Source organism: Geobacter benzoatilyticus (assembly GCF_017338855.1).
Classification (GTDB): domain Bacteria; phylum Desulfobacterota; class Desulfuromonadia; order Geobacterales; family Geobacteraceae; genus Geobacter; species Geobacter benzoatilyticus.
The window spans coordinates 2,546,029-2,661,371 of sequence record NZ_CP071382.1 but is presented as its reverse complement, the minus strand read 5'-3'; the positions used below and the strand labels follow the sequence as shown (position 1 = coordinate 2,661,371).

At 54.0% G+C, this 115,343-nt stretch carries 107 protein-coding genes, 4 tRNA genes and 2 pseudogenes (2 of these 113 only partly in view); 29 read left to right on the top strand and 84 right to left on the bottom strand.

What is annotated here, in order from left to right; all coding sequences use genetic code 11:
* The 19 genes from JZM60_RS12215 to JZM60_RS12130 all read left to right on the top strand — a co-directional run.
* A protein-coding gene (locus JZM60_RS12215) for a hypothetical protein (protein WP_207162725.1) crosses the window boundary here: on the top strand, positions 1 to 105 show its 3' end. Its footprint begins 891 nt before the window's first position; the window shows 105 of its 996 coding nt (coding positions 892-996); its start codon lies beyond the left edge, outside the window; its stop codon occupies positions 103 to 105.
* A 29-nt stretch (positions 106 to 134) separates the two neighbouring features.
* The gene (locus JZM60_RS12210; RefSeq protein WP_207162724.1) at positions 135 to 1,838 is read left to right on the top strand and encodes a hypothetical protein; all 1,704 of its coding nucleotides are present in this window, start codon (positions 135 to 137) and stop codon (positions 1,836 to 1,838) included.
* 3 nt (positions 1,839 to 1,841) lie between these two features.
* Positions 1,842 to 3,122 (top strand): ExeA family protein, encoded by a 1,281-nt coding sequence (locus tag JZM60_RS12205; protein ID WP_207162723.1) that lies wholly within the window; start codon positions 1,842 to 1,844, stop codon positions 3,120 to 3,122.
* Positions 3,112 to 3,582 carry a regulatory protein GemA gene (locus JZM60_RS12200; RefSeq protein ID WP_207162722.1) on the top strand — a complete coding sequence of 157 codons (471 nt, stop codon included), beginning with the start codon at positions 3,112 to 3,114 and terminating at the stop codon, positions 3,580 to 3,582. Before JZM60_RS12205 ends, JZM60_RS12200 begins: the two co-directional genes overlap by 11 nt.
* Positions 3,583 to 3,607: 25 nt before the next feature.
* Entirely contained in the window at positions 3,608 to 3,736 is a 129-nt protein-coding gene (locus tag JZM60_RS16865; RefSeq protein ID WP_277603725.1) for a hypothetical protein, read from the top strand.
* A gap of 13 nt (positions 3,737 to 3,749) precedes the next feature.
* A complete protein-coding gene (locus tag JZM60_RS12195; RefSeq protein WP_207162721.1) occupies positions 3,750 to 3,986 on the top strand; it encodes a hypothetical protein in 237 nt (78 codons plus the stop codon).
* A complete protein-coding gene (locus JZM60_RS12190; protein WP_207162720.1) occupies positions 3,983 to 4,237 on the top strand; it encodes a hypothetical protein in 255 nt (84 codons plus the stop codon). The genes JZM60_RS12195 and JZM60_RS12190 overlap by 4 nt, the downstream gene beginning before the upstream one ends.
* Before the next feature lie 445 nt (positions 4,238 to 4,682).
* Entirely contained in the window at positions 4,683 to 4,844 is a 162-nt protein-coding gene (locus JZM60_RS12185) for a hypothetical protein (RefSeq protein ID WP_207162719.1), read from the top strand.
* On the top strand, positions 4,841 to 5,413 hold the full coding sequence (locus tag JZM60_RS12180; protein ID WP_207162718.1) for a hypothetical protein: 573 nt from the start codon (positions 4,841 to 4,843) through the stop codon (positions 5,411 to 5,413). Before JZM60_RS12185 ends, JZM60_RS12180 begins: the two co-directional genes overlap by 4 nt.
* Entirely contained in the window at positions 5,410 to 5,772 is a 363-nt protein-coding gene (locus tag JZM60_RS12175) for a DNA-binding protein (protein ID WP_207162717.1), read from the top strand. Before JZM60_RS12180 ends, JZM60_RS12175 begins: the two co-directional genes overlap by 4 nt.
* Positions 5,765 to 6,094, top strand: a complete 330-nt coding sequence (locus JZM60_RS12170) for a DNA-binding protein (protein WP_207162716.1) — start codon at positions 5,765 to 5,767, stop codon at positions 6,092 to 6,094. The genes JZM60_RS12175 and JZM60_RS12170 overlap by 8 nt, the downstream gene beginning before the upstream one ends.
* 1 nt (position 6,095) lies before the next feature.
* Entirely contained in the window at positions 6,096 to 6,431 is a 336-nt protein-coding gene (locus tag JZM60_RS12165) for a hypothetical protein (protein ID WP_207162715.1), read from the top strand.
* 28 nt (positions 6,432 to 6,459) lie between these two features.
* A complete protein-coding gene (locus JZM60_RS12160) occupies positions 6,460 to 7,782 on the top strand; it encodes a phage major capsid protein (protein WP_207162714.1) in 1,323 nt (440 codons plus the stop codon).
* A 201-nt stretch (positions 7,783 to 7,983) separates the two neighbouring features.
* Positions 7,984 to 10,206 carry a phage tail tape measure C-terminal domain-containing protein gene (locus JZM60_RS12155; protein ID WP_207162713.1) on the top strand — a complete coding sequence of 741 codons (2,223 nt, stop codon included), beginning with the start codon at positions 7,984 to 7,986 and terminating at the stop codon, positions 10,204 to 10,206.
* Between the two features lie 20 nt (positions 10,207 to 10,226).
* Positions 10,227 to 10,535, top strand: a complete 309-nt coding sequence (locus JZM60_RS12150; protein ID WP_207162712.1) for a hypothetical protein — start codon at positions 10,227 to 10,229, stop codon at positions 10,533 to 10,535.
* A gap of 468 nt (positions 10,536 to 11,003) precedes the next feature.
* Positions 11,004 to 13,226 (top strand): transglycosylase SLT domain-containing protein, encoded by a 2,223-nt coding sequence (locus JZM60_RS12145; RefSeq protein ID WP_207162711.1) that lies wholly within the window; start codon positions 11,004 to 11,006, stop codon positions 13,224 to 13,226.
* Positions 13,227 to 13,313: 87 nt separating this feature from the next.
* Entirely contained in the window at positions 13,314 to 14,621 is a 1,308-nt protein-coding gene (locus JZM60_RS12140) for a TolC family protein (protein WP_207162710.1), read from the top strand.
* 2 nt (positions 14,622 to 14,623) lie between these two features.
* The gene (locus JZM60_RS12135) at positions 14,624 to 15,748 is read left to right on the top strand and encodes an HlyD family secretion protein (RefSeq protein ID WP_207162709.1); all 1,125 of its coding nucleotides are present in this window, start codon (positions 14,624 to 14,626) and stop codon (positions 15,746 to 15,748) included.
* Positions 15,749 to 15,807: 59 nt separating this feature from the next.
* Positions 15,808 to 17,310, top strand: a complete 1,503-nt coding sequence (locus JZM60_RS12130) for a DHA2 family efflux MFS transporter permease subunit (RefSeq protein ID WP_207165588.1) — start codon at positions 15,808 to 15,810, stop codon at positions 17,308 to 17,310.
* A gap of 6 nt (positions 17,311 to 17,316) precedes the next feature.
* Here the strand turns inward: JZM60_RS12130 and JZM60_RS12125 are convergent, their stop codons facing one another.
* The 17 genes from JZM60_RS12125 to JZM60_RS12045 all read right to left on the bottom strand — a co-directional run bounded on the left by JZM60_RS12125 (position 17,317) and on the right by JZM60_RS12045 (position 32,440).
* The gene (locus JZM60_RS12125) at positions 17,317 to 17,964 is read right to left on the bottom strand and encodes a TPM domain-containing protein (RefSeq protein ID WP_207162708.1); all 648 of its coding nucleotides are present in this window, start codon (positions 17,962 to 17,964) and stop codon (positions 17,317 to 17,319) included.
* A gap of 21 nt (positions 17,965 to 17,985) precedes the next feature.
* The gene (locus JZM60_RS12120; RefSeq protein ID WP_207162707.1) at positions 17,986 to 18,858 is read right to left on the bottom strand and encodes a TPM domain-containing protein; all 873 of its coding nucleotides are present in this window, start codon (positions 18,856 to 18,858) and stop codon (positions 17,986 to 17,988) included.
* A gap of 11 nt (positions 18,859 to 18,869) precedes the next feature.
* Positions 18,870 to 19,454, bottom strand: a complete 585-nt coding sequence (locus JZM60_RS12115) for a LemA family protein (protein ID WP_207162706.1) — start codon at positions 19,452 to 19,454, stop codon at positions 18,870 to 18,872.
* On the bottom strand, positions 19,451 to 19,768 hold the full coding sequence (locus tag JZM60_RS12110) for a SemiSWEET family sugar transporter (protein WP_207162705.1): 318 nt from the start codon (positions 19,766 to 19,768) through the stop codon (positions 19,451 to 19,453). Before JZM60_RS12110 ends, JZM60_RS12115 begins: the two co-directional genes overlap by 4 nt.
* Positions 19,765 to 20,511, bottom strand: coding sequence for an RNA methyltransferase (locus JZM60_RS12105; RefSeq protein WP_207162704.1), 747 nt, complete (start codon positions 20,509 to 20,511; stop codon positions 19,765 to 19,767). The genes JZM60_RS12110 and JZM60_RS12105 overlap by 4 nt, the downstream gene beginning before the upstream one ends.
* A gap of 20 nt (positions 20,512 to 20,531) precedes the next feature.
* Positions 20,532 to 21,161 carry a DedA family protein gene (locus tag JZM60_RS12100; RefSeq protein WP_207162703.1) on the bottom strand — a complete coding sequence of 210 codons (630 nt, stop codon included), beginning with the start codon at positions 21,159 to 21,161 and terminating at the stop codon, positions 20,532 to 20,534.
* 100 nt (positions 21,162 to 21,261) lie between these two features.
* A complete protein-coding gene (locus JZM60_RS12095; protein ID WP_207162702.1) occupies positions 21,262 to 21,999 on the bottom strand; it encodes a hypothetical protein in 738 nt (245 codons plus the stop codon).
* Positions 22,000 to 22,041: 42 nt separating this feature from the next.
* The gene (locus tag JZM60_RS12090; RefSeq protein ID WP_207162701.1) at positions 22,042 to 22,992 is read right to left on the bottom strand and encodes a DUF4388 domain-containing protein; all 951 of its coding nucleotides are present in this window, start codon (positions 22,990 to 22,992) and stop codon (positions 22,042 to 22,044) included.
* 212 nt (positions 22,993 to 23,204) lie between these two features.
* Positions 23,205 to 23,753, bottom strand: coding sequence for a 2-oxoacid:acceptor oxidoreductase family protein (locus tag JZM60_RS12085; protein ID WP_207162700.1), 549 nt, complete (start codon positions 23,751 to 23,753; stop codon positions 23,205 to 23,207).
* 29 nt (positions 23,754 to 23,782) lie between these two features.
* Positions 23,783 to 24,601 (bottom strand): thiamine pyrophosphate-dependent enzyme, encoded by an 819-nt coding sequence (locus JZM60_RS12080; protein WP_207162699.1) that lies wholly within the window; start codon positions 24,599 to 24,601, stop codon positions 23,783 to 23,785.
* 2 nt (positions 24,602 to 24,603) lie between these two features.
* On the bottom strand, positions 24,604 to 25,737 hold the full coding sequence (locus JZM60_RS12075) for a 2-oxoacid:acceptor oxidoreductase subunit alpha (protein ID WP_207162698.1): 1,134 nt from the start codon (positions 25,735 to 25,737) through the stop codon (positions 24,604 to 24,606).
* A 24-nt stretch (positions 25,738 to 25,761) separates the two neighbouring features.
* Complete coding sequence (locus JZM60_RS12070) at positions 25,762 to 25,956, bottom strand: 4Fe-4S binding protein (protein ID WP_207162697.1); 195 nt, start codon at positions 25,954 to 25,956, stop codon at positions 25,762 to 25,764.
* Positions 25,957 to 26,148: 192 nt separating this feature from the next.
* Positions 26,149 to 27,108: a malate dehydrogenase gene (mdh, locus tag JZM60_RS12065; RefSeq protein WP_207162696.1), complete on the bottom strand. Its 960-nt coding sequence runs from the start codon at positions 27,106 to 27,108 to the stop codon at positions 26,149 to 26,151.
* 44 nt (positions 27,109 to 27,152) lie between these two features.
* Positions 27,153 to 29,375: an NADP-dependent isocitrate dehydrogenase gene (locus tag JZM60_RS12060; RefSeq protein WP_207162695.1), complete on the bottom strand. Its 2,223-nt coding sequence runs from the start codon at positions 29,373 to 29,375 to the stop codon at positions 27,153 to 27,155.
* A 319-nt stretch (positions 29,376 to 29,694) separates the two neighbouring features.
* Positions 29,695 to 30,384, bottom strand: coding sequence for a LysM peptidoglycan-binding domain-containing protein (locus tag JZM60_RS12055; protein ID WP_241426248.1), 690 nt, complete (start codon positions 30,382 to 30,384; stop codon positions 29,695 to 29,697).
* A gap of 17 nt (positions 30,385 to 30,401) precedes the next feature.
* Complete coding sequence (aspS, locus tag JZM60_RS12050) at positions 30,402 to 32,186, bottom strand: aspartate--tRNA ligase (RefSeq protein WP_207162694.1); 1,785 nt, start codon at positions 32,184 to 32,186, stop codon at positions 30,402 to 30,404.
* Positions 32,187 to 32,364: 178 nt separating this feature from the next.
* Positions 32,365 to 32,440 (bottom strand) — tRNA-Ala (locus JZM60_RS12045).
* A gap of 125 nt (positions 32,441 to 32,565) precedes the next feature.
* On the opposite strand from JZM60_RS12045, the gene JZM60_RS12040 reads away from it, so the two are divergent.
* A tRNA-Leu gene (locus tag JZM60_RS12040) sits at positions 32,566 to 32,652 on the top strand.
* Positions 32,653 to 32,713: 61 nt separating this feature from the next.
* On the opposite strand, the gene rlmB is transcribed toward JZM60_RS12040, so the two are convergent.
* From rlmB to JZM60_RS12010, 6 genes are all read right to left on the bottom strand, one after another.
* Entirely contained in the window at positions 32,714 to 33,469 is a 756-nt protein-coding gene (gene rlmB, locus JZM60_RS12035; RefSeq protein ID WP_207162693.1) for a 23S rRNA (guanosine(2251)-2'-O)-methyltransferase RlmB, read from the bottom strand.
* A 19-nt stretch (positions 33,470 to 33,488) separates the two neighbouring features.
* Positions 33,489 to 34,208 (bottom strand): orotidine-5'-phosphate decarboxylase, encoded by a 720-nt coding sequence (pyrF, locus tag JZM60_RS12030; RefSeq protein ID WP_207162692.1) that lies wholly within the window; start codon positions 34,206 to 34,208, stop codon positions 33,489 to 33,491.
* Between the two features lie 23 nt (positions 34,209 to 34,231).
* Positions 34,232 to 35,944: a proline--tRNA ligase gene (locus JZM60_RS12025; RefSeq protein WP_207162691.1), complete on the bottom strand. Its 1,713-nt coding sequence runs from the start codon at positions 35,942 to 35,944 to the stop codon at positions 34,232 to 34,234.
* Positions 35,945 to 36,017: 73 nt separating this feature from the next.
* Positions 36,018 to 37,079 (bottom strand): flavodoxin-dependent (E)-4-hydroxy-3-methylbut-2-enyl-diphosphate synthase, encoded by a 1,062-nt coding sequence (gene ispG, locus JZM60_RS12020; RefSeq protein WP_207162690.1) that lies wholly within the window; start codon positions 37,077 to 37,079, stop codon positions 36,018 to 36,020.
* 130 nt (positions 37,080 to 37,209) lie between these two features.
* Positions 37,210 to 38,622: a type I glutamate--ammonia ligase gene (glnA, locus tag JZM60_RS12015; RefSeq protein ID WP_207162689.1), complete on the bottom strand. Its 1,413-nt coding sequence runs from the start codon at positions 38,620 to 38,622 to the stop codon at positions 37,210 to 37,212.
* Between the two features lie 44 nt (positions 38,623 to 38,666).
* Positions 38,667 to 39,005 carry a P-II family nitrogen regulator gene (locus JZM60_RS12010; RefSeq protein WP_207162688.1) on the bottom strand — a complete coding sequence of 113 codons (339 nt, stop codon included), beginning with the start codon at positions 39,003 to 39,005 and terminating at the stop codon, positions 38,667 to 38,669.
* Between the two features lie 463 nt (positions 39,006 to 39,468).
* Between JZM60_RS12010 and JZM60_RS12005 the strand changes: the two genes are divergently transcribed.
* Positions 39,469 to 40,173: a M23 family metallopeptidase gene (locus JZM60_RS12005; protein WP_207162687.1), complete on the top strand. Its 705-nt coding sequence runs from the start codon at positions 39,469 to 39,471 to the stop codon at positions 40,171 to 40,173.
* A gap of 13 nt (positions 40,174 to 40,186) precedes the next feature.
* On the opposite strand, the gene hrpB is transcribed toward JZM60_RS12005, so the two are convergent.
* The 4 genes from hrpB to JZM60_RS11985 all read right to left on the bottom strand — a co-directional run bounded on the left by hrpB (position 40,187) and on the right by JZM60_RS11985 (position 47,625).
* A complete protein-coding gene (gene hrpB / locus JZM60_RS12000) occupies positions 40,187 to 42,712 on the bottom strand; it encodes an ATP-dependent helicase HrpB (protein WP_207162686.1) in 2,526 nt (841 codons plus the stop codon).
* Between the two features lie 102 nt (positions 42,713 to 42,814).
* A complete protein-coding gene (locus JZM60_RS11995; protein ID WP_207162685.1) occupies positions 42,815 to 43,495 on the bottom strand; it encodes an HAD family hydrolase in 681 nt (226 codons plus the stop codon).
* Positions 43,496 to 43,585: 90 nt separating this feature from the next.
* Positions 43,586 to 44,755 (bottom strand): VanZ family protein, encoded by a 1,170-nt coding sequence (locus JZM60_RS11990; RefSeq protein ID WP_207162684.1) that lies wholly within the window; start codon positions 44,753 to 44,755, stop codon positions 43,586 to 43,588.
* Between the two features lie 20 nt (positions 44,756 to 44,775).
* Positions 44,776 to 47,625, bottom strand: a complete 2,850-nt coding sequence (locus tag JZM60_RS11985; RefSeq protein WP_207162683.1) for an SLBB domain-containing protein — start codon at positions 47,623 to 47,625, stop codon at positions 44,776 to 44,778.
* Between the two features lie 217 nt (positions 47,626 to 47,842).
* Here JZM60_RS11985 and JZM60_RS11980 point away from each other — a divergent pair, with 217 nt between their 5' ends.
* Together JZM60_RS11980 and JZM60_RS11975 are read left to right on the top strand one after the other, a co-directional pair.
* Complete coding sequence (locus tag JZM60_RS11980) at positions 47,843 to 49,258, top strand: MBL fold metallo-hydrolase RNA specificity domain-containing protein (RefSeq protein WP_207162682.1); 1,416 nt, start codon at positions 47,843 to 47,845, stop codon at positions 49,256 to 49,258.
* Between the two features lie 224 nt (positions 49,259 to 49,482).
* Complete coding sequence (locus JZM60_RS11975; protein ID WP_207162681.1) at positions 49,483 to 50,730, top strand: ATP-binding protein; 1,248 nt, start codon at positions 49,483 to 49,485, stop codon at positions 50,728 to 50,730.
* Between the two features lie 7 nt (positions 50,731 to 50,737).
* Here JZM60_RS11975 and JZM60_RS11970 read toward each other — a convergent pair whose 3' ends face one another.
* The 31 genes and pseudogenes from JZM60_RS11970 to JZM60_RS11820 all read right to left on the bottom strand — a co-directional run bounded on the left by JZM60_RS11970 (position 50,738) and on the right by JZM60_RS11820 (position 82,313).
* A complete protein-coding gene (locus JZM60_RS11970; RefSeq protein ID WP_207162680.1) occupies positions 50,738 to 50,944 on the bottom strand; it encodes an AbrB/MazE/SpoVT family DNA-binding domain-containing protein in 207 nt (68 codons plus the stop codon).
* A gap of 92 nt (positions 50,945 to 51,036) precedes the next feature.
* Positions 51,037 to 52,353 carry an ATP-binding protein gene (locus tag JZM60_RS11965; protein ID WP_207162679.1) on the bottom strand — a complete coding sequence of 439 codons (1,317 nt, stop codon included), beginning with the start codon at positions 52,351 to 52,353 and terminating at the stop codon, positions 51,037 to 51,039.
* Between the two features lie 386 nt (positions 52,354 to 52,739).
* A complete protein-coding gene (locus tag JZM60_RS11960) occupies positions 52,740 to 53,117 on the bottom strand; it encodes a four helix bundle protein (protein ID WP_207162678.1) in 378 nt (125 codons plus the stop codon).
* Between the two features lie 167 nt (positions 53,118 to 53,284).
* Positions 53,285 to 54,952 carry a capsule assembly Wzi family protein gene (locus tag JZM60_RS11955; protein ID WP_207162677.1) on the bottom strand — a complete coding sequence of 556 codons (1,668 nt, stop codon included), beginning with the start codon at positions 54,950 to 54,952 and terminating at the stop codon, positions 53,285 to 53,287.
* 2 nt (positions 54,953 to 54,954) lie between these two features.
* Positions 54,955 to 56,363, bottom strand: a pseudogene (locus tag JZM60_RS11950) (sugar transferase).
* A 154-nt stretch (positions 56,364 to 56,517) separates the two neighbouring features.
* Positions 56,518 to 57,492 (bottom strand): GDP-L-fucose synthase family protein, encoded by a 975-nt coding sequence (locus tag JZM60_RS11945; RefSeq protein WP_207162676.1) that lies wholly within the window; start codon positions 57,490 to 57,492, stop codon positions 56,518 to 56,520.
* On the bottom strand, positions 57,485 to 58,567 hold the full coding sequence (gmd, locus tag JZM60_RS11940) for a GDP-mannose 4,6-dehydratase (RefSeq protein ID WP_207162675.1): 1,083 nt from the start codon (positions 58,565 to 58,567) through the stop codon (positions 57,485 to 57,487). The genes JZM60_RS11945 and gmd overlap by 8 nt, the downstream gene beginning before the upstream one ends.
* A gap of 64 nt (positions 58,568 to 58,631) precedes the next feature.
* Positions 58,632 to 58,808, bottom strand: a pseudogene (locus JZM60_RS11935) (DUF4372 domain-containing protein); the annotation flags it as partial.
* Positions 58,809 to 58,811: 3 nt separating this feature from the next.
* A complete protein-coding gene (gene wbaP / locus JZM60_RS11930; RefSeq protein ID WP_241426431.1) occupies positions 58,812 to 60,242 on the bottom strand; it encodes an undecaprenyl-phosphate galactose phosphotransferase WbaP in 1,431 nt (476 codons plus the stop codon).
* Position 60,243: 1 nt separating this feature from the next.
* The gene (locus tag JZM60_RS11925; RefSeq protein WP_207162673.1) at positions 60,244 to 61,197 is read right to left on the bottom strand and encodes a UDP-glucuronic acid decarboxylase family protein; all 954 of its coding nucleotides are present in this window, start codon (positions 61,195 to 61,197) and stop codon (positions 60,244 to 60,246) included.
* A 26-nt stretch (positions 61,198 to 61,223) separates the two neighbouring features.
* Complete coding sequence (locus tag JZM60_RS11920; RefSeq protein ID WP_207162672.1) at positions 61,224 to 61,970, bottom strand: WecB/TagA/CpsF family glycosyltransferase; 747 nt, start codon at positions 61,968 to 61,970, stop codon at positions 61,224 to 61,226.
* Positions 61,957 to 63,135, bottom strand: a complete 1,179-nt coding sequence (locus tag JZM60_RS11915) for a glycosyltransferase (RefSeq protein WP_207162671.1) — start codon at positions 63,133 to 63,135, stop codon at positions 61,957 to 61,959. Before JZM60_RS11915 ends, JZM60_RS11920 begins: the two co-directional genes overlap by 14 nt.
* A gap of 15 nt (positions 63,136 to 63,150) precedes the next feature.
* Positions 63,151 to 64,371 carry a glycosyl hydrolase gene (locus JZM60_RS11910; RefSeq protein WP_207162670.1) on the bottom strand — a complete coding sequence of 407 codons (1,221 nt, stop codon included), beginning with the start codon at positions 64,369 to 64,371 and terminating at the stop codon, positions 63,151 to 63,153.
* Positions 64,355 to 65,665, bottom strand: coding sequence for an O-antigen ligase family protein (locus JZM60_RS11905; protein ID WP_207162669.1), 1,311 nt, complete (start codon positions 65,663 to 65,665; stop codon positions 64,355 to 64,357). The genes JZM60_RS11910 and JZM60_RS11905 overlap by 17 nt, the downstream gene beginning before the upstream one ends.
* A 25-nt stretch (positions 65,666 to 65,690) precedes the next feature.
* Positions 65,691 to 67,982 (bottom strand): polysaccharide pyruvyl transferase family protein, encoded by a 2,292-nt coding sequence (locus tag JZM60_RS11900; RefSeq protein ID WP_207162668.1) that lies wholly within the window; start codon positions 67,980 to 67,982, stop codon positions 65,691 to 65,693.
* A gap of 15 nt (positions 67,983 to 67,997) precedes the next feature.
* A complete protein-coding gene (locus JZM60_RS11895; RefSeq protein ID WP_207162667.1) occupies positions 67,998 to 69,218 on the bottom strand; it encodes an MATE family efflux transporter in 1,221 nt (406 codons plus the stop codon).
* Positions 69,219 to 69,429: 211 nt separating this feature from the next.
* Complete coding sequence (locus JZM60_RS11890) at positions 69,430 to 70,656, bottom strand: GumC family protein (protein ID WP_207162666.1); 1,227 nt, start codon at positions 70,654 to 70,656, stop codon at positions 69,430 to 69,432.
* A 103-nt stretch (positions 70,657 to 70,759) separates the two neighbouring features.
* A complete protein-coding gene (locus JZM60_RS11885; protein ID WP_207162665.1) occupies positions 70,760 to 71,491 on the bottom strand; it encodes a hypothetical protein in 732 nt (243 codons plus the stop codon).
* A 49-nt stretch (positions 71,492 to 71,540) separates the two neighbouring features.
* On the bottom strand, positions 71,541 to 72,557 hold the full coding sequence (locus tag JZM60_RS11880) for a hypothetical protein (RefSeq protein ID WP_241426247.1): 1,017 nt from the start codon (positions 72,555 to 72,557) through the stop codon (positions 71,541 to 71,543).
* A gap of 186 nt (positions 72,558 to 72,743) precedes the next feature.
* Entirely contained in the window at positions 72,744 to 75,977 is a 3,234-nt protein-coding gene (locus JZM60_RS11875; protein ID WP_241426246.1) for a carboxypeptidase-like regulatory domain-containing protein, read from the bottom strand.
* A gap of 341 nt (positions 75,978 to 76,318) precedes the next feature.
* Entirely contained in the window at positions 76,319 to 76,612 is a 294-nt protein-coding gene (locus JZM60_RS11870; protein WP_207162663.1) for a hypothetical protein, read from the bottom strand.
* Between the two features lie 118 nt (positions 76,613 to 76,730).
* Complete coding sequence (locus tag JZM60_RS16790) at positions 76,731 to 77,111, bottom strand: hypothetical protein (protein WP_241426245.1); 381 nt, start codon at positions 77,109 to 77,111, stop codon at positions 76,731 to 76,733.
* A gap of 170 nt (positions 77,112 to 77,281) precedes the next feature.
* Positions 77,282 to 77,536 (bottom strand): hypothetical protein, encoded by a 255-nt coding sequence (locus JZM60_RS11860; protein WP_207162662.1) that lies wholly within the window; start codon positions 77,534 to 77,536, stop codon positions 77,282 to 77,284.
* A gap of 202 nt (positions 77,537 to 77,738) precedes the next feature.
* Positions 77,739 to 78,434 carry an HI0074 family nucleotidyltransferase substrate-binding subunit gene (locus JZM60_RS11855; protein ID WP_207162661.1) on the bottom strand — a complete coding sequence of 232 codons (696 nt, stop codon included), beginning with the start codon at positions 78,432 to 78,434 and terminating at the stop codon, positions 77,739 to 77,741.
* Between the two features lie 262 nt (positions 78,435 to 78,696).
* Positions 78,697 to 79,029, bottom strand: a complete 333-nt coding sequence (locus JZM60_RS11850) for a hypothetical protein (protein ID WP_241426244.1) — start codon at positions 79,027 to 79,029, stop codon at positions 78,697 to 78,699.
* 224 nt (positions 79,030 to 79,253) lie between these two features.
* Positions 79,254 to 79,328 (bottom strand) — tRNA-Glu (locus JZM60_RS11845).
* A gap of 60 nt (positions 79,329 to 79,388) precedes the next feature.
* Positions 79,389 to 79,463 (bottom strand) — tRNA-Gln (locus JZM60_RS11840).
* A gap of 64 nt (positions 79,464 to 79,527) precedes the next feature.
* On the bottom strand, positions 79,528 to 80,076 hold the full coding sequence (locus JZM60_RS11835) for a 2-oxoacid:acceptor oxidoreductase family protein (RefSeq protein WP_207162659.1): 549 nt from the start codon (positions 80,074 to 80,076) through the stop codon (positions 79,528 to 79,530).
* Between the two features lie 52 nt (positions 80,077 to 80,128).
* Positions 80,129 to 80,872 (bottom strand): thiamine pyrophosphate-dependent enzyme, encoded by a 744-nt coding sequence (locus JZM60_RS11830; protein WP_207162658.1) that lies wholly within the window; start codon positions 80,870 to 80,872, stop codon positions 80,129 to 80,131.
* Between the two features lie 77 nt (positions 80,873 to 80,949).
* Positions 80,950 to 82,008: a 3-methyl-2-oxobutanoate dehydrogenase subunit VorB gene (locus JZM60_RS11825; RefSeq protein WP_207162657.1), complete on the bottom strand. Its 1,059-nt coding sequence runs from the start codon at positions 82,006 to 82,008 to the stop codon at positions 80,950 to 80,952.
* A 101-nt stretch (positions 82,009 to 82,109) separates the two neighbouring features.
* The gene (locus JZM60_RS11820; protein ID WP_207162656.1) at positions 82,110 to 82,313 is read right to left on the bottom strand and encodes a 4Fe-4S dicluster domain-containing protein; all 204 of its coding nucleotides are present in this window, start codon (positions 82,311 to 82,313) and stop codon (positions 82,110 to 82,112) included.
* Positions 82,314 to 82,500: 187 nt separating this feature from the next.
* Here JZM60_RS11820 and JZM60_RS11815 point away from each other — a divergent pair, with 187 nt between their 5' ends.
* Positions 82,501 to 82,998, top strand: a complete 498-nt coding sequence (locus JZM60_RS11815) for a Ros/MucR family transcriptional regulator (RefSeq protein ID WP_207162655.1) — start codon at positions 82,501 to 82,503, stop codon at positions 82,996 to 82,998.
* 259 nt (positions 82,999 to 83,257) lie between these two features.
* Here JZM60_RS11815 and rsmA read toward each other — a convergent pair whose 3' ends face one another.
* From rsmA to JZM60_RS11780, 7 genes are read right to left on the bottom strand one after another with little or no spacing between them, the layout of a single operon-like run.
* The gene (rsmA, locus tag JZM60_RS11810; RefSeq protein WP_207162654.1) at positions 83,258 to 84,085 is read right to left on the bottom strand and encodes a 16S rRNA (adenine(1518)-N(6)/adenine(1519)-N(6))-dimethyltransferase RsmA; all 828 of its coding nucleotides are present in this window, start codon (positions 84,083 to 84,085) and stop codon (positions 83,258 to 83,260) included.
* On the bottom strand, positions 84,082 to 85,107 hold the full coding sequence (gene tsaD / locus JZM60_RS11805) for a tRNA (adenosine(37)-N6)-threonylcarbamoyltransferase complex transferase subunit TsaD (protein ID WP_207162653.1): 1,026 nt from the start codon (positions 85,105 to 85,107) through the stop codon (positions 84,082 to 84,084). The genes rsmA and tsaD overlap by 4 nt, the downstream gene beginning before the upstream one ends.
* Positions 85,107 to 86,429: a PhoH family protein gene (locus tag JZM60_RS11800; RefSeq protein ID WP_207162652.1), complete on the bottom strand. Its 1,323-nt coding sequence runs from the start codon at positions 86,427 to 86,429 to the stop codon at positions 85,107 to 85,109. The genes tsaD and JZM60_RS11800 overlap by 1 nt, the downstream gene beginning before the upstream one ends.
* A 47-nt stretch (positions 86,430 to 86,476) precedes the next feature.
* Positions 86,477 to 86,746 carry a hypothetical protein gene (locus JZM60_RS11795; RefSeq protein ID WP_207162651.1) on the bottom strand — a complete coding sequence of 90 codons (270 nt, stop codon included), beginning with the start codon at positions 86,744 to 86,746 and terminating at the stop codon, positions 86,477 to 86,479.
* A 51-nt stretch (positions 86,747 to 86,797) separates the two neighbouring features.
* A complete protein-coding gene (locus JZM60_RS11790) occupies positions 86,798 to 87,943 on the bottom strand; it encodes an aminotransferase class V-fold PLP-dependent enzyme (protein WP_207162650.1) in 1,146 nt (381 codons plus the stop codon).
* Positions 87,944 to 87,985: 42 nt separating this feature from the next.
* The gene (locus JZM60_RS11785; RefSeq protein ID WP_241426243.1) at positions 87,986 to 89,323 is read right to left on the bottom strand and encodes a right-handed parallel beta-helix repeat-containing protein; all 1,338 of its coding nucleotides are present in this window, start codon (positions 89,321 to 89,323) and stop codon (positions 87,986 to 87,988) included.
* Entirely contained in the window at positions 89,320 to 90,369 is a 1,050-nt protein-coding gene (locus JZM60_RS11780) for a diguanylate cyclase (protein ID WP_338148854.1), read from the bottom strand. Before JZM60_RS11780 ends, JZM60_RS11785 begins: the two co-directional genes overlap by 4 nt.
* A 274-nt stretch (positions 90,370 to 90,643) precedes the next feature.
* Between JZM60_RS11780 and JZM60_RS11775 the strand changes: the two genes are divergently transcribed.
* Positions 90,644 to 92,872, top strand: a complete 2,229-nt coding sequence (locus JZM60_RS11775; protein ID WP_207162648.1) for a vitamin B12-dependent ribonucleotide reductase — start codon at positions 90,644 to 90,646, stop codon at positions 92,870 to 92,872.
* A 69-nt stretch (positions 92,873 to 92,941) separates the two neighbouring features.
* On the opposite strand, the gene JZM60_RS11770 is transcribed toward JZM60_RS11775, so the two are convergent.
* Complete coding sequence (locus JZM60_RS11770; protein ID WP_207162647.1) at positions 92,942 to 93,226, bottom strand: Smr/MutS family protein; 285 nt, start codon at positions 93,224 to 93,226, stop codon at positions 92,942 to 92,944.
* A 153-nt stretch (positions 93,227 to 93,379) separates the two neighbouring features.
* Here JZM60_RS11770 and JZM60_RS11765 point away from each other — a divergent pair, with 153 nt between their 5' ends.
* A complete protein-coding gene (locus JZM60_RS11765; RefSeq protein WP_207162646.1) occupies positions 93,380 to 95,164 on the top strand; it encodes a M3 family oligoendopeptidase in 1,785 nt (594 codons plus the stop codon).
* Positions 95,165 to 95,282: 118 nt separating this feature from the next.
* On the opposite strand, the gene ahcY is transcribed toward JZM60_RS11765, so the two are convergent.
* Positions 95,283 to 96,704 (bottom strand): adenosylhomocysteinase, encoded by a 1,422-nt coding sequence (gene ahcY, locus JZM60_RS11760; RefSeq protein ID WP_207162645.1) that lies wholly within the window; start codon positions 96,702 to 96,704, stop codon positions 95,283 to 95,285.
* A 159-nt stretch (positions 96,705 to 96,863) separates the two neighbouring features.
* Positions 96,864 to 97,952, bottom strand: coding sequence for an NAD(P)H-dependent flavin oxidoreductase (locus JZM60_RS11755; protein ID WP_207162644.1), 1,089 nt, complete (start codon positions 97,950 to 97,952; stop codon positions 96,864 to 96,866).
* Positions 97,953 to 98,082: 130 nt separating this feature from the next.
* Here JZM60_RS11755 and JZM60_RS11750 point away from each other — a divergent pair, with 130 nt between their 5' ends.
* Positions 98,083 to 99,039: a sensor histidine kinase gene (locus tag JZM60_RS11750; RefSeq protein WP_207162643.1), complete on the top strand. Its 957-nt coding sequence runs from the start codon at positions 98,083 to 98,085 to the stop codon at positions 99,037 to 99,039.
* Positions 99,036 to 99,755 carry a response regulator transcription factor gene (locus JZM60_RS11745; RefSeq protein WP_207162642.1) on the top strand — a complete coding sequence of 240 codons (720 nt, stop codon included), beginning with the start codon at positions 99,036 to 99,038 and terminating at the stop codon, positions 99,753 to 99,755. The genes JZM60_RS11750 and JZM60_RS11745 overlap by 4 nt, the downstream gene beginning before the upstream one ends.
* 101 nt (positions 99,756 to 99,856) lie before the next feature.
* On the opposite strand, the gene metK is transcribed toward JZM60_RS11745, so the two are convergent.
* The 16 genes from metK to kdsB all read right to left on the bottom strand — a co-directional run bounded on the left by metK (position 99,857) and on the right by kdsB (position 114,580).
* Entirely contained in the window at positions 99,857 to 101,026 is a 1,170-nt protein-coding gene (gene metK, locus JZM60_RS11740) for a methionine adenosyltransferase (protein WP_207162641.1), read from the bottom strand.
* A 108-nt stretch (positions 101,027 to 101,134) separates the two neighbouring features.
* Positions 101,135 to 102,901 carry a phosphoenolpyruvate--protein phosphotransferase gene (ptsP, locus tag JZM60_RS11735; RefSeq protein WP_207162640.1) on the bottom strand — a complete coding sequence of 589 codons (1,767 nt, stop codon included), beginning with the start codon at positions 102,899 to 102,901 and terminating at the stop codon, positions 101,135 to 101,137.
* Positions 102,882 to 103,148: an HPr family phosphocarrier protein gene (locus JZM60_RS11730; protein WP_207162639.1), complete on the bottom strand. Its 267-nt coding sequence runs from the start codon at positions 103,146 to 103,148 to the stop codon at positions 102,882 to 102,884. Before JZM60_RS11730 ends, ptsP begins: the two co-directional genes overlap by 20 nt.
* A gap of 26 nt (positions 103,149 to 103,174) precedes the next feature.
* Positions 103,175 to 103,567 carry a PTS sugar transporter subunit IIA gene (locus JZM60_RS11725; RefSeq protein ID WP_207162638.1) on the bottom strand — a complete coding sequence of 131 codons (393 nt, stop codon included), beginning with the start codon at positions 103,565 to 103,567 and terminating at the stop codon, positions 103,175 to 103,177.
* Positions 103,568 to 103,571: 4 nt separating this feature from the next.
* On the bottom strand, positions 103,572 to 104,429 hold the full coding sequence (gene rapZ / locus JZM60_RS11720) for an RNase adapter RapZ (RefSeq protein WP_207162637.1): 858 nt from the start codon (positions 104,427 to 104,429) through the stop codon (positions 103,572 to 103,574).
* Between the two features lie 3 nt (positions 104,430 to 104,432).
* The gene (hprK, locus tag JZM60_RS11715) at positions 104,433 to 105,392 is read right to left on the bottom strand and encodes an HPr(Ser) kinase/phosphatase (RefSeq protein WP_207162636.1); all 960 of its coding nucleotides are present in this window, start codon (positions 105,390 to 105,392) and stop codon (positions 104,433 to 104,435) included.
* A gap of 77 nt (positions 105,393 to 105,469) precedes the next feature.
* Positions 105,470 to 106,015, bottom strand: a complete 546-nt coding sequence (gene hpf / locus JZM60_RS11710; protein WP_207162635.1) for a ribosome hibernation-promoting factor, HPF/YfiA family — start codon at positions 106,013 to 106,015, stop codon at positions 105,470 to 105,472.
* A 119-nt stretch (positions 106,016 to 106,134) separates the two neighbouring features.
* Entirely contained in the window at positions 106,135 to 107,583 is a 1,449-nt protein-coding gene (rpoN, locus tag JZM60_RS11705) for an RNA polymerase factor sigma-54 (protein ID WP_207162634.1), read from the bottom strand.
* 92 nt (positions 107,584 to 107,675) lie between these two features.
* On the bottom strand, positions 107,676 to 108,416 hold the full coding sequence (gene lptB, locus JZM60_RS11700) for an LPS export ABC transporter ATP-binding protein (protein ID WP_207162633.1): 741 nt from the start codon (positions 108,414 to 108,416) through the stop codon (positions 107,676 to 107,678).
* Positions 108,397 to 108,903, bottom strand: a complete 507-nt coding sequence (gene lptA, locus JZM60_RS11695; RefSeq protein WP_207162632.1) for a lipopolysaccharide transport periplasmic protein LptA — start codon at positions 108,901 to 108,903, stop codon at positions 108,397 to 108,399. The genes lptB and lptA overlap by 20 nt, the downstream gene beginning before the upstream one ends.
* Position 108,904: 1 nt before the next feature.
* Positions 108,905 to 109,480, bottom strand: coding sequence for an LPS export ABC transporter periplasmic protein LptC (gene lptC / locus JZM60_RS11690; protein ID WP_207162631.1), 576 nt, complete (start codon positions 109,478 to 109,480; stop codon positions 108,905 to 108,907).
* A 213-nt stretch (positions 109,481 to 109,693) separates the two neighbouring features.
* Positions 109,694 to 110,209: a KdsC family phosphatase gene (locus tag JZM60_RS11685; protein WP_207162630.1), complete on the bottom strand. Its 516-nt coding sequence runs from the start codon at positions 110,207 to 110,209 to the stop codon at positions 109,694 to 109,696.
* Positions 110,209 to 111,174, bottom strand: a complete 966-nt coding sequence (locus JZM60_RS11680) for a KpsF/GutQ family sugar-phosphate isomerase (RefSeq protein ID WP_207162629.1) — start codon at positions 111,172 to 111,174, stop codon at positions 110,209 to 110,211. The genes JZM60_RS11685 and JZM60_RS11680 overlap by 1 nt, the downstream gene beginning before the upstream one ends.
* 76 nt (positions 111,175 to 111,250) lie before the next feature.
* Complete coding sequence (kdsA, locus tag JZM60_RS11675) at positions 111,251 to 112,069, bottom strand: 3-deoxy-8-phosphooctulonate synthase (RefSeq protein WP_207162628.1); 819 nt, start codon at positions 112,067 to 112,069, stop codon at positions 111,251 to 111,253.
* Between the two features lie 33 nt (positions 112,070 to 112,102).
* Positions 112,103 to 113,713, bottom strand: a complete 1,611-nt coding sequence (locus tag JZM60_RS11670) for a CTP synthase (RefSeq protein ID WP_207162627.1) — start codon at positions 113,711 to 113,713, stop codon at positions 112,103 to 112,105.
* 108 nt (positions 113,714 to 113,821) lie between these two features.
* Positions 113,822 to 114,580 (bottom strand): 3-deoxy-manno-octulosonate cytidylyltransferase, encoded by a 759-nt coding sequence (kdsB, locus tag JZM60_RS11665; RefSeq protein ID WP_207162626.1) that lies wholly within the window; start codon positions 114,578 to 114,580, stop codon positions 113,822 to 113,824.
* A 250-nt stretch (positions 114,581 to 114,830) separates the two neighbouring features.
* Between kdsB and JZM60_RS11660 the strand changes: the two genes are divergently transcribed.
* A protein-coding gene (locus tag JZM60_RS11660; RefSeq protein WP_207162625.1) for a phosphorylase family protein crosses the window boundary here: on the top strand, positions 114,831 to 115,343 show its 5' portion. 249 nt of this gene lie beyond the right edge of the window; 513 of the gene's 762 nt are visible here — the first part of the coding sequence; its start codon is at positions 114,831 to 114,833; its stop codon lies beyond the right edge, outside the window.

Sequence of the window (115,343 nt, the reverse complement as noted above, 5' to 3'; positions counted from 1 at the left end):
GCCCTCTCTGCATATGACACCGCCGTAACCACACATGGTGATCCGGTCATGAATCCTGAACTCTTGGAGGATTTCGAACGCTGGCAGCAAAAACAGCAGATGTAATTGCTGATTTTCATCTGTGGGGATGAGTTATGTGGCAACGGGACATGGTTTTTGAACTGAAAGAAGCAAAGCCAAGCGAGCGTCGCGGAATCATAGACAGGTACCGCCGCCAGTACGGCTACTCCTACGAGCACATGATGCGCATCGCGCGGCAGCACGGCTTCAACTCAGGCCGCCAAACCAGAGCCGACAAAGGCGAATGCATCCTCAATAACGACCAGATCGACTTTGTCGCAGCCTTCCTTCACACCACCCGGCGCGAGAACAAGGGCGCCATCGCTCCCGTCGAGAACGCCCTAGAATTTGCCTACGACAATGGCATCATCCCCCGCGGCACCCTAGCCGTCGGCACTATGCAGCGCATCCTCAGGGAGCGGCAGATGGACAAAAACCGGCAAAACGCCCCTACACCGCACACCGAAATGCGGAGCCTCCACCCCAACCACTGTCACCAGGTCGACGTCTCCACCTGCATCCAGTACTACCTGGACGAAGGGGGCATGTCCATCATGCGCGAAGACGAGTTCTACAAGAACAAACTGGAGAACTTCAAGAAAATCAAAACCCCACTCCAGCGTTACGTAATTGCAGACCACTTCAGTGGCTTCTTCTTCGTTAAATACTACCTAGCCGCCGGTGAAACCGCCGAGAACCTCCTCGACTTCCTCCTCTGCGCATGGGAGGCCAAAGAAGACCGCCGCATGCCCTTTCGCGGCGCCCCCTTCCTCATGCTCATGGACGGCGGCTGCCGGGCGAAGGCCAAAGCCATCGGCCTCGGTTTCTGGGAGGGGATTGGCGTCGACATCCTCCAGGGCGAAGCCGGCAACTCCCGCCGCCAGGGGAGTGTCGAATGCACTCACAACATCTGGGAGATGTGGTTCGAAACCCGCCTGCGGATCGACCCCGCCACCTCTTTAGAGGACCTGAACCGCAAAGCTTTTGGCTTTTGCCTCTGGTTCAACGCCAGCCGCAAGCACACCCGCACCAACATGACCCGGCTCTCCTGCTGGCTCACTATCAAGCGCGAGCAGCTCCGCGAGCTTCCATCCCGCGCCGAACTCTACGACCTCATGAACAAGCCTGAAGAAGAGCGCACCGTAGCCAACGGCCGCATCTCATACCAAAGCAAAGACTTCAGCTTGCGCGGCCTCGGTATCCCCCACGGCGCCAAAGTCACCGTCATCAAGAACATCTGGAAGTGGCGCGACGGCATCCTCACCGTAGCCTGGGAGAACCAGCGCTACGACGTCGCCGTCATCGAAAAGCTATCCCTTGAGCTGGGGGGCTTCGCCGCCAACGCCCCCATCATCGGGCAGGAGTACAAAGCCCAACCGGAAACCGCCACCCAGAAAGCCGTCAAACGCATGGACGGACTGGCCCACGGCTCTCAGAACCCGGCAAAGAAGAGCATCCCCTTCTATGGCCTCAACGCCTTCGAGGGTCACGTGGATAAAGTCGCCAACCTGGCTGCCATCCCCAAGAAGGGGACCCTCATCGAGGTGGCCCGTTCCCAGGAGGCGGCGCGGATCACGTTCATGGAATTTCTAAAACGTCTGCGTAATGCAATGGATACCAGAATCACCCCGGAGCTTAACCGGCAGCTGCGCGACGAGTTCGGCGAATCCATAGACAGCAAGCTGGCTGAAGAAGTCATTCGAGCATTTAAGGAAGGTAGCGACTGGCGCAGCAAATTGGCCCCTATAACGGAAGACGCAGCAAGCGCTGGAGGATAGCCCATGAGTACAATCGCAAGCGCTTATCGAATGCATTTTGAGCCGATTATCTTGAAGGGAGTGACCCTGGCCAGCGGCATCACGCAAGGGGAGCTGGCGCGGGCGGTCGGTGAGGTACTTGGTGTCACGCTCTCCCGCACCACCGTGAACCTCTGTATCAATCGGGGATACATCCCCCTCAGGCTTCCGGGGTTCAAAGACGCTGTGGAGCAGATTCTTTCGAGAGATTCACGTGCCATGTACTGGCTGATGAAAAACGAGATGACGGTCGCTGACGTCTGGTCGCCCTTGGGGCTGGAGCGGCGGAAAGCACAGCCGCACCCCAAAGACAGGCACAAGATCGACGGGGATGAAGAGCCGCACGACGAACCCGGCGATTCAGACACTGCCACAGTGACATGGGAGGTTGAGATGCTGCATCCGGACACGATGAAGCACTTCAGGTTGTTTAGACAGCCGTTCGGACCGAATGACGTGACCAGCGAACAGGATATCTACATGTCCGATGAGCACTGCTACATAGAGGCGGCGATGATGGACGCGGCCTTCAACGTGGGATTCATCGCGATCGTGGGTGAAGTCCAGAGCGGCAAGTCAGTCATCCGAAAAAAGGTCATGGAGAACCTCAAGCGTGAGGGAAGCGTGGCCGTGATCCACCCCCGCAGCAGGAGGATAAACGCCGATGAAAAACCACAATCCCGCGTTACCCCCAGCAGCCTCTGCGATGCCATCATCATGGGCATCTCGGATCAAAAGCCGCAGGTGAGGACGGAGCACAAAGTCCAGCAGCTTGAAAACCTTCTCATCTCCCGTGCAAACCAGGGCTACAAGCACGTTTTGATTATTGAGGAGGCGCAGAATCTGTCCCCGGTCACGCTGAAGTATCTGAAACAGTTCTATGAGATCGAGGACGGTTTCAAGAAACTCCTCGGCATCATCCTCATCGGACAGCCGGAGCTTAAGGACATGCTGGACGAAACCAGACACGTAGACATAAGGGAGGTGATCCGCCGGATCCAGATCGTAGAGATCAAAGGTCTGGACAATAATCTCCGGGATTACTTGGCGTTCAAGTTCAAAAGGATCGGCGCGAAGGTGGAAGACATCTTCGAGGAAAGCGCCTTTGAGGCTCTCGCTAAGCGGCTCACCGTCGAGGATTACAAGAAGCGGAAGATCTCGCACGCATACCCCGGCCTCGTCAATTCCTATGTGACCAGGGCCATGAATCTTGTCTGCGAGTTGGGAGGGACGAAGGTCACCGAGGAGGTGATCTATGGCATCTAAGGCGGTTCGCGACGGCAGGCAACCAATCACCCGCGGGCAGATCAGTGCCATCCATACCCTCAAGACACGACTCGGCATGGATGAGGAGAGCTATCGGGCACTGCTGCAGGAGTTTGGCGGAGTGGAGAGCAGCAAGGAGCTTTCGTGGTTCCAGGCGGATGAGCTGATTGACGAGATGAAGCGCAAGGCGGGCCAGAAGCCCCAGGTCAATCACAAGGGAAAGCGGCACAGAAGCCTTGAAGGCCGTGCCGGTATGGCTACCCCGGCGCAGTTGCGAAAGATCGAAGCCGTGTGGGCCGAGGTTAGCAGGGTTGAGGATCCGGAAGAGCGGGCGAAGGCGCTCCGCTCGTTTGTGGGAAAAATAGCACAGGTGTCGGACCTGCGGTTTCTGGACCGGCGGGGCGTGGCAAAGGTGATTGCAGCCCTGACCGCCATGCAGAAACGGCGCGGACTGGCATAACAAACCAGTGAAAGGAGAGGAGAGCATGAAGACCATCAGGAGAATGTTTGAGGCGGCAAAGGCAATCGGCGTGGCATGGATGCACCGGCGGAGGGCTGCGGACCGGGCGGCCGGCAACGCGTACCGTATCGCCATGAATGGCTGTCGGCATTAGGGAGGGCACGGACATGGAGAGGATCGGAGATGCGATTGATGAGCTGACCGCCGCGCGAGCCATGTTTTCTTTCATGGCCCAGGCGCTACACAGCTTAAATGAAATGCCCGATAGCAACTTAACCGAACAAGAGTCTTTCGGAATGCACGAGCTTTTCTTTCAACTCATGGCCAAGTTTGATGCAGTTCAGAAAATCCTGGAAGAAACACTGGAGGCAGAGACACTGAAATCAAGGAGGGCAACGAAATGACAGTTTCTCGTATGTGCGGGGTGGTTCCTCAGCCCGTAATGGAACAGGTGGTGTCAGCTGCTCCTGCGAATGGCACAAATCTGCGCGAGGCGCTCATCAATTGGCGTAATGCATGGCAAGACGCGTGTGATGGTGTTGTCTCGGCTCCTGCTGGCAAGGGATTTGAAGACCACCGCGCTTGCTATGATTTGGCCGCCGCACTGGCGGAAAGCCTTATTGCCGAAGGGAGTGGAAGTGATGACGAGGGATGAAATTCTGGAGGAACTGGAAGAGGCTTGCGCAATGATCACTTTCACGAAAGAGGCCATGCAATCGATATATGAGGTTGGCCGTATCTCCGACAAGCATGTCCCCGCTGGTCTTTTCTCTATGCTCCACTCCATTACGTGCAAAGTGCACGACGCGATGTACCATCTCGAATGCCTCGAAAATCCCCCAGTAACGGACGGATAGAACGGAGATGAACACAGCGGGTTAACGGGGCTAGAAGGCTTTGCTGAAAAGGTTCAGAACTGCCCGACACCGGCCACAAGCGCTGCGCCGTAGCCTGATTTCGCCTGTTTGAACTGTAGCCGGCGAGAGGAATGAAGAATTTCGATTTTGAGCGGTCGCAGGATGCAGGGTCTGTCCGTCCGTCGAATAATCCCTTGACACCCTGTTATAAACAAAATTTCGCGCTCTGGGAGGTTTTTTGAAGTGAGTCAGAACGGGGGAAAGGTCGGAAGTGACGTGGTGAATGAAACGATAACCATTCCCCGGGCGAAGTACGATGGCCTCCTTGCGACAATCAAACGGCAGAAGGAGGAAGTCGAAGCGCTGGAATATCGGATCAAGACTCTTTTGACGGAAGGCGAATGATCATGCACATGACGGCGGCCATCGACACCTGGCTTGGACAGCACGCGGGGTACTGCAACCGCTACGGCGCCCGGATCACCGAAGCCGTTTGCAACGCCAATCGCGAGAAAACCAGCGATTCACGTTGTTTCGGCTGCGGTGGTCTGGAGCCGGAAGCGCGGGAACTTGAAAGGCATGAACCGATAGTTTTCTTCAGCGAGGAAGAGGAGATCGAGCCGGCACCGGTTGTTGATCCGGATGAGGGAGACGATCTTCTCGATCTCTCCGAGATCGACCTTGATCCTGAAGAGGATGAACTGAGCACGCTTCAGCACACGCTCCTTGGGCTTCTGGGAAACGACGAGCCCGAGCTTGAACTTCCGCCGCTTCCCAAGAAGCCTGCAAAAAGGCGAGTGGCCGTATTCACCGGCCGCTGCCAGCGCTGCGGCGGCTACATGGTCAACGATCCGGAGCGGCAATATTCCGAAAATGACGATGAAGTGTACCGTTGCTTCTGCTGTGGCTGGCGAACCTCTCCCGGCTACATGTGGAACTTGCAGAACATTGCGCAGGGAAAGGGGAAGAAATGACCAAAGGCAAATCGTTTGCCGAGCGGAGCATCATCCAGGCTGAGAACACCTTGAAGGCATCGTTGGCGGCATTGGGTCTCCCTGTCAGGGGAAGCTATCCCCCTGGTGAGGTCTGCGCCATCCTCGGCATCGGCGATCGCACCTTCTGGTCCCTCGTTAATGGTTTCGAGAAAGACGAAGACGGCAGGATCAGGACGCCGGACAAGCTCGACAGCTTCATCCTGCGGACCAACCGACGGGTTGCCTACCTGGAGATTGTTGATTTCATCAGGCGCAACAACAGTTATCACCGCAGGGCCGGCAGCGGGATTCCGGCGGCCACCACCGGGGAGGCACCGGGGAGGAGCGTGAATGAATAACGGTAGGTCTTTGGCCGAACAGAGCATCATCCGCGCTGAGAACACCCTGAAAGCGGCCCTGGCAGCTCTGGAACTGCCAATCAGGGGAAGCTACCGGCCGGGGGAGGTCTGCGCCATTCTCGGCATTGGTGAATCTACATTCTGGCGTCTGCTTGCCCGCTACGAACGCGACGAGCGTGGCAACCTGCACCAGCCCGACTGCCTTGTCAGCTTCACCTTGGCTAATAACAGACGGGTCTCCTACCTGGAGCTTGTCAATTTCATCAGGCGCAATGAGGATTACCACCGTAAGACGAATGGGAAATCGGACAACGGAGAATGAGATGCTGGAGCAGATAAAAGAGCGGATCTTCACTTTCGGTGTAAAAAACCGAGCTTACCATGTCACGAGGTCTGAACACTCAGTTGGCAAAGATAGAGGTTTCAAAGCTCGTTACTTTCTGACCAGGGTGACCCGTCCCAGTTGGATGGTGGTCAGGATACGGATCTCTGCTGCGGACAAGGACTATCTTGCCGAGAATGACAACGCCGCAAGGGTCGCCATGAGCGAAAAACTGATAACCGAACAGTTGTGCCAGAATTGCCGAAGGGATAAGGCGCGCGAACCACCGACGTCCGAGCACCAAGAAAGTCAAAACCACACGTCAAATCTGCTTTGAACAGACCCCACGAAGGGAGAAACAGCGAATGGAAAATCAGAACTTGGAGAAATTGGGACGGCTTACATGCGCCACATTGCTGAAATCCGAACTTGCAGTGAGCCAGTTGCCGGCAGCAGTGCAGGATAAACTGTCCAAGCAGTTTTCCGGCAAAATCTTTGAACTGGAAACGTTGCAGAGCGCTATCAGAATGGAGAAAGAGATGCTTGATCGTCTTATGGGTTCCGGCACAGTACAGAGCGCCGGGCAGGTACGGGTTGTCAGGGATAGTGGCGAAAAACTGCAGGCAGCGTTCGATAAGATGTTTGACGTGCGGGTCTGCGATAATTTGCGCGATGTATCGGGCTTCACGAGTCTGCGCGCTGCCTATGTAGAGATGACCGGTGATTCTGATGTGACCGGGGTTCTCAACCCGCAGCAACTCAAACGGATGCAGGCCGCTTACGGTGATGCTACATTCGCCTACGTGCTGGGTAATACCCTCTATCGCCGACTCACTAACGACTATCGCGAGTGGACCGATTACGGCGTTTCCCGTTTAGTCGGGAACAACATCCGCAACGCCCGCGACTTCCGCACCCTTGAAAGCGTCCGCATCGGATATTACGGGGATATCCCCACCGTCAACACTGATAACGAGGATTATCCGGACCTTGGCGAGGTTGGCGACGAGAAAGTCGAGTATGCCCTCCAGGAGCGCGGCGGGATCATCACCATTAACCGCCGCATGATCCTGAATGACGATGTCCGCGTCATCCAGCGGATCATAAATCGGCTGCCACGCGCCGCCCGTCGTACCGTGGCAAAGAAAGTTTGGACTCCCTTCATTACCAATGCCGTCTACAAGGGCGATAATAAGGCAATCTTCCACACTGATCACGGCAACCTTGGTTCCACCGCTTACGGCATTGCTGCTGCCGAAGCAGCCCGCACCGCTATGTTTAAACAGACCGAACCGGATTCACTCGAAGCCCTCGGCTTGCGGCCGGTGACAGTTTCCTTCCCCTCCGATCTGCGCGGTCTGGTTACCAATGTCAACAACTTCAATCCCCAAGCGGTATCTGTCGAAAACGGCAACTCCATGTTCGGCTACTTCAAACAGGAGGGGCTTCTCGAAAACCCCTTCCAGACCGACCCCACAGACTGGTTTTTCTTCGCCGATCCCAACGAGGTGGAAATTGTGGAACTCGCCTTCCTTAACGGGCAGCAGGAACCTGTTATGACAGTGGCTGACAACCCGACATCTGGCGGGCAGATGTTTGCCGGCGGTCGCATCCAGTACCGCATCACCCACGATTTTGAGTCTGAGGTTGTCGATTATCGCGGCACCTTCAAAGCTACCGTGGCCTGATAGACAACCGGTAAGAATTGCCCTGGCCGAGATAGGCAGACCATAGGCCTGGGCATTGCTCATCCTCTCCTGATGGTGAGCCTCCTTGCCAATGGTCTGCCAGGGGCGCCGCCCGGAGAGACCCCGGCTACGTGCCGCTAATCCGGGCAACAATCTAAGGGTAAATCGGTAACTAAAAAGGCAGTAATTGGGAGGCATCCAATGGAAAACCGCGTTCAAGTCATATTTGAAGCCCTCAACCGGACCAAAACTACGTTCAATGAGCTATTGAAGGACACCGACAATTTCCGGCTGAAGGCGTCGGAGTTGGACAGCTTCCTTAAACAGGGTATCGGCTTTGGCATGTTTTATGGCCTTATCAATGAGGGGAAAAAAGCTATTGATACGAACGAGCAGGTTCAGAACTCGGTCAGGGGACTGGCAGCCGTGGCCCGCTACTCCGGTGAAGATATCGGCAAATCCCTTGATGTTTCGATGAAACTTGCATCAGACGGCCTCATAAATGTGCAGGAAGCCTCCCAGTCGCTCCAGAACCTTCTCTCCAGGGGCTATTCTCTGGAAGAATCTGTAAATATCCTCAATCGCCTGAAGGACGCGGCCGCGTTCAACCGTCAGTCTCACCTCTCGATGGGGGAAGCGGTAACGAGCGCCACCGAGGGCCTCAAAAACGAAAACAGCATCCTCGTGGACAATGCCGGAGTCACCAAAAACGTCAGCGTTATGTGGAAAGAGTATGCAAAGGAGCATGGCATCAGCGTTGACAAGCTGACCCTGGCTCAGAAGCGCCAGGCCGAATACAACGGTATCATGAAGGAAACCGAAGCTCAGGTGGGCAACGCCAAGCTCGCCATCGAGGGCATCACCGGTGCCAAAACCAAGATGCGTGAAGAAGTGTTCAAACTCCGTAACGCCTTGGGAGAAGGAGAATCAGGCCTGTTTATCGTTATGGCAAAGGGGATTGCATGGGCGCTGGACAACCTGCGCTCTTTCCTCGGGATGATTGAGATCACCGGCCTCAGTTATGGTAACTGGGCTGCTAAAATCGGTGCGACTCTTGACTGGATGAAGGGGGGCTTTTCGGGCGGTTTCGCGGGGTTAAAAGAAGAATTTGTCACTTTTGACAAGTATTTCGATGAACAGGTTAACAAGATTGTAAGGAAGTGGGATGGAGAAATAAGCGTCCCCGATATAGGCAAAGATAACGGTAAGCGTCGTCAGGATTCTAAGGGGGGCGCTAGCAACGATGCCGCCAAGGCCAAAAAACAGGCTGAAGACTGGGCCACCGTAGCCGCCGGGCTTAAAGCCGACCTGGCCAAGATCGGGCTCGACGATCTGGATCAGAAGCTCTCCGACCTGAACGCCAAGGCCGAGGAACTGCGCAAGAAGCCAAAGAGCGACAAGGGACTTATCGGTGAATGGCTCACCGGTATGTCGAGCCAGGCCATTGACGACGAAATCAAAAAACTCGACGACGAGATCGCCGCCCTGGAAGAAAAACGAGCGGAAGGCGAAGCTGAATGGGAAGAGGCCCTGAAACGCCGGGCCGCAGCGGCCCAGTCCGCCCGTGAGGCGGAGATCGACTATCAGCTCTCCATTATCACCACCCAAGAGAAATTCCTCCAGATGGGCCGGGGTGAGGCCACCGAGCAGCGCCTCGCCCTCACACAAAAGCTTCTCGCCTCCCAGGTGGCCTTTGCCGCCGGTATCGACCGGCTCGCCGACCCCACCGGCTGGCTGACCCAGCAAAAGGCAATCCAGGATACCCGCGACCGGCTCCTGGAACTGCAATTCCAGATGCAGGAGCAAACCGGCTCCCTGGCCGATGGGCTTGGTTACGGGTTCCAGAAGTTCATCCAGGATGCCCAGACGCTGTTCCAACAGGGGTCATCCCTAGCGGAACAGACCGCCCGAGGCATGGAGGGGGCGTTCTCCACCTTCTTCTTCGACGCCATGACCGGCAAGCTGGAAAGCCTGTGGGATTACATCCGTGGCTTCCTGGAGTCCGTCGCCAAGGCCGTGGCCGAGGTAATGGCCCAGGTGGTGGCGCAGCAGATGATCGGCGCGGCCATCGGCGGCGCTTCGGGGCTCGAATTCATCAACGCCGGGCCGCAGACGATGCTGTTTCACGAGGGGGGGCTCGTGCCCCGGTTCCATTTCGGCGGATTAGCCGCCGACGAAGTCCCGGCCATCCTCCAAACCAAGGAGCGCGTACTCTCCCGCGAGCAGAACGCCCTGTTCGAGCGTTTTGCCAACAAGGCCGAAGGGACAGGTGACGTCAATATCACTCTTATAAACCAGACCGGCCAGCCGCTCAAAGCCACGGCTCTCCCGTTACGACAGTCGATGCGCGGTTTAGTGCGAGAAATTTCCTTGGAACTGGCTGACACTGATCCAACTTACAGAAGCAGGTTTAACATTAGCTGAGTGATAAGGAGAATTCAGCTATGGCCAAAGTAATCGGCTTACCGCACAGGGTAACGGTTCGGCAAGAGCGCGTGGACGAAGAAGTGCTCAGACGGCTTGAGCATATTGAACCGGAAATCAGGGAAGATCTTGCCCGGTTCGTCGAACAAATAAGCGCCACAATGGGAGAATTCCATTTCGAGTTTAACCTAGCCGAGCATCCTTATAATGAGTTGATCCAGTCCGTATGCATGCAGATTGTCAGCGGGTACACGGTCCAAATATCGTGGATACTGAAGATGTTGGTCGATTACAAAATTGAGGATCTCAGGCGGGCAAGGGAGTTGTGAGACGCGCCATCGCAAAGAAAGGCATTAAGGGTGTCCACATATTCGAAGAAGCATTAAATCAGAACATGGGTGAGATAGGCGCGATATTTAAAAAGGCCGGTTTCGATATTACGACGAAGTTGAGCGAGTAAGCTGGAAAATCAATACCGATGAATTATGGGGCGGGGAAATCCGCCCTTTTCTTTTGCCGAATCAAAACATAATTGACCCCGTCAAGCGTTTTGAAGGGTTGAGTTATGACGATTTTGGTGCCAGAGTTATGACATCGCCGCTCATATAAACCCGACCGGGGTTCTCCATCCCCAAGGGAACGATAATACAATAGCGCAAATTTGCTGCCGGTTCGCGGTTGATTTTTGACTTCATGTGCGGGTAGTATGAAAGTCGATTTCGGCCCGGTTCGAAGCGGCCGGTATTTTCCCCACAACAAAGCACCCTCAATTTTAAATCCACGAAGGTTTGATCATCATGCTCCACCGTTTGCTGCTTGCCACAATGCTTACTCTATGCCTCGCGTTTTCCGCTTCATCCCAAAACATACCCCATCCACTGGACGAGAAGCTCGAAAAGGCTGCCCAGAGGCTAAAAGCCAAAGATTACCGCGGAGCACGCGAAAATGCCCGCACCGCTGACGACGCACCGGAGAAGTATCTGATTGCCGGTGTTTCCGCCTACCGGCTGGAAGATTGGGCCGAAGCGGCCGATTTACTGGGCAAGGCGGCCAAGGAACTGCCTCTTCTCGCCGACTATTCTCTCTCCTGGCAGGCCGATGCCCTCTACCGGGCCAGCCGGTATGAAGAGTCCATAGAAGTACTTAAAACACTGATTCGCGAATGGCCGGAAAGCGCTTTCATCCGCACGGCGAAACTGCTCTATGCCGACAACCTCTTTGCCCTCAAAAATTTTAAAGATGCAAAAGCCTCTTACATCCGCTTCGTTGAAATCTATCCTTCGGGCAGAGACTCCCTGACCGCCGTCTACCAGGCAGCCCGCTGCCGGGAGGGGCTCGGCGAGGAGGAAAAAGCCGTCCAGGAATTGCGGAGCCTCTGGCTGTCCTATCCCGCCTCACCGGTTGCAGAGGATGCGGAAGAAAAAATGCGCGAACTGGCAAGCAAGGGATTTCCTGCCGCCCCATACACCGCCGACGAACTTTTCAAGCGGGCCGGCACCCTCTACAATCTCGGCCGCTACCAGCAAGCCGTCAAAGCCTTTGACGCGATCCCCCTTGCCAATCAACCGGCAGAATTCATCGCCCGCCTCACCCTCAACAGCGGCCAGGCCCTCTACAAAGCCCGGCACTTCACTGATGCCGAACGTACTTTCGCCCGACTTGCGGGACAGGAATTGCCGCAGGACCTTGCCGACAAGGTGTATTTCTGGCATGCCAAGGCCCTGGAACGGATCGGCAAAAGCGACGAAGGCTTCAGTACTTATCTCAGGATAGCCGAGAAATCCCCCCGTGGCGACCTGGCCGACGATGCACTCCTGGAAGCGGCATTCATTCGCAAGTTCCAGGGGCGATACCAGGAACAGTACACCCTTCTCGACCGGCTGCTATCGTCAACAACCAATTCCGGACTGAGGCAACGGGCCACATGGGAAGCGGCCTGGGCTCTCTACAATGTTAAAGATTTCGCGAAAGCAGCCGATTTTTTCAGAGCTCTGCACGATTCAACTGATTATCGGGAACGCGCCGTTTACTGGCATGCCCGGGCCCTGGAAGCAGCCGGTGACAAGGAAGGGGCAACCGCATCATTCGCAAAAGTCATAGAAGAGTTCCCCCTTACCTTCTATGGCTACCAGGCCCGTGCAGCGATGAATATCGGCGAAGAGCCGCCATCCATCACACCTGAACCACCCCTGTCGTCCCTGCCGATACCTCCGGGCTTCGAGCGGATCAAGCTTTTGATAAGCGTCGGGCTCCACGACGAGGCCAGAAAGGAACTTTTCGCCATCAGGAAGAGAAACGGCCTTAAAGAGAAGACCCTTCTCGGCGTGGCCCGCCTGTATCTTGAAATGGGTGACTATAACTCGGCAGGCGCCATTTACCGGGGCCATGTCCCCCGCAGGATCGACGGAGATTCCATCACTCAATGGGGACTCATCTATCCCCAGGCCTTCCGGGAAACCGTGGCACGCCAGGCTGCCGGACAAAAGGTCCCCCTGGAGCTTGTCTATGCCATCATCAAGGCAGAGAGCAGCTTTTCGCCGACCGTCGTCTCCCCTGCCGGAGCCGTGGGGCTCATGCAGCTCATGCCTTCCACCGCCAAGGGGATGGTAACGGGAGAAAACGGCACCGGCGCCATCGCCACCCGCCTGACGGACCCCGAATTCAACGTAAGCCTTGGAGTGCGCCACCTGAAATGGCTGCTGGATCAGTACAACGGCGACACCGTTGCCGCCGTTGCCGCATACAACGCAGGCTCCACTCCCGTCGACCGTTGGCGTCGCAACCTTTCGTATCAGCGCAACGATGAGTTCATCGAAAATATACCCTATTACGAAACCAGGGAATATGTGAAAAAAGTATTCACCGGCACCCAACTCTACCGCACCCTCTATCCGGCACATCCCGACAAAGAAGCACAGCGGATGACAGGTGGCAGGGAGGACAATCTGCTGAATGCCCTGCTTGACAGAGGCACCGACAAGCAGGGAGAAGCAACGATTACCGCTTCACCGTCTCCATAATATTCTCTCGATTTTTCCCAAGTTACCGAAGTTGTCTTTATCGGTGTGCACCTCTCAAGAATCAGCTCACAAACCGGAGGATTCTCCATGCAGGAACACCAGAAACCGCCAATATGCCAGGCGATATTACGCATGCTGCTGTTCGGAGCGGCAACAGTTCTGTCCCTTTCGGCAACGGCAAATGCCGAAACTCTTTCCCTTAATGAATGCCTGAGCAGGGCCGCCACGGGCAACTACTCCCTGACCGTAACTGCCCATGACACCCGGATTGCCGCAGAGGATATCACCCAGGCCAAAAGCGGCTATCTTCCCAAACTTGATATCCAGGGGGGGTACACTCTGCAAGCAGCCCCCCAGGCCGTCGCCATCAGGGGCCAGGAGGCCGAAACCCAGGACGCGAACTTCGGATTCTTCGGTCTCTCCGCCACCCAGACCATCTACGACTTCGGCCGCACCTCATCCCGCACCCGACGGGCGTCACTCCTCAAGGACGCCGTTGACAGCACCTACCATGCCAGTGAACAGGATGTTTTCATGCAGGTGGTCGAGGCCTATTACGGCATTCTCGAAGCGCGGAAAATCATCGGGGCAGCCGACGAGGAGGTGATTCAAAGATCCGATCACCTGCGGATAGCCACAAACCTCTACGAACAGGGGGTAGTAACGCGCAACGACCTCCTCCAGGCAGAAGTCAAGCTGGCCGACAGCCGCCAGAAAAGGCTGGCCGCGGCAAATCTTGCTGAAAACCGCTGGCTCTATCTCAACTACCTGACCGGCAGCCCCCTCCCCTTCCGGGCTGATCTTGAGGAAAAGAATCCCCTTGATGCCCTTCCGGACGGAAATGCCGCCGAACAAAAGGCCTTGGCGAACCGTCCCGAACTTGTGTCCCAAGCCAAGATAGTTGAGGCGGGTGAAGCGGAAGTGTCCGCATCCCGTTCCAACTACTACCCTGAGCTTTTTGCCAAGGGGAGTATCGACTATGTGGAGAACAGCAAGGTGCGGGAACAGGCCATCTACGCCGCCACCGTGGGGGTGCGCTTAAATCTTTTCGACGGTTTAACCACCACTTCGCGACTCCGTCAGTCCACGGCGGACCTGATGAAGCAACGGGATAATCTGCGCCTTGCCCGAGAGCAGATCCGACTGGAACTGGCAACGGCCATCAATGATGCCCGCGTTGCCGCCGAGCAGATCCGGACGGTGGAAACGGCAATCCGCCAGGGGGAAGAGAACCTGCGCATCAACCGGGACCGGTATCAGGCCCAGGTGGGGACGGCAACCGACGTCATTGACGCCCAAACGCTCCTCACTCAGATCAGGACCGATTATTTCCGGGCTGTATTCAACTACCAGGTTGCAACGGCCAGAGTCAAAAAAGCGATGGGGGAACTGTAGGAATGAGTCTGGAAGGATCTACGGAAGATACACAGGGGGAAAACACCGCCGTGACGGAAGCCGGAGAAAACAACCCGCAGAATAAACGGCGGGGCGGCGGGCGTAAAAGGGCCGGAGTCATCCTTATCCTGATTATTGCCGTCTGCCTCTTGGCCGGATTGCGCTGGCTCGTCAGAAGCAAAACCCACATTACGACAGACAATGCGTTCATCGAAGCACACATCCACCCTGTGTCGCCCCGTGTTCCGGGCACTGTGACCACCGTCTACGTACATGACAACCAGCTGGTAAAAAAGGGAGAGCCTCTCGTGGAGCTCGACCCTTCCGACTATGATGTGCGTGTTCAGGTGGCGGCGGCCGATCTGGACATGGCGCGGAACGAGACTTCCGGCGACTACGCCCAGGTGGAAGCAGCACGGGCCCTGGTTGCCCATGGGAGGGCGGGGCTCGATCAAGCAGAGCTTGATCTCAAAAGGGGCAGCGCACTCTTTGCCAAGGAAGTCATTCCCCGTGAGCAGATCGACCGGCTCGAGACAGCCCGCAGAGTGGCGGCAGCCCAGCTTCGCGAGGCCGAGGAAGGGGTACGCAAGGCCCAGGCCCAATTGGGACTTGCCGGAAGCGGCGGCAAGGAGGCACGGGTCGCCCAGCGCGAGGCAAAGCTGCGCGAGGCAGCCCTCAGTCTCTCCTACACGAAGATTGTCTCCCCTGCCAACGGCTACGTGACCCGCAAGTCTGTTGAACCGGGCACGACAATCCAGCCCGGGCAGCCTCTCATGGCCGTGGTTGCCCTCGACGATGCCTGGGTAACGGCCAACTACAAGGAAAGCCAGCTTTCCCACATGAAACCGGGACAGCGGGTGACATTCATCGTGGATGCCTACCCTTCCCGCACCTTCACCGGCAGAGTGGAAAGCATCATGGCGGGGACAGGCGCAGCCTTCTCGCTGCTTCCCCCCGAAAACGCCACCGGCAACTACGTAAAAGTGGTGCAGCGGGTGCCGGTAAAAATCGTGGTCGATCCCGAGAGCGACCCGCAACACCTGCTTCGGGTAGGGATGAGCGTAGTCCCAACCGTAATGGTTGAGCGGAAAATCGGCGAAATCCTCAAGGATTTCTTACCCTTCTAGGATTTATCTTGGATACGCCGGTAAAGGAAATCAACAAGTGGATTATCACACTCACCGTGATGCTCCCGACTATCATGGAAATCGTGGACACGTCCGTGGCCAACGTGGCGCTCCCGCACATGCAGGGGAGCCTCAACGCAGGCACCGACGAAGTTACGTGGGTCCTGACCTCCTACATGGTGAGCAACGCCGTGGTGCTTCCCATGACCGGCTGGCTCGCCCGCGTTTTCGGCAGAAAGCGCTTCCTCATCACCTGCATAACGCTCTTCACCCTCGCCTCACTCCTCTGCGGCGCCGCCCCGAACCTGCCGTTACTGATATTCTTCCGCATTCTCCAGGGAGCGGCAGGAGGCGCCCTCATCCCCAGCAGCCAGGCAATCCTCCTGGAGACATTCCCTCCCCATGAGAGGGGAATGGCCAACGCCATCTTCGGCATCGGGGCCATGTTCGGACCGATCATCGGTCCGGCGCTCGGCGGCTGGATCACCGACAACCTCAACTGGCGCTGGATATTCTACATCAACATCCCCATCGGCATCATTGCCGTCATTATGGCCAATTACTTCATTTTCGACCCGCCGTACCTGCGCCGGGCAAAAGTAGCCATCGACTGGTGGGGGCTGAGCTTGCTGATCATCGGCCTGGGAGCTCTCCAGATAGTCCTCGACAAGGGGCAGCAGGATGACTGGTTCAACTCCTCTTTCATTATTACCTGCGCCATACTCTCGGCTGCGGCACTGCTGGCGCTCATTTACATCGAGCTGAAGCATGAGCACCCCATCGTCAACCTGCGCCTCTTCCAAAACGTCTCATTTTCAGCCGGAAATTTCGTTCTGTTCATGATCGGCTTCGGGCTCTACGGTTCCATCGTGCTCCTCCCCCTCTTCCTCCAGACCCTGATGGGATACGATGCCACCCTTGCCGGGATGGTCCTGGCGCCGGGCGGTGTCGCGACACTCATCACCATGCCCTTTGTCGGGGTAATCATCTCCAAATATGACGGGAGGAAAGTGGTGCTGGCGGGGCTCATCATCAGCGCATGGGCCATGTTTCAGATGCGGGGATTCACGCTGGAGGCAGGTTACTGGGACTTTGTCTGGCCGCGGGTAATACTGGGCGTGGGGCTCGCCATGCTGTTTGTACCCCTGTCGACACTCACCCTCGGCTCCATTCCGAAGGAGGAAATGGGCAATGCCACCGGTTTGTACAATCTTTTGCGCACGGTCGGCGGCAGCGTCGGCATTGCCGTCTGCGCGACGCTCCTCTCCCGCTACCATCAATTCTATCAGAACGTACTTGTGGACAGCGTCTCGCCATACAATCCAGTTGCCAGGCAACAACTGGAGCAACTGAAACAGGGCTTCATGCTCCGGGGCATTGATGCCGTGAGCGCCGACAAGGCATCATTGGCGGCCATCTATGGCATAGTTCAGCGCCAGGCGGGAATGCTCGCCTACAACCATATTTTCTGGATTGTGGGATTAACGTTTCTGGGGGTAATGCCGTTCCTGCTCCTGCTGAAGAGGCAGAAAACAGCCGCAGATTCTGAAGGTGTTCACTAGCGGTTGTTATGGCGAGGAAGAAGAGTCGGTGAGAATCTCGTCCCGCAGCTCATTCACATCATCGGGCCGAGGCGGAAAATGTGCCGCAAGTTCAACACCGCACGCAGAAATTACCGCAACGAGAGCATCGCAGGCACGCCCCTGCCGGAGGCCATCGGCAAGCTCGGAGGCAAGCTTTCGCCAGAAATCGGGCGAAATTTTCTCGTTGATCCCCCGGTCGCCCAAGATCCAGACCTTATGTTCCAGAAGGGATATGAAAATGAGAATGCCGGTTTCCCCTCTAGTCCGGTAGAGACCTTTCTCGTAAAATGCCCTTACCGCCCTTTCCCGCACCGTTTCGGCAAGCCGTAGGCGGCCGGCAAAGGGGAGTTTGAGACGCGGCACGAGCCTGAAGAGATACCGGCAGGGGAAATAAAACAGCACCACAAGGGGGATGTACGACCAGATGGTCACATGGTGGACCGCCACGGCAACGATGACCGACAAAAGCCCGGACAGAAGCATGGCGCCGAGGATATCCGCCTCTCGATAGCTATCGCTGGCATCCACCACCATGGTGGCAATTTCGCCGGAAGTCCCGCGTTCCGACTCTGCCACTGCGGCACGGATCCGCTCCCGTTCCCCAGGGGTGAAAAAATCATCCGCCTTATTCACGCATTCCCCCCCACGCCGAAATCACCAGTCACCCGACGCTCCTCCACCGCCAAATCCGCCACCGCCACCAGAAAAACCTCCCCCGCCCGATGACCAGCCGCCGCCGAACCCTCCACCGAAACCGCCGCCGTAGGTGGTGCCGCCCCAATGGCCGCCTCCCCCTCCTCCTCCACTGCCAAAGAGAAAGGCCAGGAAGATGCCGAGCAAAAATCCGGCAACACCTAATCCCGCGAGAATCGCCAGTCCCAGGCCGGGAAAGGTGAGCGCGGCCACTATCGGCAACCCTGCTGCCCCGGCAAGGCCGCCGAGCAGGCGCGAAAAAGCCCCCATGAAAACGCACGCGACACCGAGGAAAAAGAGGAGCCCCGCCACCGGCGGCGCGCTCTTTCGCCCCTGCCGGAGATCGCGCGGCGTGGCGGCGTACTCCCCCTTCACCGTGGCCATGATGGCAGAGACGCCGGCCATGACGCCGCCGTCAAAATCTCCCTGTCGGAAACGGGGGGTAATCTCCCCCCGGATGATGCGTCCCGAAACGAGGTCGGTGAGTGTTCCCTCAAGCCCTCGGCCAACCTCTATCCTCACCTTGCGTTCAGCTTTCGCCACCAGAAGGATTGCCCCATTGTCCTTCCCCTTCTGGCCAATCTGCCATGCCTCCGCAACCCGGATGGAAAACGACTCAAGATCATCGCCGTCCAGGGAAGGCACCGTGAGGACCACGATCTGGGTCGAGTCGCTCTGCTCGAATCCGGCAAGGGTCTGCTCAAGCTGGCTTACCGTGCCGGCAGAGAGCACGCCGGCGTAGTCATTCACATATCCACGCAAAGGCGGCACGTCGAGGGCCGACACAAGCGCCGGGATCAGGAGCAGGAATATGGCAAGGAGAAGGCGTTTCATTCAGGGCACGGTTAGAACTTCACCTTGGGCGCCGCCTTTGCCCCCTCTTCAGCCTTGAAGGGCTCCTTCCGCTCCAAGTGCAGCAGGAAGTTGTTTGTTAGGTTATTGGGGAAACTGCGGATGCTGGTATTGAAGTCCTGGACCGCCTTGTTGTACCGGGTACGGGCCACGTTGATCCGGTTCTCGGTCCCCTCCAGCTGGTTCTGGAGATCGAGGAAATTCTGGTTCGCCTTGAGGTCGGGATAGCGCTCCACAACCACCATCAGCCGGGAAAGGGCGCTGGAAAGCTCCCCCTGGGCCTGCTGGAATTTGGCGAACGTTTCGGGGTTGTTGAGCGTATCCTTCGTCACCTGCATGGACCCCACCTTGGCCCGGGCCTCGGTGACAGCCATGAGAGTGTCGGCCTCGTGCTTGGCGTACCCTTTGACAACCTCCACAAGATTTGGAATAAGGTCGGCCCGCCGCTGGTACGCTGCCTCCACATCACCCCAGGAGGCAAAGACCGCCTCTTCCTGGGCCTGCATGACGTTATAGCCGCATCCGGACAGCATCGAAAGCATAACCACTGCAAAAACGAGCTGGACTATTCGTTTCATAAATCCTCCGGTTGAGTAGTTTGTCTCAAAGCATAATCACGATTAACTGCGTTGTCATCCCCGCGGTACAAAAATTTCATTGCGATCAGAATGCCGTTGCAGGCAATGGAAAAACTGTTGGCGACAATGAGTGGAATGTCTCCGATAATGACGCCATAGGCGAGCCACAAAATCATTCCGCAAACAAGGATAACCGGCTGCCAGATGGATATATCGTGCACGCGCTTCGTGCGGTACGCCCTTGCTACCTGGGGCACAACCGCAATGCTTGTCGTCGCGCCGGCCACAAGGCCAAGCATGGTTTCCACGTTCATTGCCCCTTTTTCCCCCTGAATTGGTCCGTGGCCCAATCGATTTGCGTCATCATGCCGCGCATGATGGTTACCTCGCGGTCATCCAGCTCGGCACGGGAAAAAATGCGGCGAAGCGTGCGAATAATGTGGTCAGGGTTCTGGGGATTGAGGAAACCGATTCGCATGAGCGTTCGCTCCATCTGCCCGAAGAATGCCTCTTGAGAAGCGCTTCCGGCAAGGGTACGGGCTTCGCCGGACAGGGTTCCCTCCCCGATACCCGTAAAGAGCTCATAGCAGAAAATGAGCACCGCCTGGGCCAGGTTCAGGGAACCATACTCCGACGAGGTGGGGATAGTGGCATGCCACCGGCAGAGGGAAAGCTCATCGGTGGTGAGACCGCTGTCCTCGCGGCCGAACACGAGCGCTGCACGGTTCCCGGTCAGGTTTGCCCCGATCTTCCGCACGATCTCCTGGGGGCTGAATATCTCCTGGCGGTACTTCCCATGGCGCCGGGTGGTTGCCACGGAAAGCTCCGTATCGGCCAGGGCATCCTCAAGAGATGGAAACACCCTGGTCGTCTCCAGAAGGTCCTTTGCAGAGACGGCAAACTTGAATGCTTCGGGATGGTCAATGGGACACCCCTTCACAATGCGAAGCTCTGACAGGCCCATATTCTTCATGGCCCGGCAGACCATTCCCACATTCCCCGGGCTTTGTGGTTCAACAAGCACAACAGCAATTCTGTCTCTAATCGAAACGTTCATCAAAGTTCTCCAGTATCTGCTTACTGCTCATCACGAGTCGTGCGGCGTCCTTCACGCATTCTTTTTAAACGTGTCCGGGCCGGTTTGCGCCTGAACCAGGCATGGACGAAATGGAAGAGCCACATACCAAAAATCAAGGCGGCAAGAATCCCCAGCAGATGCATCTCGTAGCGGCTCACATCATCCACAAACAGCGAGGCGCTCTTCCCGAAAAAATAACCAGCCAGGGAAAATGCCACCGCCCAGATGAAAGCACTCGCCAGGTTGAGGAAGAGGAAACGTACCGCCGGGAAGGTCGTCATACCGAGAATTATCGGGAGAATGATTCTAAAACCGTAGGTATATCGCGAGACGAATGCGACAAAGGTTCCGTACTTTTCAATGAGCCTCAAGGCTTTACGGAACTTGCGGGCGATAAGGGTGAACATCTTGAGCAGCCACGGCCCCTTCCACCGCCCAAGGTAAAAGTAGAACTGGTCGCCGAGGAACGCGCCCCCCAGAGCCGTTACAATTACTCCGGGTAGTTGCAGGTATCCCTGGAAAGCAAGGAATCCGGCCAGGATAAGCCCGGCCTCGCCCTCAAGGAAAGTCCATAGGAAGAGCACCCAATAGCCGTGTTGTTGCAGATATTCACCGAAAAGATGGTGCATGCAGTCCCCGAGCATGGGCGGAGCAGGCTGTTCCGGGCCGACAAACGAGAAAAGGGCCTCTCAGCCCTTTTCTCGAATATTCAAGCTCCAATCAAGAGCCTTAACGCAACAACTTCAGAAGGTAAATAAACGTTCCACCCACCGAAAGGCCCGAAAAGAGGCCGGCATAATCATGAACTGTTGCGGAGAAGCCGCGGCGTCCCTGGTATAAATCAGGAACCACGCCTCCCAGGTTCTGCATAATAATATTCCAGTCCGCGTCCCAGTTGTAAACCTGGAGGTATAGCTCCGCACCTTTCCAGAGGAAAAGGGCGATAAAGACAATACCAAATCCGATGAACCCCTTGGCGATAACCGAATCGCGGATCTGTACGTAAATCTTTCTGACCATATCGAGGTTTACCAGGGAGAGGAAAACCCAGGTGGTATTCTCAATCATGCTGATGTTACGGAGTACCGTGTACTGGGGCTCGGGATTGATGAAAACAAACACCACCGAAGCGGCAACAACACCCAGAACGGTGAGATATACTGCTGCCTTGCTGCCGCCGAGCTCGAGAGTTCGGCTGAAGATGTAATACTCCTGGAATCCATGGGTCATGACCATAATCGCAATGGTGCCGATGATGTAGTGAATGGCCTCAAGCTGCGTATAAGCGGTCCAAGGCATATCAAGGGCCTTCTCGATCACATAGAGCTGGCTCAGGAAAATCAGGAAGAAGCCCATGGAAATACTGGTCCAGACCCTGGCGTTTCCGATGCTGAAATAGAAGCTGATACATCCCGCCAGGAACCAGAATACTATCTGTACAAGGTCAACCGTGGTGATATCCGCCATTGTTCCCCCACCCTGCTATAAAAATCTTCCGTCAACGGCCACTCATATCCGTTGAGCAATCTCAGTTCTCATGGTATCCAGCATCTCTTTCGTTTTTGAAATACTGGTTAGCAGCTTCGCACCCTTCTCCACTCCGCCCAGGAAAGCACCAGCAAGCGCACTATCCAGCAGAATCTTGCGGCCGCCCCGATCATTAAGCTCCTTCTCAACCAGGGACACACCCATCTTGCCCACATAGGCCTTGGCCACTTCTTTCAGGTCATCTTCCAGTTCCCGGAGCTTATCTTCCTCCTGGTACCGGTCAACAACTTCAGCCTCCCTGCGGATTTTGTCCCGTTCGGACGCAAACCTGCTGCTTGTGGAATCCCAAAGCTTAGCAACGTTAACCATCTCGAGCAGGTCGTAGTGCATCAGCTCATCGACACTTTTCGTGGACAAAATGTCGATTTTAGCACCGGGAAGGCCTGCAATTTTCTGGGATTCGGTTGCTGAAGTTTCAATATCGGTGGAACCATCGTGGAAAAAGCCGAGGGGAGCCCCCTCCTTGTAAAAGATAAGAGCCGTCCGCTCATCGGTGTAAATCCTGAGACAACCGTTGAGCCTCTTGGCTTTCATCTTCTCAAGGAGCCCCTTGACATCTATCAGTTTCAATTCCTGGTTTTCGTAGAGAACATCACCGTGAATCGCGGCATGCAGGCACATCACAAGATCCTTGGAGAGCTTGTAAACACTAAGACTCCCGCCACCGCTGAAAATATCCGAACAGACACCGGCAATCGCCTCAAAACCGGTGAGTTTCTTGCCCCCCTGCTCATGCATGGCACTGATCAGCTTACCAGCTTCAAAGAAGAGAATTGCCAAAGATGAGGGGAAGGTGAAATTGAGGTAACCAGTAAATCCACCCGATCTGAGCTTCTCAAACATGTCAGGAAGCTTCACCTTGGCAGCGGCGATATTTTCATACAGTGGATTTCCCTTGGGAAGAAGGAACATCCCAATCTCCTTGGTCAGAAGTTTTTCACAAAGTAATCGATTTAATGGTGTGAGTCAAAGCTTAAGTACAATTCAATCATATAAAGGTAACCGCGCTATTCGATGTATTTATATACTCCAGAATGCCTCGAACCGCAAGAATCTGGAATCGGAACAAAAAAAGGCCCGAGCCAGCGGCCCGGGCCTTTCCAGTAATCCACGAAGGAAATGAATTAAGCCTTCGCAGCCAATGCCTTATCGTAGCCAAGTTGGAAAGCTTTCCTGTTCAGCTCGATAAAAGCTTCAGGTACACGCGCGAGAACAGCTTTCTCGGCATTTTCCTTGTCAACCACCTCGGTCAGAGCAACCATGGCGCCAAGTGCAACGATATTGGCAACAATCTCACGACCCACTTCATTCTTGGCCGTGTTGATAATCGGGAACGAAACAACCTTGAAATTCCCCTTCGGCTGAGTCTTAACGAGGTCGGAGTCGATGAGCAGAACACCACCCTCTTTCAGGTCATGGGAATACTTGTCACAGGCCTCTTGCGTAAGAGCGAGAAGCGCATCAACACGGGTTGCCTTAGGATAGTCGATAGCTTCATCAGAAATGACAACCTCTGACTTAGATGCACCACCGCGGGCCTCAGGACCATAACTTTGAGACTGTACAGCCTGAATGCCCTGATAAATAGAGGCTGCCTCGGCCATGATTACACCAGCCAGAATCAGGCCCTGACCGCCAGCCCCGGAAAAACGAATCTCATATCTTCCTGCCATCTGTGTAGTCTCCTTTGCAAACAGGGTGATTATTTGGCAGCCTGGGCACGCTGGAGAACCTTCGCGTACTCCTCGCAGTACTCGGGTTTTTCAACCTTATGCAGAACACCCGTAAGAATCTTGCCTTCAAGCTGTTCAGCCGTCATCTTCTCGGCAGCCTTAACCGGTACGGCTACTTCCTTGAGACGGTTCATCATCTCGACAACCGACTTGTACTTGTTGCGGCGTCCGTAGGTAGTCGGGCAGTCATCGAGGATTTCGACAACGGAGAAGCCTTTGTGCTGAATAGCTTCAGCAATGAGCTTGTCGAGCTGTGCAGCATGATATGCAGTACCGCGGGCGACAAAAGTTGCGCCTGCGCCGATGGCAAGCTTGGCAATGTCAAAACCGGGGTCAGGGTTGCCGTAAGGGGTCGTGGATGCCTTTGCACCCGTCGGGGTACAAGGAGAGAACTGGCCGCCAGTCATCCCGTAGATGTAGTTGTTCATGATGATGTAGGTCATGTCGATGTTACGACGGCAGGCATGGATGAAGTGGTTGCCGCCGATAGCCGTACCATCGCCGTCACCACCGCACAGGATAACCGTCATCTCAGGCTTTGCCATCTTGACGCCAGTGGCAAATGCAGCAGCGCGGCCATGGGCCGTGTGCAGCGTACAGCAATCGATATAACCCGGCAGACGTGAAGCGCAGCCGATACCCGAAACAATGGCGGTCTCTTCCTTTTTGAGGTTCAGAGAGTCCATTGCACGGATAAGGCCTTTCATGACAATCCCGTGGCCGCAGCCAGGGCACCATATATGCGGCAGTTTACCGGGACGGATATACTTATCGTAATCAAACGCCATGGTTACTTGACCTCCTTCATCTTATCGAGGATCTGGCCCGGGTTGATCGGCTCACCGTCAACACGGAAAATACCGAGAACCGGAGCATTTCCCTCAATGCACCCTTTTACCAAACCAGTACACATGCCGAGGTTCATTTCCGGAGTAATGAAACCTTTAACCTTCTTGGAGAGCTCCATAAGGCGCTCCTCGGGGAACGGCCAGAAGGTGATGATCCGGAACAGACCGGCCTTGATGCCATTCTTGCGTGCCTCGTTAACGGCGAAACGAGCCGAACGGGAAGTGGAGCCGAAAGCTACGACGATAACATCAGCATCATCGCACATGTACTCTTCCCATTTCATGATGTCAGCTCTATTAGCTTCAACCTTACGAACCTGACGCTCTTCTTCCGCTTGAACGACCTCGGCCTTGGTGGTCGGGAAACCGTCCTGCATCTTGTTGAGACCGGTAACATGGAACTTGTAACCGGAACCGAATGCAGCGAGGGGCGGCACGTCACCGAAGGAAGTGTCGTAGGGCTTGTACTGCTCGGGGGGGACGGAAGGCTTAGTGCGATCAACCACTTCCAGTTCGCCCGGCTCGGGGAATACAATCCGCTCACGCATGTGGGCGACAATTTCGTCAGGCATAATCATAACCGGCGTACGATACTTTTCAGCCAGGTTAAAGGCCCGAACCGTCTCCTCGAAAATTTCCTGAACCGATGCAGGAACAAGGCAAATCGCAGGATGGTCACCGTGGGTTCCCCACTTGGCGCACATTACGTCAGACTGCGAAGGTCCGGTCGGCATACCGGTGGAAGGACCACCGCGCATAACGTTGAAAATTACGGCAGGAACTTCGGAAATGCAGGCATAACCAATGTTTTCCTGCTTGAGGGAGAGGCCGGGACCGGAAGTAGCCGTAAGAACCTTGGCACCGGTCAGGGATGCACCGATAACGGCAGCCATAGCTCCAATCTCGTCTTCCATCTGAATGAACCTCCCACCAACTTTGGGAAGCTCAGCGGACATTACCTCGGCCACCTCAGTGGATGGAGTAATAGGGTAACCGGCGAAAAACCGGCAGCCAGCGTAAAGAGCACCGTGAGCACCGGCCTCGTTACCCTGGAGAAGTGCAACTTTCTTAGCCACGTCAAATACCTCCTCTTGGAATGGTTACGGGGTGACCTTGATAGCGAAATCAGGGCAGCGCAACTCGCACTGCATGCATTTGATGCAGGCTTCGAGGTTCTTCACCCCAACAACGAAACCTTTCATCTCCAGTACCTTTGTAGGGCAAAACTCAACACAGATGTGGCAGCCCTTACAGTACTTCTCAATAATCTCGATAGTCGGAAGCTTTTTTTCCATCTAGATACGCTCCTTTACTAAAATGAAGCCGTTTCCGGCAAAACTTTTGTGTTTATAACACAGTTGTGTATACATTTTCAAGATTTAGAAAATATTAAGTTACACTTATCTTATTTTCAAAAAAAAATGCCCCAACAAGGCAAAAGAAGGGCACAGGACCCTTCTTTTGCCTTGTTTCAGGAGTATGTAATATTACTTAAGATTGAGGCTGTCGACGAGGCTCTTAACTGCGGCAACCGACTTATCCATCATCGCTTGCTCTTCAGCATCAAGATTGAACTCGATGATCTGCTCGACGCCATTCGCACCGAGAACAGCCGGTACGCCAACATAGTAACCGTTCACGCCGAACTCACCCTGCAGATAGCAGCAGCTCGGGAGAACACGCTTCTGATCGCCGAGAATAGCTTCGGTCATGGCGATGGCAGCAGAAGCAGGAGAGTAGAAAGCAGAGCCGGTCTTGAGAAGAGCAACAACCTCGCCGCCTGCACCGCGGGTCCGCTTAACCATTGCTTCCATGACTTCCTTGGCTTTTGCCTTATCCTTGTACTTACGCTCAAGGAGTTCCATGACCGGGATACCGCAAACGCTGGTGTAGCGTACCAGCGGTACCATGTCATCGCCGTGCCCGCCGAGGGTAACCGCAACAACGTCCTTGACGGATACGCCGAGCTCCCAGGCGATAAAGGCCGCAAAGCGGGAGGAGTCAAGAACGCCCGCCTGACCGATAACCCTGTTGTAGGGGAACCCGGTGACTTTCTGGCAAAGGGTAACCATTGCGTCCAGAGGGTTGGAGATAACGATGACAAAGGAATTGGGAGCATACTGCTTGATGCCCTCGGCAACCTGGGTCATGATTTTGGAGTTAACCTCAATAAGGTCGTCACGGCTCATGCCGGGCTTACGGGGAAGACCAGCGGTAACGATAACCACATCGGCACCGGCAATATCCTCGTAGCTGTTGGTACCTTTCAGATTGACATCAAAGCTGTCCACCGGGCCGACTTCGGCGATGTCCAGCATTTTCCCTTGGGGAAGACCTTCAACGATGTCATACATAACAACATCGCCAAGTTCACGCAGTGCGCAAAGTTGAGCAAGAACGCCACCAATCTGACCGCCACCGATGAGAGCAATTTTCTTACGTGCCATGTTTTCTTCCTCCATTAGAAATTGGTGTTCAACAACCCACTTGGTTAGATAGCATCAATTATAGCGTTAAGAGTCGGACTCGGACGCATTGCCTTGGATACTTTTTCTTTCTCAGGAGCATAATAACCGCCCATGTCAACGGGCTTGCCTTGAGCTGCGATCAGTTCGGCATCGATTTTTTCAGCATTGGTCGAAAGCTGCTCTGCAATCTTGGCGAATTTCGCCTGAAGCTCTTTGTCCTGAGTCTGCTCAGCCAATGCCTCTGCCCAGTAAAGGGCGAGATAGAAGTGGCTACCACGGTTGTCGATCTGACCGACTTTACGTGCAGGTGATTTATTGTTGTCAAGGAACTTCGCAATAGCCTTATCAAGGGCCTCAGCAAGGACTTGGGCTTTGTCGTTTTTGAACGTTGCCGCCAGATGCTCAAGCGAAGCAGCAAACGCCGAGAACTCACCCAGGGAATCCCAACGCAGATACCCTTCCTTTACAAACTGCTGCACATGCTTGGGAGCCGAGCCTCCTGCACCGGTTTCAAAAAGACCGCCACCAGCAAGAAGCGGAACGATGGAGAGCATCTTGGCGCTAGTACCGATTTCGAGAATCGGGAAAAGGTCGGTAAGATAGTCACGAAGCACGTTACCGGTAACAGAAATTGTATCCAGCCCCTTACGGATCCTGTCCAGCGAGTAATTCATAGCTGCTACGGGGTCAAGAATCTTGATCTCGAGCCCGGATGTATCGTGATCCTTCAGATATTTTTCGACCTTCGCAATAACGTTGGCATCATGAGCCCTGTTCTTGTCGAGCCAGAACACAGCATGGGCACCAGTTGCCCGAGCCCTGCGAACGGCAAGCTTAACCCAGTCCTGAATGGGGATGTCTTTCGCCCTGGACATTCTCCAGATGTCGCCAGCTTCAACGGCCTGCTCCATCAGCACCTTGCCATCTTCAGCAACAACCCGGACTGTTCCATCAACGGGAATTTCAAAGGTTGTAGGATGTGAGCCGTACTCCTCAGCCTTTTGAGCCATAAGGCCCACGTTGGGAACCGACCCCATGGTAGCAGGATCAAGGGCGCCATTCTTCTGGCAGTCTTCAATGATCGCTTTGTACATGGTTGCATAGCAACGGTCGGGGATCATTGCCTTGGTATCCTGCAACTTGCCTTCTGCATTCCACATCTTGCCGGACTCACGAACAACTACAGGCATGGATGCATCAACGATAATATCGTTGGGCACATGCAGATTGGTTATCCCTTTATCGGAATCAACCATTGCAAGGGCTGGTCTCTTGGCATAGACAGCCTTGATGTCAGCCTCAATCTCTGCACGCTTGGCATCAGGCAGGGACTGGATCTTATTATAGAGGTCACCAAGCCCCATGTTGGGGTTTACGCCGAGTTCCTTAAAAGTATCAGCATGCTTATCAAATACATCTTTATAGAACACGGAAACCGCATGGCCGAACATGATGGGATCGGAAACCTTCATCATGGTGGCCTTGAGGTGCAAAGAGAGAAGCTGGCCATTCTTTTTTGCATCCTCAATCTGCTCGGCATAAAACTTCCTCAGAGCATTCACGCTCATGAAAGTGCCGTCAAGGATTTCACCTTTTTCTGCAACGAGCTTGTCTTTGAGAACAGTTACCTTGCCATCCTTGCCTACCAACTCAATTTTGAAACCGCCGCCATTCTCCATGACAACCGACTTCTCGTTGCCATAGAAATCACCTGAGGTCATATGAGAAACTTCAGCCTTTGAATCGGAAGTCCATGCACCAAGCTTGTGGGGATGTTTCTTGGAAAAGTTCTTTACGGAAAGCGGAGCGCGCCGGTCGGAGTTCCCTTCGCGGAGAACAGGGTTAACCGCGCTTCCAAGCACCTTGGAATAACGCTCTTTTATTGCTTTCTCGGCATCATTTTGCGGCTCTTCAGGATAATCGGGTATATCGTATCCCTTCGACTGCAGCTCCTTGATGGCTTCTTTGAGCTGAGGAACGGATGCACTGATATTCGGCAATTTAATGATGTTGGCTTCAAGCTTCTGAGTAAGGTCGCCAAGCTCGGCCAGGTAATCAGCGACTTTCTGATCATCACGAAGTTTGTCCGGGAACGTTGCCAGGATTCTACCCGCAAGAGAGATGTCTCTTGTCTCGACCTCAACACCAGTCCCTTTAGTGAATTTCTGGATAATCGGGAGCAAGGAGTAAGTTGCCAATGCAGGTGCTTCATCAATCTCTGTCCAAATAATCTTGTTTGTCGCCATGATTCCTCCTTTATTGTTTACGGCTATACGCCAGAGGCTACCACATAAAACAGATCAGGCCCGCCGCCAACCATCCCCTTGTTAATCCGGCAGCAAAGCATGGAGCCTTGAGAATCTATTATCCGAACCAGCATTAATGGCGTTGTTGTGAAGCATGCTACATTAACTGCACTTAATTTTGAGGCTTAAACTGTGTATACAGTATGCAAAACAGCATGTACTGTCAAGGAAAAACTATTTTTCATGTGAAGGCAAAAATACCCTGTAGTTACATAAAAAAAGCCGGGATAAATCCCGGCTTCAATTCAAATCTATTCATTTATGGCAATCGGCGTTCCTGGGCGTAACGGCGAGCTTCCGCAATGTCATCACGCCCGACATTTCTCGGGATTTTCAGAAGCTGCCCCGGCCAGATGCGTTTGGGATCCCGTATCTGATCCCTGTTGGCGCGGTATATTAACGGCCACAGGAGAGCATCACCATACACATCCGGCCGTGCCGCAATCTGCGGCAACGTTTCACCGCGCTTCACGGTATGGGCAACAGCAAGAGGGCGAACCTCCCGCTCCTTTTCCCTGGCAGCAGCCTTAGCCGCTTTTCTCGAAATCTCCCGAGCTGCCAATTCACGTTCTTCAATCAGCTTTCGATTCTTTTCCTCGAGAACTCTCTGCCGCTCGGCTTCACGACGCTCTTCCTCTGCTTTCAGCTTCTGCGCTTCAAGGCGCAATTGTTCATCGACAAATAACTGCTCGACAAATTCGGCTTTTCTCAAGGCTAGCAAGTAATATTGTTCCGCATCCGAGAGCTTGCCACGTTCAAGGAATCGATCTCCGGCTTCGAGGGCATCCGTGATGCTCGCGAATTCCTCGTCCCTGCCTTGAGCGGCCCATTGCAACCTCACGGCAGAAGATTTGACCAGTGCCTCAGTGCGGTAACGGGGCAGCTTTTGGGCACAACTCACGAGATTCAGAGCCAGCACTGAAACCATTGCCAGCATCCATATTCTCATTGTTACTTCCAATCTCTTTATTGTTTGACTGTCACCTTGAGGGCAAGTTCCCTAAGTTGCTTCGTATCGACAATTGAAGGGGCATCGGACATGAGGCACGCCCCCTTTTGCGTTTTCGGGAAGGCTATAACGTCACGGATTGAATCGCTGCCAGTAAGAAGCATGATAAGGCGGTCCATCCCGAAGGCAATCCCCCCATGGGGAGGCGTTCCACACTCCAGGGCGTCGAGCAGGAAGCCGAATTTTGCGCGAGCTTCTTCCTCGGAGAGGCCAAGCAGGCTGAACATGCGGGACTGAACATCCTGCTGATGAATTCTGATGCTACCGCCACCAATCTCGTTTCCGTTCAAAACCAGGTCGTAGGCTTTAGCACGGCAGCTGCCGGGGTCGGATACGACTTTGTCCAGGTCCTCATCCATGGGAGCCGTGAAGGGGTGATGCACGGCAGCCCACCTTTTTTCTTCGTCATCCCATTCCAGCAGCGGGAAATCGGTAATCCAGACAAACTTGAACGTGTCCTTATCCGTAAGCCCGAGAATTCCGGCAAGATGATTACGGAGCTTCCCGAGAGAATCATTGACCACTTTGGGCTTATCGGCAACAAAGAGAAGGAGATCCCCCTCCTCGGCCTCGAATGCGCTGTTCATTGAGGCAATTTCTTCCGGTGAAAAGAATTTGGCGATGGGCGAATGCCATTCGCCATTCTCAAACTTGACGTAGGCCAGCCCCTTTGCCCCATAAATCTTGGCGAACTCGGTAAGGTCGTCGATTTCCTTGCGGGAAAACCGTGCGCAGCCCTTGGCGTTAAGCCCCTTGATGATACCCCCGGAGGCGGCCACATCGGCGAAGACCTTGAAACCGGCCCCCTTGACGATATCAGTCAACTCGACAAGTTCGAGACCGAAGCGAATATCCGGATTGTCAACGCCAAAGCGGCGGATGGCCTCTGCGTAGGTCATTCTCGGCACGGGCAGCGGAACGTCAACTCCTTTAGCTTCCGCGAAAATCTTTGCAATAAGCCCTTCCATGACCGAGATGATATCTTCGCGATCGATGAAAGACATTTCGCAATCGATCTGGGTAAATTCGGGTTGCCTGTCAGCACGGAGGTCCTCGTCACGGAAACAGCGCACGACCTGAAAGTAACGGTCAAAACCCGAAATCATCAGAATTTGCTTGAATATCTGGGGAGACTGCGGAAGGGCATAGAAAGTCCCCTGGTTAATCCTGGAGGGAACAAGAAAGTCGCGGGCGCCTTCCGGAGTGGACTTGGTCAGGAACGGGGTCTCTATCTCAAGGAAACCGTTTTCAGTCAGATATTGACGGGTTATTTGAGCAACCTTCGAGCGAAGGATGAGATTGTTCTGGAGAACTGAACGACGCAAGTCCAGATAACGGTACTTAAGACGGATATTCTCGGCAACGTCCACATAGTCATCAAGGGTGAAGGGAAGCGGCTTGGAGCGGTTGAGGATCTTGCATTCGGTGACCAGGATTTCGACTTCGCCGGTTTTCATGGCAGGGTTAACAGTCCCTTCGGGACGCGGAATAACCTCGCCTTTAACGGCAACGACATATTCATTGCGGATAGCCTCGGCCTTATGATGGGCATCGGCATCTTTCGCGGGGTCAAATACAATCTGGGCAAGGCCCTCACGGTCGCGGAGATCTACAAAGACCAGCCCGCCGTGGTCCCTCCGGCGCATGACCCACCCCATCAAGACAACCTCGCGACCCACATCGGCCTTCGTCAGGTTACCGCAGTAGTGACTCCGTTTCCACCCGCCAAGAATATCATCCATCGACAAACCTCCTCATCAGTCACTAAAATCGTGTAACTTTACTAAATATGAAAGGATTCTTCAAGAAAAACAAACCGTGGGACACGCCACAAAATGAAAGCCCCGACACAAGAAATCCCGAGATTAAGAGCAACAGATGCAAAAAGGGGTTGGCCTTTCGGCCAACCCCTTAATGTTTTGGTGGAGCTGATCAGGATCGAACTGACGACCTCTTGAATGCCATTCAAGCGCTCTCCCAGCTGAGCTACAGCCCCGTTCAAAAGAGACTTGGTTTATATCAAAACGTAACGGACAGTGTCAACATTTTTTTCCTCGAAAATGCACTAAGGGATTTATCCTTGACGCCTCCCCGGCTCATGTGGTTTAATCCGTCCACTTTGCCGGAGTGGTGAAACTGGTAGACGCAGCGGACTCAAAATCCGCCGGGAGCAATCCCATGTCGGTTCGATTCCGACCTCCGGCACCAAATTACAAACAAAAGGGCGGCCAATCGGCCAGCCCTTTTTATATTCATGCCCCAAATCTGCTTACCCCGCTACTCGGGAAAAAACCGACCGCTGACGAAGAATCTCGAACAGGACCACTCCTCCTGCTACCGACGCATTAAGAGAGCTGACCCCCCCCCGTAGCGGTATGGAGATGAGGAAATCGCACCTCTTGGCCACCAAGGGCCTTACCCCCTCTCCTTCTCCTCCTATCACCACAACTACATTTCCGGTCAGATCCTGCTCGTAGAGGGATGAAGCGGCACTATCCGCCGTACCATAGATCCAGAAGCCCGCCTCTTTCAGCTCATCGAGGGCCTGGGCCATATTGGCGACCTGGGCAATCGGAATGGTTTCAGCGGCACCGGCAGCGCTCTTCTCCACAGTTGCGTTCACGCGGGCAGCACGGTCCTTGGGTATTATGACGCCATGGGCGCCCGCACAGGCAGCGCTCCGGACCAGAGCGCCAAGGTTGTGGGGGTCCTGAACGCCATCAAGGGCGAGAATAAGACCGCACTCCCCCGACTCGCGCCAGACGGCGACGATATCTGCCAGATCGGCATAGGTGAAACCTTCCATCCTGATGGCTACGCCCTGGTGATGCTCGGTGCCGCAGAGACGGCTGATATCCCGCTTGTCGCGATTGCGGACCGCGACCCCCTTCTCCGCTGCAAGTTTTAGAAGCTTTTCCATGCGTCTATCATTGACTTCCCGTGACACGAAAAGCTCGAAGGCCCTCCGCTTGCCGCGCAGGGCCTCCATGACGCTGTTTATTCCGTAGAGGATTTCTTCTTTCACGCCTGACCTTTCAGCCGGCTCAGCCGGCAACAATCTCATCAAGGATCATTTCGGCGGCAGCGGCCGGGTCCGGAGCATCCCCGATGGGACGCCCTATGACGAGATAATCGCTCCCCGTCTTCACCGCCTCGGCCGGCGTCATGACCCGCTTCTGGTCATTGAGGGCGGCAAAGGAGGGACGGACGCCGGGAGTAACGATAAGGAAATCGTTCCCGCACGCCTCGCGGATAAGGGGAATCTCCCGGGGAGAGGCCACCACGCCGTCAATGCCGGCTTTTTTTGCCAGGGTGGCGAGTCTCACCACCATATCGGGAACGCTGTGCTCGATTCCCAGGTCCCTGAGGGTTTCATCGGTGGACGAAGTGAGAATGGTAACGGCCAGAACCTTAGACCTCTCGCCTCCCTTGAATTCCTTATCGAGAGCTTCCACCGTTTTCGCCATCATCTCGTAGCCGCCCAGGGCATGGAGGTTGAAAAGCTTTACCCCCAAACGGGCCGCTTCCACCGATGCCATTGCAACGGTGTTGGGTATGTCATGGAACTTGAGATCAAGAAAGACCTCGCCGCCGAATTTCTGAATCATTCGGACTGCTGCCGGGCCGCAGGAAGTAAAAAGCTGCTTCCCGATCTTGAACATTCCCACTTTGTCGGACAGTGTCTCGGCCCAATACTGCACATGGGCGAATTCACCAGTATCGAGGGCGAAAATAACCTTTTCGCGTGCCTGTTCTCTCGTCATAACTTGTTCTTCTCCTCGAAAAATTACTGGTTGAGGGCCTCGGCAACAAGCGTTTTGACCGTCTCAACCGCCTCCGGCAGCGGAAGCAGGGAAACCTCGCCGCTTTTGCGAACCTTGAGCTCCACTTTACCGTCCGCCAGATTTTTGCTTCCCACGACTATCCTGAGCGGAATCCCGATAAGGTCGGCATCCTTGAACTTGGAGCCGGGGCGCTCGTCCCGGTCGTCGAATATAACCTCCACGCCGGCATCGGTGAGAGCCCGGTACATATCCTCACAGGCAGCCACAACCTGGGCATCCTTCATGCTGACCGCCGAAATGATGCAGTGGAACGGCGCAAGGGGAATCGGGAAAATGATGCCGTCGGCATCGTGATTCTGCTCTATGCAGGCCGCCACGGTACGACTGATGCCGATGCCGTAGCAGCCCATGAAGATCACCTGCTCCTTGCCGTCGGCATCCAGGTAAGTGGCGCGGAGGGCCTCGGAGTATTTGGTCCCCAGCTTGAATACATGCCCGACCTCGATGCCGCGCCACATCTCCAGGTGCCCTGCCTCGCAGCGGGGGCAGGGATCGCCGTGGACAACGTTGCGGATATCGGCGACGAGAGCCGGCGTGAAATCGCGCCCAATGTTCACGTTTTTGAAATGAAGGTCGCTGGCATTGCCTCCGGTGACGAAGTTTTTCATCCCCTCCACCAGCAGATCGGCAACAATCCTGATTTTCAGACCCACGGGACCGGCAAAGCCCACCGGCGCACCGGTCACCCGCTCCACCACATCCTCTCCGGCCATCTCCAGTTCTTCACACCCCAGCAAATTCTTGAGCTTGATCTCGTTCAGATCGTGGTCGCCGCGCACAAGGGCCGCAACCGGCTGGCCGTCGGCAACGTAGAGGAGCGTCTTAACCAGCCCCGAAGCCGGAATGCCAAGGAAACCGGTAACCTCTTCGACGCTTCGCTTCCGGGGGGTTTCAACCTTTTCCAGATCCCTGGGCTCCGCGTGCTGTGCCGGGAAGGGCCTGGACTCGGCCTTCTCCACATTGGCCGCATACTCGCAGGCGGTGCACGAGACTATGGCGTCTTCGCCGGAATCGGCAAGCACCATGAACTCGTGGGACGACGAGCCGCCGATGGAGCCGGTATCCGCCTCGACCGCCCGGAACCTGAGGCCGCAGCGCTGGAAAATGCGACGGTATGCCTGATACATTTTTTCGTAGGAACTATCAGCCGCTTCGGAGTTCACATCAAAGGAATAAGCGTCCTTCATGATAAACTCGCGGCCGCGCATAAGGCCGAACCGGGGGCGGATTTCGTCACGGAACTTGGACTGCACCTGGTAGAGGTTCAAGGGCATCTGCCGGTAGCTCTTCACCTCGCGACGGACAAGATCGGTAATCACTTCCTCGTGGGTGGGTCCGAGGCAAAACTCGGCATCCTTGCGGTCGGTAAAGCGAAGGAGCTCCTTGCCGTACTGCTCCCACCGCTTCGACTCCTGCCACAATTCGGCAGGCTGGACCCCCGGCATGAGAAGCTCTATTGCGCCGGCGCGGTTCATCTCCTCGCGGACGATCTGCTCCACTTTGCGGATGGAACGGAGCCCCAGGGGAAGATAATTATAGATTCCGGCGGCAAGCTTGCGGATCATGCCGGCCCGGAGCATAAGCTGATGGGAAATGACCTCGGCGTCGGAAGGGGTCTCCTTCACCGTGGGGACAAAATACTGGGAATAGCGCATTAACGAACCTCTATATTCTATGTGGGAGCAAACCTTGTGTTTGCCCCGTTGCGGGCGATCACAAGGATCGCCCCTACGATTTTTCCTTGGCCATCTGCTCGACCTCAGCCACCAGGGCATCGGCCATCTCGCTCTCGGGGACCTTCCTGACAATCTCGCCGTGGCGGAACAGCAAGCCCTCGCCCCGCCCACCAGCTATGCCGACGTCCGCCTCGCGGGCTTCGCCGGGGCCGTTCACCACGCACCCCATGACCGCCACGGTCAGATGGGCATCGATGGCGGCAAGACGGTTTTCCACTTCCTGCGCAACCCCAATCAGGTTGATCTGGCACCGGCCGCAGGTGGGGCATGAGACAAAGTTGACCCCCCGCTGCCGCAGCCCCAAGGCCTTGAGAATCTCGAAACCGACCCGCACCTCGTCCACCGGGTCGCCGGTGAGCGATACCCGCATGGTGTCGCCAATGCCGTCGGCAAGCAGGATGCCGAGCCCCACCGACGACTTGATGGTGCCGGAAAAGATGGTGCCTGCCTCGGTTATGCCGATGTGGAGAGGGTAATCCACCTTTTGGGAGAGGAGCCGGTAGGCTTCGACGGTTTTCATGACATCGGAGGCCTTGAGGGAAATCTTTATCTGATCGTAGCCGATATCCTCAAGGATTCGTACATGCCCAAGGGCCGACTCCACCATGGCCTCCGCAGTGGGATGACCGTATTTTTCGAGGAGTTCCTTTTCGAGGGAGCCGGCATTGACTCCGATCCGGATCGGAACAAGGCGCTCCCGGGCGGCCTTCACCACCTCTTCCACCTTCCAGCGTTCGCCGATATTGCCGGGGTTGAGGCGCAGCCCGTCTATCCCCCCCTCCAGAACCCGCAGGGCAAGGCGGTAATCGAAATGGATATCGGCGATGACGGGGATCGGGCTCCGCCCCTTGATCTCCCCCAACGCTTCGGCCGCCGCCATATCGGGGACGGCGCAGCGGACGATCTCGCATCCGGCAGCGGTCAGCGCGCGAACCTGGTCAAGGGTTGCCGCCACATTGCGGGTATCGGTGCTGCACATGGATTGCACCGCACAGGGAGCACCACCGCCGACAGGGATGTTTCCTACGTGAATCTGCTTGGTTTGGCGTTTCATAGCGGAGCATAGTAGCCGCAACGGGCGCGGAAAGTCAAGAAAGGTTTGGCGTGGAGATACACGGGGTGTGCGCAAAAGGAAAGGCGGGATTTCTCCCGCCTTCCAGGGCAATGCTGTTCTACCGGATTGCTTAAATGTCGTAGTAAAGGGCGAACTCGATGGGAACCGGACGCATCCGGACCGGGTTGACTTCGGCCTCGGTTTTGTACTCGATCCACTTCTCGATGACGTCGGGGGTAAAGACATCGCCTTTCAGAAGGAACTCGTGGTCCTCCTTGAGGGCACTGAGGGCGTCTTCGAGGGTACCCGGAGCTGACGGAATATCCTTGAGCTCTTCCGGTGAAAGCCCGTAGATATCCTTATCCAGCGGCTGCCCCGGATCGATTTTGTTCTCGATGCCGTCAAGACCGGCCATGAGCATGGCGGCGAAAGCAAGGTAGCCGTTGCAGGAGGGGTCCGGGGTCCGGTACTCGATCCGCTTGGCCTTCGGGCTGGAAGAGAGCATCGGAATACGGATGGAGGCAGAGCGGTTTCGGCTGGAGTATGCCATGTTCACCGGAGCCTCGAAGCCCGGCACCAGACGCTTGTAGGAGTTGGTGGTCGGGTTGGTGATGGCGCAGAGAGCCTTGGCATGCTTGATGATGCCGCCGATGTACCAGAGGGCCATCTGGGAGAGCCCGCCGTACTTGTCGCCGGCGAAGAGGTTCTGGCCGTTTTTCCAGATGGACTGGTGGCAGTGCATGCCGGAACCGTTGTCGCCATAGAGGGGCTTCGGCATGAAGGTTACGGTCTTGCCATTGCGGTAGGCCACGTTCTTGATGACATATTTGAACCACTGGAGCTGGTCGGCCATATCCACGAGGGAGGAGAAACGCATATCGATCTCCGCCTGGCCGCCGGTGGCAACCTCATGGTGCTGGCACTCGACCCGGATGCCGACCTTCTGAAGCTCCATCACCATCTCGTTGCGGAGGTCGTTCTGGGAATCGGTCGGGGAAAGGGGGAAGTAACCTTCCTTGTGGCGCGGCTTGTAACCCAGGTTGGGGAACTCCTCGCGGCCGGTGTTCCATGCGCCTTCAACAGAATCAACCATGTAGAAGGACTGGTTGGAGCTGGAGTCGTACCGGACCTCGTCAAAGATGAAGAACTCGGCCTCAGGGCCGAAGAAAGCGGTATCGCCAATGCCGGTGGACTTCAGATAGGCCTCGGCCTTGCGGGCGATGTTGCGCGGGTCGCGGCTGTAGTCTTCCTTGGTAATCGGGTCGAAGACATTGCAAATGAGCGACAGGGTCGGCACCGCCACGAAGGGGTCCATCTTGGCAGTGTCGGGATCGGGGAGGAGGATCATGTCGGAAGCGTGGATCGGCTGCCAGCCACGGATGGAAGAGCCGTCAAAGCCCTGCCCCTCCTCAAAGGTATCTTCACTAAACTCCGTGATGGGAACGGAAATGTGCTGCCAGGTCCCGACGAAGTCCATGAATTTGAAATCAACCATCAGTGCGCCGTTTTCCTTGGCGAAGCTTACTACCTCTTGTGGGGTCATCTAAACGTCTCCTTTCGTTGATAGGCAATTACTTCTGATTGTTTTTACAGCGCATCCTCGCCCCGTTCACCGGTTCTGATGCGGATAACTTCCTCAACCTGCGTTACGAAAATCTTGCCGTCGCCGATTCGTCCGGTCTTTGCGGCCTGCTCTATGGTCTCGACCACTTTCCCGACGATGTCGTCTCCGACTATGATTTCCATCTTGATCTTGGGGATGAAATCAACGACATACTCGGCACCGCGGTAGAGCTCGGTATGTCCCTTCTGCCGGCCAAAACCTTTCACCTCGCCAACCGTTATCCCCTGGATACCGATTTCGTTCAGGGCCTCTTTAACCTCGTCCAGCTTGAACGGCTTTATTATCGCTTCGACTTTTTTCAAGGCTTAGCACCCCCTCTTGGATAATGTTTTAAACTGGCCGATTATAGGTGCCTCGGTGTTTAAAAGCAAGATTCCCTAAAATCTCGCCTGCGGATGTTGCCATGTTTGAAGCAAATACTTTGCCCAAAACAAAGCATTTTACCTAGTCCAACAATTACAGCAAGTTAGCAGAGCAGCATCTTCATCCGCCCAACAACCACAGAACGGCATGCCTAAATACAGTGCAGATACATCCCGCCATGCACAAAACAGAAGCATTGAAGCAAACAATTCTAATTCTCTTACTAAGACGAAACCTGCCTGTTCAACTGCACATCTTACCCCCCTGCCTTCGGCTTCCCCCCTATTTCATAGGGGGGAATGAGGGGGGTCGAATGGTCAATACACTTGTTAGTAGCTCAAGCTTGCCTGTTGTAATGCCGATAGGTATAGTACATGTAAATTTCCCCGGCGAATTGAAACCATGAAAATAAAAGCACTGATACTGGCGGCCATTACTCTTGCCTTCCCCCGTGAAGGGGTTGCCGACATCTACCGATATGTGGATGACGAGGGAGTAATCTGTTTCACCGATGCCCCCGCCAAAAGCGGGACGACACTGGTAATCAAGGAGCGCCGGGGCAAACGGGGCATTACCGCCCACAAAAGCAGCATCGCCAACGAAGGGAAGGCTGCGGCATCCCAGGCATCGTCTCGGGCACTTCCAGTTCAGGGGAGGATATCTTCGCTGGTGGGGCTTCGCCACGATCCCATCAACGGCACCCTCCGGGAGCACCACGGCATAGACATAGCCGTTGCCGAAGGAACAGAAGTCCGCCCCGTGGGACCGGGGAGAGTTATCTTCTCCGGCTCGCGCGGCGGCTACGGCAATATGGTCATGATTGAACATGGAGACGGCACCATGACCCTCTATGCCCATAATTCGGTAAACCTGGCAACGGAGGGAAGCGACGTTGACGGGACCTCCCCCATTGCCCTATCAGGCTCCACGGGGCGCTCAACTGGTCCTCACCTCCACTTCGAAGCGTGGCGGGGAGACACCAACATCACCTCTTCCTATCTCGCCGCCGGAGCCGCAGCGGGCAACGCCGCCGGCCGCAAGCCGGCCGATGTCATCCGGCGGATCGTCCAGGCCGACGGCACCCTCTACTTCGGCAACATCCACTAACTAACCCTCCGTCTCACTCCCCATGCCGTTTTGTTTTGCGAGTCGGCACCGCCGTCCAGGGATCATCGGGCCAGGGGTGCTTCGGGTAGCGGCCCCGCATCTCCTTTTTCACCTCCTGGTAGGCGCCGTTCCAGAATCCCCGCAAATCGGCGGTCACCTGAAGGGGGCGGCCGGCCGGCGACAGGAGATGAATGAGCACCGGCACCCTCCCCCATGCCACCGTGGGGGTATCGGCCAGGCCGAACATCTCCTGGAGCTTCACCGCCAGGACCGGCGTGCCGTCCTCCCCATAGTCGAGGGGGATCCGCGAACCGCTCGGAACCGCCAGATGGGTCGGCGCCCCCTCGTCCAGGCGGCGGAGGAGGTTCCAGGGGAGGAGCGCCTGCAACGGGGGCAGTAGATCGACCGCCGCCACGTCGGAAAGCCGCCGGACTCCGTCCAGGCAGGGTCCCAACCAATCGCCGAGGGTCGCGAGAAGTTTTTCTCCGGAGAGATCGGGCCACCCCTCGTCGGGAAAAAGCCGGGCCATGAGATACACCCGTGCCCTGAAACGGCGCGCGGCGGCCGACCAGTGCAGCACAGATAGTGCCGGCCCCCGCACAATTCCTTCCAGAAGTGCATTCCGCACTTCTTCGGCGGTGGCGGCGACCGGCCTGCTTTCAAGTATGAGGGCACCGAATCGCTCCTCTTCCCGGCTCGACACCCTCCCCTCACGGTCATCCCACTCAACGGATCGCCCCCTGACGATGCCGTCGGCAAACTCTCGTCTCAAGGTTTCCCGAGCAAGAACACTCGCTCGGCGGATGAGATCGTCCCCGCGCTCGCCACGCTCCACCTCGTAGGCAACCACGAGCGGTTCGTCATGCACCACGCTCCGACCGGAAAGAACGGCGCCCCGCCCCCCCGCGAGGAGATATCGCCGTCCTTCGCCGCCGCGGAGCATGGCGATCCGGTCCGGGTAGGCCCAAGCCAGCAGAAGCGCCACGGTATCGCCATCTACGGCCCCGGCAGCTTCTCCGCTCCCTGCTTTGAGCAGTTTGCGCAAGTGGTGCGCCGAGCGGTCAACGGTACGGCAGGCAGCAGCATCAATCGAGGGAAGACGCCTCTGAGAGCGCCATGCATGCAGCATTTCTATCCGCAGCAACATGTCGCTCTCGCTCCGCTCCACGCCTCCTTCCAATATGTTCTTAACAATATCGCGTTCCGAGAGAATTGCAGCAACGTCACATGCAAGGGGAGCAAGCCCGCGCCCGGCAGCCTTCATCAGCATATGCGCCAGCCGTGGATGGACCGGCAGCTCCGCCATCCTGCGGCCGGTATCGGTGATTGCTCCATTGTAGTTAATGGCATCCAGCTGCACGAGGAGCCGTTGCGCCTCCTGGTAGGCAGCCTGGGGAGGGGGCGTAAGCCAGGCGAGGGATGCGGGGCCGGCCACCCCCCAGGCGGCCAGATCCAGGGCCAGCGGGGTCAAATCGGAAGTTATGATTTCGGGAGGATTGGCGGGGGTGAGGCCCCTGTTGGCATAGTCGGTCCAGAGGCGGTAGCAGACGCCGGGGCCCAACCGACCGGCCCTTCCGGCCCGCTGGGTCGCCGAGGCTGCCGTTATCCGTTCCGTTACGAGCCGTTCAAGACCCGATGCCGGATCGAAACGAAGACGGCGGCAGTAGCCGCTGTCGATAACCACCCGCACCCCTTCGATGGTGAGGCTCGTTTCGGCGATATTGGTCGCGAGCACCACCTTCCGGTGTTTGGCGGGGACAATGGCCCGCTCCTGATCGGCAAAGGGGAGGTCCCCATAGAGAGGTGTTACCGCGGTAGATGACGGCAGCGGCCCCCCATCCTCCAGAAGCTGCCGGCAACGGCGAATCTCGCCCGCTCCGGGCAAAAAGGCGAGGATATCCCCCTCGGTTTCGGCCAGGGCTAATCGGACCGAGCGGGCAACGGCTACGGGAAGAGGGTCGCTGTAATCCTCGGAAAGATAGCGGATGTCAACGGGGAAAATTCTCCCCTCGCTGGTGATTACCGGAGCGTCGTCCAGGAGCGCCGCAACCGGCGCGGCATCGAGGGTCGCCGACATGACGATTATCCGCAAGTCTTCCCGCAGCCCCTGCTGCACATCGCGGCAAAGCGCCAGGGCCAAATCGGCGTGGATGCTCCGCTCATGGAACTCGTCGAAAATCACCGCCCCGACCCCGTCCAGAAACGAATCGGACTGGAGCCGGCGGGTCAGCACCCCCTCGGTCACCACCTCCAGCCGGGTACGCCGCGACACCTTCCGGTCAAAGCGGATCGTATAGCCGACGGTTCCGCCCACATCCTCGCCAAGGGTGGCCGCCATCCAGCGGGCCGCATTGGTGGCGGCGAGGCGGCGCGGCTCCAACATGATGATCCCCTTTCCCGCAAGCCAGGGGGCGTCGAGAAGCGCAAGGGGGATCCGGGTCGTCTTTCCGGCACCCGGCGGGGCCTGGATGACGACCGAATTGCGGACCTGAAGGGATGATTTCAGCTGAGGCAGGATGTCGTCAATAGGGAGAGGCATAGCGAGATGGCGAGATAGCAAGTAGTGAGTAGCAAGTAGCGAGTAGCAAGTAGCAAGTAGTGAGGTCTTACTATCTCGCTATCTCACCCTCTCGCTCCCTCGCTATCTCGCCATATTCTCAAAATCCGTCAGGGTCAGCCCGGCAAGGGAGTCGACAATTTTGACGGCTCCGGAGAGTTTTCCGGCAGGGTAGCTGTTGGTGACGGCGATAACGGGAATGCCGGCGCCGGTGGCGGAGGCGATGCCGGCAGGGGTGTCTTCGATGGCGATGCAGAAGCCGGGGGCAATCCGGCGCTCGGGGAAAGCCGCGGCAAGACGCTCCACGGCCAGGGCATAGCTGGCGGGGTCGGGCTTGCTGGCGCTCACCTCCTCCGCCGTCACCATCACGTCGAAGGCATTCGACAGCCCCAATCCGGACAGGATGGGGAGAATGTCGCTCCGCAAGGCACCGCTGCAAAGGGCAAGGGGAAGCGAGCCGGTGATGGCTTCGATAAGTTCTGCGACTCCAGGATAGGGGACGACACCTCGGGAGATAATCTCCTGGAATGCTGCCGCCTTCCGCTCGATGAGGAGTTCAAGATCGTGATCGTTCAGCGTCCGTCCATGGACCCGGAACGCCTCGCGGAAGGCATCGCGGTCGTCGAATCCCATGTAGAGATTCACGTACTCTTCCCAGGAATAGCCCAGCCCCAGGGGCTCCAGTATCTCCTGGAAGGCCCGGTGGTGAAGCGGTTCGGTATCGACAATTATGCCGTCAAAATCGAAAATGACTGCGGAAAGCATGAAGAACCTCCGGGACCGGGGACCGGGGACCGGGGACCGGGCAAACGGAAAGCAGCCCCCGTCCCCGTCCCAGCCCAGTAATCCCGGTTGCTAGAACTTTTTTACCAGCAGCAGGGCCGCCGACGAACCGCTGACAGCCGGAACCACCGCAATATTCCCCTTCCGTGCGTAATGGTTCGTGACCACCCGCCCGGCAAGTTCACCGATGGCTGCGCCCAAAAGCACGTCGCTGGCCCAATGCTTGTCGTCGTAAATCCGCGAGAAGCCCACAAAGGCAGCGGTGGCATAGGAAAGAAGCCCCACCGGCACGCTCCCCGAAGTACGGGTGATAACCGAAGCCATGGCAAAGGAACTGGCCGTATGCATGGAAGGTAACGAATCATAATCTGACTTGAACTGGAACGGCCGGAAACTCCCCTTGCTGTTTCCGGTCAGGGGGCGGGCGCGCCCCACGGCCTCCTTCAGCACCAAGGTTGCGGCATCGGCAATGATCGCCGCTTCCCCCATCATGAGCCCCGTATCGCGCCAGCGGGGAGAATCGGCCAGCACCCCTCCCCCCCATACAACACCCGCCACCCCCAGGTGGAGGAACGGATTGCCAACGATGTTTCCAGCATCGACGGCACGGTCGAGGTTCCGGCCATGGGTCCGCCGCACCTCGTCCCGGATGTCGTAATCGAAAAGATAGGTCAGCCCCACCGCTCCGGCAACAGCCAGAGTGCCGATGACCTCACCGTTCCCGGTCCGGAACGGGGTCGCGAGGAACTCTCCGGTTTCATCGCGGAGCGTCACGGCTTCGGTGGAGACAAAAGAGCCGATACTTCCGCTCTCGGCAGCCCCACCCTCTTGAACGGATATCACGATGAGCAGAAAAACGGCGACGGCAAGGGGCAGCTTCCGGGCACGCCAGACGGCAACAGCGAGACAGACGATACCAGCCCCCAGCGCGTCGGCGATCAGATCGCGGAAATCGGCGCTCCTGGAGGTTGTAAGTACCCCCTGGGCAACCTCCAGGAGGGCGCCCAGCACAACCGAACCTCCAAACGCCATTAGCAGACAATGACGGCGGCACTGTCGATACGTAACCAGGCAGTTCCAGACCAGAAGGGCAAAAAGCCCATAGGCCACGGCGTGCTGAAATTTGTCCCACGCCAGTAGTTCAATTTGCGGCTTAGGTGGCGAGGGGTCGAGGGAAAACCAGACAATGGCCGTTCCCCAGGCGACGAGGAGAAATACCCTGAACCACCTTGACTCCAACATCCCCATGGAAGTTGTTCCGATCACAGTCCCGCCGCCACAAGCACCCCGGCGGTCAGGGCAATCTGCGACACGATCGTTGTTATATCCTTGATCTCGCGCATCCAGGCAATCCGCTCCAGTTTCTGGGGTACGACCAGGGTGTCCCCCGGATCGAGAACCATTGCCATGAACCCGCCGAAAGTCCAGCGGCGCTGCGAATCGCTCCAGTGGATGCCGAAGGACGACTGTTGACGGCTCTGAACCGAACCGTCGGCGCTTATTATGTACATGTCGTCCTCTTCGCCGTCCCGTGTAGTCCCCCCGGCATCTTTCAGGTAATGGGCCACATCTTCGCCCGGAAGATGGACAAAAGAAGTGGGATTGAAAACCTGCCCCATTACGTTCACTACGCTGGAAATCTGGGGCACTTCGAGGACATCCCCCCCCATAAGCTCCAGATCGTAGGGGGACTTTTTGAACGAGTCCAGTTGTGCCAGACGGATCACGACGCGCCCCTCGGCACGGGCCGACTTGAGCTTGTTCAGACTTTTCTGGAGCCCATCCAGGGCTGCCCTGGTTGCTTCCAGCTCCTCTTTTGACGCCGCAATCGCCGCCAGTTCACCCTGCTTGCGGAGGATCTCCTGCTCGGTCCGGGCAATCACCTCGTCCATCCGCTTCTGCTGTTCCTCCTGGACCGATTTCCTCATGAAACGGGCACCCTTCAGGTAAGCCTTTTGAGTGAACCCACCGGCCCGTTCGATAACTGAGCTCAACGGCTCACCCTTGGCGATGGAATAGGTTCCGGGGAACTTCACCTCCCCCTTCAGGGTGACGAAACGATCGGTCGCCTCCAGCCAGTTCTCGATTCCCCGCACAATCAGGGCATCTTCCGGTTCGAGGGTGAGGTTATGGGCCGGGTCGCCGGCAAGCGCCTTGCCCAGGTTGATCTCCAGACGGGCAGTCCCCGCGCTCCCTTCCCCCATGGTCACCCTGGTCAGCTCCGCACTCTCCATATAGGCGTTGCGCTTGGGGCTTCCCGCCGCGGTCACCAGATCCCGGACCGTCATCCGGGGGAAGTAGTCATATTCTCCGGGATTCACCACCTGCCCGCTGATCGCAACGCGGGGGAGCTCCACCATCTCTTCACGGGAAAACACCTTGACCGTATCCTGCTCCTGCAACTCCACATTGTCGGCCGGATTCCCCTTGAGGGCCTCGCGCAGGTTGACGGTCAGAACCTCGCGCCGGTAATCGGGTGGCAAGATGCGAGCAATCTCAACACTCTCCAGATAGGACTCGGGAAGAAGAACCGACGTGTCCGAAATGAGATCCTTCACCCGCATCCCCTTGCGGAACTGATAGGCGCCGGGACGCGCCACGTTCCCCGTCAGGGTCACCACTTCGCGCATCGCCTCGCGGACCGGAAAGACGTTCACCATATCGTGGTCCTGCACCTCGACCTCGGCCAGCTCCGTCTCCGGAGACTTGCCGCCGGTCACATAATCGGCAACGACCCGGGTGCTGTTCCCCTCAATCCGCTCCAGCTGAATCCGTCCCGTATCGCCGGCAGCGGTAATCCCTCCGGCCATTGCAAGCAGCTGCGGCAAGGAGGTTTTCCCCTTGATTTCGTAGATGCCGGGGCGCTTGACCTCACCGGCCACGCCGGCCACCGGCCCGATTACCGGTACGAAAATGGTGTCGCCGTTTTCAAGGCGGATGTCACGGCTCCGGTCGCCGTTAAGGAACATGTCATAGAGATCCAGTTCCTGCACCGGTTTCCCGCCGCGGGATATCCTGACCGAACGGAGGCTGCCGTTCCTGGACGGCCCCCCCGAGGCTGCCAGGGCATTGATAACGGTGGCAAGGGAACTCACATTGTAGGTGCCGGGCACCTCAACCTCGCCAACCACATATATCTGGATGGTCCGCAGGCTGCCGAGCGTGACATTCAGCTCATACCCCTTGTAATAGCGGGCAAACGCCTTATCGATGGCTTCCCGTGCCTGGGCATAGGTGAGCCCCCACACCTTGACGGAGCCGACCCTGGGAACGGTAATCTCGCCGTTACGGTCCACCTCCGCATCGTAGCGGGCCTGGAGGCTCCCCCAAACATCGATCCGCAGCGAATCTCCCGGGCCGACCACATAATTGGAGCCGACCGGCAGATTATCCGCCGACGGCAGGTTGGCAATACTGTTTTTGAAGAAATCATAGCCGAACTGCTTGAGGCTCCGGTCCACCGGGGCCGGCTCAATCTTGTCGAGAAGCGTAGGGCTCTTGCGGGCGAAGGCACGCTCCAGGGGCGAACCCAACTCTTCAACCGGCACAGGCGTCACGCTCTGCTCTTCAGAAATCAGCGGCGGCTGTTCTCCCCGGACACCGGTCACCGGCAGCCCCTGAACCCTGAAGTAGTAAATCTGATTGTTCTTGAGCTCCCGAACGCGGAACGAGGTGGCATCGCCAACCGGCACAGCCTTGAGATAATTGCCGGGTTCAGTCCCGTACAGCACCATAAAGCGGGACGGCATTTCCTCGCCTTTCTGCCGTACCCCCGTAATCGACCAGGTGAGTGACACGAGGCCATCGCCCGGCTCAGCCTTAAGCATCAGTTTTGGGCCAAGTTCCTTCTCACTACCGCCGGTCACGGGTAGAGACGCCTGAGAACGCTCGGCTCCCCCGCCATAGAGGCTGGACTCAGGGAGTTGCGCCGAACCGTAGCTGCCCGGCCCCGGCGCTGCATACCCGCCGGTCGGCACGGCATAGCTGCCGCCGGTTCGCGGATACTCCATAGTGCTTCCGGTAACGCCGGGATCCACCGCCCAACAGACTGTCGCGACGGCAAGCAAAGCCAGCAGAAAAAACAATAATGCCGATTGTTTGGATAGATTCATTGGCCCCTCATGAACTTATGGCTAGCTTAAAAAATGACCTTGATAAATGCCGGGTAACGAACAAAGATAAGTACCCTGTTATCCCCCTCTCCGTCAACCCGAAATACTCGTCTGCGCCGAACCGTAGATTTGCCGGTGGAACGTGAACTGCCTTGACTTTACCCGACCAGTTTATTATCTATTACTAATAGTTTTTGAATTATTAGCAGGAGATCCGATGGAAATAATCCACCACGGCGGACAGCACGGTGTAACGGGCTCATGCCACGAACTTGTCGTCTCTCCCGATGCGAGCATCCTCGTGGACTGCGGTCTTTTTCAGGGGCGCGATGCCGGAACCGGCAGGGGAAATGAACATTCACCTTTCATCGACTTCCCCATCGACCAGATCCAGGGCCTGGTCCTGACCCATGTGCATATCGACCACTGTGGCCGCATACCCCACCTCCTGGGCTCGGGTTTCAAAGGACCCATCTGGTGCAGCGAAGCGTCGGCACTCCTCCTGCCGCTGGTTCTTGAAGACGCCGTCAAGGTGGGGATCACCCGCGACGAAGAACTCATCAACCGGTTCATCACTGCCATGAAAAAACGCCTTGTCCCCCTGCCCTACGGTGTCTGGCACAAAGCCGGCACCTGGGGCGGCTCCGACGTCTCGCTCCGTCTTCAACCGGCGGGGCATATTCTCGGCTCGGCATATGCGGAACTGAGAGTAAATGGCCAGGGGGCAGGAGTGTCGGATAACGCCGAAAAAGAGAGCGACACAGTCGTCGTATTCTCCGGTGACCTGGGCGCACCCTACACCCCGCTGCTTCCCGACCCGGCGCCGCCGGAGCGAGCCGATATCCTGGTGCTGGAATCAACCTACGGCGACCGCCTCCACGAAGGGCGCGAACAGCGGAAGGACAAATTGCGGCAGGTCATCATCCAGGCGCTGGAGAACCGCGGCGCGCTCCTCATTCCGGCCTTCAGCATCGGCAGAACCCAGGAACTGCTCTACGAGATCGAAGCCCTCATTGCCGAACACCGGAACGACGAAGCTGCGGAAGAACTCCCCTGGGACGACCTGGAAATCATTGTCGATTCCCCCCTTGCGCTCCGCATCACCGAAGTCTACGACCGCCTCCGCCACCTGTGGGACCAGGAAGCGCTGGAAACCGTCTCCCTGGGGCGCCACCCCTTGTCATTCGAACAGATGACCGTCATTGAGAGTCATGCGGATCACCGGAGCACGGTGGATTACCTGAAAAAGACCGCCCGCCCCTGCATTGTCATCGCCGCCGGCGGCATGTGTGCAGGGGGTCGTATCGTCAACTACCTCAAGGCCCTCATGGGCGATCCCCGCACCGACATCCTTTTCGTCGGCTACCAGGCCCACGGGACACCGGGGAGAGAAATCCTCGAAGCGGCGGGAACGCGGGAAGAAACCGGCGAAACAATCTCCATCGAACTTGATGGCGGCAGCTACCCCCTACGGGCCGCAGTTCACAGCATCAGCGGCTACTCGGCCCACGCCGACCAGCGGGACCTGGTCAACTTCGTACGCGGTATCCCCGTGCCGCCCCGAACCATCCGGATCGTTCACGGCGAAGAGGAGGCACGCAAGGGGCTGGAGGAAGCGCTAAGTGAGCGTTAAGGACTTGTCCGTGTACGTCCGTGGCTAATGAATAAATCTTTTCCACCGAATGGAAGCTGCGGAACGCTAGTACATTTTTTCAAACGGGTGCACAAAGCCGATGACAAATCCCCCACGAGCAGCCTCAACGGTAAATTTCTCGGATTTTAATGTCACCTTTCTCGGATTTTGTCTTTACTAATCTCGGATTATGCAATACATTTTACCCCATGGGGGGTAATAGCATGATTTATCAGCGGCACATCAAAACACGTCTCATGGAGTTGTTTAACGATTTCCGCATCGTGTACCTGACCGGCCCCAGACAGGCGGGTAAAAGTACCCTCGTCAGAGAAATCGCCAAGGAACAGGGAATTGCCTACTACACCCTCGATGATGCAGCCTTGGCAGCCTCTGCTCTGAGCGACCCGCAGGGAGTGCTTGCATCTCTGCCGACACCGCTCGTGCTGGACGAATTTCAGATGGCCCCAAACCTGGTAGGTGCCATAAAGATGGTTTCCGACGCAGCCAACGGGCAGAAAGGCATTTTTCTCCTCACCGGATCATCCGACATTTTTCGCTCAGCACAGGTCCAGGAATCTCTGCCGGGACATATGGCTAGGCTTGAATTATATCCCTTATCGCAAGCGGAGCGACACCATGGGGCACTCAATGCAATTGACTGGCTCATCGGCGGCGCATTCGAGCACACTATACTGAAACCGCTGGATAGAAAAGAATTGGGGGATCTCCTTATAGAAGGAGGATATCCCGAAGCGATCGCCAAATCCCCCCGCTCACGGAGCGTCTGGTTTGCTTCATACATTGAAGGACGCTTGCTGAAAGACTTCGAGATCATGCATCACGCCAAAGGAGACTATCACACAAAGCTTTCGGCCCTGATCCGCAATCTGGCCGGCATGGCCGGCAATCTCATCAAGTATGCCAACATAGCCAACGATCTGTCACAGGACGACAAAACAGTGAAACGGTATATGGAAATCCTTGAGCTCATGTTCATAATCCGCCGGTTACACCCTTACATGCGTAACAGCGCCAAGCGTGCCGTGGTAGGAATGTCCAAACTTCATTTTGTCGACACAGGTCTGGCCTGTCACCTTCTGGGGTTGAAAAAATCCGAAACGATTCACACCTCCCAGTTTTTCGGGGGTCTGGTGGAAAATTTTGTTTTCAGCGAACTACTGAAACACGCCACCTGGTCGGAAGAAGATGTGAACTTTTATCACTTCCGCGATACAGCCCGGCACGAACTCGATCTTGTTATCGAACGGAGCGACGGAAAAGTAATAGGAGTTGAAGTCAAGGCATCCATGACCGTTAAGCCGGAGGATTTTTCAGGGCTGTCAATATTTGCAGAGTATACAAGGGACAAATTTCTACACGGCATATTGTTCTATTCAGGAGACAAGGTTCTGCCTTTCAGAATCAACGAGACGGTTTTCCACGCCGTACCGATATCTTCATTACTGTAGCGGGGTTTCACTTCACCATAAAATTTTCCTCGTATCCAGCACAGCCGACACCATCTTCCAGGCGAGTTGTCGGAAAAGGCTTGCGCGGCCGGAGGATGACACCGTCTCCGGAACTCTCAACCACAAACTCCATGCCTGCCCACCAATGATGGGCCTCCCTCACCGCTTTTGGAATGATTATCTGTCCCTTGCTTGATAGCTTGCTCGTTTCCATAGAACACCTCCCACGGTAAGACTTGGTAACAATAGCAGGAGGAGTGGTCAATCATGCTTCACGTTTTCACTACTCGCTATCTCGCTCCCTTGCTACTCACCACTCTCCTGTTCCTGCAAATTCAGCAGGAATCGCCAAACGGGAACAACATCAATACTCCCCGACTCCAGCTGGATCCGCTCCTCCTCGTTACGGGTAACGATAATCCCTGAGGAGAGGCTGAGTTCAGTCATGGCGTCAGAAAGAGCAGAAACCTCTCTCCCCCGGGTCTGCCGGTCAGACAGCGACTCGCAGACCTGCACCAATAGCCGGCGCCCCTGAAACTGGGCAATGAAATCAACCTCCCGCCCCCCTTTACTCTTAAAATAGAAGATGTCAGGGGTAACCCTGCGAAGGGCCGTGAAAACGAGATTCTCAAGAAGATGCCCGGAATTGACCAGAATTCCCGAAGAAACCGAGCTCACCAGTGAATGGTCAACACAGTAGATCTTCTTCGGATTGGCGTTGGTCCTGGCCAGGGAGCAATCAAAGATGCGCACGGTGAACAGGAAATAGGCATCCTCGAACCATTCGAGATAATCGGAGACCGCCGACTTGGGAGCATTGTGGCCCAATGACTTCAGATAGCCGGTAAGACTATTGACCGAGTATAGCGACGATGTATTGTCCACGAGCCGGTGAGCCAGATCAGCCACGGCCCGGGGATGGGAAATGTCGTGGCGTTCCACCAGATCACGGAAAAGCACCGCGTTGAAATATTCCTGATGAATCATTATCCGCAAAGACCGTGCAAGGCCGACAACCTCCGGGAATCCGCCCGAATCCCAGTATTCCTCGAACGCCTTCTGCACCATAAGCCGCTGCTTGGTAGAAAAGGGACCACTGCCATCAATTCCCTTGGAGTCAAGAAACTCACGGAACGAGAAAGGGAACATCTCCCACGAGAGGGCGCGCCCCCGCATCTGGGTAGCAATTTCCCTTGACAGCATCTGCGCCGATGAACCGGTAATAAAGACCTCGCACTTTTCCATGCGCATCAGACGGTCCACAAAAGATTCCCAGCCATTGACCACCTGTATCTCATCAAAAAAGCAATAAACCTTTTCCGTATTTTTCTTCGCCGGATAAAGAGAAAAATAGGCTTCGAGGACAGCCCCCAAGCCATAGTGCTGAAGGCCGTGCAGCCGGTCATCAAAAAAATTCAGGTACAGAATGTTCTGTTTTGGTACCCCGCTTTCCAGCAACCGTTTAATGAACTGAAACATGAAGGTTGATTTCCCACAGCGGCGCACACCGATGCAGACCGTTGCCTTCCCGGCGACCGGTGTAACCTTGACCCGGCGCGGCACTCCAGTTTCAAGCTCAACATCCTGAAAATCCAGGATTATCTCTTTCAGCATGGCAATCATGGCTTACATTCTCCGGCATTCACAAGGGCTAGCCAAATCGCAAGTGGTAATGAATATTGCCAGCCAACCCATCAACTGGCAACAAATATTTCCAGCCAAACAATATTCTCCTTCAATTCTCTCTGTACAATACGAGATAGCGAGATAGCGAGATAGCGAGATAGCGAGATAGCGAGGGAGCGAGATAGCGAGGGAGCGAGGGAGCGAGGGAGCGAGGTGGCGAGGTGGCGAGGAAGCGAGACCGAGCTACTTGCTACTTGCTACTTGCTACTTGCTACTTGCTACTTGCTACTCGCTACTTGCTACTCGCTACTTGCTACTCGCTACTTGCTACTCGCTACTTGCTACTCGCTACTTGCTACTCGCTACTCGCTACTTGCTACTCGCTACCTTGCTACTCCCTCCCTACCCCTCCCTACCGCCCTGTAAAGACCGTAAAGGAGACGGTCGACCTCTTCCATAAGCGGCTCGATTTCCTGCCGTTGTGAGTCGGGTAGAAGTCCGGTTCGCGAAGCAATTTCAATCTGGGTGTCCAGTTCACTCAATGATCCCCTTGAAATATTGATGAAATTAGCGAACTCTTTCCCACCTTTTCTCGCAGCACCCTCTGCAATATTCGACGGGACACTCACAGCTGAACGCCGCATTTGGCTGGAAATGCCAAATTGTTCATGTCGAGGGAAATTGTCCGTTATCCGATAAACCATCGAAGCCAGCTCAACGGATTTCTCCCAAACCAACAATTTTCTATGCGGCTTCTCCATTTACTCCCTCACTACTTGCTTGAAATAGCGAGGGAGCGAGATGGTGAGATAGTGAGATAGTAAAACCTCGCTACCTTGCTACTCGCACCCTCGCTACTCGCTACTCGCTACTTACTCCCTAACTACTCGCTACCTCGCTACTCGCTCCCTCACGCCCTCGCTCACCCTCAATACCTATACCGCAATTCCATCTTAAAGAGCTGATTGGTGCGGTCATCTCCAGCCACCAGGTCCACATTCTTTATCTTCTCGATGCCGTACAGCAGATTCATGTCCACATCGCCGTAAAGCGGGAGGGTCCAGGAAACGCGGCCGGCATGTTTCTTTTCGATAGCCTGCATCACGCCGTTCGGGTCAAACCTTCCATCAGCGTCAACCGTGACTCGCCCTTCATGTCCGCGGTCAGTGCGGATAAACTCCAGGGCCAGGTTGTTGCGCACCGAGAACCAGTGGCTGTAGCGGAGATAGAACTCGATGGCCGCCCCCCCCTGTGAATGGCCGACCGTCATTCCATGGTAGGTATAACCCGTGACAGGATAGTTGTGATCGGTATAAAGGATCGGGGTTCCATAGAAGAATTCGAACAGCAGGTCATTCTTTCCGTCAGTCGTCAATCTCGGGATATAGATTCCCGCCACGTAGCTCTCAATGAAAGGCCAGAAAGAAGCCGAATCCTCCCCGGCATACTCGCCATATATCTCGGTATTTCTCAACCATGGCAACCGGAAACGGAGATCGATCCCCGCAATGGTGTTGCTTACATCGGTATTGCCTCCACCAAAGATGAAATCCTTGAGCGAGGTATCTTTGTTGCTATGGCCCGGCCCCCCCTCTTGGCGCACGAAGTTGCCACCGATTTCAAACCATGAATTGGGCTTCACCGCCAGCTTCATGCCGATAAAATAAGGTTGCCGGCGATCTTCCCCCGCTCCCGTCTCGTCAAACCGCGAAAAGATCAAAGAATACTTGACCTGTCCCAGATGCTCCTTAATCCAGGGCACATCGATCGGCTCGGGGCTTGAAAGCTTTACGATATCGAAATTTTTCGCATTATTGGTAAGCGTCACCGCCCCGCGCCTGCCCGGACCAAACCAGTTTTCATCCCGGCCGACTTCAAGCTCAAGTCCGCCGCTACCGATCTTCAGGTATCCCTTCTGCAAATCCAGATCATTCTCCCGGTCGCCCCCATTCCCGCCAGGAGTAGTCAAAACCTGAGGTTCAACAAGAAAGGAAATCGTATCGGAGACAAAACCTTCCATGCTCCAGCGGAACTCGGCACTGTTGCCGTCACCGTACGTCACTCCCTCGTTGTTCTCCATCAGAGGGGTTCCTTCAGTGCCATAGTGATGAACCACGCCACCAGGCTGGTCGCGAAGATCTCCCCCGATGAAGCCAAAAGCACTCTGGTGGCTGCGGTCCCAGGCGGGACGGTTGTAGCTGCGGGGCTCACCGTCGAGATAAATGTATCTCAAGCGCGCAGCAGAAAAGAGATTGTAGTCAAACAGAGGAGCAGCGCCATCTTTCTTGAGGGATGCTTCACGGGGGATCAGTTCACGGACCCTCTTGATGAGGTCAAAGGCAAAAGGAGGAATAACTTCTTCCTTTCTTGCCAGGTTGGATTCGGCTTCCAGCAGCAGACGAGCTGCCTCGGCCTTGGAATACGGTTTAAGTCCCCTTATATCGGTATCTATAAGGTCAAAACCGGCAAGCTTGTCCAGATACTGGTAAATGGGACTATCCAGGGGGATGTTGTTGGAAGCAAGAGCCCAGCAACGACCGGTCACCCCGAATAGGGCAAAGACAAGAAAAACAAGAATCGAACCGATTTTAACCATGTTCAACACGCCCCGCGGCCGAAAAATACCACAACCACGGTCCTCATAATAATTTTGATGTCCAACCATATGCTCCACTGATCGATATAGCGCAGGTCTAGCTTAACGATCTCATCGAATTCACTGATCTGGTTCCTCCCGCTGACCTGCCACATCCCAGTAATTCCAGGCTTCATCGAAATCCGCCTCCGGTGCCAGTTCTCGTATTCTGCCACCTCAGCAGGCGTAGGCGGCCTTGTACCGACCAGGCTCATTTCCCCATCAGCACGTTCCAGAACTGCGGGAGTTCATCCAGGCTCGTCTTGCGCAAGAAAGCGCCCACCCGCGTCACCCTTGGATCGTTTTTGATCTTGAAAATCGCACCCTGCATCTCGTTGAGGTGCATCAGTTCCTGTTTCCGTGCTTCAGCATCCACGTACATTGAGCGAAATTTCCAACAGGTAAATGTTCGGCCATTCATACCGACCCGCTCCTGACCGAACAACAACGGTCCGGGCGATTCCAGCTTAATTGCCAGGGCAATGAAAGGGGTGAGTAGAGCGGTAATCAGCAACCCGATCACCGCACCCACAAGATCGAGGCAACGTTTCAGGAACAGTTGGCCGGCATCGAAAGGCCGACTGTAAAAAGTTATCATCGGAATAGTATTATGAAACATGCTCAATTCACGCCGTGAGCCATCAGCAATGAACGAGTCAAGCACCATCCGGACGTTAATCCCCATATCGCTCATGTCCCTGAGATGGCTTTCGATCACCCCTTTAGAACGGTGCGGGAGACAAAACACCACATCGTCAACCGAACGGGTCTTGCACACAGTGCAAAGATCATCAAGCCCTCCCAAGATCTCATATTTGAAATCGTCGTCTTGCGGCCGTTCATCCAGGCAGGTAATAAACCCGACGACCTTCAAACCCCAGTCGGCATGGCGTTCGACCACCTGAGCAAATTCGAGCCCTTTTCTGCCCGTGCCGACGATCAACAGATTGCGGGTATTATAACCGCGCCGACGCATCGCGCCCAACAGCAGCTTAATCCCGACCTTTTCCCCGGCAATTATCAGAAAGGAAATGATGAGAAAGTAGAAGAAAAAACGGCGCCTGAAATCGAAAGGTTGGGCAAGAAACAGCAAAGAGGCCGTTATCATTCCACCATATATCTGGACCTGGAGAAGCTTGGATAGAATCTGGCCAAAAGTAAGCGTCCGGAGGGATTCGTACATGGTATAACGAGTCAGTAGGAAGAACCAGACAGGAGAGATAATCAGAAGAGCCCACAAATAATGCCATAATGGAGGGAGATGTACTTCCAGCGACCACAAATAAAATGCAAAAATAAAAGCGGCAACTACAGCGCAGAGGTCAAGAGTTATTGCAATCCTTCTAAAAAGCCGCGCTTGCTGCTTGAGCATCAGCAAAAATCTCCATAAAACAAAAGAGAATCTATCTTTATGGGGCTAAAAAATAAGGGCATTGCCCTTCAGTGAAGGATAAGATGGTTTTTTTAGAAGCTATCGAATCATCACAGCCGGAGACAATGCTTATGACAACAACTGAGAGTAATCCCTAACCGCGCCACCGGCCCATGTTGTCAACGAACCAAGCGTAAGTCCGCTCAATCCCTTGACGCAGAGTAATGTGCGCCTGCCAGCCGAGAGCCTCCATACGCGAAACATCCTGCAATTTTCGTGGCGTACCATCGGGCTTGCTGGGATCAAACGTTAACCGTCCCTGGTAACCGACCACCTCGCGGATCGTTTCGGCCAGCTCACGAATCGTCACGTCAACACCAGTACCGAGGTTGACGAAGCACGGTTCTGGGTAGTTAAGTAACTCAGCTTTAAGCTGCTCTTCCGGCAGGTTCATCAGATAGCAGCAACCATCCGCCATGTCATCAACGAAAAGGAACTCGCGCATCGGCGTGCCGCTACCCCAGACTACCACCTCCGGCAAGCGGGCCTCTCGCGCCTCATGTAAGCGGCGGATCAAAGCCGGCATGACATGAGCATTATCCAGATGGAAGTTATCGCCGGGGCCATAGAGGTTAGTTGGCATCACGGCAATAAACTTTGTACCATATTGACGGTTGTAAGATTCACACATTTTAATACCAGCGATCTTGGCCAAGGCGTACGGTTCATTGGTCGGCTCCAGCAGGCCGGTCAAAAGATGTTCCTCTCTCATAGGTTGCGGTGCCAGCCTGGGGTAGATGCAGGAAGACCCTAGAAACAGCAGGCGCTTAACACCATGCAGGTAAGACTGGTGAATCACATTAATCTGGATGGCGAGGTTCAAATAAATAAACTCAGCCGGATAGGTGTTGTTGGCATGAATGCCACCTACCTTTGCGGCTGCCAAAAAGACGTATTCAGGTGCTTCAGTAGTAAAAAAATTTGCTACAGCCAACTGATCGGTTAAGTCAAGCTCGTTGATTTCTGGAGTAACGAGATTGGTATAGCCTGCCGTGATCAGTTGACGGACCAAAGCAGATCCGACCAATCCATTAGAACCAGCGACGAAAATTTTGGAGTCTTTATTCATGATAATCAAAAGCCTTATATCCGTGTTTTTTGACCAGCTCATCCCGCTCGGCGCTTTTAAGATCTTCCCGCACCATCTCGGCCACCAGTTCTTGAAAGCTGGTGCGCGGCTTCCATCCCAGCTTCTGGTGGGCCTTGCTGGGGTCACCCAGTAAGGTTTCCACCTCGGTAGGACGGAAATAGCGCGGATCAACCCTGACGATTACCTTGCCGTTCTGATCGCAGCCGGTTTCGTCCACCTCATTGCCATGCCAAGAAATCTTCATGCCCAACTCTTCCGCAGCAGCATTGACGAAATCTCGCACACTATATTGATGACCAGTGGCAATAACATAGTCCTCAGGCTCCGGTTGTTGCAACATCAGCCACTGCATCTCTACATAGTCCCTGGCGTGTCCCCAATCCCGTAGCGCTGAAAGGTTTCCCAAATAGAGGCAATCCTGTAGCCCCAATTTGATACGGGCCAGTGCACGGGTAATCTTGCGGGTTACAAAAGTCTCGCCCCGTAGAGGGGATTCATGATTAAAGAGAATACCGTTGCAGCCATAGATACCATAAGCCTCGCGGTAGTTAACCGTAATCCAATAGGCGTACAGTTTGGCACAGGCATAGGGTGAGCGGGGGTAGAAGGGAGTAGTCTCCTTTTGGGGGATTTCCTGTACCAGACCGTACAACTCAGAGGTAGAGGCCTGGTAGAAGCGGGTTTTCTTTTCCAATCCTAAAATGCGGATCGCCTCTAGGATGCGTAAGGGACCCATGGCGTCAGCATTAGCGGTGTATTCCGGGGTCTCGAAGGAGACTTGGACATGGGATTGGGCTGCCAAGTTGTAAATCTCGTCCGGCTGCACAGTCTGGATAATCCGGATCAAATTGGTGGCGTCAGTCATATCACCGTAGTGCAGGACCAGGCGCCGGTTGTCTACGTGGGGGTCCTCGTAAAGGTGGTCGATCCGATCGGTGTTGAACAGGGAGGCGCGACGCTTGATACCGTGAACCTCATAGCCCTTTTCCAGCAGCAGTTCGGCCAGATAGGCACCATCCTGGCCTGTTATGCCGGTTATTAATGCTCTTTTCATTTATCTCCCACCTATCTTAAAATAGTCTTGCGTGACACAAAATGAAAAATACCACTACTGTCAGGTTATTAATTGAAGTTTGGATATCCCACAGACTCTCGCAACCGACTATCTGGATATATGACAAACAGAGGAACTGGTCATAGGTTGAGAACTTCTTGACTCTGTGCTCACATCGGTACGGGCCGACGCAGTAATTGAAATCGTCCCGAGGGGAAAACTGGAAAAGTTGCTTAAAAACAAACTAATACGCTCCCTTACCTGACAATACCACTGCGAATGTTCGCCCCAACAAATAAACATCTAACCATATTGACCAATTTCGAATGTAATACGTATCAAGTGACTCTTGCACCTGTAAATCTCCATCGCTACGTGCAGAAACCTGCCATAAGCCCGTCATGCCTGGCAGAACACTACGACGTAGACACCTAAAATCCTCATCAAACCTTTCTAAATGATAATGAGGAAATGGCCGAGGTCCCACTAGGCTCATTTCTCCCTTCAACACATTCCATAGTTGAGGGAGTTCATCAAGGCTAGTTTTGCGTAAGATAGAGCCGATACCTCTGATTATTCTAGGATCATTCTTTAGTTTGAAATAAGTATTCCATTCAGTTTTTGCAGCAGGATTGCTTTCTAAATATTCATTCAATAACTTGTCAGCTTGAGGATACATCGTACGTAATTTCCATACTTTGAACTTTATACCATTCACCCCCTCACGTACTTGGCAGTAAAAGGGGTTACCCGGGCTGACTATCACAATCCACAAAGCAGCCAAAACATAAACGGGAATACTGAGGATAAACAGGGGCAGACCAATAAAATAGTCCATGAACCGCTTAAAATACCAATTACTACGCTGGAGTAGCTTCTTCTTTAATTCCAATCCAACTACGCCATCAAGATCTCTCACTTCAACCCAAAGGCTTTGGATGCCTGACAAATCCGGAATTATGACTACTGATGAAAATGGCAAATTTCTAACGAGTTCCGCAATTCGACACCTCCCTGCCCCAGGTATAGCCAGAAAAGCACATGTGACTGTGGTATTAAATTCTGAGGCTTTGCTGAAACCGCCAACAATCGGAACATCTACAATTGATTCGCCCCATCTGCTTTCATCATCATCAAGTACAGCAATCGGTCTTAACCCCAAATTCTTATCACTAATAAGATTCCGAACAAGCTGTTCACCTGTCTTTCCTGCACCCAGTATAATTACAGGCATTCCCCAACAATCGAAGTAAAGTAATAAACGCCTTCCCAAATACTGAAATATCGGAGGAAGTATTAACGCAAACATAAAGGTCAACAAAATTATCGCCATTGACCGCCCTGAGCAATTAACTAAAAAATCCCAACTTATAAATCCAACAAAAAAAATAAACGTGGCACGGACTCGGCGTCTAAAACGCTCAACAGTTGCAAGCCCATAACCAGGATACAATTTCATAAGCCAATATGTTAGAGGTATCAATAGCAGAGCAATTGACAGATCCCAGTATGTTTGAGCAGACAATTCCAGCTGAAACCAATCGCTAAAATAGGAACAAACCATCCACACAAAAACAAGAGCGATCTGAAGAGATAAAATATCAATCGAAACCTTCACCCATTTCACCCACTTACGTTCATAAAACAAACGCAAAGCGATTTGAGAGGTGTTCATATCAATCACGTCTACGAGCTCCTTTTGATAATTGAGTTTCAAAGTAAGCAACTGTTGATCTGAGGCCAGCCACCAAGTCTATAGATGGAGACCAATCTAGTTTGGATTTAGCTAATGTAATGTCAGGCTTTCGCTGCTTCGGGTCGTCTTTTGGAAGAGTTTTAAAAACAATCTTAGATTTAGAGCCAGTTATACTAACTATCTTCTCAGCGAATTCGAGAATTGTGTTTTCCACTGGGTTTCCAAGATTAACAGGTCCAACAAAGTCTAGCTCGTTTTCCATCATACTAACCAGACCTTCCACAAGGTCACTAACAAAACAAAAAGAACGTGTTTGTGACCCATCACCATAAACTGTAATTTCTTCATTTCTTAACGCTTGTATAACAAAATTGGAAACAACCCTGCCATCATTTTCTGCCATTCGAGGGCCATAAGTATTAAATATACGCACAATTCGGATATCAACTCCATTTTGGCGATGATAATCCATCATAAGTGTTTCAGCCACTCGCTTCCCTTCATCATAACAGCTTCTAATACCAATAGGATTAACATTACCCCAGTAATCTTCAGTCTGAGGATGAACTAGAGGATCACCATAAACCTCTGAGGTTGATGCTTGAAGAATCCTCGCCTTAACTCGCTTCGCAAGGCCTAGCATGTTAATGGTACCCATAACACTAGTTTTGATTGTTTTAACAGGATTAAATTGATAATGGACAGGCGATGCAGGGCATGCTAAGTTATATATCCTATCAACTTCAAGAAGAATTGGTTCTATTATGTCATGGCGAATCAATTCGAATTGGTGATAATCCATAAGATGATCAATATTGTTTTTACAACCAGTAAAAAAGTTGTCCAGACAAATCACTTCATGACCATCCTTCAACAGACGCTCAGAAAGATGTGATCCAATAAATCCAGCACCACCAGTAACTAGCACTCTCATAATTTCTGTACCCCATATTTGTACAATCACTCAGCAATCTTTAAATATCTGAGATATAGGTATTTTGTATTAGTATAGAAATATCTTTTGAAAAGACGACGTGGTTCTAGTAAAAGACGATAGAACCATTCGAGTGACAAACGTTGCATCCAGACTGGAGCACGTTTTTGCAAACCAGCGTAAACAGGAAAAGCACCTCCTATCCCGACCATAATTGCGTGTATTGATTTGACATGCGAAAACATCCATTTTTCCTGCTTGGGACATCCAAAAGCAACAAAAAGTAGTCCAGCACCTGAATTGTTTACCATTTGTTCTATCTCAATATTTTCTTCTTCTGTAAGTCTGCGATAGGGAGGAGAATAAGTACCTGCAATCGTAATATTGGGATATTCATCGCGGGCACGTCGCTCTATCTTCTCAAGAACATCATCAGTAGACCCAAGAAAAAATACAGGGATATTCTCTACCGCTGCTTTATCCAATAAGACCGGGAAAATATCCATACCAGCAACCCTATCTTGAGATACCCCATAATTATTCTTCAATGCTGTCACCAGCGGCATTCCGTCAGGGATAACAAGGTCGGCATTTAGCAATACCTGCTTGAAAGAAGGGTCATCATAAGCCTCAATCACCATATGCACATTAGCCACACAAACATACCCAGAGAGCCGACTCTTAGCCTTATCTAAAATAAATCTTAATGCATCAGTAAAGGAAATAGTATCTACCCTGACACCAACAACAGTAGAATATTCATTTTTTTTCATAATGAAGTTTATATCCATAAATTGCTTTAGAATAAATTCCTATCAAATGCTTATAGTTCTCATCTGCAGTATATTTTTCACAAAATGTTTGGTAAGCACGTGCTCCCATTTCTTTCATTGAACTATTGTTTGCAAATGCCCATTCAATCTTAGCGCGCAAATCAATAATATCATTTGAGTTAAAATGAAGTCCTGTCACACCATCCTTGACTATTTCAGCCATCCCCCCTAACCTTGAAGCAAGTACAGGCAATCCAGCAGAAAAAGCCTCAACTATAACCATTGGAAAACCCTCATACCATACAGAGGGGACAATAAGAAACTCAGCAGACTGCATTTCACGCAGGACTTGTTCTGAATCCATTTTACCCATAAAAACTACATTCTTTGGAGCAACTGCCTGAAGCTTATTCCGAAGCGGTCCATCACCAACTATTTTCAATGGTAAAGTGATTTCGCTCCAAGCCTCCATTAAATTTTCTATACCCTTCTCCTCACTAAGTCGACCAACAAATATGGCACCAGATCTGTTTGAAGTATAATCTTTGTAAGGTTCCGAATTTGAAAAATTTGGTTTAACAACAACTTTATCGTGCGGGAATCCAGCATCGATAAAAATCCTGCGTGAAAATTCGGTTAAGGCAATGAAATAATCAACCTTACTATTCCATGTCCTGCATTTATTATGGTAACGTATCATTCGTGTGAGAAAAAGACTCCCCAGGAAAGATCTCCGGTAACATCGGTGGTAAATACCATAAAGAAGAGAATCATCTATACATTTAGTACATATGCTACCATTACGTAATAGCATTGCGCCACAACATAGCAATCTATAATTGTGTAGAGTTTGTATCACAGGAATATTAAAAGCCCGGCAGGCATCATATATTGAAGGTGTTAACAACGGGAAAAAATTATGGACATGGACAACATCAGGCCTAAAACGCTTTAGTCTATCAGTGAATTCAATTCTTGTTTTTTTTGAATACTTTGAATTAATAGCTGTAAGTACTTTTGCATATGTACCATCAACTATATCATTGCTTACAGCATACAGTTCAACTTGGTGCCCACGTCCTAACAACAATTTATACTCGGAGTTTACGACTATATCTTCGCCACCAGACATCTGATAATGGTTATGTGCAATTAAGACTTTCATATAACCTACTTAAAATTAGATATTATTTATAGTCACAAGAGAATATTTCACGTACACGGGTGAACAGTCCAGCACAAATCGGTTATTATTAAATTTCAAATGCTTACCATTTAAGTTTTCAATATAATCAATTCGTATGTTGTCATTAAATAAATATTCCGTTTGCCCTTCCTCAGTCCACAAAATTTTGGCTAATGAATTATCCTTATTTAACAATACACATTCCCATGTCTGGTTTTTAGATGAAGTACAACTTAACATCCTTGTGCCTACCAACCATTTTTGAATCGTACCATAAGCTATAGCAGAATCAGTCAGTCCCCCATAATTATTAATCATATTTATACTTACCCAATTGGTATTATCCCAAGAGTACCAGAAAAAACGTTCAACACCTTCTGACCAATTAATAATGTAACTTCGTGCAACATAGGCAGCATCAGACCCTGGAGGTATTGCTACATTTCTGCTCCATCCGGTCTCAGTGTTCCAAATTGGTTTTACAACATTATGTTTTCCCATAATATTTTTTACATGCCTAATTACTTTAACCATTAATTCTGGCTTACCTGGAACATATAAATGGTAACCAACAATATCAATATAATCTCCCCCGCCTAATCGTAAGAACTCATCTAACCAAGCAATGCCATTCTTTTTTGCTGTAGAAGGCGGACAAACAATCCTTGCAGCAGGATCAACAGATTTAATTATAGCATGTGCTTCTTTTGTCATTTTTACCAATGTTATAATGTCACCAGAGAAAAAACCTTTTTCAGCAGGTTCATTCCAAATTTCGTAATATTTTATTCTACCTCTATATCTTTCAACAATCTTTCTAACGTATCTCTTCCATAATTCAATATTAACAGGTTCAGCAGCGATCCCCGACTTACCATAAACACTAGGCTCATTAGGGCGACCTGATGCCCATGTTGGTGTCATACCCATAGTATAAAGGACATCAACATTATGATCTATCGCTGACTTGATATAAAAATCTAACATTTTGAAATTAAATTCATTATCTTCAACTTCTATATTATCCCAGCGTACACCAGAGTCCCAAAGTCGTAGTGATTTAAACTTAACTAATGGCCATCCAGACGAGTCTAAATGTTGTACATGCATGCCAAAAAATTCTTCAGGGATATATTCAACATTGGTCTTCGCATTTGACATGCCTACAATTAATACTATAAAAATACAAATAACAATCTCATAAAACTTTTTCATAATTATTAGGCCCACAACTATTATGCATTTCAAAAGACAAAAACACATATGTACATAAATAGTAAATTGTACCATTATTCAAAACAATATTCCCAATAGGTACCATGGTAACAGATGATATTAATATGGAAAAAATTACAGTACTTAAATATAAAGTATGCGCGCTCGTATTATCTGTAAATAAATATTTCAACACCTTAACTACGCTCAACATTACATATAGTAACAACGGTATCGCACCTATAACGCCTAGAGACAAAACAATCTCCAATAGTATGTTGTGTGTATGTGGTGGTAACCAATAGCTGAGGCTATAATTCTCGGCAAGGAACTTTTTCACCCCTTCAACATAACCATAACCGAACATTGGTCTAGCATAAATGCCAGCAAATGCCGTTAAATATATAGAAGCCCTATTGTTTAAAGTTAACAAATCTTGTAGAGGGTCGTCTCCTGAACCTAATTTTTCTATTATTGCATATGGATCACTAACCATAAAAATCAATATTAATAACATGGTCATTAGCACAGCTAGCAACTGCTTTCTTATCAAACTACTGAATTTTACACATATGATATTCTTCCACAGAAACAAAACATCTATGGCTGTCATGACAGCAATTCCTGTTCGGCTATCAGTAAGCAATACCATATAATGTATCAATATAACGATAGCACATCCATAAAAAACGTTATATTTTTTAAGCGACAAACAGTAATACATTGAAACAAGAACTGTAGTTAAAAATATTGATAAGGCGTTAGGACTATACGCATATCCTCCTAGCCTTAACCTGCCTTGTATCTCTGACATTAAAATGTATCTTATGTCTACAATACCCAACGCAAAAACAACTATTAGCAATATCCAAAAAGTAGCTATAATCGATTTTGCTATTAATAAGCAAATAGCGTGCAAATCAATCCTGTGTTTGAACAATGTTACTAAAATTAATAATGAAATCTGTATAACTACTAATTCGAAAGATCTGTACCACGCAATGACATTTGTTGGCGTATTAATAATAATAGAGACTAGAACAAAAAAAATATTCAAAAGTAATAACATCGAATATTTGTTCATACATCCTTTACGTAAAATTTTCCTTTCATGTATGCATGAAATTGTGCCGACCAATATTACCAATAATAACCAAATTAATCGCAAAATCTTACTGTATGCAAACTCAGATTGAGCCTCAAACCCAAGGAAATCGACCTTATCGATTGAAAAAATTGGGAAAATAGCCAACACTAACCATAACTTGAAAATAGCTTGTTTTGGAATTTTCATACTAATATCTCTATGCTAAATTAATTTAGCAATGAACTTTAATCGTTGTATGCAATTGTTGCACAAGCCAATCACATGTAAACTCTTCTACATTAATTACGTTATCAGTTAATTTAGCTTCTGAAAACAAATCCCAAACTTTGCTCTTCTTACCAATACCGTAATCAATGCCTATAGTCTTTATGTTATGAGAAAGTGAGAATATACTTGCATGAAATCTCATTGTAATACATCCTGATACTTTTTTTAGCAGACTTAACACTTCATCTACATTTGGCTCATATTCCCAGACATGAAAGTCTAGCTCATCAGGAAGCATCTCTTTTAAACGATAAGCAATAGATAAATCAGAAAAACCATACTGGTCCGGATTCATTGGGAAAAAAATGTAGCGTACTTTATCTTTATATTTAAGGAGTGCATTCGCAAATTCGAGCAGAAAACGTTCTTCTATATTAGTTATTTTACTCATAGGAACAAACCCTTTGGCATATTTTTGCCAAAGTGGTCGCAAATTTATACCAATTATAATTTTTTCCGTATCAACTAACGGTACTAAAGACTCTGGTGTAAAATCGCGTAAGGTGTTTTCTTTAGTTAGTGTATCTATATAATCATAGGCAGGATCTTTATCCAAAAGTGCTTTGCACCCACATAGTTCTGCCACTATATCCACACTTGCCTGGGTGCGTAATCGTATATGCGACGCCATGCGCAAAATTCTCTTGACCAGTTGTTGACTCAAAGTAAACTTGAAAGGACCTATGCCGCATCCTTCAATTAAAATTGGTATTGACAAATTATAAGCATAAATTGCAACTTCCAGATGCTTTATTAGTAATCCAGGGAGATCCATTAAAGGCCCCCCAGCAAACACAAGATAATCACATTTTGAGACTTCAGCATTTACAACATCGTGTTTATAGTTAATCACTTCCACTGGTATAGTATTCCTCAATGAATTTACCCATCTTCGTGTGCGATCAATACGGGAGCTGGCAACAACTGCTTTAGATATATTGAAATCTCTTGATAACCGTTGCAATACCCCACCAAGTATTGCAGCATCTCCTACATGTTCCCCCCCATAACATCCAACAAGAAGGGCGCGTTTTTCGTCAGTTGATTTCAATGGGGGTAAAAATGCAGATGAATGATTAGTTAATTGAGAGGCTCTCAACGAAAGGTAATATCCGTATGAAAAGAACATAATGGCTGTTCTTATTTTATTGCTTAACCCATAAACTCTAAACCAAAAAAGAGTACCCTTAAAAAGTTCGATAGGCGACCAAGCTCCCGACTGATCATGCCAGCAATATTGGCAAACACTAGTTAATTGCAAAGTTCTTATAGATGTGGCTTTTGCTGAAAAATATAAATCACTCGCGCTATTATCAATTACGTTGCCAAGTGGTACTGAACAGATTGAGCAAGTAAACAATTCTCCAGAAGCAGAAAGCATTACACCTTCATTTTTAAAGTAACAGGGGGCACTGCGTTTATTACTGTCAAGCAATCTTGTAGCTAAATCAGAATAAAATAACCTTCTAGACGGAAGCTTAGTTTGAATAAATGTTGCAGGTGAGGTTAAAAAATCCGCAAAAAAAGATTTTTGGTCTGGGTTCAGAGCTATAGACTTTATTTTTTCATGGTTATTTAGTCTTTGTATATCCGTAGCTAACCTATACACAAGGTCGACGCCGTACTGTTTAGCCAAATAACGAACACCTTCAATACAATAAACATTCCTTTCTGAAACAGTGCATTGGATCTGAACCTGAATGTCTAATTGTCTAGCTAGATTTAATAACAAAATAACTTGTCTAAAAGTTCCAGGTCTTTGTCTAATATTGTCGTGAACGACATCAAGGCCATCGATTGAAATATTCAACGTGAAATCAATATTGTTATTAAGGCAGTTTTTTTTGATATCTGGAAGCGCTTTTCCCAAAAATTCTGGGTTCGTTCCGTTTGTTGTTATTGATATAGATTTTAATTTTGGCAAGACACCCGTAATAACGTCTATTAGCTCAGGTAAATCACCTCTAAGAGTTGGCTCTCCACCAGATATTCCAACGTGAAGAATATTCGCAAAAAGACCATCCGCCAACACATCATGCAACTCTTTGATGGCCAGTATCCTCTTATCACCTCGTTCCCAAATGTTACACATTAAGCAACGACAATTACATTGCTCTGTAACCAGTAAATTTAATACTCGTGGATAAAATGTTGATGGTTTGAGTCTTCCAGGGTTAACAAACCATTCCCAAACATAACCAAACACCTTATTTATAAAGCTTATTTTCTTTAGCATAATTGGTAAATTCTTTCAGTTTAATTTTCCCAACATCAGATAGTAGGACATTATCGTAATTACGACAACATACGAAATAATAATTGAAAGCGCAGATCCGTATAATCCCATTGAAAACATCAAGAACATTCCAAGTGAAACCGTAAATATGCTTGCCCAAAGATATGCCCAAAATATTTGATTTGGAGTATTATTTGCTCGAATACGTGCCCCAAGCACAGCAATTACACTAGTTAATACCGGCAGCAATCCAAGTACGAGTAGCACACACCTATAACCTAAAAATTTTGCGCCATATAAGATTACAAGCAACTTATCACCTAAATAATAAATTCCTACATAATAAAGCATCGCAAGTAATGTTAAACACATGAGGTAAGATATAAATAAACTATTATATGTCGTTTTACCCCGGCCATATACAAATGTTGGTATGAGATGCGTTGCCATAGCTGTGTTAAATTGAAGCATTGGCATTAAAACATTAGTCTGCGCACGCATAACTGCAACCATTTCTGAATTACCAACAACAGGTAATGTGACATAAAATAAATTTGTAGGGATCCAAGTCAGAACACTGGATGGAATAGACCAACGTGAATAATCGATATGTGATTTAAACATATTTTTATTAAGTGTATTGGGAGACTGTAAAACTGATGGAGTTACAATGCGAACTAACATTACGACAGAAGCCATGAGACTTGAGATTCCCATAAGAATAAAAGCTGAAAAAGGCGATAAACAAGAAAAAAAGTACAATAAATAACTACCTGTAACTATAAAGATTAAATAGCCCGCCCCAGTAATAGCTGCTATTTTAGGTATAAATCTCGTGTAACTTGCCCTTCTCAATAGCCATGTTAAAAGAATAAATGGTTGAGCAACAGCCAATCCCACAATAGATATTGCTAAATCCACTTGTCCACAAAGGCACATAACCCCAGAAATTAACAGCAGTAAACAACCTATCACAACAGAAAAATACTTATGTGCCAACAGTAAGTTATTTAAGTATTCTATATAAACATCTTTATAACGGCCAGAACCGTAGACCAACATCGGTTCAGTCAGCATTGCCGTATGTATTGTTCCAATAAGTAGAAAAACAGAGAAAGAGATTGCAAAATATCCGTAATGTTGGAGAGAAAGCCATCTGGCAAGAATAATATTAATCACAAAATTAGATAAAGAAAAAAGTCCTTGATCAAGTATTACCCATATCCCGTTTCTCAAGAAAGTTCCTTTAATTTTTGAATAAGTTAAATTTAGTTGGATTAACAACTTAGCTGTTCACTTCATCTTCACATATCATGTCTCAACATTATGTACTGTTCGATTTTTAACATGCATTTTCCGCCTGGATACCGTTACATTTGTTCTATATATTCGTGGCAACCTACCCACATATTTAATTCGCGATAACATATTTAAGGACTAGTGAACACTATTTCTTGAAATAAGCGCATAAATTTTTCCATTTGTCTCTATCATTTTCTGACATTTCTCTCCAATGGTTCATTACAAAGGCTGTAATTATGGCACTTATAAAAGCTAAAATAGTAGAGACAATTACAATAAATGCTCTTTTAGGCGTACTATGTTTGTCAGGCACTGTAGCAAATTGAATTACTTGTATTGAACTAATTTCTTTAGATTCCGAAAATTTAGCCATTTCATACTGCTTTGTTAGAGCATCAAAAATTGCCTCTTGAATCTTAAATTGCCTCATTATGCGCAAATATTCCTGACCAAGCTGAGGGACAGTACCAAGATTGGGTAACGCTCCACCTTCTCTAGATCCTTCCATTTTTGCTACTTGTACCCTTAAATTTTCGATTGAACTTTTAATCGACATAACCTCATGAGAATTATCTGTCATGGATTGGCGTAGAGTTGCCAGTTGGACCTCCTGGGAAGCAAGTTGTGCTCTTAACTGAGCTATCCCTTCAATACTAGCCTTTGTCTGTTCTGTAACATCCAATAGTTTGTTTCGACGTTGAAAAACCTTAAGGGCATCTTCCGCTGCATCAAGATCGACTTTCGCTTTAAGAAGTCGTTGTTCTAGAAACTCTTTATTCTTTGATGCGCCTTGCACATTCATTTTTATAGTGATTTTTTCCAGCTCTTCAATAAAGGCATTTGCTATTGCGGCAGCACGTTTCGGATCAACATCTTCAACAGTAATCGAAACAATACCGTCCTTTTTCCCTGTCTGAATGTCAATATTGTCATCAAGCTTCTTATAGGTATCTACGCGATAGTTATCTTCGTAAACACTAATCAAATTGAACCGGTCAATAATTCTGTCCTTAATCGCCTCACACTTCAAAATACCAGCGTAAAGATCGGATGTTGTTCCTTTTCCGAGTATGTCTCCTGCAATACCCGCTAATCCACCAGACAACGCACCCATCATACCCATAAAACCCATATCTTGTTGTGGTGGCAAAATACGTGCAGTACTTCTATATTTTTCTGGCAATACAAAAAAAACTACAATTATTGATAAAATTGTCAATAAAACAGTAGTACATAGAATTAAGCGCCAACTCTTAGCTACAATATTTAAACCGGCCGAAATATCGATGTAATCATTATCTTTCTCTATTAGATTCTTGTTATCAGCACATCCAGGCAGTGTCTCTGAATTGTTTACATTATTATATGCCACGATTAATTACCTCAAAATAACTGGCTCCACTTTCTTATCAAAAAAAGAGTTCCTCATAGAAACGAGGAACTCCACATTTGCATTCATTCTTAGCATTATATTCCTAGTATAATTTTCTCCAATCATAATTACCAGCAGCATCTTTAGCACAAACCTCAAGAGAGTCAGATTGCCCTGCCCCCCCTTGCGTAAACCATAAAGTACCACGCACTGCTGTTGGGTTCCCAAGGCAGTCAGGTTTTGTTATAGGATTAGGATCAACCTTAGTGGCAGCAGGATTGAGACGAATTCCACCTCCAACTTCTAACCTTTGAGTGGGTGCTTTTGAGTTAATTCCAACATCACCATTTCCGCTAATTCGAAATCTTTCATATTTTGTTGTTGTATTTGCCTTTACTGTCTCAAAGGTGAAGTATGAAGGAAGCGATCCACTACTCCAATTATCTTCTGCGTAAACTTGAAATCCTGCAGAGGTTAATATACTACCTGTTAAATTTTTTGATCCGAACAAATGGAAACCTATTCTATCATCTTTTCTCGGCAACGATGAATTTATAGATGAATCATTATTGTGAAGGCCAATAAATCCTCCCCCTCCAATAGTTGATGTCCCTACAGTTTGTATAACAATTCTACTCTGTCCCACGGGGGCCACTAAATCAAGTGCAACTCCGGGGGTTGTACTACCTATTCCAACATATCCCTTATCGGTAACCACCATCTTATCCGTAGTCCCGTCCGTCCCCTTCACAATCAACTTATTCGCCGCCTGGGCCATAACCGGCAAAAGCGCTACCACCGAAGCCGCAACCGCCAACATTATCTTCCGTTTCATCTGTTGCTCCTTTCCCCTAAAGGGCGCCGTTAAGTTACCAAAATTCCTATCAATTTACAACGACATTTTCCACTATCAAAGTACCGTTCACAACGGTGAGCGTCCCAACTGATGTCGTATACCCCGAGTTCGACGAGAAATCGCCATTATACCCCCCCTTCAGAGTTACAGCCTTCCCCCCATTCATGGTCAGGGTGCCGAGGGGGGTCGAAGTGGTGGTAAGCGCTTGGATCACGGCACCGGTTGTGGCAGCATTATACGCGCCCTGGAGCGTGTCGTAATAAACCGGCGACGTTCCGGCAATCCTGACAGGCTGGAGCCTGGCAAACTCTGCCTGTATGTCCGTGGCGGTGGAGAGCGACGAAATGACACAATTACCGTTTCCGGAACATCCGCCACCGGTCCAGCTCTTGAAATACGAGTCGATGCTCGGCACCGGAATGAGCGTTACCTGACCGTCATGGTCGAACCAGGAAGTGCAGGTATCACTCGTACACGCAATATTGCCCGGTGTTGCCGGCGTGCCCGAAGTACTGGTTATGGTTCCGCTCCCAACTCCCTTTACAGTGACGTTGACAGGATGCTGGTACGTTGTGGTTAAGACAATCCTGCTGAGCGGGTCTGAAATTTCAATATCGTTTACATCCATAAGACTGACAGAATCCGGCCCAGGATAAACGTCAAATGACGGAGTCTGCCCCGCCGGTATATCATATTCGAACATAACTACAGGGTTTGCTGTGGTCGTAATACCATAATCATTCATCCACAGGAGATAAGCGTGATTTATCGGCTCTGCTGAAATCGCTTCTGAAATATAAAATGAATTAGGCGAATCAGCCTCATTAATCGGTGCCGCCGAGACAAATGATGTCCCTGCAGGGATCAATAGATCTATAAAAATTGACCCCAGCGGAGATAGCGACGGCGTGATCCCGACCGTAACAATCGCCTTGTCGTTAAGGGCGGCATCGGCATTTCTTGCCAATGTACCCAGGACCAAAAGACCGCAGGAAGCGACGACAATTCCAAGGGAAATTAATTTTCCGGGCAGCCGTCTCTTCATTTTTTATCTCCTTGCTCGTGGTATGAGCGGGACAACTGACAGTCCATCAATATGAATTTGCATTGAAGCCGCGTACAAAGCTGTCATCCCATTCATTTCGAGGCAAGAAAAATGCCAACAGCCTAAAATCTGCCAGTGCTGAAGAGGCCCCATTCCGAGGCGCTCTTCAGCCTGACTATTTACCGATTACTCAATTGTCACGCCGCTCACCGTGACGGAACCAAGCGATATCGTCAATCCGTTCAGAAGCGTGGTGTATCCGGTTACCGACTGGAAGGTGGAATCATATCCTCCACTCAGAATTACCGATATCGCGCGGTTCAGGTTGAACGGACCGGTGAAATCCATGGCCTTGGCCTTGATTGTGTTACCCGTTGCCGCTGCCGCATAGGCATCGGACAGCAATGCGTAACCTGTTTCAGTAGCGCCGTTGATGAGCTTCAGGTAGGACGCTGCGGCAAATGTTGCCGTTGCGGATTTGTCGGCATCCATCGTCACTACGCAGTCGCCGGAACTCGCCGTGCAGGCGCCAGTCCAGCCGCTAAAGACGGAGGTTGAGCTACTGGGAGTGGCCACAAGGGTAACCGAAGTTGACTTGTCAAAATCATCGCTGCAGCCGGTGGATGAGCCGCTCTGGCAGGAGATGCCGGAGGGACTGCTGGTCACTGTACCGGTGCCGGCCCCCGCAGTTGTAACGGAAAGGGTCTGCTGGACAGTGAATGCCGCTGATGTGGCCTCGCCGCCAAGGGTCGTAACCGCGAACACTCCTGAAGAAGCATTGGTGGGTACGGTGACCGTCAGCTGGGTTGCCGTGTTGATGGTAAAAGCAGCGCTCTGCCCGGCAAGGGTGACCGACTGGGTAGTATCCAGATTCGTGCCCGTAATAATGACGCTGCTGCCGGGCTTGCCCAATATGGGAGAAATGGAGGAGATAGCCGGAGGATCAGGGAGCCCCCTGAGCGAACCTTCGCTGACGGCGAACGGCTTGACGTAAAAGGTGGAATCGGTGAACGACCAGCCGGTCTTGGTTGCGTCGAGCATTATTGTGTCACCCGGCTCAATATTGGGGACGATGATAATGCCGTTATTGGCGGAGGTGGATGTGCCGCCGATGGTTACGCCGTCTGAGGTATATGATGCCGTATAGGTCTTGCCCCAATAGCTCGTGATCGAAGCCACTGCGCCGCCCACGGGATTTCCGCTGCCATCCACGACCCGGGCCACGACCACGCCTTTACCGTCGTAGACTCCCAGGTTTCTGACCTCGGTCTGGGTGAAGAGGCGGAACGGGAGCGTGTTGTCTGCCGGAATGGTCACGCCGCCGGGAATGTAAGGCGACACGACGGGGAGGTAGCCGGTCTTTTGTACCAACAGTGCATAATTATCAGCAGAGGGAAGCCCGCTAAGACTGAAGGCACCTGTTACAGCAGCGCTAGTGGCCAATACCGAGGGGTTGTCACTCAAGCTGACGGTGGCCCCGGCCTGTGCGGTGCCCGCAGAGTTCACAACCGACCCCGAGAATGAACCGGTGGTTCCGACCGTAAAATCGCTTGCACTCTCCGCAGGACCGACTCCGTTGGTGATTACCTTAATCTTGCCTTTGCCCACGCCGTTGGGGACCGTTACGGTAAGCCTTTCTGTGGTGGCGGCGGTGACGGTTGCCTGTATCCAGCCGGAGAAGCCGTCACTAAAACTGACCACGTTGTTGCCGGCGGTAGGACTGAAATTGATACCGTCGATATATACCGTATTGCCGGCAAAGCCACCGGCGGGAGAGAAACCGTCAATGGCCGGGCCGCTTGATGGCGTAAAGATAACCTGGCGATAAGCCCCGTTACCATTGGCATCCTCCACACTAATAAACCACTGGTAGGTTATCCCGCTCTCGAGGGGATAATTAGCCTCATCATTCTGATTATAAGTGACCGACGTGGTTGCGGGGGGCAGGTCCTCGATTCCCCAGAAAGTTTCATAGTTCACGGCATCCATGATCGACATTTCATAGGAATAGTAATCCGGAGGGGAAGCAGGAGCCGTCCATGAAAAGATCTGGTTTTGATCCAGGAGAACGTTTCCGGTGGGGGATAGGTTTTCGGCAAAGGCGTCGAGCACCGTATCGACGGTAACAGTTGTTGTTACGACTGACGTATCAGAATAAGTAATTGAAACGCTATATTCACCACCCACAGTCGGCCGAGTTGAGCCAAGTGACACCCAGGTGGAGAAGCCCCAGTCATCGCACCCCACATCAACCGGGGACGACAATCCCGGCCCGGAGTTGACAACCACGGCAATGGGCCGTTTTAACATCCCGTCAACGGTGAAATTGAGGCTGTAATTGTCGAAATAACCATACGGGGTCTCGCCGAACCAGTGCCCTGTTGTTACTGAGTTCAAAGAATTGCCGGCGGCCATGGTTGCCGTGACACCGGTCACGTTCGCGCCTTCCACCACGACACGGGTAATATTTTGTTCACCGACAGCTATGTCGCCGAAATCCTCATAGCCGTTATTGTTCATGTCAACAAAGCCGAAGAGGTTGTAGGTACCTTCCGCCACACCCGTGATGGTGAAGGATTGGGTCGTCGAGGGAGAGGCATATCCTGCCGCCGCAATCTTTGGAGGTTCTACGGATTCATCCACCAACGCCAGGTAAAGGGGGCCGGTTGGAGTCGCGCCTGTAATGGTCATGGTCCCGCTCACGGTCCGAGTCCCCAACCGCGCAGTCACCGGCTTCCAAGAAGAGGTTACGGGAGTTTGTCCCGTTGCCTGGGCAGTGACCCGATAGCAGTTGGTTGAGAGGCCGTTCTTGTCGACCCAGGCACCCTGGTCGCGATTCTTGATGCCGGTCGCTATGGTGGTTACGCCCGTAGGGCTGGAGCATGAACCACTGACAGCGGTTCCCCTCTCGACGCTGAACGTCTCGGCAATCGCAAACTCCTCATTGGCGGCATCATCATACAAGAAACCGCCATCCAGCATGAGGAACACGCCGCCGTCCGCTGCCAGGGCTCCCGACAGGGGAGAGTAATCATCCTGAGGATTGAGAGGATCATTAAGTTCATCGAATGACACGCTTGGGTTAGTCAGCGATATGGTTCCGACGGAAGCAGTACCGTTTGAGATCTGAACCTGACCGGAGACGACTGCCGGTTCGTTGGCCTGCCTGACCCCGTCCTCAGTAACATCCATGAACGCTTCGACGGAATACGGACCGTTATCGGTGATACCCCTGATGGTGAACGGCAACGTCTGGCCGGCGGTCATAGTGAACGATGTGCCGTAATTGTTGCTGGAGGTCCGGACATACACCCGGCCCGCCTTGCCGCTGCCGTTCTGGATATTGCCGGTGATAGTGGCGGCCCATGCCCCCGACGTCACCAGGAATGTCAATATTGCCGTCAAAATCAGCCTGATCATGCCAATATTCCGACCCGCCAAGATCATTTCTCCCCCCATCTCCGTACCCCCGAAGGGTCGGCACCCCTTTAAAAGCCTGTTAAGCCCGCGAATTATTCCGTAAATCTGAAACCGGCAATGCAGCCGGTTAAAAATCAAAACAATGTCACCATTCCGCGATAAGGCGCTTCTTTCTGCCGGAACATACGATAGACAAAACCAGTCGCGACAGTTTTCAACGTGCAAAACAACTAATTATCAACGAACAAACCACAGCAAGATTTACACCAAAAGATTGCGGTTTTTACATAATCTAAAATATCCCCAGAGACACTGTTGCCCACGCGACTATCTAAACGGACCTACCCTTCCTTCACCCGGTACATCCCGTGGTGCGCCTCGGTGTCGGCCCGGTGGGCGGAGAGTTCAGCGGCAACGGCGTCAATCTTTTGCTCAAGTTGGGCCTCAACCATGGTCAGCCGCTGATCGACCTTCCGGATTTCATCTTTCAGCTCAGTCCCAGTCAACTCCAACTTCTCTGCCAGCATCTGTTGCCCTTCAACCACAAGATCGAGCTTGTGCTGAAAGTCTTCGGAAAGAACCCCAATATGATGCTTGAACAGCTCCTCAATCCTTTCAATCGAATCGTTATCCATAAAAGTTCCTTTTCAGTCAGAAGATGGGGCCATGGCACCCTCAGCCCCCCCACGGACGCACTTATCTATTTTTCTAATTCAGCCAGCCTTCCGCTGCTATCTTATCAACTCCCACTCCCTACCCTTCCTTCACCCGATACACCCCATGATGCGCCTCGGTGTCGGCCCGGTGGGCGGCGAGATCGGCGGCGACGGCAGTCACCCGCTGATCGACCTTGCGAATCTCTGCTTTGAGTTCGGCCTCCATCCGATCCATCCGTTCTCCCAGCATCTGCTGCCCCTCGACAACCAGATCGAGCTTGTGCTGAAAGTCTTCACCCTGCACTCCGATCAATCGCTGAAACTCACTGGAGTGAGCATCCAGCTTCCCGCTGAAATCATCGGACTGAGCATCCAGCTTCCGACTGAAATCATCGGACTGAGCATCCAGTTTCCGACTGAAATCGTCAGACAGTTTGGTGAACAGCGCCTCTATCCGTTCAAACGTTTCTTCATCCATCTGCCGCCCCCCTGTGTATATCCGAATACGTTGGTACTAAGACGAAACCTGACTACTCGACAGCACATCTTACCCCCCTGCCTTCGGCTTCCCCCCTATTTTATAGGGGGGTCGAATAGTCAATGCACTTGTAGTAACTATCCAATTATACACGGCACACCTGTACGCATCTACCCTTCCTTAACCCGGTAAACTCCGTGGTGCGCCTCGGTGTCGGCCCGGTGTGCGGAAAGATCGGCGGCAACGGCGTCCACCTTGACATCAAGAGCATCGACCTTGACCTCCAAGGCGTCCACCTTGACCTCCAGGCGGTCCACCTTGGTTTCCAGCCGGTCCATCCTGGTTTCCAAACGGTCAACCTTTTCACCGATCATCTGCTGTCCTTCAATCACCAGATCGAGCTTATGCTGGAAATTTTCAGACATGACGCCGATATGATGCCTGAAAACTCATCAATCTTCTTGATTGAAACATCATCCATTAGCAATCCTACTGCGGGGAATTAGAACCATTCCCTGCATTACATGCAAACTATATCAGGATAGATTCCGGAATGGTCGGGATGAATGAAACTCCTGAAGTCTTTTATCAGTCTCCATGCAACTGACCTGGGCATTATTACATGACCTAATGTTCCAGTTTTTGCATGAGAGCCTGATATAGTTCGTCGAAATTATCTCGATAGGTTTCGAGCTTTGCGAGGATACCCCGGACTTCATCCTGATTATAGACATGGCTGCTCAGATTTCGCTGTTCAATCATATCAATCCAAACATCCTGATTTGTTATCAAACCTATTGCGTAAGCCTCTTTAAAGCATATCCTGGGATAAGCCGCTTCTATCCCCATGTAGTCAAGCCCCCGCTTGATCGCCTTCCATGACATCTCGTAGGTGAATTCAAAGCGTTTGGTACAGAGGTCAAGGACAATATCACCATAGCCCCGTTGCTCCAGTTCTTCGCGTTGCGCGATTGCCTCGCTAAAACGCTCAAGAGCCCGCTGAAAGTTGTAAAGACCGTCTTCAAACCGTAACTTTTTGCTGGCGCTGTACAAAACCCGACCAGTGGAGAGTACCCGTTGCCGGAACCTCTCCTCAGTATGGGCGATATTTTTTACATCTATTTTTATCAGGGTCTGAAGTTTTTCAATCTCTTCTTCAATCTGCCAATCTGCCTTACAGTCTTTATCATCAAAGGCGATGTCAATGTCACTATACTCTTTGGCCTCTCCTGATGCGCGTGAGCCGTATAGCCAAATCCGCTCAGGTTTAGAGTGTTTCAAGATAATTTTAGTCACTTGTGCAATGATTTCTTCAATTGACATGTAGTAACCTCATCATTACGACTCCGCGGAGTATTTCGGGAGCAGAATAGTTAATTGCCATTCGCGGTCACCTTCTCCTTCAGAAATGTACGCCGGGTAAAGGGCATCACTCCACCCCACTATCCGCCGCTGCCTTCAAAACGAGCTTCCCGAATTTCCGGAAATCACTCAAATGCTCTTGAGTTGAGCCAACACCGCTCTGACAAGCAGATTCTCCGGGGCGCTGTTGACGATGCGACTATCCACGGTGCAACTCAACGCCCTACCCTTCCTTAACCCGGTAAACTCCGTGGTGCGCCTCGGTGTCGGCCCGGTGTGCGGAAAGATCGGCGGCAACGGCGTCCACCTTGACATTAAGAGCGTCCACCTTGACGTCAAGAGCATCGACCTTGACCTCCAAGGCGTCCACCTTGACCTCCAGGCGGTCCACCTTGGTTTCCAGTCGATCCATCCTGATTTCCAAACGGTCGACCTTTTCACCGATCATCTGCTGTCCTTCAATCACCAGATCGAGCTTATGCTGGAAATCTTCGGACATGACGCCTATATGATGCGTGAAAAGCTCCTCGATCTTCTTGATCGAAACATCGTCCATATGCAATTCTCCTGGGGAGATCAGCCAAGTTTACAGGAATGCTCTTGACTATGCGGCCTTACCAGCCTGTTGAAACTTCCGTCAACCGTCGCGAGGTACTTGGCAGAATGGCTCAGGCAGGTATACGAGAATAACAAATATCGGTTTGAATTCAAAGTTCAATACACCTTGGGTGCATAACAAAAAAAGCGGCAATCCTTCTTCCGAAAGATTGCCGCTTTGTATGGTGATCCCAAGGGGACTTGAACCCCTGTTACCGACGTGAAAGGCCGGTGTCCTAACCGCTAGACGATGGGACCAAAACTATATTTTTTTGCAGCGCCGGTTTATCTTCCACCCTCGCTTGCATCTGCTGTTTATGGCTGGGGTGCAAGGATTCGAACCTTGGAATGCCGGAATCAAAATCCGGTGCCTTACCGCTTGGCTACACCCCAAGAACAAGGACCCTATTTATAGCAAAAGGATGGAAATCCTGTCAAGGGGTTTTTTACAATAGTTTCAAGAATATTTTTTGCACTCCTGCGCCCCCGCTTCGATGGCGTTTATATTGGCCGGAATATACTTGTGGTTGCGCTCGGGAAGGGTCTCCCGCAAAGCTTCTTCGAGGGATTGCAGGGAGACCACACCGGTCTTTGCGGCATAGGCCCCCACGGCAACCATGTTGACCATCCGGGCATCGCCAAGCTGCACGGCTATATCATTCATGGGGATGGGAATGAGTTCGATGTCGCCGCGGTCGAAATCTCCGGTGTCCACAAGGGAGGTATTGACGATGCAGATGCCGCCGGGCTTTACCCGCGAGGCATATTTATCGAAGGACGCCTGATTGAGGATGACGGAGACCGACGGGCTGCCGACTACCGGCGAGCCCACTTCGCCATCGGCAACGACGACGGTGCACATTGCCGCACCACCCCGTTTTTCAACCCCGTAGGAAGGAAAAAAGGATACGTTTTTCCCTTCGTGTATTGCCGCATAGCCGAGAAGGTTTCCGGCCAGCAGAACTCCCTGGCCGCCAAAACCGGAAATAAAGACATCGTGACGCATAGAGATTCAACTCCTTACAATGCGATGGACTTCCGCGGTACGGCGAAAGCTCTTAAAGATCAGCCGCGTTCTTGAATACTCCCAGGGGGAAGTAGTCGCACATCTCGGTGCCGACCCGCTCATTGGCGCTGATCGGGTTCATCCCCCAGTTGGTGGGACATGCCGAGAGGGCTTCGATGAAGGAAAACCCTTTCCCCTCCACCTGATACCGGAATGCTTTTTTTATCTGGCGCTTGGCGTCCATGAGGTTCTTGGGGTTGTTTACAGCCACCCGTGCCGAAAATCCGACGCCTTCGAGCTGGGCAAGAAGCTCAGCCATCCTGATGGGCGCCCCGTCTTTACCCTGGTTTCTTCCATAGGGGGACGTGGAGGTTCGCTGCCCCACAAGGGTGGTGGGTGCCATTTGCCCGCCGGTCATGCCGTAGGTGGTGTTGTTGACGAAGATGACAGTCATGTCCTCGCCCCGGTTGGCGGCGTGGATTATTTCAGAGGTTCCGATGGCGGCCAGATCGCCGTCGCCCTGGTAGGTGAAAACGAAGGCATCGGGACGGGCCCGCTTGACGCCGGTGGCCACCGCCGGAGCCCTGCCGTGGGGGGCTTCCACCACATCGATATCGAAGTAGCCGTAGAGAAATACTGAACAGCCGACGGACGCGACGCCGATGGTTTTCTTCTGGACGCCGAATTCATCCATGGCCTCAGCCACAATACGATGAAACGTGCCGTGGTGGCATCCGGGGCAGAAGTGGGTCTGGACATCCTTTAAACTGACCGGTTTTTTAAAGACTTGTTGCATTGATATAACCTCTGGTCGGGGATCAGGGACCGGGGACCGGCGACAACCGGACAGCAAATCACCCCCGGCGATGCTCCCTAGACGTAGTATTTTTTGATCTGCTCCAGCAGCTCTTCGGGTGTCGGAAGGGAGCCTGCCCCCGGAGGCCTGCCGTAGAAGAAGACTTCCGCATCGCGGGCCACTGAAAGCCGGACATCTTCGACCATCTGACCGGCGTTGAGTTCGATATCGAGCACTCGCTTGCACCGCTCTGTGACTGCGCGGAAGGCTTTCTCCGGAAAGGGGAAGAGGGTGATGGGGCGAAGGAGCCCCACCTTGATGCCGTTGTCCCGTGCCGCCATGACCGCGGTCTTGGCTATGCGGGCCGCAGAACCGAATGCGGTTACGACAAGCTCCGCATCGTCCAGCATGAATTCTTCCCACCGGGTTTCCTTGTCCCGAAGCTCCTGATAACGCCCATGGAGTTTCCAGTTGTGGGCCTCCAGCTCGCCGTCGCCCAGATAAAGGGACTTTACGACGCGCTGCTCACCGTCACCCTTGCCGCGCACGACCCAGTTCTTGGGGGGAAGCTCAGTCGCGGGGCGCTTGTTGGGTACAACCGGTTCTTTCATCTGCCCCACGACGGAGTCCCCGAGAATCATTGCGGGAACTCGATAGATGTCGGAAAGATCGAAGGCAAGCATGGTCAGATCATACATCTCCTGAACCGATGCCGGTGCGAGGACAATGATATGATAGCCGCCGTGCCCTCCCCCCTTGACCGCCTGAAAGTAGTCGGCCTGGGAAGCGTCGATGCCGCCGAGCCCCGGACCGGACCGGCAGATATTGACAATGACGCCGGGAAGCTCCGCGCCCGACATGTAGGAAATCCCCTCCTGCTTGAGGGAGATGCCGGGGCTGGATGACGAGGTCATGGCCCGGACGCCGGTAGCCGAAGCGCCGAGGAGCATGTTGATGGAAGCGACCTCGCTCTCGGCCTGGATGAATTCGCCGCCCAGCTTCGGCAGTTCCCGCGACATATACTCCGGGATGTCGCTCTGGGGGGTTATGGGATAACCGAAATAGTAGCGGCAGCCGGCCTCAATGGCGGCCATCGCTATGGCTTCGTTACCCTTCATAAAGAGACGCTTTGTCAAAACAACCTCCATAAATGAACCTGCAAAACGGTAAGTAGAAAATAATCCTTTGCAGGGAGAGTCAGAGACGGCAGAAACTTATGCTGCAAACTATCGTGGTATCACTTGAACACCATGATGGCAACATCAGGGCAAATCTCAGCGCAGAGAGTACAGCCGGTACATTGGTCCTGCTTTGTGGCAACAGCAGTCACATAGCCCTGCTTGTTGGTGGTATCGCTCATGACGATGAGTTTTCTCGAACAGGCGAGAGTGCAGAGTCCGCACCCTTTGCAACGTAATTCATCTATCTCAATGTGCGCCATTGGCAAGGTTCCTTTCGTAAAACATGTTCCGTATACAGACAACGATTCAAACCTAACAAAAACTCCACCGGGACGTCAAATGCATTTTATTAGGTAAAAAACTGATTTGTAGCTTGATTTAGATTAATGTTCACGCTAAATATAAACACAGTTACTAATTTTTTTACTGACAAAGGGAGGGAACCAGATGGCTCCGACACTGTTGGAATTAACGGCAAGCATTGTCTCTTCGCATGCTGCAATGTCAGAACTTTCCACCGAGGAACTGGTACAGGAAATCCAGAAGGTGTACGCGACAATGCAGCAACTGGAAGGGGGCGTAGCCGAAGCCGCTCCGGCGGAAGAAGCCAAGGCACCCGTTATCAGCCTCAAGAAGGCTTTCCAGGCCGATCAGGTCGTCTGCATGATCTGTGGCAAGGGGGGAATGAAAACCCTTACCCGCCACCTGGCCCAAGTGCACAACATGAAGCCGAGGGAATACCGAAAGCAGTTCAACATTCCCAGCACCCAGGCTCTGACCGCCCGGAAGTTCTCCGAAGCCCGCAAGAAGATGGCCCAGGACAGAGGCCTTGCCGACAACCTGGCAAAGGCCCGCGCAGTGAGAGCCGCCAACATCCAGCAAAAGAAAGCTGCTGCCGAAAAGCCGGCAAAGGCAAAGGCAGCGCCGCGTAAGAAGAAGGCATAATCAACAGCTGCACCGGTATCGCCACTAAAAGCCGCCTCAATTATGGGGCGGCTTTTCTATTTTCTCCCTGAATCCGTGACGGATGCCGCACCGCTACGCTCCGAGTGCCGTTCGCACCGCCGCTGTACGGCTCATTTCGCTACCGGCCTGAAACTCACCCTGACGGGTTCAGACAATCAGGCCGGCGGCCGCTCCATTCCGCCTACAGCGGCTGGCGCTCGGGCACAGTCGCTCCGTCGGTGCGGTATCCGTCACGGATTCAAATTCCGCCTAAAGCGATCATGGCACGGGAAAGGGCGGCGAATTCGCCAAGACTTAACGTCTCGCCTCTTCTTCCCGGATCTATTCCGCACGTTTCAAGCGCCTCCGCAAGTTGCCCGCCGGACAGCCCCAGATCAGCCCCCTTGAGACAGTTCCAGAGGGTCTTGCGCCTCATGGAGAAAGCACCCTTCACCATGCGGCGGAAATACCGTTCGTCACCAACCTCTTCGCGGGGTTTTTCGAGGGGAACGAAGCTCAACACCACGGAATCAACCTTGGGCACGGGATGGAACGAGCCGGGCCTGACGATCAGTTCCCTGGCGACGTTGAAATGAAGCTGAAAAAACACGGAAAGCGTGCCGTAATCCTTGGTACCGGGGGACGCAGCAAGCCGATCGCCGACTTCCTTCTGGAGCATGAGCACCAGACGGGAGAAAAGATCCATGTGATCAAGAAACTTGAACAGTACCGGCGTGGAGATGTTGTAGGGAAGGTTTGCGGCCACTTTCCACTTCCCGGCACCTTCGGACGCCAGAAGGGAACGCAGATCAAGCTTCAGGATATCATCGTGGACGATTTCCACCCGTTGATTCTCGCTGAACTCCCGGCGCAGCACCGGCACAAGGCGCGTGTCGAGTTCCACCGCCACGAGCCGCGCGCAACGGGCCGCAAGTAATTCGGTCAAGGCACCCTTGCCGGGGCCGACCTCAAGAATCCGGTCTTCCGGGCCGATATCCACCGCATCCGCAATCCGCGCGATAACGTTCCGGTCCACCAGAAAGTTCTGGCCGAGCGCCTTGCGGGCGCGAATCCCCTCGCCTCTCACGCTGCCTCCCCCCGTTTGATCGTGTCCAGAGGCCAGACCGCTGTGGCGTCCAGTGAAAGTCCGTCGGTAATGCCGCGAGACAGGTAGAAGTCTCCGGGCACCGCCAGCATGGCGGCATTGTCGCCACAGAGGGACGGAGACGGGATTGCGAGGTCTATGCCCCGCGCGGCAGCTTCCCGCGCCATTTCAGCCCGCAGGGAGCTGTTGCAGGCAACACCGCCGGCAACCACGACCCGTCCGATTCCTTCGGTTTCGGCGGCGAGAAGCGTCTTGGCGACGAGCACATCGCAGGCCGCCGCCTGAAATGAAGCGCAAAGGTCGCGAAGATACTGCTCATCCCCCTGGGGAGGGTTTTTCCGCACATGATTCAAGACTGCGGTCTTGAGCCCGCTGAAGCTGAAATTGAAGCTTCCGTCGTGGAGAAGCGGCCGGGGGAAGGATATCCGGCGCGGGTCCCCCCCGGCGGCGAGACGGTCGATCTCAACCCCTCCCGGATAAGGGAGCCCCAGCAGCTTGGCAACCTTGTCGAATGCCTCGCCCGCCGCATCGTCCCGGGTCTGCCCCAGGATCGTGTAACGGCCGATGCCGTCCACGCGATAAAGGTGCGTATGCCCCCCCGAAACAGCCAGGGCCACGTAAGGAAAGGCGACTTCACGTTCCAGGAGAATTGCGGCGATGTGCCCCTCGATGTGGTTCACCCCCACGATGGGCAGCCGCCGGGCAAAAGCGATGGCCTTGGCAACGGCAACTCCCACGAGAAGCGCTCCGGCAAGCCCCGGCCCCCGGGTCACGGCAATACCCTCGATGTTTTCAAGGGATACCGAAGCCGTGTGAAGGGCTTCGTCGATGACAACCGGAATAGTCTCCAGATGCTTGCGGGATGCGATCTCGGGAACGACTCCGCCGTAGACGGCATGGTCCTTCACCTGGGACGCAACGATGCTCGAAAGCACCTTCCGTCCGTCGCGGACCACCGCTGCCGCGGTTTCGTCACAGGATGATTCGATCGTCAGAAGGAGCATTACAGGAGATTCGCCGCCAGTTCCGCAAGATCGGAGCGCTCACCTTTGGTCATGGTGATGTGCCCGGCGATGGCCTGCTCCTTGAAGCGCTCCACCACATAGGTGAGACCGTTGGATGAGGCGTCCACGTAGGGATTGTCGATCTGGTAGGGGTCGCCGGTAAGGACGATCTTCGTCCCCTCGCCGGCACGGGTGATAATGGTCTTGATCTCGTGGGGGGTCAGGTTCTGGGCCTCATCGACGATCATGAACTGGTTCGGGATGGAGCGCCCCCGGATGTAGGTGAGGGGTTCGATTTCCATGATCCCCATGGCCATGAGTTCCTTGTATCCCTTGCTGTGGCGTTTCTCGGCCTCATGGCCGGAAAGGAGCAGCTCCACGTTGTCGAAGATCGGCTGCATCCACGGGGCGAGCTTCTCTTCGATGTCGCCGGGAAGGAAGCCCAGATCGCGTCCCATGGGGAACACGGGACGGGAGACGAGGAGGCGGTTGAAGACGTTCTCCTCCGCCGTCTTGTGGAGACCGCCCGCAATGGCCAGCAGCGTCTTGCCGGTACCGGCCTTACCCACCAGGGTGACGAGCTTGATGGAGTCGTCCAGGAGGAGATCGAAGGCGAAAGCCTGCTCGCGGTTGCGGGGGAAGATGCTCCAGACTCCTTCCTTACCGGTCTTCACAAGGGGGACGATTTTGCCGTCGGCAGCCCGGTACTTTCCGAGCGCCGTATGGGAGGGGTTAGTTTCGTCGCGAAGGGTTACTCCCTGATTCGAATAAAAGGTATGTCCCGGCAACTCCACCCACCCCTGGCCGTGGAACCGGTCGACGATCTCGGCCGGCACGTCGATCTCGGTGAAGCCGGGATAGAGCTCTTCGATGTCAACCTTGTCCGACTCGTAGTCTTCAGCCGTGAGGCCGATGGCATCGGCCTTGATCCGCAGGTTAGTATCCTTGGTGACAAAGACCACCGGCTCGCCGCCGTTCTCCTCCAGTATCTTCACCGCCACCGCAAGAATCCGGTTATCGCCACGCTCCTCACGCAGTTCGGGAGGGAGCCTCTTCATGATTTTCTCTTCGTACATCTCAACCCGCAGCGTCCCCCCGGTCTCCAGGGTTATGCCCGACGAGAGAGAACCCTTCTTGCGCATATCGTCAAGATAGCGGGAAACCTGACGGGCGTTGCGCCCCGTCTCGTTCATGTCCTTCTTGAACCGGTCCACCTCTTCGATGACCGTAATGGGAATGATGATGTTGTTGTCGACAAACTTGAAGATTGCCTGGGGGTCGTAGAGAAGCACGTTGGTATCAAGTACGAAGTTTTTTATCATGACTCTTCTTTCGTTGGCTGGAATGTACGGCACGCAAAAATTACTTCTTATTTTTCGATTACGTGAACCTGAAGCCCCGACGAGAGGGCAAGAATCTTGATGAAGATCGGCCGGTCGCGGTACTTGGCATCGAGGATCACCTCTCCCTCGCGGTTGATGGCCGCGAGGACACTCTCAGGCGACTCTTTGATGGTGTAATAGTTATAAATACCCGTTCCGTACAGTTCATCCTTCGTCACGGGCCTTTCGGGGGGGAGCGAACATCCGGCAACGGAGATCAGAGTGAAGCAGATCGCAACAAGCAACCGTTTTTTCATGGCATGCCCCTTAGTGATTATTGAATGCAGGTCTGTGCAAATACTGCCATGTCACCTGCTGCGGAGGATAGCTCCCATGGCGCCGAGAAATGCGTCCACCTCTTCGTCCGTCGTAAAGTAGCCGGGGCTCACCCTGACCGCCCCATCGGGATAGGTGCCGATGGTCCGGTGAGCCGCCGGGGCGCAATGGAGCCCAACCCTTACACAGATGTCGAACTCATGGTCGAGCCTGAAACCGATTGACTGGGGATCAATCCCTTCGGCAGTAAAACTTACAAGGGAACCACGGGGTTCGCCTGGGAGCGGCCCGTGGCAAGTTACCCCCGGCAACGCCCCGAGCCCCTGCATGATACGGGCAACCAATGCTTCTTCCCGCTTGCGGATGGCGTCCAGCCCAACGGTCCGGATAAATTCGATGCCAGCACCGAGGCCGATGATGCCGGGCAAGTTATGGGTCCCGCTCTCGAACCGTTCCGGCATGGCGCTTGGCTGTTCCATGCCGGATGAATACCCGCCCGTGCCGCCGACGACAAGCGGCTCCAGCTCCACGCCGCCGGCCACGTAGAGGATGCCGGTCCCCTGGGGGCCCATGAGCCCCTTGTGACCCGGCGCCGCGAGGAGATCGATACCCACGGCCTGCACGTCAATGGGGATCATCCCCGCACTCTGGGCGGCGTCAAGCAGCAGAAGCGCCCCGGCGCGCCGGGCAACGCCCGCAATTTCAGCAATCGGCTGGATGGCTCCGGTCACATTGGAGCAGTGCCCCAGGGCGACAAGCCGGGTAGATGGACGCAGCGCGGCGGCAATCTGTTCCGGCGTGACGAAACCGCGACGGTCAGCCTCCACCCAAGTAATTTCGGCTCCGCGCTGCGCGGCGCGATGAAGCGGGCGCACGAGCGCATTGTGCTCCGCCGAAGTGGATATGATATGGTCGCCGGGCCTGACCAGCCCGAGCACTGCCAGATTGAGGGACTCGGTAGCGCTGTGGGTGAAGACAACGCGCGACGAATCGTCGATGCCGAAAAAAGCTGCCACCGACTCCCTCGTCTCAAAGAGAAGGCGAGTGGCCTCCAGGCCGCGACGGTAGCCACCCCGCCCCGGGCTGACGCCAACTTCGCGCAAAGCCCTGTTTATGGATTCGTAGACGGATTCCGGCTTGGGGAACGACGTTGCGGCATTGTCAAGGTAGAGCGACATGGTGAAAAAACTACCATGGCACAGGCTATTTATCAACGGAATTCAGGGCACGGGATTCAGTGAACGCAGAGGTGGCCGGGCCTTGAGCACGGGATTCACCAGAACCCGACCGCGGGCTGGATCCTGGGGTCGATGATTCAGGCGCTTGACTAGCAATGGCGAAGGCTCGCCCCACCAGTTGGCCATGGCTCTGAAATCTTCCCCGCCAGCGTTTTCAATGTCAAAGCTGCCATTGCCCGAAAAAGCATTTCCCCACGCGACGCCCAGCCCATCCTCTACCCGCAGGCCTATGGCACCATTCGAGGCGATTTCGTTGCCGTTCACCTGAACCCTGGAGCGGACGAGATGAATCCCCACATCCCGGTTGTCCGAAACCCGCGACGCCGTCACCTTGCCGGTACAGTCGGTGACGGCTAAGCCGGTGGCGTTATCCCGGAAAATAGCGGAAGCAATGCTGAAGCGGGATGAACTCGCGGTTAATCCAGCCTGCTTGTTGGCGACAAATCGCCCCCCCTCCAGAAAAAGGGATCCGCCGCGCACCATCATGCCGAGGCGGTTGCCGCGCACGGTAATATTGCGAACATCAGCCTCGCTCTCGGCGAGTTCCATGCCCACACGGCAGCCGGATGCTTCGCAGCCTTCAACGGTAATGATGGAATCCTGGAACCGCGCTCCGGTTCCGCAGGCGGACAGGGACACATCTTTGAGGGTTATGGTGGAAAAAGATGCGTCTATGCCGGTAACTGCCCCTTCGACACGGCACTGATCAAAAAGATTCTTCTTCTCGCTTCCCAGGAGGATAATCCCCTGCCACTCACCGGCACCGGGGTCCGGAAAGGCTGAGGTAAAGCGAACCGGTTCCCCGGCACCCCCCTTGGCCACAATCCGGCCCTGTACCAGGAGCACCGGCCCCGCCCCCTCGCCGGGGGCAGTCCTCCGGAAACGGACAACGGTCCCCGGTTCAATGGTAAGAGTTGTCTGGGGCGCCACGGTTATGGAGCCTTCCACCAATACCTCGCCGCGCCAGATGGTGTCTTCGGTCAAAACGGCATCGCGCATCACCTGCTCGGCGGCAGCATCCACCGCCGGCGCAAGGCGCGATTCCCCCGGAAGCGAATGTGGCGTACGGACGGCAACGGGAGCAGGACTCTTCACCGGTTCCGGGGAAGGCGTAGGCGTGGACCCGGGAGCCTCAATCACGACAGGCGCCGTTTCACCCCCCTCATCAGTGCCTGTTGCGGGCTTCGGAGAATGAGCAAACATGCTGCCCGCGTCAAAAAGCTCCGAAACCTTGCCGCAACCGCCAAGAAACAGCATCATGGACAGAAGCGCGAACAGGAGGGCAGGAGCCCCTTTTATCGCCGGGGGAAAACCTATCATTGCAATTCTCCCTCGCAACGGTAGTGAACCCGGTTTTTCCCGCACTCCTTGGCCCGGTAGAGGAGTCCGTCCACACTGTTCAGGAGTTCCTCACACGTTTCACCGTCCCTCGGGAAAGAGACCACCCCCACGCTGGCCGTTATACCGTGGGATGCAATCCCCTTCAATTCTCCGATACTCTCATGCTCCACAAGTTCCCTGAGCCGCTCCGCAGCCAGGAGTGCGTTGGGAAAATCAGTTTCCGGCAGTAGAACGATGAACTCCTCGCCCCCGTAACGAAAGGCAAAATCAGTACTGCGCAGCGCTTCCACAAGGATGTCTCCCATGACCCCCAGCACCTTGTCGCCATGGGGATGACCGTAGGTGTCGTTGAATTTTTTGAAGTCATCGACATCCATCATGATAAGGGAAAGGGGTTTATGGTAGCGTTGTGCCCGGCTCAGCTCACGGCCGAACATCTGCTGGAAATAGCGGCGGTTGTAAAGACCTGTCAAGGCATCGGTTATGGCCATGAGCCGGGTCCGCGCATGGAACTGGGCATTGTCTACGGCCATGGCGGCGAAAGACGCCAGGACATCGAGAAGTTTCAGCTTATCCCGGTCAAACTCCCGGGGGACGAAGTCCCCAAGGTAGAGGATGCCGATGGTCCGGCTCTGGACTTTGAGCGGAATGCAGATGAGGGATCGGATCCCCTCCTTGAGAATGATGGGATTGATGTTGTAGAAGGTTTTCCGGGTATCGCCGACAAACAGGATCTCTCCGCCGGCAAGTGTCCGGCCGGTAAGACTGCCCGGCCGAATCTCCCACTGCCCGGTATTGACGAATTCGTGGGACAATCCGCTATGGGCGTTAATGGTCAGCTCGCTCTTGTCGGCATCATAGAGGGCCACGCTTCCGGCAGGGGTGTCCGCAAAACGCATGGCACTGGACAGGATAACCTGAAGGACATGACCGAGATCCAGGGAGGAGACCACCGTCCTCGCCACATCGATAAGCTCCTTGAGCGTGCTTACTTCCTCTTCGAGCAGCTCCCTCGTGCATTTCACGCAAGATTCCATGTCTTGATCCATTCATAAGAAAATTCCAAATTTTGTATCACGAATCAGGTTGATTGTAAATTGCCGGCAACGGGCTCACGACCATCAAACATATGCCGAAGACTTCAATGCTCTGTCTAATCAACCCGTTAGGCGAAAAATTTTTTACCCCTTGACAGGCCATATATATTGTGGATAATCACGGTGCGCACCACAACATATATGACAAAACGCTTTTTCACAAGCATCATCCACCACCCCACAAGCGCAAGGAGAGGAAATTATGGCAGAATCGACGACAAACATGGAAATCCCCGGGCTTTCGAAAAACGCCCGCACCGTCCTTGAGAAACGCTATCTCAAGCGCGACACCGAGGGGAAAATCCTCGAAACACCCGCCGACATGTTCCGGCGCGTGGCCGAGGCCATTGCCGTCGCTGACCGTAGTTTCGACAAGAAGGCCGACACCAAGGCGCTTGCCCAGAAGTTCTACGACCTGATGACCTCCTTCGAATTCCTCCCCAACTCCCCCACCCTCATGAACGCAGGGCGCGAACTGGGCCAGCTCTCCGCCTGCTTCGTGCTCCCCGTGGGGGACTCCATGGAGGATATCTTCGATGCGGTCAAGTACACTGCCCTGATCCACAAATCCGGCGGCGGAACCGGCTTCTCCTTCTCGCGCCTGCGTCCGGCCAACGATGTGGTCCGTTCCACCTCGGGCATATCCAGCGGCCCCATATCATTCATGCGGGTATTCGACGCCGCCACCGAAACCATCAAGCAAGGGGGGACCCGGCGCGGTGCCAATATGGGGATCCTCCGCGTGGATCATCCGGACATCATGGACTTCATCATGTGCAAGGATGACCAGAAACACCTCAACAACTTCAACATCTCGGTGGGACTCACCGAGGCGTTCATGGAGGCCGTGGAAAAAGACGCAGAATACGATCTGCGCAACCCCCGCGACGGCAAGCCGTGCGGCAAGCTCAATGCCCGCAAGGTGTTCAGCCGCATCGTGAAGCAGGCATGGAAAAACGGCGAGCCGGGGATCATCTTCCTGGACCGCCTCAACCGGGACAACCCCACCCCCAAGGCCGGCGAGATCGAATCAACCAACCCCTGCGGCGAACAACCGCTCCTCCCCTACGAGTCGTGCAACCTGGGCTCCATAAACCTGGGAAAGATGGTGAAAGACGGTGAAGTGGACTGGAAGCGCCTCAAAGAAGTAGTCCGCCTCGGGGTTCACTTCCTGGACAACGTCATTGAAGTGAATAACTACCCTCTTCCCCAGATCAACGAAACGACCCGTTCCAACAGAAAAGTAGGTCTCGGCGTCATGGGATGGGCCGACATGCTGATTCTTCTGGGCATCCCGTACAGTTCCGCCGAAGCCATAGCGCTGGGCGAAAAAGTGATGCGTTTCATCAATGACGAAGGGCACGCCTATTCCCGTGAACTGGCCGCCTCGCGGGGAACGTTCCCCAACTTCGAAGGTTCCATCTATGACCGCCCCGGCGAAGGCCCCATCCGTAACGCCACGGTAACCACCATCGCCCCCACCGGGACCATCTCCATCATCGCCAATGCCTCCAGCGGCGTGGAGCCCCTGTTCGCGGTTTCCTACGTACGCCAGGTCCTCGACAAGAATATCCTCGTGGAGGTCAACCCCATATTTGAAGAAATAGCCCGCCAACGGGGCTTCTTCTCCGAAGAACTCATGCAGAAGATCGCCCAGCACGGCACCGTCCACGACATTGCCGAAGTTCCCGAGGATGTCCGTAAAGTATTCGTTACCGCCCACGACATCACGCCGGAAGACCATATCGAGATGCAGGCGGCTTTCCAGAAGTACACCGACAACGCCGTCTCAAAAACCGTAAACTTCGCCAACAACGCCACCATCGAAGATGTGGAAAAGGTCTACCGCCTGGCCTACAAGCTTGAGTGCAAGGGGGTTACCATCTACCGCGACGGCTCCCGCGACGAGCAGGTTCTCTCCACCGGCGCCAAGGAAGAAAAGGAGAAGGTGGTCCACACCGATGAGAAGCGGGCCGTGAAGCGGGACCGCCCGAAAGCCCTCAAGGGCTGGACCTACCAGATGCAGACCGGCTGCGGCCCCCTCTACGTCACCGTCAACGAGGACAAGGCCGGGCTCTTCGAGCTCTTCACCACCATGGGGAAAGCGGGCGGATGTGCCGCCTCCCAGTGCGAGGCCATCGGCCGCATGGTGTCGCTGGCATGGCGCAGCGGCGTCCAGGCCCGCCAGGTCATCAAGCAACTCCTCGGCATCTCCTGCCATCTGCCGGCCGGCTTCGGCGACAACAAGGTCCTCTCCTGCGCCGATGCCGTGGCCAAGGCTATTCAGGCCCACATGCAAGCTGAAGGCTATGATATCGGGCTCGAAGCCACGGCGCCCGAGCGGGGCGCCTGCCCCGAGTGCGGCGGCATCGTCGAGCATGAAGGGGGCTGCGCCGTCTGCCACGTCTGCGGCTATTCAGAGTGCGCCTGACCGAGTACTGACATACCTGGAAAAAAGGCCCGCCTCAAGCGGGCCTTTTTTTTGAAAAGCCGCACGACGTCACCGGTTCTGCCGCTTCAGCTCCACCAGCGTCGCCCCCCATCCCCCTGCATCCTCCCCCGCCATACGGAACGATGCCACAACGTCGAGCCGCTCCAGGACGGCATGAACTGTCCGGCGCAGAGTTCCCGTCCCCTTGCCGTGGATAATCCTGACAGAGTAAATGGACCGTTCGCGGCAAGCCGCCAGGTAATCGGGGATGAGGTCCTTCACCTCGCCGGGCCGGAAAGCATGGAGGTCAAGAATACCGTCAATGGGGAGTTCTACGGGCGTGTCTTCAATCATGGAAACCGTCTCCTCCGGACTCGCAACCAGGATACATCCATCGTCAAGAGTATTCTCCCATTGGCGGAAAAACTCTATTGATTTATTGCTCCCCTATGGTAATCCAGAAGGGAAGCGTAAAACGCAAGCTTCATTTTCCATGAAAGGATCGCCATGACTGCCGACATCACCACCATGCTCTGGGACACCGATCTCCTCTACCGGTCACCGGATGCACCGGAACTCGAAGCCGATCTCGCCAAGGGTGCCTCTGAGGCAAAAGCGTTCCGGGACCTTTATCTGGGTAAGGTTTCAACCCTGGACGCAGCAGGGCTCCGGGATGCGTTCCGGCGCTACGAAGCCCTCTCGGAACTCCTTGTAAAGCCCCAGCTCTACGCCCATCTTCTCTTTGCCGCCGACTCCGATAGCGACGCGAACAAGATGCTCTCACAGAGAACTGCCGAATTCGGCAACCTCATGGGGCGCGAGCTTCTCTTCTTCGACCTGGAGATCATGGGCATCCCCGATGAACGTTTCGCGGAAATTGCCGCCGACGAATGTCTTGCCGGATATGGCCACTATCTGCAGATTGTCCGTAAATTCCGGCCGCACACGCTTACGGAACGGGAGGAACAGCTCCTGAAGCTGAAAAACCTCACCGGGGCCGAAGCCTTTTCACGCCTTTTCGACGAGCTGTCGGCCTCCTTTCGCTTCAGGATGGAGCTTGAAGGGGAGGAACGGGAGTTTACCGGCGAGGAGCTTTTGGGGCTTCTCCATCACCCGGACGCGTCGGTGCGGGAACGGGCCTTCGCCACCTTCCTGAAGCGACACGAAGAGGAGGCAATCGCCCTGGGCGCCGTCTTCAATACCGTCGCCCTGGACCACGGGCAGGAGCTGGAGCTGCGCAGCTACCGCCACCCCATGGAGCCCACTAACCTGGGGAACGAGATACCCGAAGAGGTGGTGAACCGGCTCATGGAGGTCTCGGAGGCCAACTACGGCCTTGCCCGCGACTACTTCCGGCTCAAGGCGCGGCTCATGGGGATGCCGAAGCTGAAGAACACCGACATCTACGCCCCGGTCGGCGAGACGGACCGCCACTACACCTTTGACGAGGCCCGGGATCTGGTCCTCGATGCCTATGGCGCATTCCAGCCCCGCTTCCGCGACATCTGCGCCGCCTTCTTCGCCGAGCGGCGGATCGACGTGCTGCCGCGCCCCGGCAAGAGCGGCGGCGCCTTCTGTATGGGGATGACGCCGAGCCTCTCCCCCTATGTGCTCCTCAACTTCACCGGCAACCTGCGGGACGTGGCCACCATCGCCCACGAACTGGGGCACGGGCTCCACTTCGTCCTGGCCCAGAAGCAGTCCATGCTCAACTACCACGCGCCGCTCCCCCTGGCGGAAACGGCGTCGGTATTCGGCGAGATGCTCCTGACCCGCTCGCTTCTCGAAAAGGAGAGCGACCCCTCGGTGAAAATCGCGCTGCTATGCGCCAAGATCGAGGATATCATCGCCACCACCTTCCGGCAGAACGTCCTCACCCGCTTCGAGGAGCGGATGCACAACGAACGGAAGGAGGGGCTTCTCACCGCGACGCGGCTCTGCGACCTCTGGTGGGAGGAGAACGGCAAGCTCTACGGCGACGCCGTGGATATGATCGAGCCCTACCGCTGGGGGTGGAGCTACATCTCCCACTTCATCCACGCCCGCTTTTACTGCTACTCCTACACCTTCGCGGAGCTACTGGTCCTCTCCCTCTACGGGAAATACCTGGAGGAAGGCGACGCATTCATCCCCACCTACGTGGGCATCCTGGAAAGCGGCGGTTCACTGTCGCCGGCCGACACGGTGAAGCCGGCGGGAATCGACCTGGCCGATCCCCACTTCTGGCAGAAGGGGTACGATTTTCTGGCGGAACTGATCGAGGAGCTGAAGGGGCTGATTGGGGAACGGTAGGGACGAATCTCGTATTCGACCTTCGTGGGAAACGGGCGATCACAAGGATCGCCCCTACAATAAAAAAGCCGCCGGGATTCTCTCCCGACGGCCTTTTTTCATTGGTGTACGCGCCCTCTCAGTACCGGTAATGGCTGGTCTTGTAGGGGCCCTCTTTCGGCACGCCGATGTAGGCGGCCTGCTCATCGGTGAGCTCCGTGAGCATGGCTCCGAGGGTCTTGAGCTGCAGGCGGGCCACCTTCTCGTCCAGTTCCTTGGGGAGCATGTAGACGCCGACCGGGTACTTGCCGGGGTTGCAGAAGAGCTCCATCTGGGCCAGGGTCTGGTTGGCGAAGGAAGAGCTCATGACGTAGGAGGGGTGCCCCGTGGCGCAGCCAAGGTTCACGAGCCGTCCCTCGGCCAGGAGGATGATCCGCTTGCCGTCGGGGAAGATGATGTGGTCCACCTGGGGCTTGATGTTCTCCCACTGGTACTGCTTCAGGGCTGCCACCTCGATCTCGTTGTCGAAGTGGCCGATGTTGCAGACGATGGCGTTGTGCTTCATGGCCTTCATGTGGTCGTGGGTGATGACGTTGATGTTGCCGGTGGTGGTTACGAAGATGTCTGCCTTGTCGGCGGCCCACTCCATGGTGACCACCTTGTACCCTTCCATGGCGGCCTGAAGGGCGCAGATGGGGTCGATTTCGGTAACCCACACCTGGGCCTGGAGCCCGCGCATGGCCTGGGCGCACCCCTTGCCCACCTCGCCGTAGCCGCAGATGACTGCCACCTTGCCGGCCACCATCACGTCAGTGGCCCGCTTGATGCCGTCCACCAGGGACTCGCGGCAGCCGTAGATGTTGTCGAACTTGGATTTGGTGACCGAGTCGTTGACGTTGATGGCCGGGAACTTGAGACGCCCCTTCTCGTGCATCTGATAGAGCCGGTGCACGCCCGTGGTGGTCTCTTCCGTCACCCCCTTGATGGCGGCGGCGGTCTGGGAGTACCACCCCGGCTTCTCGGCCAGGCGCTTTTTGATGGCGGCAAAGAGGTACTGCTCCTCCTCGCAGGTGGGGTTGGCGATAACCGCAGGGTCCTTCTCGGCGTCGCTCCCCAGGTGCAGGAGCAGGGTGGCGTCGCCGCCGTCGTCGAGGATCATGTTGGGGGTGCCGCCGTCATGCCACTCGAAGATCCGGTGGGTGAATTCCCAGTATTCCTCAAGGGACTCCCCCTTGTAGGCGAAGACGGGGATGCCGGCCGCGGTAATGGCGGCAGCGGCGTGGTCCTGGGTCGAGAAGATGTTACACGATGCCCAGCGCACTTCGGCGCCAAGGGCCGTAAGGGTCTCGATGAGCATGGCGGTCTGGATGGTCATGTGGAGCGAACCGGCGATGCGGGCGCCCTTAAGGGGTTTGCTCGCGGCGTACTCCTCGCGGATGGCCATGAGGCCGGGCATCTCGGTTTCAGCAATTATCATTTCCTTGCGTCCCCAGGGGGCAAGGGAGAGATCCTTTACAAAGCAATCGGTAAACGCACCGGCCTGTGTGCTGGGTGTCGACATTGTATCCTCCATTTCGTATTGTTATTGTCACTGTATCGGTACGGAAAAAGAAATATATATCATTTATTGCCGGGCAGGGTCAAAGTTCAATTCCCATTTCCATAAAAAAGGGGCACCTGCTGGTGCCCCCCTCTTTCTTTGGGACGATGAAAAACTGCCTCAGGCTGCTCTTTCTGCCTGGCCGGCCTCCTCCGCGAAGAGTTCGTCGAAGATTTCCCGTACCGTGGTAATGCGGTCGGCCTTCCAGGCATTGGTGCCGCAGAATACTAGCCCCGACTCCACATCGCCCTGTTGCGCCCGATCGAGGGCGCTTACGATGCAAAACCGCTCGCCCGTCTCCTTGTAGGAGCATTTCTTCAAGCAGGCATTGGTGCAGGAAGTGGCGTTTGTTTCATCGTAAAGGGTTATATTCTCCTGATTGCTGAGGATGGCCCGCCCCGGCAGTCCCGCCGGGCTCATGATGAGGCCGATATCCTCTTTGCGGCAATCGAGGTACATCTGCTTGTAGGCGTCTTCGGCATCGCACTCGACCGTCGGCACGAAGCGGCTCGCCATCTGGACGCCGTCGGCCCCTTCGGCAAGGGCATGGACGACATCGGCGCGGTCCCAAATCCCCCCTGCGGCGATAATCGGTATCTCTTTACCGTATTCGGAGCGGAAGAATTCCTTTATGGCGCGGATGGTGCCGTACTGGTCATAGTCTCCGGTACCGATGTTTTCCAGCTTTTCACCCAGATGGCCGCCGGCGGTATCGGGGTCTTCCACAACAACCGCATCGGGAAGACGGCCGTATCCTTTGTCCCACTTTTTGGCGATGAGCTGGGCAGCACGGAGCGACGACACGATCGGCACGATAGCCACATCCGGGGCATGGGCGGTGAGGCCGGGGAGCGTCATGGGAAGACCCGCCCCGCAAACTATAACCTTGGCGCCGCCTTCGATGGAAGCTTGAACGAGCTCTTCATAATCGGCAAGCGCCACCATGATGTTTACACCGATGATCCCGTCGGGAGCCACCTCATAGGCCTTGCGCAGCTCCTGCCGCAGCGCCTCGGGATTGGACTGGAGATAGTTGGAACCGGTGTAGAGGCCGCTGTTGAGAGTGATACCGGCAGTGGCCACGAGCCCCACGCCGCCGCATTTGGCCACATGGCCGGCAAGCCGCCATCCCGATATGCGAACTCCCATCCCACCCTGTATGAGCGGATATTTCACTTCATACTTGCCGATTTTAAGCGGTCCTGCCATGTTCCTCACCCCCTGCCGGTGTTGTTTGTATGATGGTTACCATAGCAGAGCAGCGGCCGGAATATGTGTAATACTTTTGTAAAACGAAATACCCTTGCAAACACAACGGGGGGGTGTTACACAAAAAATCATGAAATGGCTGAAAAAACTCATAAACCCGCTCATGGCCCTGATCGGAATTCAGGTCGTATGGGGGTTGCTGGTCTTTTTCTGGATCAGCTGGTTCGTGGGGCGTCACAAGGAGTTCCGTCAACTGGCCGAACGCTACCGACCCGAACTGCTGGCGCGGGGCTTCGACTGGGCTGTGCTCGTGGAAGGGCTGGTGCTTCTCGTCATCATCCTGGCGGGAGTCTATGTCATTTTCATTTACTGGCGCCGCCAGTCTAAACTGAATCTGGAGCAGCAGGACTTCATCTCCCAGGCGACCCACGAACTCAAATCACCGTTGGCTTCCATCAAGCTCCACCTGGAGACAATCCGGCTCCGCAAGCCCCCCGCCGACAAGCTGGAGCGTTTCCTGGACACCATGCTCGTGGACATAGACCGGCTCGACAACCTTACCAGCAATATTCTGATGGTCGCCAAGATTGAACAGCGGCGTCGGGCCTCCCTCTACCCGGTGGTGGACTTCTCGGCCCTGGTGACCCGTTACATGGAGCATCAGCGCAACAACCTGCCCGAAGGTGGAAGCGTCATCCTCGACATCGAGAAGGGAATTTCCGCGGCAATCGATGTGGAGGGGATGGAGACGGTACTGCGCAACCTGTTCGAGAATGCAATCCTCTACAGCGTCGGGGCTCCGGAAATCCGCGTCGCCCTGAAGCGGGAGGGGAACCGCTGCGTTCTCTCCTTCCAGGACAACGGCAAAGGAATCGACCGCAAGGACCTCAAGCATATTTTCCGGAAGTTTTACCGGATTCGCAGCAGCGGCGAAGCGATCCGGGGAACCGGCCTCGGCCTCTGGATCGTCAAGTCAGTGGTCAGGGAACACGGCGGGACCGTAACTGCCGAAAGCGAGGGGCCCGGGAAGGGAACCGTCTTCACCATCAGCCTCCCCCTCCCCCGCCACAAAGGGGTTACCCGATGAACGACGAAAAACCCCACATCCTGCTGGTGGAAGACGAGATTCACCTGGCTCGGGGCATCTGCTTCAACCTCGAAATGGACGGATATCGCGTAAGCCATGTGGAAAGCGGCGAAGAAGCCCTGGAGCGGCTTGCCTATGACCGCTTCGCTCTCATCATTCTCGATGTGATGCTTCCGGGAATGGATGGTTTTGCCGTCTGCGAACGGATCAGGTCCATGGACAGCCGGGTGCCGGTACTGATACTGACTGCCCGGTCCGACGAAGGAGCACGGATCACGGGACTGAAGAGCGGCGCCGATGACTACCTCACCAAGCCCTTCAACCTGAACGAGTTTTTGCTGAGGGTCGGCGGGATGCTGCGGCGCTCGTCCTGGTATCGCCCCGAGCCAGTGGAGGAAGCGTACCGTTTCGGCGACAACGAGGTATTTCTCCTGTCCTATCATGCCCGCACCGCCCAGGGAGAGATCGACCTCACGGAACTTGAGGTTAAGATGCTATCCCTTTTCTTCCAGCGGGAGGGGGAGGCCATCAGCCGCGGCGACATCCTGGAGAATGTCTGGGGATACAAATCCGACACTGAAACCAGAACTCTGGACAACTTCATCGTGCGGCTGCGGAAATACTTCGAGCCGAACCCCGCCAAGCCGATATATTTCCATACAGTTAGGGGATTGGGATACCGGTTCAGCAGGAAAGGCGGCGAGGGAGCGAAGTAGTGAGACTGTGAGGAATTAGGATATAAAACGGAGAAAAGGCCGGGTGACGCAATATCATCCGGCCTTTCTGCTATCCAGCTGTTTACTAGCTCACTATCTCGCTAGATACCTGCCTTCTGGCGAATTATGTCAACCTTGTCGGTCCGCTCCCAGGTGAACTCGGGGAGTTCCCGGCCAAAGTGGCCATAGGCGGCAGTCTTCCGATAGATGGGACGGAGCAGGTCGAGCTGCTCGATGATGGCGCGGGGACGCAGATCGAAAACCTCGCGCACTATCTCGGCCATACGGCTCGACGGGATTTTGCCGGTGCCGGCAGTGTCAACCATGACCGATACCGGCTCGGCCACGCCGATTGCATAGGCCACCTGCACTTCGCACTTCTCGCAAAGCCCGGCAGCCACCAGGTTTTTGGCCACATAACGCCCCATGTAAGCGGCGGAACGATCCACCTTCGAGGGATCCTTGCCGGAGAAAGCACCGCCGCCATGGGCGCCATGGCCGCCGTAGCTGTCAACGATGATTTTCCGCCCGGTCAGGCCGCAGTCGCCCATGGGCCCGCCGATGACGAACCGGCCCGTGGGGTTGATGAGGAGCCGGGTCCGCTCGTCCATGAGGTCAGCCGGAATGATCTTCTTCACGACCTCCTTGATGATCCCTTCCTTGATGGTCTCGTAGGAAACCTCCGGCGTATGCTGGGAGGAGATGACCACCGTATCCACCCGCACCGGCTTGTCATTCACATATTCTATGGAAACCTGTGACTTCGAATCGGGACGAAGGAAGTCAAGAACGCCATTTTTACGCACTTCCGCCAGCCGTTGGGTCAGCTTGTGGGCATAGGTGATGGACATCGGCATGAGTTCCGGGGTTTCGGTGCAGGCATAACCGAACATGAGCCCCTGGTCCCCGGCACCCTGCTCCTTGAACATCCCCTCCCCTTCGGTAACTCCCTGGGAGATATCGGGGGACTGCTTGTCGATGGAAACGAGAACGGCGCAAGTTTCCCAGTCGAATCCCATGGCCGAATCATTGTAGCCAATCTCGCGAATGGTCTCGCGCACAATCTTGGGGTAATCCACCACGGCACTCGTGGTTATCTCGCCGGCAATTACCGCCATGCCGGTGGTTACCATGGTTTCGCAAGCAACGCGAGCCTTGGGATCCTGGGTAAGAATAGCATCGAGAATGGAATCCGACACTTGATCCGCAACTTTATCGGGATGCCCTTCTGAAACCGATTCGGAAGTAAAAATATAGTCCTTCATCTCCATCGCTGATCCTTCCTCCTCACTGATGAATATGGTCTGTTCAATGTTCTGCAAAGGTTTGAATTGTATAAGCTGGCGGAGACTGATGTCAAGGGGGAAAACAAAGAGGGGTCAGTCAAAACTCTCGGAAAACCGTGCAGAAATCTCACTGCTAAGGTAGGCTTCCACTTCCGCCGCGCTGGAGAAAGTGAGCGCCTTTGCCACAAGAAGCTCCGCGTCGGCCCTGGCGGCACGGCGCAGAACTTTCTTTACACGCGGAATCGAGACACCGGTCATTGAAAGTTCATCGAACCCAAGGCCAAGGAGAATAGGAAGATAACGCGCCTCGCCGGCCATCTCGCCGCACATGCAGGCACGGATGCCGGCGGCATGGGCCGCTTCGACCACCATGCGGAGTGAGCGGAGAACGGCCGGGTGCAGCGGCTGATAGAGGTGGGCCAGATGCTCATTGGTGCGATCGATGGCCAGGGAGTACTGGATGAGATCATTGGTGCCGACGCTGAAGAAATCCACTTCCAGGGCAAGGATGTCGGCAATGACGACCGCCGAGGGGACCTCGATCATGATGCCGACTTCCATGGCTTCATCGAAGGGAATCCCTTCAGCGCTAAGCTCGCGCTTTGCCTCTTCCAGAATGGCCTTGGCGGTGCGCACCTCCTCGACCCCGGAAATCATCGGGAAGAATATCCGGACCTTGCCCCGGGCGCCGGCCCTCAGAATAGCCCGCAACTGGGTTTTGAACACCTCGGGTTTGCGGAGAGAAAGACGGATTGCCCGCAACCCCATGGCCGGGTTCATCTCATCCTCCAGATGAAGATCGGTGGCGAGCTTGTCGCCCCCCACATCAAGGGTTCGGATGGTAACCGGCAGGGGAGCCATTTTTTCCGCAATGGCGGCATAGGCCAAGTACTGCTCCTCCTCGTCGGGAAGCCCCCTGCGGTTCATGTAGAGCATTTCGGTGCGGTAAAGCCCGACCCCTTCACCGCCATGTCCCTTGAGCGTCGGGATTTCCTCGGCAAACTCGACGTTTCCCATGAGACAAACCCGATGACCGTCGGTGGTCTCGGGGGGGAGGTCCCGAAGCTTGAGGAACTCCTGCTCCAAATAGTCATACCGCTGCTTGCGCTGGAGGTAATCGCGGAAGGTCTCCGCATCGGGATTGACGACCACGGTGCCGTCGGTGCCGTCTATGATGATCGGCAATCCGTCAATGTCCTCGCCGGTAATCGTTTCGAGGCCTACCACAGCAGGAATTTCAAGGGCTCTGGCCAGGATGGCCGTGTGTGAAGTCCTTCCCCCCATATCCGTAATGAAGGCGATTACCTTGTTTTTGTCTATCTGGAGAATATCAGTGGGCGAAAGGTCGTGGGCGACGATGACGATCTTGCCTCCATCGATTGAAGCGATGCTTTCCTGACGCTTGCCAACCATCGCCCGCATAATCCGCTCGACGACGATTTCCACATCACCAGCCCGTTCGCGCAGGTACTCGTCTTCAATATCAACAAAGAATTCTTTGAATTTCTGGAGGTTACGCTTGAGTGCCGCCTCGGCATTAATCCGCTCCCCTGCGATCAGGTCGAGGGTGCCGCGGGTAAGCATGCTGTCGTCTAGGATCAACAGGTGGGTGTCTACAACATAGAGGTGTTCGGGGCCGCGAGTTGCGGCAAGATGCTCTTTAACGGCAAGAAGTTCCTGGCGGGCATCCTGAAGCGCGGCAAGGAAACGCGAACATTCCTGTGCCACCTCATCCTCTCCGATCGTAACCTCGGTAACCGCTACGCGGTTACGGTCGGTGATGCGCGCAGTTCCGATCGCGATCCCTGAAGATGCTTCTATGCCGCGGAAAATCCGCGTATCATTCCTCGCCGAATCCATTGGTTATGAGATCACCGAGGGCGGCCATTGCTTCCGCCTCATCCTCACCATCTATCGTGACTTTGATAACCGTTCCCTTGGCAGCGGCAAGCATCATTATTCCCATGATGCTCTTGCCGTTTACCTGCACTCCTTCACGCTCGATCTTTATATCGGAACGGAAGCGGCTTGCCGTCTTGACAAAAAGGGCCGAAGCCCTGGCATGGAGACCTAGCTTGTTGACAATGCTGAATTCCTGAACTTGCATTACTGGATAATCCCTGCTCCCATGTTTTATTTCAGATAGTCTCCGGCCACGGCGATACTCTCGCGGCCGTATTCCTTGAGGGATGTGGCCAGATCGGCAACGGTTCCCCGATCCCTGTCCGAAGCGAACTTTATCACCATCGGAAGGTTCACGCCGGTCAACACCTCAATCCGGTCAGTTTCAAGAAATGATAGGCTCATATTGGATGGAGTGCCGCCGAACATGTCGGTCATTATGAGCGCACCATCCTCTGAAACGCGCTTAACGGCCTCGGCAATACGAGTCATGATGTCATCGGCAGGGTCTCCCGGACGGATACCTACTGCTTCTGCACGTTCAATGGGTCCCACGATCATTTCGGCTCCACTTAAAAGTTCCTCGGCGAAACCGGCGTGGGTAACTAACACCAATCCAATCATCGATTTATCCTTTATCCATGTCCCTATGGCTCACCTTTACGGAAATACCGTTGCGGGCAAAAAACTGGTGGAGCTCTTCCACAAGCGCAACCGACCTGTGCCGGCCTCCGGTGCAGCCGATTGAAATAGTCAGGTACGATTTCCCCTCCCGCTTGTAAGCGGGCAGAAGATAATCAAGCAAATCCTCGAACTTGGCCAGGAACTGACCGGTCTCCGGTTTATCCAGAACGAAATCCCTTACGCGGGAATCAAGCCCAGTGAAGGGTCTGAGTTCCGGCACAAAGTGGGGATTGGGAAGAAAGCGGACATCCATGACCAAATCCGACTCCAGCGGAATCCCGTAACGATAGCCGAACGACTGGAGATTAATCGTCATCCTTCCCGTACCGGCCACTCCCTTGACACGAACCAGCACCATCTCCTTGAGCTGGTGAACGTTCAGCTCGGACGTGTCGATTACAAGCGTGGCAAGTCGCCGGAGTCCCGCCAGTTGCTCGCGCTCGTAGCGGATTCCTTCGGGCACCGAACCACTGTCCAGGGCCGGGTGGCGACGCCGGGTCTCGGAGAAGCGCCGAATCAGCACTTCATCGGTTGCATCGAAAAAGATTATCTCGATGGTATGCCCGGCATCATCTATCTCGTGAAATATCTTTTCGAAGCCCTTGAGAAAATCCCTCCCTCGGATATCCATGACGAGAGCCACGCCCGGCACCGTTTCCTGGGACTTCTGGACCAGATCGATGATGGTGGGGAAGAGCTGCACCGGAAGATTATCGATGCAAAAGAACCCCTCGTCCTCAAGAACTCGCACCGCTGTGGATTTGCCGGAACCGGAGAGGCCGGAGATAACCAGAACGCGCATCGGTCACTCCACCTCATTGCCCCGGGGGCGGACTTCCATTCTCGTCATGAGCTTCTCCTGGAACTCCCGGGCCGAATGGTATCCCATCCCCTTGAGGAGATGGTTGCGGGCCGCCACCTCGATTATTGAGGTGAGGTTGCGTCCCGGCCGAACTGGAATCTTGATGTAAGGAATCTCGATATCGAGGATCGTGTAGAACTCGTCATCCAGGCCAAGGCGGTCGTATTCATGTTCCGGGTCCCAGTCAACCAGCTCGATCACCATATCGATAATCTTCTTCTCGCGAATGGACGACACACCGAACAGGTTCTTGATATTGAGAACCCCGAGCCCCCGTATCTCGATATGATACTGGATAGCCTCAGCCGCCTGCCCCACAAGGGCGGCAGGCATTTTTTTCTTAACAAACACCACGTCATCGGCCACAAGACGGTGCCCCCGAATGACCAGGTCGAGGGCGCACTCGCTTTTGCCGATGCCGCTCTTGCCCAGCAGGAGAACCCCGACACCGAGGACATCCACGAGGACGCCATGGATGTGGGTCATCGGCAGGAGCCGCTCCTCCAGGAACTTCGTGATGAGCGAGATGAACGTTGATGATTGAAGCGGGGTCACCATGAGCGGGATCGCTTCACGTTCGGCCGCATCCTTGAGGAACTGGGGCGGGTCCAGCCCCTTGGTGATGATGATGCAGGAAATGGGATACTCGCAGAACTTGTCGATGAATATTGTGGCAAGTTCCTCATGGAGCTGTCGCAAATAGGAAATTTCAGTGTTCCCCAGCACCTGGACCCGGTCCGGATGAAGGTGATCGGTATATCCGGTGAGGGCAAGGCCGGGTTTTTGGATACGCGAACTGAATACTCGGTGCTCGACCCCTCCCCCACCCGCAATGAGGGACAGGTCGAGACCATACTCCGAATCATTGAGGAGGTCTTCTATTGAGAGGCTGATGGTATTCAACGTCTGTTCCCCCTCCATCCGGCAGGGCAACCGGCAGCGGGCCGCGCACGCCAACAGGCGGCGCGGCCCTCAAGGCTCTATTTGGGTGCCGGCTCGATCAGGCCGTAATTGCCGTCTTTGCGGCGATAGACAACATTGATCACTTCAGTGGCGGAATCGGTGAAAACAAGGAAATCCTTGTGGAGGAGGTCCATTTGCATGACAGCCTCCTCGACCGACATCGGCTTGATCGTTATGGTCTTGCTCCGGACAATTACCGGCTCCTGCTGCTGGTCGATGCTCTCGGCCGTGAACACGCTCTTCTGCACTTCGAGTGAACGGTTGTCGGCTGCCGGCTTGTGGTCCTTGAGGCGCTCTTTGTAGCGCCGAAGCTGGCGCTCGATTTTGTCGATCACGGCGTCGATGGCCGCATACATGTCGTTGGTTTCCTCGGCAGCCTTGATGGTAACACCCTTGGCGGTAAGGGTAACCTCGGCCATATGACGAATTTTCTCAACGGTGAGGAAGACTTGGGCGGTGATGGGTTCGTCAATATATTTCTTAACCCTCTCCAGTTTCTCGGCAGCGTAGCTTTTCAGGGCTTCGCTCTGCTCCATGTGCCTGAATGTCGTGGTAATTTGCATAACTTCCTCCTTGCGGTAAATGCGTCTCGGGTCACCTGCTCCTACTTCAGTTAAATCACTAAAAAGCAATCCTTCAACCCGCAACGTCAAAAGAAAAATTTATCGGAACCGGGCACAACTCAGAAATGCCGCTTGCGCTCCGATGACGAGCCGATTCTCATCATCTCCCGGTATTTGGTAACGGTACGTCGGGCAATGTTAATGCTGCTGGCAGACAGGAGATCGGCAATGCGCTGGTCGCTATATGGCTTGCGCGGGTCTTCGGCTTCGACTATTTCCTTGATCTTGTTCTTGACACTCTCCGAGGCGATAAAGTCACCCTCGCCGGTGGAAATACCACTATTGAAGAAGTACTTCATCTCGAAAAGCCCTTGGGGTGTCTGCATGTATTTGCTGGTTGTAACACGGCTGATGGTGGACTCGTGCATGCCGATATCTTCGGCCACGTCACGGAGCACCAGCGGCCTGAGATATTCTATTCCCTTGTCGAGGAAGTCCCGCTGGAACTTGGCAATGCTCTTGGCCACCTTGTAGATGGTCCGCTGCCGCTGATGAATGCTCTTGATGAGCCACATGGCCGAACGGACCTTGTCATTAATGTATTCTTCAGCTTTTTCATCCACCTGGCCGGCTGACTTGGCATCTCCAGAGTAAAAGGGGCTGATACGAAGATTGGGGAGCCCTTCGTCGTTCAGCATTACGACATAGTCCTCTCCAATCTTGTAGACGAAGATGTCGGCGGAAATGTAGTGGACGTCATCGGAACCATAGATACGACCCGGTTTGGGGTCAAGCCCGGCAATGATGCGCGCCCCCATGAGGATATCGTTGATGTCCACCCCGAGGGCCTTGGCGATCTGCTTGTACTTGCGGGCTTCCAGATCATGGAGATGGTCTTTGAGTATCCCCTCCACAACGCTCCCCCCCATGTCAAGCTGGGCAACCTGAATGAGAAGACACTCCCGGAGGTCCCTGGCACCGACCCCCATCGGGTCGAACTCCTGTATCTTCTTGAGGCATGCCTCGACAACGACATCCTCTACACCCCGTGACCGTGCAATCTCCTCAACAGTGGCCCGGAGATAGCCATCTTCGTCGATATTACCGATAATCTCGGCACCGATTTCCGCTTCCGCATCGGAAATCCGGGCAAGGCTCAGCTGCCACATGAGATGATCGACCAGGGTACCCTTGCGGGTAAGGATATTTTCGTAGGAGGGGCGCTCCTCGTCATCGTAATACTGCTCGCCAGCGCTGAAATTATACCCTTCGAGGTAACTGTCCCAATCGGTGTCGCGCAGGGTTTCCTCCCCCGCCTTCACCTCCTGGAACCCCGTATCCTCGCCGGAAGGTGCCTCTTCCTTTTCGGACTGCTCCAGCTGTTCCTGCTCCCGGGGCTCCTCAAGCTCCAGGGTCTCTTCGAGCACAGGATTCTCCTCCATCTCCTGACGGACAAGATCCTGAAGCTCCAACCGCGAGAGCTGAAGAAGCTTGATGGCCTGCTGCAACTGGGGAGTCATCACCAGTTGCTGGGTCAGTTTCATCTGTTGACGCATTTCAATGGCCATAACTGGAACACCCTGGATGCGGTCTTACGCTCGTTAGTTGCGGGGCAAACAACCGCCGCATTGCAATGGCATCTCTAAAAAAACAAGAAACGTTACAGTCTGAATTTATCGCCCAGGTAGATTTCGCGGGCCTTTTTGCTTTCGGCGATTTTCACCGGATCGCCATATTCAATGACCTCACCTGAGCTCATAATATAGGCGTTATCGCACACGCCAAGCGTCTCTCTGACGTTGTGGTCGGAAATCAGAATTCCTATTCCTCTCGATTTCAAATCGGTGATAATCGCCTGAATATCAATTACTGCAAGGGGATCAATCCCCGCAAAGGGTTCGTCGAGAAGGATAAACATGGGATCGGTCGCCAGAGCCCGGGCAATCTCGACCCGGCGGCGCTCTCCTCCGGAAAGGGCATACCCCTTGCTCTTCGCGATATGGGCAATCTTGAACTCGCCGATGAGCTCTGAAGCCCGCTCACGCCGCTCAGCCGGGGAAAAGTCCATGGTTTCCAGAACTGACAGGATGTTCTCCTCAACAGTAAGCTTGCGGAAGACAGAAGGTTCCTGGGGGAGATAACTGATTCCCATGCGCGCACGCTGATACATGGGAAGCGCGGTAATCTCCTCGTCGCCGAGGAACACCTGGCCTCCGTCAGGGCGGCAAAGCCCCACAACCATATAGAACGTAGTGGTCTTGCCGGCGCCGTTGGGCCCCAGAAGCCCCACGACCTCGCCCGTCGAAACCCTCAGATCGACGCCGTTTACAACTATGCGCTTGCCGAAACCCTTCCGGAGTCCCTGTGCCCGCAGAACAGTATCAGCGCTTTTGCCCGTCATTCTTCACCTTTTCCTTAGGCGTAATGACTGCCTCGACCCGTGTATCGGGGCCGCCGGTCACAATACTTCTTTCTTCGTCCACAAAATAGGTGATGACCTTGCCGGTTACGGTATTATCGCCCTGAATCACCTTGGGATCACCGGTAAGGACAATCTTTTGCTCGACACTCTGATAGACAGCTTCACGTGCCGTAGCAAGGCGGTCTCCCTGGACGATGCGAACGTTCCCCGTCGCCACCACCTTGTCGAGATCGCCACCTTCTTCTTTATAGTGGACGACAAGCTTGTCGGAATAAATGGTCAAATCACCCTGACGGGCGACAACTTTGCCGCTGAACGTGGCAGTTCTGCTTTTACTGTCACTGGAGAGTTCATTGGATTTTATGGTCACCGGCTGTCCCTGCCGGTCCCCTTTCAGCAGCGGCGCAGCGTTGGCAACTGCCAGTGATGCCAGCAGCATAAGCATAACCGTGAAGATTCGCATCATATCATCCCTTTTTCCGCGGCGTGACGGTTGCAGTCACATCCTTAAGAACCCGCACCTGCCGGCTCTTGACTGAAAACTCCATCCCTACGCCCGTGACGCTCATTCCGCCATCGGTGAATACAACCCTGTCATCGGTCACAATCAAAGAACGGCCAGCCTCGTATGAAGCCCGGCCCGTGGTGAACGCCATGCCTGATTCGCTTTTCGCGGCGACATTTCCGGCCAGCTTCACATTCTTCGACGCATTGAAGTAGTCGGCCTCATCCGAGACAAGAGTCACGTCTCCACTATCACCACTCTTGTAAAGAATCAACCGCACGCCGGACAGCCTGGTCACATCCCTCGCCTTGTCATACTCACCCTTTTCGGCAAAAAGATCCCATTGCTTAACACCATTTTTGGTTTCCGCATAATGGATTGTGCTGAGGGAAAGTTCAACGTTGCGGGGAAGAGCCGGCAGGCTCTCCTCCTTCTTATCGCCTCCCCCTAGCCTCAAGGCAAGAGTACCGGCAACATAGAGTACTGCAAGAATAATGACCGAGGCAAGAATATGCCTGATTTTATTAGCATTTGCCATATATATGGGCGAAGTATACCATCTCGCCAAAGCACTGTAAAGTGGATTCTCGGCACAGATAAGCAATTTGGCACGGAGATTGTAAGATCAGAACCGCAAACTTGCAGAATAGCCAGCAAAGGGGCTTCGCAGGCCCTATGACCGGGGAGGACATCATCGGTAACAAAGAACTGAAAAAGGGGAGGATGCGGTAAAAAGGTATTCGGAGAAAAACTAGAGGAAGTAACGGGAAGTTATCTCATCCCACTTCCCCTGCTCCCTGAGCAGAAGGTCGCAGACCTCGCGCACAGCCCCCCAACCGCCGCGGTTGCGGGAGGTGAAGTGCACGAAGGGGAAAACATCATCCACGGCGTCTGCCGGGGCAGCCGCAAAACCGACCCGGCGCAACACGGGAATATCAATAACGTCATCCCCCATGAAGGCGACCTGTTCATCGGTCAATTCCGTTCTCTCCAGAATTTCCCTGTAGGGGGTAAGCTTGTCGAGGGATTTCTGATACACCAGCGAGATACCCAGTTCAGCGGCCCTATTTGAAACCACAACCGACCCGCGACCAGAGATGATGCCCACCTCGATCCCGGCCCGCTGTACCATCTTGATCCCATGGCCGTCCTTGACGTTGAAGAACTTGCTTTCAACACCGTTGGAATCGAAAATAATCCGCCCGTCGGTCATGACACCGTCCACGTCAAGAAGAAGAAGCCGGATATTCCGGATACGCTCGTTCATCAGGCAAGCCCCGCTTTGAGAAGATCATGCAGATGGACCACACCCACCGGCTTCTGCTCGTCATCCCCCTCGAAAACAAAGAGAGAGGTAATCGAATACTGCTCCATGCGCTGAAGAGCCTTGGCAGCCAAGTCTCCACGCAGAATTCTCTTCGGGTTCCGGCTCATGAGCTCCGACGCGCGGAGTTCAAGGATGGCAACGCCCCGACTCAATGCCCGGCGCAGGTCTCCGTCGGTAATGACCCCCAGGAGATCGCCGCCGGCATCCACAACCCCCGTAACGCCCAACCCCTTGGATGTGATGACGAACAGGGCGTCGCTCATGGGGGTATCCGCCGCGACAAGCGGCAGGAAATCGCCGCCGTGCATCAGGTCCCCCACGGTAAGAAGAAGCTTCTTGCCGAGGGAGCCGCCGGGATGGAACAGGGCGAAATCCTCGGGACGGAACCCGCGCTCTATGAGAAGCGCCACGGCAAGGGCATCGCCCATGGCCAGCGTGGCGGTCGTGGACGCGGTGGGCGCAAGGCCCAGGGGGCAGGCTTCCTCCTTGACCGAAATATCGAGGAAAACGTCACCGGCCTTGGCAAGGGTCGATTTCGGGTTTCCCGACATGGATACCAGGGAAGCGCCAATCCTTTTAATGATCGGCAATATCCGCACAACCTCTTCCGTTTCGCCGCTATTGGAGATGGCAATAACCACATCCCCCTTCATGATCATCCCCAGATCACCATGAATCCCCTCGGCAGGATGGAGGAAAAATGCGGGGGTTCCAGTAGAGGCCATGGTTGAGGCAATTTTCTGGCCGATGAGACCTGATTTACCCATGCCGGTTACCACCACCCTCCCCTTGGTCGCAAGAATGAGGCGAACAGCCCTTTCGAATTCACCGTTAATGGAATCGGCAAGGGCCATGAGGGCATCGGCTTCAATGCGGATAACCTTGCGTGCTTCTTCAATAATCATCTGGGATCCGTAACCGGGTACCGGGAACCAGGGCCGGTAAAACCTCTACCTGCACCTGAGCACCGTTTCCGGGCTTCTATTTTACTATGGCGTCAATAGCCTTGAGCTTTTTCAGCAGTACGGGAAGTTCATCGAGTGGGATCGAATTGGGACCATCGCAGAGGGCCTTGGACGGATCCTCGTGAACTTCCATGAAGATGCCGTCGATGCCTGTTGCTACTGCTGCGCGGGAGAGATACTCCACAAACTCCCTCTGGCCGCCGGATGTGCCGCCCTGCCCTCCGGGGAGTTGAACGCTGTGCGTTGCATCGAAAACCACCGGAAAGCCCAACCTCCGCATTATGGGGAGGCTTCTCATGTCGGACACGAGGTTGTTGTAGCCGAAAGAGACGCCACGCTCGGTCAGGATAATTTGCTCGTTCCCGCTGGCGACAATCTTGCCCACCACGTTTTCCATGTCCCAGGGGGCAAGAAACTGCCCCTTCTTGACGTTCACCACGCAGCCGGTGCGGGCGGCCTCAACCACAAGATCGGTCTGGCGGCAGAGGAAAGCCGGGATTTGAAGGATGTCGAGAACCTCGGCAGCGGGCTGCACCTGCTCAATGGAGTGGATATCGGAAACAACGGGGATACCGAGTGATTCCTTAACCTTGGCGAGTATGCGGAGCCCCTCCTTCATCCCCGGCCCACGGAAGGAGGTGACCGAAGTGCGGTTCGCCTTATCGTAGGAAGCCTTGAAAATGAGAGGTATCGACAAGCCGTTAACAATAGTCATGAGACGTTCGGCGCAACGCAGCGTTGCGGCCTCGTTCTCAATGACACATGGGCCGGCGATGAGCGCCAGGGGACGGGGTCCCCCTATCTTCACGTTGCCGATGGTAATTTCTCTGGTCATAGGATCCTCACAGCCTCGTTATGGGTAACGATATTATCCCTTCTTGCCCCGCTGCTCAAGGGCTGCTGCAATAAACGACCTGAAGAGCGGATGGGGGTTGAGGGGCTTCGACTTGAACTCCGGATGGAACTGGCATCCGAGAAACCACGGATGGTCCGCAACCTCGACAATCTCCACCAGGTCCCCTTCCTTGTAGACACCTGAAACCACAAGCCCTTTGGAAACCAGCAACTCCCTGAAAGAGTTGTTGAATTCGTAACGGTGACGATGCCGCTCGGAAACATCGAGTGAACCGTATGCACGATGGGAGAATGTTCCCTTGGCAATGGAACAGGGATAGGCCCCGAGCCGCATGGTTCCACCCTTGCGCTCCACCCCCTTCTGATCCTCCATAAGGTGAATGACCGCATTCGCGCAGTCCGGCCGGAATTCGCTGGAGCAGGCGTCCTCAAGTCCGCAGACATTACGGGCATACTCCACAACCGCCATCTGCATGCCGAGGCAGATGCCGAAGAAAGGAATCTTCCGGGTGCGGGCATATTCGATGGCTTTGATTTTTCCCTCGGTTCCCCGTTCGCCGAAACCACCGGGGACGAGGATTCCGTCCACTCCGTCCAGAAGTCCGGCCAACCCCTCGTGCTCAAGCTTCTCGGAATCGAGATAGTGGAGGGTAACCCGGCAGTCATTGGCAATGCCGCCGTGGGTGAGAGCTTCGGACAATGACTTGTAAGATTCGGTGAGATCCACGTACTTGCCGACTATGGCGATATGAACCTCGCCCTTGAGCGGGTTCCTAAGCTTCTCCACCACGCTTTCCCAGGGGGCCAGGTCAGGAGCCTTGGTCCAGATATTGAGCTTCTCCACCACCTGATCGTCAAGCCCCTGCTTATGGAGTGCAAGCGGCACCGCATATATGTGCTCGGCATCGGCGGACGTGACGACCCCCTTTTCCTCCACATTGCAGAAGAGAGCAATCTTTGCCTTCATGTCGTGGGGGAGGTCCTTCTCGCAGCGGCAGATGAGGATATCAGGCTGAATGCCGATTTCACGCAGTTCCTTGACTGAATGCTGGGTCGGCTTGGTCTTCAATTCGCCGGCAGTTTTTATATAAGGGACAAGCGTCACGTGAAGGTAAAGCACGTTACCGGTCCCGCGGTCGGCCTTGAACTGGCGGATCGCCTCCAGGAACGGCAGCGATTCGATATCCCCGACGGTGCCGCCCACCTCGACGATGGCCACATCGGCTCCCTTGGCATTCTCCAGTATCTTGTGCTTTATCTCGTCGGTGATGTGCGGGATCACCTGAACGGTTCCCCCCAGGTAGTCGCCGCGCCGCTCTTTCTCAATGACGGAGTAATAGACCTGGCCTGTGGTGAAGTTGCTCCTCTTGGAAAGCCGGGCAGAGGTGTAGCGCTCATAATGGCCGAGGTCCAAATCGGTTTCCGCGCCATCATCGGTTACGAAAACCTCCCCATGCTGAAACGGGGACATGGTGCCCGGATCTACGTTGATATAAGGGTCGAGCTTCTGCATGGACACGCGAAGCCCCCGGGACTCCAGAAGTGCGCCGAGCGATGCAGAAGCAAGCCCTTTGCCTATGGAGGACACAACACCACCGGTAACGAAAATAAACTTTGTCTTCATGGAAACTCCTAAAAAAATCAGGCAGCGGATACAGATTCAAGGAATCGGGGAGCAAAGTTCCCTGCCCCTTTATTGTATGCCCCGTGCCTATTACCTCGGACCTAACGCCTAGTGTCCTGTTAATTTTTCGATGACTTTGTCCAGATCGCCCGGCGTATCAACGCCAATCGATTCAAAGGAGGTCTCCACGACCCTGATGCGGAACCCGTTTTCCAGTGCCCGCAACTGCTCCAGCTTCTCCGCCAGTTCGAGGGTGGTCGGAGCCATCCGGGCGAACTCCAGCAGGAAGTCCCGCCGGTAAACATAGAGCCCCACGTGCTTGTAGCACAAAAGCCTCCCCGTGACGAACGCCTCATCCTTCAGGTCATTCCACTTGTCGCGGAAGTTGGGGAGCGGTGAACGAGAGAAGTATAACGCATCCCCCCGGCCATCGGTGACGACCTTCACGACATTGGGGCTCAGGAAATCGTGAAGGGATTTTATGCGGCTCTTCAGAGTTCCCATGCTGACGGAATCATCGGAAACCAGGGGGGCGATTGCCTCATCAATCATGGCCGGCTCAATCAGGGGTTCGTCCCCCTGAACGTTCACAATAATATCGGCATCGATACGGGTGGCCACCTCGGCAAGGCGGTCGGTGCCAGTTTCGTGGGTCGAAGACGTCATCTCAACCCGGCCTCCGAAGGCACGCACCGCTTCTGCAACCCTCTCGTCATCAGTGGCGACGATTACATCCGAAACCAGGCCGGCGTTGGCGGTCCGCTCATAAACATGCTGAACCATCGGCTTGCCCATTATATCGGCAAGGGCCTTGCCGGGGAAACGGGTCGAGGCATATCTTGCCGGGATGATAGCTGTAATTTTCATAACCGATTCCGGACCGTCCCCACAGGAAATACAACGGCACGCATAAACGCCACGCATCCAATGATGCCTGGCACTGAGCCCGAACAGGCGCAACCGAAAATTTATTATCCTGATGGGAGCATGAGATTTGGTACTGCGAGAAGCGCGTCCCTTCTACAGGTGGGACGGATAACGCTACCTCAAAGGCCGTGGTGTGTCAAGGGATGAAATGCGTTGCCGCCGGGCGCCGGCTTTGGTAAAGTGCCGTGCCATGCAGACTATCGGACTTATTGCGGCAATGCCCGACGAGATACGCCCGCTCCTGCGCATGGTTGGGGAGGCCAGACGGGAGCAATGCCGGGAATTCCCCCTATGGCGGTTACGGATAGGCGATACGGAAGCCTGTCTCGTTGAATCGGGAATGGGACCCCTCAGGGCGGCAACAGCTGCCGAGGCATTGATTGCAGCGGCATCGCCGTCGATTATGCTTTCATTCGGCTTCGGTGGCGCCATATTACCCGGCCTGAGGGTGGGGGATATGGTATTTGGAATCGAGAGCTGGCTGGCAAACGATGGGAGATTCTCCCGCAGGCAGGGGATTGCTGCGACTCTTGCCGGGGAAATCGCCGCCGAGTTGGGAAAGTCCTTGAACGGCATCGTCTGCGGCACAATCATAACCTCGGCCGGGATTCTAAAAAAGGCTGACCTGATTCAGTCCCTCCCCGCCGGAACAAGCTTTCCAATCCTCGACATGGAGACCGCTGCAATAGCAGAAATTGCAGAC

What these genes read in the sequence shown, in the direction of transcription:
- JZM60_RS12210 (WP_207162724.1), top strand. Translation starts at nt 135, where the DNA reads ATGTGGCAACGGGACATGGTTTTTGAACTGAAAGAAGCAAAGCCAAGC.
- JZM60_RS12205 (WP_207162723.1), top strand. Translation starts at nt 1,842, where the DNA reads ATGAGTACAATCGCAAGCGCTTATCGAATGCATTTTGAGCCGATTATC.
- JZM60_RS12200 (WP_207162722.1), top strand. Translation starts at nt 3,112, where the DNA reads ATGGCATCTAAGGCGGTTCGCGACGGCAGGCAACCAATCACCCGCGGG.
- JZM60_RS16865 (WP_277603725.1), top strand. Translation starts at nt 3,608, where the DNA reads ATGAAGACCATCAGGAGAATGTTTGAGGCGGCAAAGGCAATCGGCGTG.
- JZM60_RS12195 (WP_207162721.1), top strand. Translation starts at nt 3,750, where the DNA reads ATGGAGAGGATCGGAGATGCGATTGATGAGCTGACCGCCGCGCGAGCC.
- JZM60_RS12190 (WP_207162720.1), top strand. Translation starts at nt 3,983, where the DNA reads ATGACAGTTTCTCGTATGTGCGGGGTGGTTCCTCAGCCCGTAATGGAA.
- JZM60_RS12180 (WP_207162718.1), top strand. Translation starts at nt 4,841, where the DNA reads ATGATCATGCACATGACGGCGGCCATCGACACCTGGCTTGGACAGCAC.
- JZM60_RS12175 (WP_207162717.1), top strand. Translation starts at nt 5,410, where the DNA reads ATGACCAAAGGCAAATCGTTTGCCGAGCGGAGCATCATCCAGGCTGAG.
- JZM60_RS12170 (WP_207162716.1), top strand. Translation starts at nt 5,765, where the DNA reads ATGAATAACGGTAGGTCTTTGGCCGAACAGAGCATCATCCGCGCTGAG.
- JZM60_RS12165 (WP_207162715.1), top strand. Translation starts at nt 6,096, where the DNA reads ATGCTGGAGCAGATAAAAGAGCGGATCTTCACTTTCGGTGTAAAAAAC.
- JZM60_RS12160 (WP_207162714.1), top strand. Translation starts at nt 6,460, where the DNA reads ATGGAAAATCAGAACTTGGAGAAATTGGGACGGCTTACATGCGCCACA.
- JZM60_RS12155 (WP_207162713.1), top strand. Translation starts at nt 7,984, where the DNA reads ATGGAAAACCGCGTTCAAGTCATATTTGAAGCCCTCAACCGGACCAAA.
- JZM60_RS12150 (WP_207162712.1), top strand. Translation starts at nt 10,227, where the DNA reads ATGGCCAAAGTAATCGGCTTACCGCACAGGGTAACGGTTCGGCAAGAG.
- JZM60_RS12145 (WP_207162711.1), top strand. Translation starts at nt 11,004, where the DNA reads ATGCTCCACCGTTTGCTGCTTGCCACAATGCTTACTCTATGCCTCGCG.
- JZM60_RS12140 (WP_207162710.1), top strand. Translation starts at nt 13,314, where the DNA reads ATGCAGGAACACCAGAAACCGCCAATATGCCAGGCGATATTACGCATG.
- JZM60_RS12135 (WP_207162709.1), top strand. Translation starts at nt 14,624, where the DNA reads ATGAGTCTGGAAGGATCTACGGAAGATACACAGGGGGAAAACACCGCC.
- JZM60_RS12130 (WP_207165588.1), top strand. Translation starts at nt 15,808, where the DNA reads ATGCTCCCGACTATCATGGAAATCGTGGACACGTCCGTGGCCAACGTG.
- JZM60_RS12120 (WP_207162707.1), bottom strand. Translation starts at nt 18,858, where the DNA reads ATGAAACGCCTTCTCCTTGCCATATTCCTGCTCCTGATCCCGGCGCTT.
- JZM60_RS12115 (WP_207162706.1), bottom strand. Translation starts at nt 19,454, where the DNA reads ATGAAACGAATAGTCCAGCTCGTTTTTGCAGTGGTTATGCTTTCGATG.
- JZM60_RS12110 (WP_207162705.1), bottom strand. Translation starts at nt 19,768, where the DNA reads ATGAACGTGGAAACCATGCTTGGCCTTGTGGCCGGCGCGACGACAAGC.
- JZM60_RS12105 (WP_207162704.1), bottom strand. Translation starts at nt 20,511, where the DNA reads ATGAACGTTTCGATTAGAGACAGAATTGCTGTTGTGCTTGTTGAACCA.
- JZM60_RS12100 (WP_207162703.1), bottom strand. Translation starts at nt 21,161, where the DNA reads ATGCACCATCTTTTCGGTGAATATCTGCAACAACACGGCTATTGGGTG.
- JZM60_RS12095 (WP_207162702.1), bottom strand. Translation starts at nt 21,999, where the DNA reads ATGGCGGATATCACCACGGTTGACCTTGTACAGATAGTATTCTGGTTC.
- JZM60_RS12090 (WP_207162701.1), bottom strand. Translation starts at nt 22,992, where the DNA reads ATGTTCCTTCTTCCCAAGGGAAATCCACTGTATGAAAATATCGCCGCT.
- JZM60_RS12085 (WP_207162700.1), bottom strand. Translation starts at nt 23,753, where the DNA reads ATGGCAGGAAGATATGAGATTCGTTTTTCCGGGGCTGGCGGTCAGGGC.
- JZM60_RS12080 (WP_207162699.1), bottom strand. Translation starts at nt 24,601, where the DNA reads ATGGCGTTTGATTACGATAAGTATATCCGTCCCGGTAAACTGCCGCAT.
- JZM60_RS12070 (WP_207162697.1), bottom strand. Translation starts at nt 25,956, where the DNA reads ATGGAAAAAAAGCTTCCGACTATCGAGATTATTGAGAAGTACTGTAAG.
- mdh (WP_207162696.1), bottom strand. Translation starts at nt 27,108, where the DNA reads ATGGCACGTAAGAAAATTGCTCTCATCGGTGGCGGTCAGATTGGTGGC.
- JZM60_RS12060 (WP_207162695.1), bottom strand. Translation starts at nt 29,375, where the DNA reads ATGGCGACAAACAAGATTATTTGGACAGAGATTGATGAAGCACCTGCA.
- JZM60_RS12055 (WP_241426248.1), bottom strand. Translation starts at nt 30,384, where the DNA reads ATGAGAATATGGATGCTGGCAATGGTTTCAGTGCTGGCTCTGAATCTC.
- aspS (WP_207162694.1), bottom strand. Translation starts at nt 32,186, where the DNA reads ATGGATGATATTCTTGGCGGGTGGAAACGGAGTCACTACTGCGGTAAC.
- pyrF (WP_207162692.1), bottom strand. Translation starts at nt 34,208, where the DNA reads ATGACGAGAGAACAGGCACGCGAAAAGGTTATTTTCGCCCTCGATACT.
- JZM60_RS12025 (WP_207162691.1), bottom strand. Translation starts at nt 35,944, where the DNA reads ATGCGCTATTCCCAGTATTTTGTCCCCACGGTGAAGGAGACCCCTTCC.
- ispG (WP_207162690.1), bottom strand. Translation starts at nt 37,079, where the DNA reads ATGAAACGCCAAACCAAGCAGATTCACGTAGGAAACATCCCTGTCGGC.
- glnA (WP_207162689.1), bottom strand. Translation starts at nt 38,622, where the DNA reads ATGACCCCACAAGAGGTAGTAAGCTTCGCCAAGGAAAACGGCGCACTG.
- JZM60_RS12005 (WP_207162687.1), top strand. Translation starts at nt 39,469, where the DNA reads ATGAAAATAAAAGCACTGATACTGGCGGCCATTACTCTTGCCTTCCCC.
- hrpB (WP_207162686.1), bottom strand. Translation starts at nt 42,712, where the DNA reads ATGCCTCTCCCTATTGACGACATCCTGCCTCAGCTGAAATCATCCCTT.
- JZM60_RS11995 (WP_207162685.1), bottom strand. Translation starts at nt 43,495, where the DNA reads ATGCTTTCCGCAGTCATTTTCGATTTTGACGGCATAATTGTCGATACC.
- JZM60_RS11990 (WP_207162684.1), bottom strand. Translation starts at nt 44,755, where the DNA reads ATGTTGGAGTCAAGGTGGTTCAGGGTATTTCTCCTCGTCGCCTGGGGA.
- JZM60_RS11985 (WP_207162683.1), bottom strand. Translation starts at nt 47,625, where the DNA reads ATGAATCTATCCAAACAATCGGCATTATTGTTTTTTCTGCTGGCTTTG.
- JZM60_RS11980 (WP_207162682.1), top strand. Translation starts at nt 47,843, where the DNA reads ATGGAAATAATCCACCACGGCGGACAGCACGGTGTAACGGGCTCATGC.
- JZM60_RS11975 (WP_207162681.1), top strand. Translation starts at nt 49,483, where the DNA reads ATGATTTATCAGCGGCACATCAAAACACGTCTCATGGAGTTGTTTAAC.
- JZM60_RS11970 (WP_207162680.1), bottom strand. Translation starts at nt 50,944, where the DNA reads ATGGAAACGAGCAAGCTATCAAGCAAGGGACAGATAATCATTCCAAAA.
- JZM60_RS11965 (WP_207162679.1), bottom strand. Translation starts at nt 52,353, where the DNA reads ATGATTGCCATGCTGAAAGAGATAATCCTGGATTTTCAGGATGTTGAG.
- JZM60_RS11960 (WP_207162678.1), bottom strand. Translation starts at nt 53,117, where the DNA reads ATGGAGAAGCCGCATAGAAAATTGTTGGTTTGGGAGAAATCCGTTGAG.
- JZM60_RS11955 (WP_207162677.1), bottom strand. Translation starts at nt 54,952, where the DNA reads ATGGTTAAAATCGGTTCGATTCTTGTTTTTCTTGTCTTTGCCCTATTC.
- JZM60_RS11945 (WP_207162676.1), bottom strand. Translation starts at nt 57,492, where the DNA reads ATGAATAAAGACTCCAAAATTTTCGTCGCTGGTTCTAATGGATTGGTC.
- gmd (WP_207162675.1), bottom strand. Translation starts at nt 58,567, where the DNA reads ATGAAAAGAGCATTAATAACCGGCATAACAGGCCAGGATGGTGCCTAT.
- wbaP (WP_241426431.1), bottom strand. Translation starts at nt 60,242, where the DNA reads ATGAACACCTCTCAAATCGCTTTGCGTTTGTTTTATGAACGTAAGTGG.
- JZM60_RS11925 (WP_207162673.1), bottom strand. Translation starts at nt 61,197, where the DNA reads ATGAGAGTGCTAGTTACTGGTGGTGCTGGATTTATTGGATCACATCTT.
- JZM60_RS11920 (WP_207162672.1), bottom strand. Translation starts at nt 61,970, where the DNA reads ATGAAAAAAAATGAATATTCTACTGTTGTTGGTGTCAGGGTAGATACT.
- JZM60_RS11915 (WP_207162671.1), bottom strand. Translation starts at nt 63,135, where the DNA reads ATGAAAGTCTTAATTGCACATAACCATTATCAGATGTCTGGTGGCGAA.
- JZM60_RS11910 (WP_207162670.1), bottom strand. Translation starts at nt 64,371, where the DNA reads ATGAAAAAGTTTTATGAGATTGTTATTTGTATTTTTATAGTATTAATT.
- JZM60_RS11905 (WP_207162669.1), bottom strand. Translation starts at nt 65,665, where the DNA reads ATGAAAATTCCAAAACAAGCTATTTTCAAGTTATGGTTAGTGTTGGCT.
- JZM60_RS11900 (WP_207162668.1), bottom strand. Translation starts at nt 67,982, where the DNA reads ATGCTAAAGAAAATAAGCTTTATAAATAAGGTGTTTGGTTATGTTTGG.
- JZM60_RS11885 (WP_207162665.1), bottom strand. Translation starts at nt 71,491, where the DNA reads ATGAAACGGAAGATAATGTTGGCGGTTGCGGCTTCGGTGGTAGCGCTT.
- JZM60_RS11880 (WP_241426247.1), bottom strand. Translation starts at nt 72,557, where the DNA reads ATGAAGAGACGGCTGCCCGGAAAATTAATTTCCCTTGGAATTGTCGTC.
- JZM60_RS11875 (WP_241426246.1), bottom strand. Translation starts at nt 75,977, where the DNA reads ATGATCAGGCTGATTTTGACGGCAATATTGACATTCCTGGTGACGTCG.
- JZM60_RS11870 (WP_207162663.1), bottom strand. Translation starts at nt 76,612, where the DNA reads ATGGATAACGATTCGATTGAAAGGATTGAGGAGCTGTTCAAGCATCAT.
- JZM60_RS16790 (WP_241426245.1), bottom strand. Translation starts at nt 77,111, where the DNA reads ATGGATGAAGAAACGTTTGAACGGATAGAGGCGCTGTTCACCAAACTG.
- JZM60_RS11860 (WP_207162662.1), bottom strand. Translation starts at nt 77,536, where the DNA reads ATGTCTGAAAATTTCCAGCATAAGCTCGATCTGGTGATTGAAGGACAG.
- JZM60_RS11855 (WP_207162661.1), bottom strand. Translation starts at nt 78,434, where the DNA reads ATGTCAATTGAAGAAATCATTGCACAAGTGACTAAAATTATCTTGAAA.
- JZM60_RS11850 (WP_241426244.1), bottom strand. Translation starts at nt 79,029, where the DNA reads ATGGACGATGTTTCGATCAAGAAGATCGAGGAGCTTTTCACGCATCAT.
- JZM60_RS11835 (WP_207162659.1), bottom strand. Translation starts at nt 80,076, where the DNA reads ATGCGTCACGATGTCTTTATTTCCGGTTTTGGCGGCCAGGGAGTTCTG.
- JZM60_RS11830 (WP_207162658.1), bottom strand. Translation starts at nt 80,872, where the DNA reads ATGCAACAAGTCTTTAAAAAACCGGTCAGTTTAAAGGATGTCCAGACC.
- JZM60_RS11820 (WP_207162656.1), bottom strand. Translation starts at nt 82,313, where the DNA reads ATGGCGCACATTGAGATAGATGAATTACGTTGCAAAGGGTGCGGACTC.
- JZM60_RS11815 (WP_207162655.1), top strand. Translation starts at nt 82,501, where the DNA reads ATGGCTCCGACACTGTTGGAATTAACGGCAAGCATTGTCTCTTCGCAT.
- tsaD (WP_207162653.1), bottom strand. Translation starts at nt 85,107, where the DNA reads ATGCTCCTTCTGACGATCGAATCATCCTGTGACGAAACCGCGGCAGCG.
- JZM60_RS11800 (WP_207162652.1), bottom strand. Translation starts at nt 86,429, where the DNA reads ATGATAAAAAACTTCGTACTTGATACCAACGTGCTTCTCTACGACCCC.
- JZM60_RS11795 (WP_207162651.1), bottom strand. Translation starts at nt 86,746, where the DNA reads ATGAAAAAACGGTTGCTTGTTGCGATCTGCTTCACTCTGATCTCCGTT.
- JZM60_RS11790 (WP_207162650.1), bottom strand. Translation starts at nt 87,943, where the DNA reads ATGTCGCTCTACCTTGACAATGCCGCAACGTCGTTCCCCAAGCCGGAA.
- JZM60_RS11785 (WP_241426243.1), bottom strand. Translation starts at nt 89,323, where the DNA reads ATGATAGGTTTTCCCCCGGCGATAAAAGGGGCTCCTGCCCTCCTGTTC.
- JZM60_RS11775 (WP_207162648.1), top strand. Translation starts at nt 90,644, where the DNA reads ATGGCAGAATCGACGACAAACATGGAAATCCCCGGGCTTTCGAAAAAC.
- JZM60_RS11770 (WP_207162647.1), bottom strand. Translation starts at nt 93,226, where the DNA reads ATGATTGAAGACACGCCCGTAGAACTCCCCATTGACGGTATTCTTGAC.
- JZM60_RS11765 (WP_207162646.1), top strand. Translation starts at nt 93,380, where the DNA reads ATGACTGCCGACATCACCACCATGCTCTGGGACACCGATCTCCTCTAC.
- ahcY (WP_207162645.1), bottom strand. Translation starts at nt 96,704, where the DNA reads ATGTCGACACCCAGCACACAGGCCGGTGCGTTTACCGATTGCTTTGTA.
- JZM60_RS11755 (WP_207162644.1), bottom strand. Translation starts at nt 97,952, where the DNA reads ATGGCAGGACCGCTTAAAATCGGCAAGTATGAAGTGAAATATCCGCTC.
- JZM60_RS11750 (WP_207162643.1), top strand. Translation starts at nt 98,083, where the DNA reads ATGAAATGGCTGAAAAAACTCATAAACCCGCTCATGGCCCTGATCGGA.
- JZM60_RS11745 (WP_207162642.1), top strand. Translation starts at nt 99,036, where the DNA reads ATGAACGACGAAAAACCCCACATCCTGCTGGTGGAAGACGAGATTCAC.
- metK (WP_207162641.1), bottom strand. Translation starts at nt 101,026, where the DNA reads ATGGAGATGAAGGACTATATTTTTACTTCCGAATCGGTTTCAGAAGGG.
- ptsP (WP_207162640.1), bottom strand. Translation starts at nt 102,901, where the DNA reads ATGGATTCGGCGAGGAATGATACGCGGATTTTCCGCGGCATAGAAGCA.
- JZM60_RS11730 (WP_207162639.1), bottom strand. Translation starts at nt 103,148, where the DNA reads ATGCAAGTTCAGGAATTCAGCATTGTCAACAAGCTAGGTCTCCATGCC.
- JZM60_RS11725 (WP_207162638.1), bottom strand. Translation starts at nt 103,567, where the DNA reads ATGATTGGATTGGTGTTAGTTACCCACGCCGGTTTCGCCGAGGAACTT.
- rapZ (WP_207162637.1), bottom strand. Translation starts at nt 104,429, where the DNA reads ATGCGCGTTCTGGTTATCTCCGGCCTCTCCGGTTCCGGCAAATCCACA.
- hpf (WP_207162635.1), bottom strand. Translation starts at nt 106,015, where the DNA reads ATGCAAATTACCACGACATTCAGGCACATGGAGCAGAGCGAAGCCCTG.
- rpoN (WP_207162634.1), bottom strand. Translation starts at nt 107,583, where the DNA reads ATGGCCATTGAAATGCGTCAACAGATGAAACTGACCCAGCAACTGGTG.
- lptB (WP_207162633.1), bottom strand. Translation starts at nt 108,416, where the DNA reads ATGACGGGCAAAAGCGCTGATACTGTTCTGCGGGCACAGGGACTCCGG.
- lptA (WP_207162632.1), bottom strand. Translation starts at nt 108,903, where the DNA reads ATGATGCGAATCTTCACGGTTATGCTTATGCTGCTGGCATCACTGGCA.
- lptC (WP_207162631.1), bottom strand. Translation starts at nt 109,480, where the DNA reads ATGGCAAATGCTAATAAAATCAGGCATATTCTTGCCTCGGTCATTATT.
- JZM60_RS11685 (WP_207162630.1), bottom strand. Translation starts at nt 110,209, where the DNA reads ATGAACGAGCGTATCCGGAATATCCGGCTTCTTCTTCTTGACGTGGAC.
- JZM60_RS11680 (WP_207162629.1), bottom strand. Translation starts at nt 111,174, where the DNA reads ATGATTATTGAAGAAGCACGCAAGGTTATCCGCATTGAAGCCGATGCC.
- kdsA (WP_207162628.1), bottom strand. Translation starts at nt 112,069, where the DNA reads ATGACCAGAGAAATTACCATCGGCAACGTGAAGATAGGGGGACCCCGT.
- JZM60_RS11670 (WP_207162627.1), bottom strand. Translation starts at nt 113,713, where the DNA reads ATGAAGACAAAGTTTATTTTCGTTACCGGTGGTGTTGTGTCCTCCATA.
- kdsB (WP_207162626.1), bottom strand. Translation starts at nt 114,580, where the DNA reads ATGAAAATTACAGCTATCATCCCGGCAAGATATGCCTCGACCCGTTTC.